95 protein-coding genes (1 of these 95 running past the window's edge) are annotated in these 114557 nt (G+C 70.8%); 42 read left to right on the top strand and 53 right to left on the bottom strand.

Annotated elements, in window-relative coordinates:
• On the bottom strand, nucleotides 1-769 hold the 5' portion of the coding sequence (sucC, locus tag AB0I94_RS27730) for an ADP-forming succinate--CoA ligase subunit beta (protein WP_363312407.1). The gene continues 371 nt to the left of window position 1, outside the view; only the first 769 of its 1140 coding nucleotides appear in the window; the start codon lies at nucleotides 767-769; its stop codon lies beyond the left edge, outside the window.
• Between the two features lie 200 nt (nucleotides 770-969).
• Here sucC and AB0I94_RS27725 point away from each other — a divergent pair, with 200 nt between their 5' ends.
• The 4 genes from AB0I94_RS27725 (at nucleotide 970) to AB0I94_RS27710 (ending at nucleotide 7589) form a co-directional block, all read left to right on the top strand.
• A complete protein-coding gene (locus AB0I94_RS27725) occupies nucleotides 970-2664 on the top strand; it encodes a thiamine pyrophosphate-binding protein (RefSeq protein WP_363312406.1) in 1695 nt (564 codons plus the stop codon).
• Between the two features lie 12 nt (nucleotides 2665-2676).
• Nucleotides 2677-3909 carry a formyl-CoA transferase gene (gene frc / locus AB0I94_RS27720; RefSeq protein ID WP_363312405.1) on the top strand — a complete coding sequence of 411 codons (1233 nt, stop codon included), beginning with the start codon at nucleotides 2677-2679 and terminating at the stop codon, nucleotides 3907-3909.
• Nucleotides 3910-3912: 3 nt separating this feature from the next.
• Nucleotides 3913-6075: an acetate--CoA ligase family protein gene (locus AB0I94_RS27715; protein ID WP_363312404.1), complete on the top strand. Its 2163-nt coding sequence runs from the start codon at nucleotides 3913-3915 to the stop codon at nucleotides 6073-6075.
• A 125-nt stretch (nucleotides 6076-6200) separates the two neighbouring features.
• On the top strand, nucleotides 6201-7589 hold the full coding sequence (locus tag AB0I94_RS27710; protein ID WP_363312403.1) for an OFA family MFS transporter: 1389 nt from the start codon (nucleotides 6201-6203) through the stop codon (nucleotides 7587-7589).
• An 86-nt stretch (nucleotides 7590-7675) separates the two neighbouring features.
• Here AB0I94_RS27710 and AB0I94_RS27705 read toward each other — a convergent pair whose 3' ends face one another.
• The 16 genes from AB0I94_RS27705 to AB0I94_RS27630 all read right to left on the bottom strand — a co-directional run bounded on the left by AB0I94_RS27705 (nucleotide 7676) and on the right by AB0I94_RS27630 (nucleotide 28358).
• A complete protein-coding gene (locus tag AB0I94_RS27705) occupies nucleotides 7676-8830 on the bottom strand; it encodes a sugar phosphate isomerase/epimerase family protein (protein WP_363312402.1) in 1155 nt (384 codons plus the stop codon).
• A gap of 122 nt (nucleotides 8831-8952) precedes the next feature.
• Nucleotides 8953-10329 carry a nucleotide pyrophosphatase/phosphodiesterase family protein gene (locus tag AB0I94_RS27700; RefSeq protein WP_363312401.1) on the bottom strand — a complete coding sequence of 459 codons (1377 nt, stop codon included), beginning with the start codon at nucleotides 10327-10329 and terminating at the stop codon, nucleotides 8953-8955.
• On the bottom strand, nucleotides 10326-11495 hold the full coding sequence (eboE, locus tag AB0I94_RS27695; protein WP_363312400.1) for a metabolite traffic protein EboE: 1170 nt from the start codon (nucleotides 11493-11495) through the stop codon (nucleotides 10326-10328). Before eboE ends, AB0I94_RS27700 begins: the two co-directional genes overlap by 4 nt.
• A 3-nt stretch (nucleotides 11496-11498) precedes the next feature.
• Nucleotides 11499-12347, bottom strand: a complete 849-nt coding sequence (locus AB0I94_RS27690) for a TatD family hydrolase (protein WP_363312399.1) — start codon at nucleotides 12345-12347, stop codon at nucleotides 11499-11501.
• Complete coding sequence (locus tag AB0I94_RS27685; RefSeq protein ID WP_363312398.1) at nucleotides 12347-13030, bottom strand: EboA domain-containing protein; 684 nt, start codon at nucleotides 13028-13030, stop codon at nucleotides 12347-12349. The genes AB0I94_RS27690 and AB0I94_RS27685 overlap by 1 nt, the downstream gene beginning before the upstream one ends.
• On the bottom strand, nucleotides 13027-13950 hold the full coding sequence (locus tag AB0I94_RS27680) for a sugar phosphate isomerase/epimerase family protein (protein ID WP_363312466.1): 924 nt from the start codon (nucleotides 13948-13950) through the stop codon (nucleotides 13027-13029). The genes AB0I94_RS27685 and AB0I94_RS27680 overlap by 4 nt, the downstream gene beginning before the upstream one ends.
• Nucleotides 13951-14225: 275 nt before the next feature.
• On the bottom strand, nucleotides 14226-15704 hold the full coding sequence (locus tag AB0I94_RS27675) for a UbiA family prenyltransferase (protein ID WP_363312397.1): 1479 nt from the start codon (nucleotides 15702-15704) through the stop codon (nucleotides 14226-14228).
• Entirely contained in the window at nucleotides 15701-16870 is a 1170-nt protein-coding gene (locus AB0I94_RS27670; RefSeq protein WP_363312396.1) for an inositol-3-phosphate synthase, read from the bottom strand. The genes AB0I94_RS27675 and AB0I94_RS27670 overlap by 4 nt, the downstream gene beginning before the upstream one ends.
• A 102-nt stretch (nucleotides 16871-16972) precedes the next feature.
• Nucleotides 16973-18334: a ThuA domain-containing protein gene (locus AB0I94_RS27665; protein WP_363312395.1), complete on the bottom strand. Its 1362-nt coding sequence runs from the start codon at nucleotides 18332-18334 to the stop codon at nucleotides 16973-16975.
• A 13-nt stretch (nucleotides 18335-18347) separates the two neighbouring features.
• Nucleotides 18348-20855, bottom strand: coding sequence for a PQQ-dependent sugar dehydrogenase (locus tag AB0I94_RS27660; protein ID WP_363312394.1), 2508 nt, complete (start codon nucleotides 20853-20855; stop codon nucleotides 18348-18350).
• Nucleotides 20856-21072: 217 nt separating this feature from the next.
• Complete coding sequence (locus tag AB0I94_RS27655; RefSeq protein WP_363312393.1) at nucleotides 21073-22074, bottom strand: sugar phosphate isomerase/epimerase family protein; 1002 nt, start codon at nucleotides 22072-22074, stop codon at nucleotides 21073-21075.
• Between the two features lie 12 nt (nucleotides 22075-22086).
• Entirely contained in the window at nucleotides 22087-23304 is a 1218-nt protein-coding gene (locus tag AB0I94_RS27650) for a Gfo/Idh/MocA family oxidoreductase (RefSeq protein ID WP_363312392.1), read from the bottom strand.
• 48 nt (nucleotides 23305-23352) lie between these two features.
• Nucleotides 23353-24411 carry a substrate-binding domain-containing protein gene (locus AB0I94_RS27645; RefSeq protein WP_363312391.1) on the bottom strand — a complete coding sequence of 353 codons (1059 nt, stop codon included), beginning with the start codon at nucleotides 24409-24411 and terminating at the stop codon, nucleotides 23353-23355.
• Nucleotides 24412-24468: 57 nt separating this feature from the next.
• Entirely contained in the window at nucleotides 24469-25488 is a 1020-nt protein-coding gene (locus AB0I94_RS27640; protein WP_363312390.1) for an ABC transporter permease, read from the bottom strand.
• A complete protein-coding gene (locus tag AB0I94_RS27635; protein ID WP_363312389.1) occupies nucleotides 25485-27002 on the bottom strand; it encodes a sugar ABC transporter ATP-binding protein in 1518 nt (505 codons plus the stop codon). Before AB0I94_RS27635 ends, AB0I94_RS27640 begins: the two co-directional genes overlap by 4 nt.
• Before the next feature lie 174 nt (nucleotides 27003-27176).
• On the bottom strand, nucleotides 27177-28358 hold the full coding sequence (locus tag AB0I94_RS27630; protein ID WP_363312388.1) for an ROK family transcriptional regulator: 1182 nt from the start codon (nucleotides 28356-28358) through the stop codon (nucleotides 27177-27179).
• Between the two features lie 185 nt (nucleotides 28359-28543).
• Here AB0I94_RS27630 and AB0I94_RS27625 point away from each other — a divergent pair, with 185 nt between their 5' ends.
• Nucleotides 28544-28708: a hypothetical protein gene (locus tag AB0I94_RS27625; protein WP_363312387.1), complete on the top strand. Its 165-nt coding sequence runs from the start codon at nucleotides 28544-28546 to the stop codon at nucleotides 28706-28708.
• A 4-nt stretch (nucleotides 28709-28712) separates the two neighbouring features.
• On the opposite strand, the gene AB0I94_RS27620 is transcribed toward AB0I94_RS27625, so the two are convergent.
• The 4 genes from AB0I94_RS27620 to AB0I94_RS27605 all read right to left on the bottom strand — a co-directional run bounded on the left by AB0I94_RS27620 (nucleotide 28713) and on the right by AB0I94_RS27605 (nucleotide 32040).
• The gene (locus AB0I94_RS27620; protein WP_363312386.1) at nucleotides 28713-29393 is read right to left on the bottom strand and encodes a GntR family transcriptional regulator; all 681 of its coding nucleotides are present in this window, start codon (nucleotides 29391-29393) and stop codon (nucleotides 28713-28715) included.
• A gap of 130 nt (nucleotides 29394-29523) precedes the next feature.
• Complete coding sequence (locus AB0I94_RS27615) at nucleotides 29524-30471, bottom strand: beta-ketoacyl-ACP synthase III (RefSeq protein ID WP_363312385.1); 948 nt, start codon at nucleotides 30469-30471, stop codon at nucleotides 29524-29526.
• Between the two features lie 122 nt (nucleotides 30472-30593).
• Nucleotides 30594-30737 carry a hypothetical protein gene (locus AB0I94_RS27610; RefSeq protein WP_363312384.1) on the bottom strand — a complete coding sequence of 48 codons (144 nt, stop codon included), beginning with the start codon at nucleotides 30735-30737 and terminating at the stop codon, nucleotides 30594-30596.
• The gene (locus AB0I94_RS27605; RefSeq protein WP_363312383.1) at nucleotides 30706-32040 is read right to left on the bottom strand and encodes an OFA family MFS transporter; all 1335 of its coding nucleotides are present in this window, start codon (nucleotides 32038-32040) and stop codon (nucleotides 30706-30708) included. Before AB0I94_RS27605 ends, AB0I94_RS27610 begins: the two co-directional genes overlap by 32 nt.
• Nucleotides 32041-32296: 256 nt before the next feature.
• Here AB0I94_RS27605 and AB0I94_RS27600 point away from each other — a divergent pair, with 256 nt between their 5' ends.
• From AB0I94_RS27600 to AB0I94_RS27570, 7 genes are all read left to right on the top strand, one after another.
• On the top strand, nucleotides 32297-33274 hold the full coding sequence (locus AB0I94_RS27600; RefSeq protein WP_363312382.1) for a 2-dehydropantoate 2-reductase: 978 nt from the start codon (nucleotides 32297-32299) through the stop codon (nucleotides 33272-33274).
• A gap of 22 nt (nucleotides 33275-33296) precedes the next feature.
• Nucleotides 33297-35234: a molybdopterin-dependent oxidoreductase gene (locus AB0I94_RS27595; RefSeq protein WP_363312381.1), complete on the top strand. Its 1938-nt coding sequence runs from the start codon at nucleotides 33297-33299 to the stop codon at nucleotides 35232-35234.
• 27 nt (nucleotides 35235-35261) lie between these two features.
• Nucleotides 35262-37283, top strand: a complete 2022-nt coding sequence (locus AB0I94_RS27590) for an NADH-ubiquinone oxidoreductase-F iron-sulfur binding region domain-containing protein (RefSeq protein WP_363312380.1) — start codon at nucleotides 35262-35264, stop codon at nucleotides 37281-37283.
• Nucleotides 37280-38140 carry a 2Fe-2S iron-sulfur cluster-binding protein gene (locus AB0I94_RS27585; RefSeq protein ID WP_363312379.1) on the top strand — a complete coding sequence of 287 codons (861 nt, stop codon included), beginning with the start codon at nucleotides 37280-37282 and terminating at the stop codon, nucleotides 38138-38140. The genes AB0I94_RS27590 and AB0I94_RS27585 overlap by 4 nt, the downstream gene beginning before the upstream one ends.
• Before the next feature lie 5 nt (nucleotides 38141-38145).
• Nucleotides 38146-38994, top strand: coding sequence for a formate dehydrogenase accessory sulfurtransferase FdhD (gene fdhD / locus AB0I94_RS27580; RefSeq protein WP_363312378.1), 849 nt, complete (start codon nucleotides 38146-38148; stop codon nucleotides 38992-38994).
• Nucleotides 38995-39256: 262 nt separating this feature from the next.
• Entirely contained in the window at nucleotides 39257-41155 is a 1899-nt protein-coding gene (locus tag AB0I94_RS27575) for a sialidase family protein (RefSeq protein WP_363312377.1), read from the top strand.
• 58 nt (nucleotides 41156-41213) lie between these two features.
• Nucleotides 41214-42425: a DUF4185 domain-containing protein gene (locus AB0I94_RS27570; RefSeq protein ID WP_363312465.1), complete on the top strand. Its 1212-nt coding sequence runs from the start codon at nucleotides 41214-41216 to the stop codon at nucleotides 42423-42425.
• Here the strand turns inward: AB0I94_RS27570 and AB0I94_RS27565 are convergent.
• Nucleotides 42361-43374 carry a bile acid:sodium symporter family protein gene (locus AB0I94_RS27565; RefSeq protein ID WP_363312464.1) on the bottom strand — a complete coding sequence of 338 codons (1014 nt, stop codon included), beginning with the start codon at nucleotides 43372-43374 and terminating at the stop codon, nucleotides 42361-42363. The two genes, AB0I94_RS27570 and AB0I94_RS27565, sit on opposite strands and share 65 nt — an antisense overlap.
• A gap of 144 nt (nucleotides 43375-43518) precedes the next feature.
• On the opposite strand from AB0I94_RS27565, the gene AB0I94_RS27560 reads away from it, so the two are divergent.
• Nucleotides 43519-44394 carry a LysR substrate-binding domain-containing protein gene (locus AB0I94_RS27560; RefSeq protein WP_363312376.1) on the top strand — a complete coding sequence of 292 codons (876 nt, stop codon included), beginning with the start codon at nucleotides 43519-43521 and terminating at the stop codon, nucleotides 44392-44394.
• A gap of 5 nt (nucleotides 44395-44399) precedes the next feature.
• Here the strand turns inward: AB0I94_RS27560 and AB0I94_RS27555 are convergent, their stop codons facing one another.
• A complete protein-coding gene (locus tag AB0I94_RS27555) occupies nucleotides 44400-45410 on the bottom strand; it encodes an Lrp/AsnC family transcriptional regulator (protein WP_363312375.1) in 1011 nt (336 codons plus the stop codon).
• A 135-nt stretch (nucleotides 45411-45545) separates the two neighbouring features.
• Here AB0I94_RS27555 and AB0I94_RS27550 point away from each other — a divergent pair, with 135 nt between their 5' ends.
• The 6 genes from AB0I94_RS27550 (at nucleotide 45546) to AB0I94_RS27525 (ending at nucleotide 55033) form a co-directional block, all read left to right on the top strand.
• Nucleotides 45546-47039 carry an MFS transporter gene (locus AB0I94_RS27550; RefSeq protein WP_363312374.1) on the top strand — a complete coding sequence of 498 codons (1494 nt, stop codon included), beginning with the start codon at nucleotides 45546-45548 and terminating at the stop codon, nucleotides 47037-47039.
• A gap of 204 nt (nucleotides 47040-47243) precedes the next feature.
• On the top strand, nucleotides 47244-49067 hold the full coding sequence (locus tag AB0I94_RS27545) for an AMP-binding protein (RefSeq protein ID WP_363312372.1): 1824 nt from the start codon (nucleotides 47244-47246) through the stop codon (nucleotides 49065-49067).
• Nucleotides 49068-49202: 135 nt separating this feature from the next.
• Entirely contained in the window at nucleotides 49203-50465 is a 1263-nt protein-coding gene (locus AB0I94_RS27540; protein WP_363312371.1) for an ABC transporter substrate-binding protein, read from the top strand.
• Between the two features lie 45 nt (nucleotides 50466-50510).
• On the top strand, nucleotides 50511-53249 hold the full coding sequence (locus tag AB0I94_RS27535) for an ATP-binding cassette domain-containing protein (RefSeq protein ID WP_363312370.1): 2739 nt from the start codon (nucleotides 50511-50513) through the stop codon (nucleotides 53247-53249).
• Nucleotides 53246-54040 (top strand): ABC transporter ATP-binding protein, encoded by a 795-nt coding sequence (locus AB0I94_RS27530; protein WP_363312369.1) that lies wholly within the window; start codon nucleotides 53246-53248, stop codon nucleotides 54038-54040. The genes AB0I94_RS27535 and AB0I94_RS27530 overlap by 4 nt, the downstream gene beginning before the upstream one ends.
• Nucleotides 54041-54241: 201 nt before the next feature.
• A complete protein-coding gene (locus tag AB0I94_RS27525) occupies nucleotides 54242-55033 on the top strand; it encodes an aldo/keto reductase (protein ID WP_363312463.1) in 792 nt (263 codons plus the stop codon).
• Between the two features lie 71 nt (nucleotides 55034-55104).
• On the opposite strand, the gene AB0I94_RS27520 is transcribed toward AB0I94_RS27525, so the two are convergent.
• Both AB0I94_RS27520 and AB0I94_RS27515 read right to left on the bottom strand, forming a co-directional pair.
• Nucleotides 55105-55986 (bottom strand): class I SAM-dependent methyltransferase, encoded by an 882-nt coding sequence (locus tag AB0I94_RS27520; protein WP_363312368.1) that lies wholly within the window; start codon nucleotides 55984-55986, stop codon nucleotides 55105-55107.
• A 119-nt stretch (nucleotides 55987-56105) separates the two neighbouring features.
• Nucleotides 56106-57074, bottom strand: coding sequence for a YafY family protein (locus AB0I94_RS27515; RefSeq protein ID WP_363312367.1), 969 nt, complete (start codon nucleotides 57072-57074; stop codon nucleotides 56106-56108).
• A gap of 40 nt (nucleotides 57075-57114) precedes the next feature.
• Between AB0I94_RS27515 and AB0I94_RS27510 the strand changes: the two genes are divergently transcribed.
• A complete protein-coding gene (locus AB0I94_RS27510) occupies nucleotides 57115-57606 on the top strand; it encodes a hypothetical protein (RefSeq protein WP_363312366.1) in 492 nt (163 codons plus the stop codon).
• A complete protein-coding gene (locus AB0I94_RS27505) occupies nucleotides 57603-58073 on the top strand; it encodes a hypothetical protein (RefSeq protein ID WP_363312365.1) in 471 nt (156 codons plus the stop codon). Before AB0I94_RS27510 ends, AB0I94_RS27505 begins: the two co-directional genes overlap by 4 nt.
• Here the strand turns inward: AB0I94_RS27505 and AB0I94_RS27500 are convergent.
• Together AB0I94_RS27500 and AB0I94_RS27495 are read right to left on the bottom strand one after the other, a co-directional pair.
• Nucleotides 58051-58794: a class I SAM-dependent methyltransferase gene (locus tag AB0I94_RS27500; protein WP_363312364.1), complete on the bottom strand. Its 744-nt coding sequence runs from the start codon at nucleotides 58792-58794 to the stop codon at nucleotides 58051-58053. The genes AB0I94_RS27505 and AB0I94_RS27500 overlap by 23 nt on opposite strands.
• A gap of 6 nt (nucleotides 58795-58800) precedes the next feature.
• A complete protein-coding gene (locus tag AB0I94_RS27495; RefSeq protein WP_363312462.1) occupies nucleotides 58801-59106 on the bottom strand; it encodes a 4a-hydroxytetrahydrobiopterin dehydratase in 306 nt (101 codons plus the stop codon).
• A gap of 122 nt (nucleotides 59107-59228) precedes the next feature.
• Between AB0I94_RS27495 and AB0I94_RS27490 the strand changes: the two genes are divergently transcribed.
• Nucleotides 59229-60047: a helix-turn-helix transcriptional regulator gene (locus AB0I94_RS27490; protein WP_363312363.1), complete on the top strand. Its 819-nt coding sequence runs from the start codon at nucleotides 59229-59231 to the stop codon at nucleotides 60045-60047.
• A 27-nt stretch (nucleotides 60048-60074) separates the two neighbouring features.
• On the opposite strand, the gene AB0I94_RS27485 is transcribed toward AB0I94_RS27490, so the two are convergent.
• Nucleotides 60075-60500, bottom strand: coding sequence for a hypothetical protein (locus AB0I94_RS27485; RefSeq protein ID WP_363312362.1), 426 nt, complete (start codon nucleotides 60498-60500; stop codon nucleotides 60075-60077).
• A 237-nt stretch (nucleotides 60501-60737) separates the two neighbouring features.
• On the opposite strand from AB0I94_RS27485, the gene AB0I94_RS27480 reads away from it, so the two are divergent.
• Genes AB0I94_RS27480 through narI form a run of 4 tightly spaced genes read left to right on the top strand, consistent with a single transcriptional unit; the run spans nucleotide 60738 to nucleotide 67323 of the window.
• Nucleotides 60738-64421, top strand: coding sequence for a nitrate reductase subunit alpha (locus tag AB0I94_RS27480; protein WP_363312361.1), 3684 nt, complete (start codon nucleotides 60738-60740; stop codon nucleotides 64419-64421).
• The gene (gene narH / locus AB0I94_RS27475) at nucleotides 64422-66035 is read left to right on the top strand and encodes a nitrate reductase subunit beta (RefSeq protein WP_363312360.1); all 1614 of its coding nucleotides are present in this window, start codon (nucleotides 64422-64424) and stop codon (nucleotides 66033-66035) included. It begins immediately after the preceding gene.
• Nucleotides 66032-66601 carry a nitrate reductase molybdenum cofactor assembly chaperone gene (narJ, locus tag AB0I94_RS27470; protein WP_363312359.1) on the top strand — a complete coding sequence of 190 codons (570 nt, stop codon included), beginning with the start codon at nucleotides 66032-66034 and terminating at the stop codon, nucleotides 66599-66601. Before narH ends, narJ begins: the two co-directional genes overlap by 4 nt.
• Complete coding sequence (gene narI, locus AB0I94_RS27465; RefSeq protein WP_363312358.1) at nucleotides 66601-67323, top strand: respiratory nitrate reductase subunit gamma; 723 nt, start codon at nucleotides 66601-66603, stop codon at nucleotides 67321-67323. The genes narJ and narI overlap by 1 nt, the downstream gene beginning before the upstream one ends.
• A gap of 7 nt (nucleotides 67324-67330) precedes the next feature.
• Here narI and dnaK read toward each other — a convergent pair whose 3' ends face one another.
• The gene (gene dnaK, locus AB0I94_RS27460; protein WP_363312357.1) at nucleotides 67331-69202 is read right to left on the bottom strand and encodes a molecular chaperone DnaK; all 1872 of its coding nucleotides are present in this window, start codon (nucleotides 69200-69202) and stop codon (nucleotides 67331-67333) included.
• 161 nt (nucleotides 69203-69363) lie between these two features.
• Nucleotides 69364-69789 (bottom strand): OsmC family peroxiredoxin, encoded by a 426-nt coding sequence (locus tag AB0I94_RS27455; RefSeq protein ID WP_363312355.1) that lies wholly within the window; start codon nucleotides 69787-69789, stop codon nucleotides 69364-69366.
• Nucleotides 69790-70030: 241 nt separating this feature from the next.
• On the opposite strand from AB0I94_RS27455, the gene AB0I94_RS27450 reads away from it, so the two are divergent.
• Nucleotides 70031-71665 (top strand): DUF6345 domain-containing protein, encoded by a 1635-nt coding sequence (locus AB0I94_RS27450; RefSeq protein WP_363312354.1) that lies wholly within the window; start codon nucleotides 70031-70033, stop codon nucleotides 71663-71665.
• A gap of 9 nt (nucleotides 71666-71674) precedes the next feature.
• Here the strand turns inward: AB0I94_RS27450 and AB0I94_RS27445 are convergent, their stop codons facing one another.
• The 3 genes from AB0I94_RS27445 to AB0I94_RS27435 all read right to left on the bottom strand — a co-directional run bounded on the left by AB0I94_RS27445 (nucleotide 71675) and on the right by AB0I94_RS27435 (nucleotide 75832).
• Entirely contained in the window at nucleotides 71675-73075 is a 1401-nt protein-coding gene (locus tag AB0I94_RS27445; RefSeq protein ID WP_363312353.1) for an amino acid permease, read from the bottom strand.
• Nucleotides 73076-73157: 82 nt separating this feature from the next.
• Nucleotides 73158-75332 carry a phage holin family protein gene (locus tag AB0I94_RS27440; protein WP_363312352.1) on the bottom strand — a complete coding sequence of 725 codons (2175 nt, stop codon included), beginning with the start codon at nucleotides 75330-75332 and terminating at the stop codon, nucleotides 73158-73160.
• Between the two features lie 77 nt (nucleotides 75333-75409).
• Nucleotides 75410-75832: a hypothetical protein gene (locus tag AB0I94_RS27435; RefSeq protein WP_363312351.1), complete on the bottom strand. Its 423-nt coding sequence runs from the start codon at nucleotides 75830-75832 to the stop codon at nucleotides 75410-75412.
• A gap of 97 nt (nucleotides 75833-75929) precedes the next feature.
• Here AB0I94_RS27435 and AB0I94_RS27430 point away from each other — a divergent pair, with 97 nt between their 5' ends.
• On the top strand, nucleotides 75930-76718 hold the full coding sequence (locus tag AB0I94_RS27430) for an MBL fold metallo-hydrolase (RefSeq protein ID WP_363312350.1): 789 nt from the start codon (nucleotides 75930-75932) through the stop codon (nucleotides 76716-76718).
• Nucleotides 76718-77332: a VTT domain-containing protein gene (locus AB0I94_RS27425; RefSeq protein WP_363312461.1), complete on the top strand. Its 615-nt coding sequence runs from the start codon at nucleotides 76718-76720 to the stop codon at nucleotides 77330-77332. The genes AB0I94_RS27430 and AB0I94_RS27425 overlap by 1 nt, the downstream gene beginning before the upstream one ends.
• A gap of 3 nt (nucleotides 77333-77335) precedes the next feature.
• Here the strand turns inward: AB0I94_RS27425 and AB0I94_RS27420 are convergent, their stop codons facing one another.
• On the bottom strand, nucleotides 77336-78571 hold the full coding sequence (locus AB0I94_RS27420; RefSeq protein ID WP_363312349.1) for an aminotransferase class I/II-fold pyridoxal phosphate-dependent enzyme: 1236 nt from the start codon (nucleotides 78569-78571) through the stop codon (nucleotides 77336-77338).
• Between the two features lie 127 nt (nucleotides 78572-78698).
• Nucleotides 78699-79418 carry an ANTAR domain-containing protein gene (locus tag AB0I94_RS27415; RefSeq protein WP_363312348.1) on the bottom strand — a complete coding sequence of 240 codons (720 nt, stop codon included), beginning with the start codon at nucleotides 79416-79418 and terminating at the stop codon, nucleotides 78699-78701.
• A gap of 75 nt (nucleotides 79419-79493) precedes the next feature.
• Between AB0I94_RS27415 and AB0I94_RS27410 the strand changes: the two genes are divergently transcribed.
• Entirely contained in the window at nucleotides 79494-80642 is a 1149-nt protein-coding gene (locus tag AB0I94_RS27410; RefSeq protein ID WP_363312347.1) for a PAS domain-containing protein, read from the top strand.
• 1 nt (nucleotide 80643) lies between these two features.
• Here AB0I94_RS27410 and AB0I94_RS27405 read toward each other — a convergent pair whose 3' ends face one another.
• Nucleotides 80644-81441: an RNA polymerase sigma factor SigF gene (locus AB0I94_RS27405; protein ID WP_363312346.1), complete on the bottom strand. Its 798-nt coding sequence runs from the start codon at nucleotides 81439-81441 to the stop codon at nucleotides 80644-80646.
• 221 nt (nucleotides 81442-81662) lie between these two features.
• Nucleotides 81663-81812: a hypothetical protein gene (locus AB0I94_RS27400; protein WP_363312345.1), complete on the bottom strand. Its 150-nt coding sequence runs from the start codon at nucleotides 81810-81812 to the stop codon at nucleotides 81663-81665.
• 136 nt (nucleotides 81813-81948) lie between these two features.
• Here AB0I94_RS27400 and AB0I94_RS27395 point away from each other — a divergent pair, with 136 nt between their 5' ends.
• A complete protein-coding gene (locus AB0I94_RS27395; RefSeq protein WP_363312344.1) occupies nucleotides 81949-82320 on the top strand; it encodes a CBS domain-containing protein in 372 nt (123 codons plus the stop codon).
• Between the two features lie 44 nt (nucleotides 82321-82364).
• Here AB0I94_RS27395 and AB0I94_RS27390 read toward each other — a convergent pair whose 3' ends face one another.
• Both AB0I94_RS27390 and AB0I94_RS27385 read right to left on the bottom strand, forming a co-directional pair.
• Entirely contained in the window at nucleotides 82365-82976 is a 612-nt protein-coding gene (locus tag AB0I94_RS27390) for a TIGR03086 family metal-binding protein (protein ID WP_363312343.1), read from the bottom strand.
• A 32-nt stretch (nucleotides 82977-83008) separates the two neighbouring features.
• The gene (locus AB0I94_RS27385; RefSeq protein ID WP_363312342.1) at nucleotides 83009-84628 is read right to left on the bottom strand and encodes an ATP-binding cassette domain-containing protein; all 1620 of its coding nucleotides are present in this window, start codon (nucleotides 84626-84628) and stop codon (nucleotides 83009-83011) included.
• Nucleotides 84629-84852: 224 nt separating this feature from the next.
• On the opposite strand from AB0I94_RS27385, the gene AB0I94_RS27380 reads away from it, so the two are divergent.
• The 3 genes from AB0I94_RS27380 to AB0I94_RS27370 all read left to right on the top strand — a co-directional run bounded on the left by AB0I94_RS27380 (nucleotide 84853) and on the right by AB0I94_RS27370 (nucleotide 86709).
• The gene (locus AB0I94_RS27380) at nucleotides 84853-85662 is read left to right on the top strand and encodes a class I SAM-dependent methyltransferase (RefSeq protein ID WP_363312341.1); all 810 of its coding nucleotides are present in this window, start codon (nucleotides 84853-84855) and stop codon (nucleotides 85660-85662) included.
• A gap of 94 nt (nucleotides 85663-85756) precedes the next feature.
• A complete protein-coding gene (locus AB0I94_RS27375; RefSeq protein ID WP_363312340.1) occupies nucleotides 85757-85927 on the top strand; it encodes a hydrophobic protein in 171 nt (56 codons plus the stop codon).
• A 239-nt stretch (nucleotides 85928-86166) separates the two neighbouring features.
• Nucleotides 86167-86709, top strand: coding sequence for a hypothetical protein (locus AB0I94_RS27370; RefSeq protein ID WP_363312339.1), 543 nt, complete (start codon nucleotides 86167-86169; stop codon nucleotides 86707-86709).
• A 12-nt stretch (nucleotides 86710-86721) separates the two neighbouring features.
• Here AB0I94_RS27370 and AB0I94_RS27365 read toward each other — a convergent pair whose 3' ends face one another.
• The gene (locus AB0I94_RS27365; protein WP_363312338.1) at nucleotides 86722-88614 is read right to left on the bottom strand and encodes a transketolase; all 1893 of its coding nucleotides are present in this window, start codon (nucleotides 88612-88614) and stop codon (nucleotides 86722-86724) included.
• 295 nt (nucleotides 88615-88909) lie between these two features.
• Between AB0I94_RS27365 and AB0I94_RS27360 the strand changes: the two genes are divergently transcribed.
• The 5 genes from AB0I94_RS27360 (at nucleotide 88910) to AB0I94_RS27340 (ending at nucleotide 93318) form a co-directional block, all read left to right on the top strand.
• Nucleotides 88910-90010, top strand: a complete 1101-nt coding sequence (locus AB0I94_RS27360; RefSeq protein WP_363312337.1) for an enolase C-terminal domain-like protein — start codon at nucleotides 88910-88912, stop codon at nucleotides 90008-90010.
• A 28-nt stretch (nucleotides 90011-90038) separates the two neighbouring features.
• Nucleotides 90039-90611, top strand: coding sequence for a hypothetical protein (locus AB0I94_RS27355; RefSeq protein ID WP_363312336.1), 573 nt, complete (start codon nucleotides 90039-90041; stop codon nucleotides 90609-90611).
• A 10-nt stretch (nucleotides 90612-90621) separates the two neighbouring features.
• Nucleotides 90622-90975, top strand: coding sequence for a VOC family protein (locus AB0I94_RS27350; protein ID WP_363312335.1), 354 nt, complete (start codon nucleotides 90622-90624; stop codon nucleotides 90973-90975).
• Nucleotides 90976-91084: 109 nt separating this feature from the next.
• Nucleotides 91085-91837, top strand: a complete 753-nt coding sequence (locus AB0I94_RS27345) for a GntR family transcriptional regulator (protein WP_363312334.1) — start codon at nucleotides 91085-91087, stop codon at nucleotides 91835-91837.
• 158 nt (nucleotides 91838-91995) lie between these two features.
• The gene (locus tag AB0I94_RS27340; protein WP_363312333.1) at nucleotides 91996-93318 is read left to right on the top strand and encodes an amidohydrolase family protein; all 1323 of its coding nucleotides are present in this window, start codon (nucleotides 91996-91998) and stop codon (nucleotides 93316-93318) included.
• A 73-nt stretch (nucleotides 93319-93391) separates the two neighbouring features.
• Here the strand turns inward: AB0I94_RS27340 and AB0I94_RS27335 are convergent, their stop codons facing one another.
• The 9 genes from AB0I94_RS27335 to AB0I94_RS27295 all read right to left on the bottom strand — a co-directional run bounded on the left by AB0I94_RS27335 (nucleotide 93392) and on the right by AB0I94_RS27295 (nucleotide 104939).
• Nucleotides 93392-95371: a DUF5107 domain-containing protein gene (locus tag AB0I94_RS27335; RefSeq protein WP_363312332.1), complete on the bottom strand. Its 1980-nt coding sequence runs from the start codon at nucleotides 95369-95371 to the stop codon at nucleotides 93392-93394.
• 59 nt (nucleotides 95372-95430) lie between these two features.
• Entirely contained in the window at nucleotides 95431-95679 is a 249-nt protein-coding gene (locus tag AB0I94_RS27330; RefSeq protein WP_363312331.1) for a hypothetical protein, read from the bottom strand.
• 130 nt (nucleotides 95680-95809) lie between these two features.
• A complete protein-coding gene (locus tag AB0I94_RS27325) occupies nucleotides 95810-97618 on the bottom strand; it encodes a CocE/NonD family hydrolase (RefSeq protein ID WP_363312330.1) in 1809 nt (602 codons plus the stop codon).
• 161 nt (nucleotides 97619-97779) lie between these two features.
• On the bottom strand, nucleotides 97780-98703 hold the full coding sequence (locus tag AB0I94_RS27320) for an LD-carboxypeptidase (protein ID WP_363312329.1): 924 nt from the start codon (nucleotides 98701-98703) through the stop codon (nucleotides 97780-97782).
• Nucleotides 98700-100715 carry a prolyl oligopeptidase family serine peptidase gene (locus tag AB0I94_RS27315; RefSeq protein WP_363312328.1) on the bottom strand — a complete coding sequence of 672 codons (2016 nt, stop codon included), beginning with the start codon at nucleotides 100713-100715 and terminating at the stop codon, nucleotides 98700-98702. The genes AB0I94_RS27320 and AB0I94_RS27315 overlap by 4 nt, the downstream gene beginning before the upstream one ends.
• A 15-nt stretch (nucleotides 100716-100730) precedes the next feature.
• Complete coding sequence (locus tag AB0I94_RS27310; protein WP_363312327.1) at nucleotides 100731-102083, bottom strand: M20/M25/M40 family metallo-hydrolase; 1353 nt, start codon at nucleotides 102081-102083, stop codon at nucleotides 100731-100733.
• Nucleotides 102076-102909 (bottom strand): M55 family metallopeptidase, encoded by an 834-nt coding sequence (locus AB0I94_RS27305; RefSeq protein WP_363312326.1) that lies wholly within the window; start codon nucleotides 102907-102909, stop codon nucleotides 102076-102078. The genes AB0I94_RS27310 and AB0I94_RS27305 overlap by 8 nt, the downstream gene beginning before the upstream one ends.
• Nucleotides 102910-102915: 6 nt before the next feature.
• Nucleotides 102916-103464 (bottom strand): pyridoxamine 5'-phosphate oxidase family protein, encoded by a 549-nt coding sequence (locus AB0I94_RS27300; RefSeq protein ID WP_363312325.1) that lies wholly within the window; start codon nucleotides 103462-103464, stop codon nucleotides 102916-102918.
• A 35-nt stretch (nucleotides 103465-103499) separates the two neighbouring features.
• Nucleotides 103500-104939 (bottom strand): MFS transporter, encoded by a 1440-nt coding sequence (locus tag AB0I94_RS27295; RefSeq protein ID WP_363312324.1) that lies wholly within the window; start codon nucleotides 104937-104939, stop codon nucleotides 103500-103502.
• 188 nt (nucleotides 104940-105127) lie between these two features.
• Here AB0I94_RS27295 and AB0I94_RS27290 point away from each other — a divergent pair, with 188 nt between their 5' ends.
• Nucleotides 105128-106081, top strand: coding sequence for a LysR family transcriptional regulator (locus AB0I94_RS27290; RefSeq protein WP_363312323.1), 954 nt, complete (start codon nucleotides 105128-105130; stop codon nucleotides 106079-106081).
• A gap of 61 nt (nucleotides 106082-106142) precedes the next feature.
• Here the strand turns inward: AB0I94_RS27290 and AB0I94_RS27285 are convergent, their stop codons facing one another.
• The 4 genes from AB0I94_RS27285 to AB0I94_RS27270 all read right to left on the bottom strand — a co-directional run bounded on the left by AB0I94_RS27285 (nucleotide 106143) and on the right by AB0I94_RS27270 (nucleotide 112711).
• Nucleotides 106143-106868 carry a class I SAM-dependent methyltransferase gene (locus AB0I94_RS27285; protein WP_363312322.1) on the bottom strand — a complete coding sequence of 242 codons (726 nt, stop codon included), beginning with the start codon at nucleotides 106866-106868 and terminating at the stop codon, nucleotides 106143-106145.
• Nucleotides 106869-107024: 156 nt separating this feature from the next.
• On the bottom strand, nucleotides 107025-109451 hold the full coding sequence (locus AB0I94_RS27280) for a SpoIIE family protein phosphatase (RefSeq protein ID WP_363312321.1): 2427 nt from the start codon (nucleotides 109449-109451) through the stop codon (nucleotides 107025-107027).
• A 178-nt stretch (nucleotides 109452-109629) separates the two neighbouring features.
• Nucleotides 109630-111990 (bottom strand): MFS transporter, encoded by a 2361-nt coding sequence (locus AB0I94_RS27275; RefSeq protein ID WP_363312460.1) that lies wholly within the window; start codon nucleotides 111988-111990, stop codon nucleotides 109630-109632.
• A gap of 277 nt (nucleotides 111991-112267) precedes the next feature.
• The gene (locus tag AB0I94_RS27270) at nucleotides 112268-112711 is read right to left on the bottom strand and encodes an SRPBCC family protein (protein ID WP_363312320.1); all 444 of its coding nucleotides are present in this window, start codon (nucleotides 112709-112711) and stop codon (nucleotides 112268-112270) included.
• Nucleotides 112712-112897: 186 nt separating this feature from the next.
• Between AB0I94_RS27270 and AB0I94_RS27265 the strand changes: the two genes are divergently transcribed.
• On the top strand, nucleotides 112898-113947 hold the full coding sequence (locus AB0I94_RS27265) for an Rv2578c family radical SAM protein (RefSeq protein ID WP_363312319.1): 1050 nt from the start codon (nucleotides 112898-112900) through the stop codon (nucleotides 113945-113947).
• An 88-nt stretch (nucleotides 113948-114035) separates the two neighbouring features.
• Nucleotides 114036-114428 (top strand): RidA family protein, encoded by a 393-nt coding sequence (locus tag AB0I94_RS27260; RefSeq protein ID WP_363312318.1) that lies wholly within the window; start codon nucleotides 114036-114038, stop codon nucleotides 114426-114428.
• Nucleotides 114429-114557 lie beyond the last annotated feature (129 nt).

The following is a 114557-nucleotide window of genomic DNA, read 5'->3' as shown; positions in this document are numbered from 1 at the left end:
TGACGAGGCCCGCGCCGTTGCCGATGATGCCGACCTCGCCGTCGAGTTTGACGTAGTTGAGGCCCTTGGACGCGGCCGCCGACTCCAGCGGGTCGTCGTGGGCGGAGTCGTCGGCGCCCCAGCGCGCCTGGCGGAAGCGGGCGTTGTCGTCCAGGGTGACCTTGCCGTCGAGGGCGAGGATCTCCCCCTGGGCGGTACGGACGAGGGGGTTCACCTCGACGAGGAGCGCGTCCTCACGGATCAGGACCTGCCACAGCTTGAGCAGGACGTCGGCGGTGGCCTCGGGAAGTCCGGCCGCGGCGGCGATCTCGGCCGCCTTCGCCTCGTCCACTCCCGCCGCCGGGTCGATCTCCACGCGCGCGACGGCTTCCGGCCGGCTCGCCGCCACCTCCTCGATCTCCATGCCGCCCTCGGCGGACGCGATCGCGAGGAAGCGCCCCGCCGCGCGGTCCAGTACGTACGAGACGTAGAACTCGCTGTCGATCAAGGCGGGTCGGGCCACCATCACCTTGTGCACGGTGTGGCCCTTGATGTCCATGCCGAGGATCTGGCGTGCGGTGATCTCAGCGGCGGCCGGGTCCACGACCACCTTCACGCCGCCCGCTCTGCCGCGTCCGCCGGTCTTCACCTGGGCCTTGATGACGACGCGGCCGCCCAGGCGTTCGGCGGCCGCGCGCGCCCCCTTCGCTGTGTCAGCGACCTCCGCTTGCGGCACCAAGATGCCGTATTCCTCGAAGAGTTCTCTTGCCTGGTGCTCGAACAGGTCCATTCCGGCTCCTGACGTCGTGTCGTTCCGGGGAGCGAACCCCCCGCCTCCGAAAAGTGCCGCACACCCCCTGGACACCACTGACCGGATGCGGGATAACAAGCTTCATACAGTATTCGTCGACTGTATGCAATCTACCGCGAGAGCACCTACGAGCAGCGTGTGAGCGCTCCAACTCCCCTACGAAGGGACAGGACTTCGCCATGCCCGACGGCAGCAGCGACACCAGCCAGACCCACATCTCCGGTGGGCACCTGGTCGCCAAGGCACTCAAAGCAGAGGGTGTGGAGGTCATCTACACCTTGTGCGGCGGCCACATCATCGACATCTACGACGGCTGCGTCGACGAGGGGATCGATGTCGTCGACGTACGCCACGAGCAGGTGGCCGCCCACGCGGCCGACGGCTACGCGCGCCTCACCGGAAAGCCCGGATGCGCCGTGGTGACGGCAGGACCGGGAACGACGGACGCCGTCACGGGCGTCGCGAACGCCTTCCGTGCGGAGTCCCCCATGCTGCTGATCGGCGGCCAGGGAGCACACACCCAGCACAAGATGGGGTCACTCCAGGACCTTCCGCACGTCGACATGATGACGCCCATCACCAAGTTCGCCGCGACCGTGCCGGACACGGCGCGCGCCGCCGACATGGTGTCGATGGCTTTTCGCGAGTGCTTCCACGGGGCTCCCGGCCCGTCCTTCCTGGAGATCCCCCGCGATGTGCTCGACGCCAAGGTGCCGGTGGACAAGGCCCGGGTGCCGCGGGCCGGGCAGTACCGCGCCTCCACTCGCTCGGCCGGCGACCCCGAGGCGATCGAGAAGCTCGCCGACCTGCTCGTGCATGCCGAGAAGCCCGCGATCCTGCTCGGCAGCCAGGTGTGGACGACGCGGGGCACCGCGTCCGCCATCGAGCTCGTGCGGACGCTGAACGTGCCCGCCTACATGAACGGCGCGGGGCGCGGGACCCTGCCGCCCGGGGACCCGCACCACTTCCAGCTCTCGCGGCGGTACGCGTTCTCGAACGCCGACCTCATCGTCATCGTGGGGACACCCTTCGACTTCCGGATGGGCTATGGGAAGCGGCTCTCCCCCGACGCCACCGTGGTGCAGATCGACCTCGACTACCGCACCGTCGGCAAGAACAGGGACATCGACCTGGGCATCGTCGGTGACGCCGGGCTGATCCTGAAGTCGGTCACCGAGGCCGCGTCCGGGCGTCTCAACGGAGGTGCGTCCAAGCGCAAGGAGTGGCTCGACGAGCTGCGCGCCGCCGAGCAGACCGCGATCGACAAGCGCCTTCCGAACCTGAAGTCCGACGCTTCACCCATCCATCCCTACCGCCTCGTGAGCGAAATCAACGACTTCCTTACCGAAGACTCGATCTACATCGGCGACGGCGGTGACATCGTCACCTTCTCCGGGCAGGTGGTGCAGCCCAAGTCACCCGGCCACTGGATGGACCCCGGACCGCTCGGCACGCTCGGCGTCGGCATCCCCTTCGTGCTCGCCGCCAAGCAGGCACGGCCCGACAAGGAGGTGGTGGCCCTCTTCGGAGACGGCGCCTTCTCGCTGACCGGTTGGGACTTCGAGACGCTCGTCCGCTACAACCTGCCCTTCGTCGGGATCGTCGGCAACAACTCCTCGATGAACCAGATCCGTTACGGCCAGAAGGCCAAGTACGGCGTGGAGCGGGAGCGGATCGGCAACACCCTCGGAGACGTCCACTACGACAAGTTCGCCCAGATGCTGGGCGGCTACGGCGAAGAGGTCCGCGACCCGGCCGACATCGGCCCCGCGCTGCGGCGGGCGCGCGAGTCGGGCAAGCCCTCGCTGATCAACGTATGGGTCGATCCGGACGCGTACGCCCCCGGAACCATGAACCAGACCATGTACAAGTGAGGAGCCCCCGCGATGACGACCAAGGCTCTTGAGGGCGTACGCGTCCTCGACATGACACACGTCCAGTCCGGGCCCTCCGCCACTCAGCTCCTCGCGTGGCTCGGCGCGGACGTGGTGAAGCTGGAGGCGCCCTCCGGAGACATCACACGCAAGCAACTGCGTGATCTCCCGGACGTCGACTCGCTCTACTTCACGATGCTCAACTGCAACAAGCGGAGCATCACCCTCAACACCAAGACCGAGCGTGGCAAGGAGCTCCTCACGGAGCTGATCCGGCGCTCCGACGTGATGGTCGAGAACTTCGGTCCTGGCGCCGTGGACCGGATGGGCTTCACCTGGGAGCGCATCCAGGAGATCAACCCACGGATCGTCTACGCCTCGATCAAGGGCTTCGGAGACGGCCCCTACACCAACTTCAAGGCCTACGAAGTGGTCGCACAGGCCATGGGCGGCTCCATGTCGACCACCGGCTTCGAGGACGGTCCACCACTGGCCACCGGCGCCCAGATCGGCGACTCCGGAACCGGCATCCACGCCGTCGCCGGCATTCTCGCCGCCCTCTACCAGAGGGAGAACACCGGTCGCGGGCAGCGCGTGAACGTGGCCATGCAGCACGCCGTGCTCAACCTGTGCCGGGTCAAGCTGCGCGACCAGCAGCGCCTGGCACACGGGCCGCTCGCCGAGTACCCGAACGAGGACTTCGGGGACGAGGTGCCACGCTCCGGCAACGCGAGCGGCGGCGGACAGCCCGGCTGGGCGGTCAAGTGCGCGCCCGGGGGGCCGAACGACTACGTGTACGTCATCGTGCAGCCCGTCGGCTGGCAGCCGCTCACCGAGCTCATCGGGCGTCCCGAGCTCGCGGACGACCCCGAGTGGGCCACTCCGGAGTCGCGGCTTCCCAAGCTCGGCAAGATGTTCCAGCTGATCGAGGAGTGGTCCTCGACGCTCCCCAAGTGGGAAGTCCTTGAGCGCCTGAACGCCCACAACGTTCCGTGCGGGCCGATCCTCTCCACCAAGGAGATCATCGAGGATGCCTCGCTCGCCGCGAACGAGATGGTCGTCGAGGTCTCGCATCCGCAGCGCGGCTCCTTCACCACGGTCGGCTCCCCGCTGAAGCTGTCGGACTCCCCCGTCGACGTGGTCAGTTCGCCGCTTCTGGGCGAGCACAACGCGGAGGTCTTCGTCGGTGAGCTCGGCCTCGGCGACGAGGAACTGCGCCTGCTCAAGTCGAACGGAGTGATCTGATTGATGGCCGAAGACCGCGCACAGGCCGAGGACCGCGCACAGACGGTGCGGGCGCTCCTCGACACCGTGCGGGCCGAGGGACGGACCTCGCTGACGGCGCCGGAGGGCAAGATCCTCGCGGACGCGTACGGGATCGCCGTACCGGGCGAGGAGCTGGCGACGGACGTGGAGGAGGCGGTCGCGCACGCGGCCCGCTTCGAAGGGCCCGTCGTCATGAAGATCGTCTCCCCGGACATCCTGCACAAGACCGATGCGGGCGGGGTCATCGTCGGAGTGGAGGGCGCCACCGACGTACGGGCCGCCTTCTGCGAAATCGTCGAGAACGCGCGTGCGTACGCGCCGAAGGCCCGCATCGAGGGCGTGCAGGTGCAGGAGTTGCTGCCCTCCGGCCTGGAAGTGATCGTCGGGGCGGTGACCGACCCGACGTTCGGGAAGGTGGTCGCCTTCGGGCTCGGCGGCGTGCTCGTCGAGGTCCTCAAGGACGTCACGTTCCGGCTCGCGCCGGTCGACGCCGACGAGGCCGCCTCGATGCTCGACTCCATCCGCGCCGCCGAGATCCTGCGCGGTGTGCGGGGAGCGCCCGCGGTGGACCGGCGGGCCCTCGCCGAGCAGATACGCCGGGTGTCCCGACTGGTCACCGAGTTCCCGGAGATCGCCGAGGTGGACCTCAACCCGGTGATCGCCACTCCGGAGGGTGCCATCGCCGCGGACATCCGCGTCATCCTCTCCGAGGGGGCCACGAAACAGCGCCGTACCTACACGCGCGAGGAGATGCTCACGTCGATGCGGCGGCTGATGGAGCCCCGCTCCGTCGCCGTGATCGGCGCGTCCAACGAACAGGGCAAGATCGGCAACTCGGTGATGCGCAACCTCATCGACGGCGGCTTCTCCGGCGAGATTCATCCGGTGAACCCCAAGGCCGATGACATCTTGGGCCGCAAGGCGTACAAGAGTGTCACGGACGTTCCCGGTGAGGTGGATGTGGCGGTCTTCGCGATCCCCGCAAAGTTCGTGGCGTCGGCCTTGGAGGAGGTGGGCCGCAAGGGCGTCCCCAACGCGGTCCTGATCCCCTCGGGGTTCGCCGAGACCGGCGAAGTGGCCCTCCAGGACGAGATCGTGGAGATCGGCGAGCGGCACGGGGTGCGGCTGCTCGGCCCGAACATCTACGGCTACTACTCGACGTGGCAAAACCTGTGCGCCACGTTCTGCACGCCGTACGACGTCAAGGGCGGGGTCGCCCTGACGAGTCAGTCCGGTGGCATCGGGATGGCCATCCTCGGCTTCGCGCGCACTACGAAGACGGGCGTTTCGGCCATCGTCGGACTCGGCAACAAGTCCGACCTGGACGAGGACGATCTCCTCACGTGGTTCGGCGAGGACCCCAACACCAAGTGCATCGCCATGCACTTGGAGGATCTCAAGGACGGCCGCGCCTTCGTGGAGGCCGCGCGGGCGACCGTTCCGAAGAAGCCGGTCGTGGTCCTGAAGGCCGGGCGTACGGCCGCCGGGGCGAAGGCCGCCGGATCGCACACGGGCGCCCTGGCGGGCGACGACGCCGTGTACGACGACATCCTCAGGCAGGCTGGCGTCATCAGGGCTCCTGGCCTCAACGAAATGCTGGAGTACGCGCGCGCATTGCCCGTGCTTCCCACCCCGCAGGGCGACAACATCGTGATCATCACGGGTGCCGGCGGCTCCGGGGTGCTGCTCTCCGACGCGGTGACCGACAACGGGCTGCGGCTGATGGAGATCCCCGACGACCTGGACGCGTCCTTCCGGACCTTCATCCCGCCCTTCGGGGCGGCGGGAAACCCCATCGACATCACCGGGGGCGAGCCTCCGTCGACGTACGAGGCGACGATCAGGCTCGGCATGGAGGACCCGCGCATTCACGCGCTCGTCCTGGGCTACTGGCACACCATCGTCACCCCTCCCATGGTCTTCGCCGAACTGACGGCTCGCGTGATCGCGGAGTTCCGTGAGCGCGGCATCGAGAAGCCCGTCGTGGCATCCCTGGCGGGCGACGTCGAGGTGGAGGAGGCCTGCCAGTACCTCTTCGAGCGGGGCGTCGTGGCCTATCCGTACACCACGGAGAAGCCGGTCGCCGCGCTCGGCGCGAAGTACCGGTGGGCCCGAGCGGCCGGTCTGTTGGGGGGCGGTCGATGAGGTGACCGGTGTTGGGGCCGGGCGGCGGTGCGCGCCGGCCGGCCCCGGGACCCGTGCGCACACGAAAGGAATTGGACAGGGGGCGCTGGCCAGGATCTTTTCGACGCGAGGGGTGCTGAACCAAGATGACGACAACTGACATACCCACAGCCGTCCCGTACAGGGAGGTGACGGACGCCAACGGCCGGATGTACCGGGTCGGCGAGACCGACATCGACATCATGGGTCGTAAACGCAAGTGGATGGTCATCCTGCCGTGGATCGGCATGATGGGCATCAGCTCGGCCGAGTACGCATTCGCCTCTGCCGAGGACACCCTGCACACCGCGCATGCCTGGGGTGACACCCACATCTTCTGGATGCTGGGGGTCTGGGTCTTCTTCCAGGCCGCAGTGGCCTTCCCGGCGGGAAAACTGCGTGAGAGCGGGAAGCTTCCGGCCCGCTGGGCGATGATGTGCGGTGCGGTGGGCACACTGCTGGGCTATGTGTCACTGGCGTTCGCGCCACATGTCATAGTCGCCTATATCGGCTTCGGCATGTTCAGCGGTATGGGCGCAGGCATGGTGTACGCGACCTGCGTGAACATGGTCGGAAAGTGGTATCCCGAACGCAAGGGGGGAAAGACCGGATTCGTCAACGGCGGATTCGCCTACGGCTCGGTGCCGTTCGTGTTCATCTTCACCGGCTACATGGACCTGACGAACTTCCGCTGGGTACTCGTGAGCGTCGGCATCTTCCTGGCGGCGATGGTCGCCGTGGCGGGTTACTTCTTCCAGGACCCGCCGAAGAACTGGTGGCCGGCCGACGTGGACCCGCTGCGACCGCCGACCGACCCGCGGGCCAGGCGCGCGATGACGATGAACCCGCCCGCCGTGCGGCAGTACACGCCCAGGGAGGCGTGGCAGACCGGCCGGGTCTCGTTGATGTGGTTCTGCCTGCTGTGTACGTCGGGCGTGAACATCTTCGGCATCGCGTTCCAGGTGGACATCGGAAAGGAAGCCGGATTCGCCGGTGGAATCGTCGCCACGGCCATGTCCTTGAAGGCCATCGTCAACGGCACGGGACGAGGCGTCATCGGCTGGCTCTCGGACCTCTACGGACGCAAACGCTGCCTGATCTTCGTCTGTATCGTCCTCGGCCTTTCGCAGTACGGCATCCTGTGGTCCGCGAACATCGAGAACCTCCCGCTGTTCCTCGTCTTCTCCAGCATCTCCGGCTTCGGAGGCGGCGCCATCTTCCCGATGTTCGCGGCGATGACGGCGGACTACTTCGGTGAGAACAACAACGCCTCCAACTACGGCCTCGTCTACAGCTCCAAGCTGGTGTCCGGGCTGCTCGGCTCCGGAATGGGCGCCGTGGTGGTGAGCAACTGGGGCCACACCGGAGCATTCACCTTGGCCGGGTCCATATCCCTGTTCGCGGGGTTCATCGCACTGTTCCTCACCCAACCGGGAAGGCCCAAGGACAAAGGCATCAAACCCAATCCGCAACCCCTCGGTGAGGAGATGGCCTGACTGCCTGACCCCCGACCTCAATCAGCTCTCGCCGCGCGGAAGTCGCGCGGCGAGAGCTGTTTGTGCGGGCGCTCAGGCGTTTCTCGTCAGCGCTTCTTGCGGAGAGCCGCCAGGTTGTCGTAGCCGATCTTCGCGAGCTTCAGGGACTGACCGGGATCGGTGCCGCTGGGCGCGTTGTCCTGCTCGACCATGGGGTTGTGGTAGTTCTTCTCGCCGACACGGCTGAAGAAGGTGCGGTAGTCGATGACGCCTTCGCCGAAGGCCACCATGTCGTAGCCCTGACCGCTCGTGTCGTTGCGGGTGCCGTCCTTGGCGTGGAACAGCGGGTAGCGCTTGTTGTTGCGGCTGACGAGCGCTGCCGGGTCGAAGACCTTCTTGCGCTGGGAGCCGTCGTGCGCGGTGTACGTGTGGAACTTGTACTGCGCGACGTGCGCCCAGTAGATGTCCATCTCCAGCCAGACGGACCTCGGATCAGTGGCCTTGAGGAAGTACTCCAGCCTGCGGATGCCGGAGCTGCGGGTCGGACGGCCCTGTGCGTCGAGCGGACCGCCGTCGAGCAGGAAGCCGTACGCGGCGTCGTGATTGTGGGTGTAGAGCTTGATGCCGGCCTTGCGCGCTATGTCGCCCATGGCGTTCCACTTGTCGGCGGCGACGTCCCAATCGGCCTTGTACGAGCTGTTGGTGGGGTCTCCACCGGTGCCCATGTGGTCCATGCCGAGGATGTTGGCGATCTCCAGGTGCTTCTTGAACGTGTCGAGGTCGGGCTGCGAGAGCGGCCATGACCCCGGGATGAAGCCGTGGTTGCCCTGGGCGCGCAAGCCGTACTCGTCGAGCCAGGAGCGCAGCAGCTTGGCGCCCGCGACGGACTCCAGGGTGGCACCGCCGGGGGCGTTGGCATGCTGGCCGTAGCCGGCGAACTCGACCTGCTTGTACCCGTAGCGGGCCAGCTCCTTGAACACCTCGCGGAATCCCGAGGGCAGGGTGGTGGCGAGCGGGTCGCGGCCGGTCGCGTCACGCACCGTGTAGAGGATGATGCCGCGCTTCTTCGCGGGCACCAGTTCGCGGCCGTGGCCGTGGCCGCGCTCTGTCTGCGACTGGGCGAAGGACGGTGCCGCGCCGAACACGGGCGCGGCGATCCCGCCCGCGGCGACGGCGGTGCACGTGCTGAGGAAACGGCGGCGGTTGAGGCCGAGACGCTGTCTGAGGGCCTCGTCGGCGGGAGTGTCGTGGAAGTCGGTCACGGGTGCCTCTCTTGGGCTCTTCGACGTGCGGGCGGATGCGTGCCACTGGCGCGTTGTCAGTGACGCATGCTTCACTCTCTGTAACGGCTCCTGATCGGGCTGGTGGTGGGGCGAGGTGTGTCTCAGCCCAGTCCGGCCAGGTCCAGGAGGAGGGATTTCACGGCGGTGGCCGCGATCCTGTCGGGAAGCGCATGGGGGGTGGAGCTGATGATGAGCGGACCGTCGTCGTCGCTCGTGGGAAGGCGGCCGTGGCTGCCTCGAATAGGTGACGGGTCGAGGGGCACGACCGCCATGCGATAGCGCATGCCGAGCTTCTTGCGGGCCAGCGCGGACGCGGCCTTGACGCGGACGTAGGGGTCCTCGGGATCCATGAAGAGCTCGACGGGGTCGTAGCCGGGTTTGCGGTGGATCTCGACGAGCTGCGCGAAGTCGGGCGCGCGGTCGTCGTCGAGCCAGTAGTAGTACGTGAACCAGGCGTCCGGCTCCGCGACGGCGACGAGTTCGCCGGAGCGCGGGTGGTCCAGGTGGTTGGCCTTCTTGCCCTCGTCGTCGAGGAGTTGCTCGATCCCGGGCAGGTCGGCGAGTGCCTGGCGGGTGGCCTCCAGGTCCTCGGGCCTGCGGACGTAGATGTGGGCGATCTGGTGGTCCACGACGGCGAAGGCGCGCGAGGTCATCGGGTCGAGGTACTCCATGCCGTCCTGGGTGTGCACTTCGAGCAGTCCTGCACGGCGCAGGGCGCGGTTGATGTCGACGGGGCGGTCCACGCGGGTGATGCCGTACTCGGACAGGGCGACGACGGTGCGGCCCTCGGCCTTCGCCTCGTCGAGGAGGGGGGCGATGGTCGCGTCGAGTTCGGCGGCGGCCTGGTGGGAGCGCGGGTCGTCGGGGCCGAAGCGCTGCAGGTCGTAGTCGAGGTGCGGGAGGTAGCACAGGGCCAGGTCGGGGTGGCGGGTGCTGAGGATGTGGCGCGTGGCGTTCACGATCCAGCGGCTGGAGACGATGTCGGCGCCGGGGCCCCAGAAGTGAAACAGGGGGAACGTGCCGAATTTTTCGGTGAGTTCGTCGTGCAGGGCCGGGGGCCGGGTGTAGCAGTCGGGTTCCTTGCGGCCGTCGGCGTAGTAGACGGGGCGGGGGGTGATGGTGATGTCGGTGTCGGCGCCCATGGCGTACCACCAGCAGATATTGGCGACGGTGTAGCCGGGGTGGGCGCGGCGGGCGGCGTCCCACAGCTTGTCCCCGGCGACGAGGCCGTTGTGCTGCCGCCACAGGAGTACGTCGCCGAGTTCGCGGAAGTACCAGCCGTTGCCGACGATGCCGTGTTCGGCGGGGGTGGTGCCGGTGAGGAAGGTGGACTGGGCGGCACAGGTGACGGCGGGCAGGACCGTGCCGAGAGGGGCCCGGGAGCCGGACTGGCCCAGTGACTTGAGACGCGGCATGTGGTCGAGGAGACGGGGGGTGAGGCCGACGACGTCCAGGACGAGGAGGGGTGTGGGGCTCATGGGAGTTCCTTCAGGCCGAGGTCCGTCAGGAGATCGCGGGCGAGGGTGAGTTCGGCGGCGATGCCGTCGGCGAGCTGGGGGCGGGAGCGGGGGCGCAGTGCGGGCGGCAGCGCCTGCCAGGTGTAGGTCTCGACCTCGAGGTGGCGGGTGCGGGGGCCCGGCCCGCCGACCAGGTGGGCGAGGGTTTCCTTGAGTACGGGGAGTGTGGAGGTGAGGGGCGGCGCGGGGGCCGCGTGCAGGGGGACGTGGAAGTGGGCGCGCCAGGGCGCCGTCTCGGGCAGGGCGTCACCGGCGAGCGATTCGCCGAGGTCGTCGGTGCCGCGCAGTCCGGCTGCGGTGCGGGTGCGGGTCTGGTGCAGGAAGCGGGGTTCGTCGAAGGCGGCGAGGGCCTCGCGGACTCCGGGGAGATGAGGGTGTTCGGCATGCAGGGCGGCGGAGAGCTGGGATTTGACGACGGGGATGCCCGCGGCGGCGAGCGCGTCGAGCGCGGTCCGCGGGTCCTCGAAGGAGGTGGCGAGGTGACAGGTGTCGACGCAGACACCGATGCGGTCGTGGCCGATCGCGGTGAGGTGGGCGATCGCGTCGCCCGTGGTCTCCACGATGCAGCCCGGCTCCGGTTCGAGGCCGACGCGGATCGACTTGCCGGTCAGCTCGGCGAGCGCGTCCAGGCGTTGGGCGAGCGCGGTGAGTGCGGTTCGGGCGGCGTCGGCATGCGTGGTGTCGAAGGGGGTGCGCCAGGCGAGGGGCAGGGTGGAGATGGTGCCTTCGGTGACATCGTCCGGGAGGAGGGCGGCCAGCAGGCGGGCCAGGTCGGTCGTGTGGGAGAGGCGCTCGGGGTCGGTCCAGTCCGGCTTGTAGACGCGGTACTTGACCTCTTCCGCACCGAACCCCTCATAGGGGAAGCCGTTGAGGGTGACGACCTCAAGGCCGCGCCGGTCGAGTTCGGTGCGCAGGCCGCGCAGGGCCGCCGGGTCGGTGACCAGGGCGCGCGCGGCGTCCTTGGCCAGCCACAGACCGATCCCCAGACGGTCCCTGCCGAGCCGTTTGCGTACGGGTTCGCAGTGGTCGCGGAGTTGCGCGAGGACGCCGTCGAGGGTCTCGGCGGGGTGGACGTTGGTGCAGTACGCGAGGTGGACGACGCTGCCATCGGGATGCCGGAAGCGCATGTCTCACTCCCCGCCGCGGAGGATGGAGTTGCCCTCGTGGGTGCCTTCGGTGTCCGTGACGTCGAGCGCGAGGCGGCCGCTGAGCCCGTAGAAGGCGACCGGGTTGCGCCACAGCACCAGGTCGACGGCGTCCTCGGTGAACCCGGAGTCGAGCATGGCGTCGGCGACCTTGCGGGTCTTGAGAGGGTCGCTCTTGCCCCAGTCGGCGGCCGAGTTGACCAAGACCCGCTCGGGCCCGTGGTCGCGCAGGATGGCCACCATCCGGCCTTCGTCCATCTTGGTGTCGGGATAGACGGAGAAGCCGAGCCAGCAGCCGCTGTCCTTGGCCTCCTTGACCGTGGTCTCGTTGAGATGGTCGATGAGGACCCGTTCCAGGGGCAGCGCGGATTCCCGGACGACGTCGAGGGTGCGGCGCAGGCCGGCGAGCTTGTCGCGGTGCGGAGTGTGGACGAGCGCGGGCAGGTCATGGTCGGCGGCGAGCTGGAGCTGGGCGGTGAGCGCGGCGTCCTCGGCGGGGGTCATGGAGTCGTAGCCGATCTCACCGACGGCGACGACGTTGTCCTTGACGAGATACCGGGGCAGTTCGTCAAGGACGGGGGTGCAGCGGGGGTCGTTCGCCTCTTTGGGGTTGAGAGCGATGGTGCAGTGGTGCGCGATGCCGTACTGGGCCGCACGGAAGGGCTCCCAGCCGAGGAGCGAGTCGAAGTAGTCGAAGAAGGAGGCGGGTGAGGTGCGGGGCTGGCCCAGCCAGAACGCGGGCTCGACGACGGCGCGGACGCCTGCGGCGTACATGGCCTGGTAGTCGTCGGTGGTACGGGACGTCATGTGGATGTGGGGGTCGAAGATGCGCATCAGGACTCCTGCTCCTCGCCGGTGGAAGGGGTCGTGGGGGCCGGGGGCGCCACTGCGGCCGAGGGGGCCGTAGAGGCGGTCAGGGCCAGGACGCGGTGCAGATCGCTGGGGACGGTGCGACCTGCGGCGGTGCGTTCACCTGCGTAGTCGCCGAGCATGCGGCCGAGCTCGGCGTCGGCGGTGGCTCGGCGGTCCAGTTCGGCGACGGCTTCCACGGGGACGCCGGTGAACAGGCACTTGAGCACCGCGTGGCGCCAGTCGTGCGGCGGGAGGTGCCGGGCGGCGTACGGGCCGACGGCGGCGGCGACGAGCCGGGTGTCGTTGGTGCGCAGGGCGTCCTCGACCAGGGGCAGTGCCTCCGGGCCCCGGACCAGGTGGGGCAGTGCGTGCAGGACGGCGCGGCGCTCAGCCGCGGTGCCTTGTCCGTAGACGCGGGCGAGGGTGGCCGGGGTCGCTCCGGCCGCGTGCAGGAGCAGTACGCGGGCGGCGTCGGCGTGGTCCTGGCCGCAGCGTCGCCCGGCCTCTGCGAAGCGCAACTCCCAGACGGGGGTGGTGCTCTGTGCCGGTCGCCCGCGGTGGGCTGCGGCCTCGGCGGTGGCCTGGTCCAGCCAGGCGCGGGCGGCTCCGCCGAGAGTGGCTTCGAGGCGGGTGCGGAGGTCGTCGATGACGGGGGCTTCGGTCATGGGGTTCCTCCTCTGGCTGGGGCGGTACCGGCGGGGGTGCGGACCGCTTCAGCCGCCGCCCGGTGCAGGAACTCGATGGAGTGGGAGGCGAGTTGAGGGCCCGCGTGGGAGTGGCGGGGCAGTTCGACGACGGTGAGGCCTTGATAGCCGGTGGAGGCCAGGGCTTCGAGGACGGGCGGGAAGTCGATCTCGCCGTCTCCGAACGGGAGGTGCTCGTGGACGCCTCGGCGCATGTCCTCGATCTGGACGTGCCGTAGCCAGGGGGCGGCGGCGCGTACGCAGTCGGCGGGAGACTGCGGTTCGAGGCACTGGCAGTGGCCGATGTCGAGGGTGAGGCCCAGGGGCTCCGGATCGCCCAGTCGGTGACGGAGCCGGTGGAAGTCGGCGAGCGTGGAGAGGAGGTGGCCGGGCTCGGGTTCGATGGCCAGAGGCACGTCGGCGCCGAGCGCGGCGTCAAGGACGGGGCCGAGTGCCTCGGTGAGCCGTTGCCAGGCGGTGTCCTCGTCGGTGCCTTCTGGGGTGATGCCGCTGAAGCAGTGCACGGCATGGGCGCCGAGGTCGGCGGCGACCTGTACGGCCCGGATCAGCAGGCGGACACGGGCGGCGCGCGCGTCCGGGTCGGGGTCCAGGAGCGAGGGACCGTGCTTGCGGCGCGGGTCGAGTACATAGCGGGCGCCGGTCTCGATCGTCACCGTCAGGCCGAGGCGTGCCAGGCGGTGGGCCACGTGGCGGGTGCGGGCGGCGAGGTCGGGGGCGAGGGGGTCGAGGTGCATGTGGTCGAGGGTGAGTCCGACGCCCGCGTAGCCGAGGTCGGCGAGGAGGCCGAGGGCGTCGTCGAGCCGGAGGTCGGTGAGGCCGTTGGTGCCGTACCCGAAGCGGAAGGGGGAAGAAGCCTCCGCCCCGGCGGGGCTCGGGCTCAGGCCGCGTGCTGTTGACGGTGCGTGTGTCTGTGCCGGTATGTGTGCTGGTGCCTGCGCCTGTGCCCGTCCCGGTCCCTGTGCCGGTACGTGTGCCTGTGCCCGTCCCGGTGCCGGTGCCTGTGCCGGTGCCTGTGCCGGCCCCGGTCCCTGTGCCGGCCCCGGTCCCTGTGCCGGCCCCGGTCCCTGTGCCGGCCCCGGTCCCTGTGCCGGCCCCCGTGCCCGTCCCGGTCCCGGGCCCTGTGCCGCTGGCGTGCTCGTACGATCCGCCGTCTCTGTCATGTGACGCTCACCTTCCGGCCGAACTTGCGCGCCGCCGGGGCCAGCGCGGCGGTCAGGAGAGCTGGGACCAGGGCGCCCGCCCGGGCTGAGAGCGCGGCCTGGAGCGGGATCATGGCTCGGATGCCGCCGCCCACGGCCCGCTGGGTGAGCTGAGGTGACGGGTTGAGCGCGGCGTGGAGGAGGGGCCGCGCCGCGGTGGCCGCGTAGGTGACGGCGAGCGCGGCCTGGACGGCACCGCGAGCTCCGGCCCGCCAGTCCCTGCCGGACCGCCCCGAGGCGCTGCCGGTCAGCCCCGAGGCCGGGCCGGTCACGCCGCCGGTGCGCCAGGCTCGGCCCACCGCCTGCCCCACCGTGCGGCCCCGTGACGGCTCCCTCGGGGTGATGCCCGGCAGACCGCGAGTGGCTGCTCCGCCGCGGTTTGCCGAGAGTCGCGAGGTTCCGCCGCCGGCGCTCGTGCCGGTGTCGGCGGAACCACGGCCGCTCCTGGCGCCACCGCTCGGGGCCAGCAGTCGTGTGAGCGCGGCTGTCGCGGCGAGAGCGGCCAGGGGTATCGCCGTCGAGCCGCCCTGCGCCTCGCGGCGTGAGACCGCGGTCACCGCGAGGGTGTGGGCGCCAAGGACGAGGGCGGTGGGCACGGCAGCACGAAGAGCCGGGCCGGAACCCCGCAGGCCAGCCCTCGGCAGCTCCACCGACGACGCCTGCATCGCCCCCGCCGACGACCCCGGCATCACCCCCACCGACGACGCCTGCATCGCCCCCACCGACGACCCCGGCATCACCCCCACCGACGACGCCTGCATCGCCCCCGCCGACGACCCCGGCATCACCCCCACCGACGACCCCGGCATCACCCCCACCGACGACCCCGGCACCACCCCCACCGACGACGCCGTCATCGTCCTCGCCGACGACGCCTGCATCACCTCCACCGACGCCCCCGGCCTCGCCCCCACCAACGCCCCCGGCCTCGCCCCCACCGACAACCCCGAAGTAGCCGCCGCCCCCAGCAACACGTCGAGGGAGCGAGCCGCTGCCATGGCGGCCGGGCCTGCCGGAGTGTGTTTCAGGCCCAGGTCGTAGGCCCATACCGTGGCCGCCAAGGCGCCCGCCACCGTCAAAGCCGGGCGGCCCGCGGCGGCGGCGAGTGCGAGGCCCCCTGCCGTCAGAGCCACCGCCGCACCGAAGGCGACCGGTGGAGCGATGCGGCCGGACGGCAGCGGGCGGTGAGGGCGTTCGACCGCGTCCTCCTCCCGGTCCGCCCAGTCGTTGAGGGCCATGCCCGCTTCGTAGAGGGAGAGCGAGGCGGCGATGGCCAGGAGAGTACGGCGGTTGGGGGCAAGGCCTGTCGCCGCCGCACCGGCCAAGGCGTCGCCCGGGACGGTGAACAGGGCGGAGACGCGCAGCAGTTCGGCCCAGTCGCGGCCCGCCCCCACAGGAGTACCGCCGCCGGTGGTCTCAGGGCCGGCGCCCTTCACGCACTCACCCCCCGCAGCCGCGACGCGAAGCCCACGAGCGCCTCGTACTGCTCGGCCAGCGCCGATGAGGAACCGTCGTCCGGATCCTTGAAGTAGAAGCCCAGTTGGCCGAGGGGACCGGACAGGCCCCTCTCGTGGGCTCGGGCGGTCAAGCGCGCCAGGTCCAGGATCAGCGGCGCCGCCAGGGCCGAGTCGCAGCCCTGCCAGGTCGTCTGCAGGACCATCCGCGCGCCGAGGAAACCGTCGAACGCGATGTGGTCCCAGGCGGTCTTCCAGTCGCCGAGCGACGGGACGTCGTCGATGTGGACCTCGCCCTCCGGGGTGGAGCCCAACGTGTCGGCGAGCACCCGTTCCTTGCCCGCGTTCTTCGCCGCGGCCGCGGCCGGGTCCGCGAGGGCGGCGCCGTCACCGCCGCCCAGGAGGTTCGTGCCGGACCATGCGCGGACGGCCAGCGCACGCTGGGCGAACATCGGGCCGAGGACGGAGCGCAACAGCGTCTGGCCCGTCTTGCCGTCCCGGCCCGCGTAAGGCAGCCCGGACGAGGCCGCCACAGAAGCGAGCGCGGGGTGGTGCAGGCCCGCCGACGGGGTGAAGTTCACGTACGGGCAGCCCGCCCGCAGCGCCGCCGCCGCGTAGAGAGAGCTGGCGGGCAGCCTCTCCTCGCCCTCGGCCGGCACCGGTTCCGTCGACGCCACGTTCACCACGACCGCGCGGGCGAGCCCCCGGCGGCGTACGAAATCGCGGAGGTCGGCGGCGAAGGACTCGATCAGTTCGTCGTCCGTCCTGGTGTCGAGATCCCCGTGGCGCGGCCCGCCCATGCGGATCTCGGTGTCCGCCGCGGCCAGTTCGGCGCCGACCGCCGAGGGGACGCCGTACGGAAGCACGCCCCCGGCGGCGAGCTGCTCCGCCCGCTTGGGCAGCGGGCACTCCACCGTGTCGTGGCCGCCGAAGACGAGCGACGACAACGTTGGCAGACCACAGTCCGCGAACGGCGGGGTCTCGGTGATCATGCCGGTCGGCGGGTGCAGTCCGGCCGCCACGGCCGCGCACCCCGCGACAGCCGTCGTGGCGACCGAACCACGCGCCCCGATCAGCCACACCCCGGTCGGCCCGCCACCCGAGGACCCGGGTGAACCAGAAGAACCAGTAGAGGAAGAGTTGGACATGGCTGCCTCCTGTCGTACACGCGCCGAACGCGCGGGGGAGATGAGACGGCGGACGGAGATGAGACGGCGGGCGGAGGTCCGGCGTCCTCCGCCCGCCGCCGTCTAGCGGCCCACGCCGGACGTCGCGCGGGCCGGCAGGTCCTTCACCCGGATGTCGCGGAAGGAGACCTGGTCGTCGGCACCGTGGTTCTGGATGCCGATGTGACCGTTCTTCAGGCTCCTCGCCGGATCCGTGTTGGTGAAGTCGTTGATCTTCACTCCGTTGAGATAGATCCGAAGGCGTTCGCCCTCGACCCGGAGTTCGTACGTGTTCCACTCCCCCGACGGGTTCAGCGCCTTGTCGCGCTTCTTCAGGTCGGCGGACTTGAAGCCGTAGACGGAGCCCGTGGTCTTCTCCGGGACGTCGGTGGCGTCGATCTGGATCTCATAGCCGTTGTTCACGGCCGACCAGGGGTCGTCGGAGGCCGGAAAGCCCACGAAGATCCCGGAGTTGTCGTCGCCGTCCATGCGCCAGTCCAGCTTGAGGGAGTAGGAGCCGAGCTCCTTCGCCCCGTACCAGAGCATGCCCATGCCACCGACGGTCGTCAGGGTCCCGTCCTTCTCGTTCAGCTCGAAGGAACCGGGGCCCGCCTGCTTCCACGCCTCCAGGGACTTGGCCGTGCCGTCGAAGAGGGGCGTGTAGCCCTTCTCCGGGCGGCAGTCGGCCTGCACCGCGCCCGCCGCCCAGCGGATTCCGCCGAGCAGATGGGTGCGGAACGCGGGATCGGTGAACGACTCCTTGGTGTGGCCGCTGCCCGTGTAGAAGGAGCGGCCGCCCTGGTAATCCTGGCACCAGGCGATGGGATGGTCGCCGGACATCGAGCCGCCCGTGTAGGACGACTCGTCGAGCGAGGCGAGGACATGGGCGCGGTCCCGGGGATTGGAGCGGTAGTTGTACCACTCGTCGGTCCGGTCCCAGATCCCCGGCAGATGTGCCGTGGACGGGTGCCCGTGGTCCTCGACATGGACCTTCGCGGGCTGGATCGCGGGGTGCGACTGGAAGTACGCCCCCGCGAGTCCGCCGTAGAAGGGCCAGTCGTACTCGGTGTCGGCGGCGGCGTGCACGCCCACGTACCCGCCGCCCCTCTTGATGTAGCCCTCGAACGCGCTCTGCTGCTTGGCGTCGAGGACGTCGCCGGTCGTGGAGAGCCAGATCACGGCGTCGTACCGCGCGAGGTTCTTGGCCGTGAAGGCTTTGGCGTCCTCGGTGGCGTCGACGGCGAAGCCGTTCGCCGCGCCGAGCTCCTTGATGGCCGCGATGCCGTCGGGGATCGAGTCGTGACGGAAGCCCGCGGTCTTCGAGAAGACCAGGACCTTCTCACCCTCGTGCTTGCCGTCGGGCTCGGAGGCCGCGGGGCCCGATACGCAGCCGATGAGCAGAGCGGCCGCGGCTGACGCGGTGGCGATCCGTGCGGATGCGCGCATGGTGACCCCTTCCTCAGCGCGTGGTGAAGGTGAAGTCGTCGACCTCGTACAAGGCTCCGGAGCCCTTGCCCTTGAAGACCAGGTACAGCGTCGTCGTGTTCTTGGGCGCCTTGCTGATGGTGGTGCTCACATCCGCGTACGTCTCCCATCCACCGGTCGGGGCGACCTTGGCCTTGCCCAGGAGCTTGCCCTTGGCCGATCCGCTGCGGACCTCCAGCGTGCCGCCGGCACCGTCCGAGGCGACGCGTGCGGTCAGCTTGGTGGCGTTGGCCAGGATGTAGGGCTTGAAGGAGATCCAGTCGCCGTTGTTGATCTCGCCGACCGTCTTGCCGCCGTGCGCCGGGGTGTGGTTCACCACGGAGACACCCTTGGAGTCGTTGTAGTGCTCGCCCTGACGGTGCTTGGGCTGGACGACGTTCTGGTCGTGGGTGGTCAGCGCGGGCTGGCCGTTCGCGCCCTTGTCGGTGTACTCGGCGTCGAAGACCCCGAAGATGTTGGCGTTCGGGTCGTGCTCGCCGTCGGCGGACGTCTGGAGGGTGCCTTCGCAGCCGTTGGCCGAGGTGACCGGGTGGCCGTGGCTGTCATGGCCGAGGATGTGGGTGACCTTGACCTTCGAGCAGTCGATCGGACCGTCTTCCTTGTCGGTCACCTTCACCTTGAACGGCACCTTGTCGCCGAAGGTGAACAGCTGCCCGTCGCCGGGGAGTTCCAGGGTCACCTGGGGCGCGGTGTTGCCGACGGTGATGTGCGCGCTGGCCGAGCCGGTGCGCCCGGTGGAGTCCTTGACGGTCACGGTCGCGGTGTAGACGCCGTTCTTCTTGTACGTGTACGAGGGGTTCTGCTGGGTCGACTTGCCGCCGTCACCGAAGTCCCACGCATAGGTCAGCGTGCCGCCGTCGGCATCCGTGGCCTTCGCGGTGAACCTGGTCTTGAGCGGGGCCTGGCCGCTGGTCACGGAGGCGCTCGCCTCGACGACCGGGGAGTGGCCGTCCGTGGCGTTCTCGATGCGGAAGAGACCGGAGTTCTCGTCGCCGCCGAACCAGGCGGTGCCGTAGTCGAGGACGTACAGCGCGCCGTCGGGGCCGAACTCCATGTCCATGATCTGCGTGCCTGTCCACGGGAACGGGTTGATGGACTGGACCGTTCCGTCCGCGCCGTGCTCGATGCGCTTGATCCAGCGCCGTCCGAACTCTCCGGCGAAGAAGTCGCCGTCGTACGCCTCCGGGAACTTCACCGGGGAGGTGTTCGCCGCGTCATAGCGGTAGACGGGGCCTGCCATCGGGGACTCGGAGCCGGAGCCGAACTCGGGGACGGAGCCGCCGTCGTACGGAATCCAGGCTTCCTGCGCGGCCGGCAGCTCGGTCAGGCCGGTGTTGTACCGGGAATCGTTCTTCGGCGCGGCGCAGTCGAAGGCGGCGCCCGAGGTCTGCGTGGCGAAGTCGTAGTCGATGTACGCGTCGTTCTTGCCGGTGCAGTACGGCCAGCCGAAGTTGCCCGGCTTGGTCACGCGGGCGAACTCGACCTGTCCTGCGGGGCCGCGCTTGGGGTCGGCGGCACCCGCGTCGGGGCCGTAGTCGCCGACGTAGACCGTGCCGGTGGGCTTGTCGACGCTCATGCGGAAGGGGTTGCGGAAGCCCATCGCGTAGATCTCGGGACGGGTCTTGTCGGTGCCCGGCGCGAAGAGGTTGCCGTCCGGGACGGTGTACGAGCCGTCGTCGGCGACCTTGATGCGCAGGATCTTGCCGCGCAGGTCGTTGGTGTTGCCGGCGCCGCGGCGGGCGTCGAAGGCGGGGTTGCGGTCCGCGCGCTCGTCGATGGGCGTGAAGCCGTCCGAGGCGAAGGGGTTGGAGTCGTCACCCGTCGACAGGTAGAGGTTGCCGTCCTTGTCGAAGTCGATGTCGCCGCCGACGTGGCAGCAGATGCCGCGGCTCGCGGGGACGTCGAGGACCTTCTTCTCGCTGGCGTTGTCGAGGGTGCCGTCGGTCTTCAGGATGAAGCGGGAGAGGCGGTTGACGCCGTCGAACTTCTTGAAGTCCTCGGCCGTGCCGGTCTCCGGGGCGTCGCCCGCCGGGGTGTCGAGCGGGGGCGCGTAGTAGAGGTAGATCGCGCGGTTCTCGCTGAACTTCGGGTCGAGGCCGACGCCTTGGAGGCCCTCTTCGTCGTGCGTGTAGACCGGTATCTTGCCCGCGATCTTGGTGTTGCCCGCGGCGTCCGTGAGGCGCAGCGTTCCGTCGCGGGAGGTGTGCAGGACCGAGCGGTCGGGCAGGACGGCGAGGGTCATGGGCTCGCCCGTCTCGGGCTCGCCCTTGGCGAGGGTGACTTGCTGGAAGTCTTCGGCCACCGGGGCCGCCGCGGTCTTGGCGGCCTGCTCCTGGGCGGCGCGGACGGCCTCCGGGTCGGCGGCGTTCGCGGTGGGAGCGGTGAGGCTGAGGGTGGCACCGGCCAGCAGTGTGCCGGTGAAGAGCGCGAGGGTTTTGCGGAGGCTGCGGGTGTTACGGAGTCTGAGGCGTTTCCTGTGCACGGGGTTCCTCCGGAAGGGGGACGGTCGTACGCGGGTGTGGTGCTAGGAGGCGCTGGGCGCCGGGGTGCGCCGTCACCCCGGGAAAGGTTCATGTCCTGTACACATCAGCGACGGTAGCCACGTTTGTCTTGGACGGAAAGCCCTTGCACAGCAATGAAGTTCGGCTTTTTCCTTGCCCAGGACAAAGTGGCTCCGTGCGACTGCCGCTCGTTGCGACTCAGTTCCCGCCGAACGCCGCGTCGAACGACGCCGTCGGCGGCTCGAAGTCGAACGCCTTCAGGTGCTTCAGCGCCTCGGGCGCCCCCTGGAGGCGGTCCATTCCGGCGTCCTCCCACTCGACCGAGATCGGGCCCTCGTACGCGATCGAGCGCAGCATCCGGAACACGTCCTCCCAGGGAACGTCCCCGTGGCCCGCCGAGACGAAGTCCCAGCCGCGGCGCGGATCGCCCCACGGGAGGTGCGAGCCCAGGCGGCCGTTGCGGCCGTCCAGGCGACGCCTGGCCTCCTTGCAGTCGACGTGGTAGATGCGGTCCCGGAAGTCGTAGAGGAATCCGACCGGGTCCAGGTCCTGCCACACGAAGTGCGACGGGTCGAAGTTCAGGCCGAAGGCGGTGCGGTGGCCGACCGCCTCCAGGGCGCGGTGCGTCGTCCAGTAGTCGTAGGCGATCTCCGAGGGATGCACCTCGTGGGCGAAGCGCACGCCCTGTACGTCGAAGACGTCGAGGATCGGGTTCCAGCGCTCGGCGAAGTCGTCGTAGCCCCGCTCGATCATCGATTCCGGCGCGGGCGGGAACATCGCCACCAGATGCCAGATCGCCGATCCCGTGAAGCCGACGACCGTGTCGACGCCGAAGGCGGCCGCCGCGCGTGCCGTGTCCTCCATCTCGCGGGCGGCCCGCTGCCGTACTCCTTCCGCGTCGCCGTCGCCCCAGATGCGGGCGGGCAGGATCGCCTGATGCCGCTCGTCGATGATCGCGTCACAGACGGCCTGGCCGACCAGGTGGTTGGAGACGGCCCAGCACTTGAGGCCGTACTTGTCCAGGAGCTGACGGCGCGAGTCCAGGTAGGAACTGTCGCTCAGCGCCTTGTCGACCTCGAAGTGGTCTCCCCAGCAGGCGAGTTCGAGACCGTCGTAGCCGAAGTCGCGGGCCAGGCGGCAGACCTCCTCCAGCGGCAGGTCGGCCCACTGGCCGGTGAAGAGCGTGAAGTCGCGGGGCATGAAGAGGCCTCCTCAGACCGTGACGGGGGTGGAAGCTACGGGGGTGTAGACCGAGTTCTTCGCCGCGCTCTCCTCCACCGCGGCGAGCACCCGCTGCACCGAGAGGCCGGCGGCGAAGGACGGTTCGGGCTGGTCACCCGTGGCGACGGCGTGCAGCAGGTCGCGGGCCTGGTGCACGAACGTGTGCTCGTAGCCGAGGCCGTGCCCCGGCGGCCACCAGGCCTCCAGGTACGGATGGGCGGGCTCGGTCACCAGGATGCGACGGAAGCCGGACGACGCGGCGGGCTCCGTGTGATCGTGGAAGGAGAGCTCGTTCAGGCGCTCCAGGTCGAAGGCCAACGACCCTTCGGAGCCGTTCAGTTCGAGCTTCAGGGCGTTCTTGCGGCCCGCCGCGAAGCGGGTCGCCTCGAAGGAGGCGAGGGCGCCCGACGGGAAGCGGCCGGTGAAGACCGCCGCGTCGTCCACCGTCACCTGGCCCCTCGCCGTGCCTCCTTCCGCCGTGAGCCCGCTCGACGCCCCGTCGAGCAGCGGGCGCTCCCGTACGAAGGTCTCCGTCAGCGCCGAGACGCCCGCCACCGGCTCCCCCACCAGATACTGCGCGAGGTCCACGATGTGCGCGCCCAGGTCGCCGAGCGCGCCCGAACCCGCGCGGTCCTTGCGCAGCCGCCAGGTGAGCGGGAAGCCGGGGTCGACCAGCCAGTCCTGGAGGTACGTGAGCCGGACGTGCCGCAGCGTGCCGAGCCGCCCCTCGGCGACCATCTGCCGGGCGAGCGCGAGAGCCGGGACCCGGCGATAGTTGAACCCGACCATCGCCACCTGCCCCCGGGCACGGGCCCGCTCGGCGGCTTCGACCATCGCCTCGGCCTCCTCGACGGTGTTCGCGAGGGGCTTCTCGCACAGCACGTGCTTGCCCGCGTCGAGCGCGGCGATGGCGATCTCCGCATGGCTGTCGCCAGGAGTGCAGATGTCGATGAGATCGATGTCGTCACGGGCCACGAGAGCGCGCCAGTCGGTCTCCGCCGCCGCCCACCCGAGGCGGTCCGCCGCGGCGCGCACGGCGACGGCGTCGCGTCCGCAGACCGCCGAGAGGACCGGCTGCACCGGCAGGTCGAAGACGCGTCCGACGGTGCGCCAGCCCTGGGAGTGGGCGGCGCCCATGAAGGCGTATCCGACCATGCCCACCCCCAACAGCCGCTTACCCGTCCCGGCCTCGTGTTCCGTCTCACGCATGCGGTACTCCTCCTCGTAAACGCTCGGTGGGGGGTGCGGACGCGCGCATCACTTGAAGCCGGTGGACATGTACGTGCTGATGTTCTCCTTGTCGACCACGGCCGAGTAGAGCGTGATGAAGGCCGGGATCTCGAACTCCGCCATCCCGCTGACGCCCTTGCTCTGGCCCAGTGCGCGGGCCAGGTCGATGGCCGAGGCGGCCATCGACGGCGGGTAGAGGACGGTGGCCTTGAGCACGCTGTTGTCGGACTCGATGGCCTGGAAGGCGGAGAGCGCGCCCGCGCCGCCGACCATCAGGAAGTCGTCGCGGCCCGCCTGCTTGATGGCACGCAGGGCGCCCACGCCCTGGTCGTCGTCGTGGTTCCACAGGGCGTCGAAGTTCTTCTGGGCCTGGAGGAGTTGGGACATCTTCTGCTGTCCCGACTCGACGGTGAACTCGGCGGCCTGCCGGGCCACCTTCTCGATGTTCGAGTAGTTCTTCAGGGCGTCGTCGAAGCCCTTCGAGCGCTGCTTGGTCAGTTCGAGGTTGTCGAGACCGGCGAGTTCGACGACCTTGGCGTTCTTCTTGTCCTTGAGCTTCTCGCCGATGTAGTGGCCGGCGCTGAGGCCCATGCCGTAGTTGTCGCCGCCGATCCAGCAGCGGTAGGCCTGCGGCGAGGCGAAGACCCGGTCGAGGTTGACGACGGGTATGCCTGCCCGCATGGCCTTCAGGCCGACCTGGGTGAGCGCCTTGCCGTCGGCCGGCAGGATCACCAGGACGTCGACCTTCTTGTTGATCAGCGTCTCGACCTGGCCGATCTGGGCGGCGGTGTCGTTCGAGCCCTCGGTGGACTCAAGCGTCACGTCCGAGTACTTCTTCGCCCGCTCCTCGGCGTTGTCGTTGATCGCGTTGAGCCAGCCGTGGTCGGCCTGCGGGCCCGCGAAGCCGATGGTGACCTTCTTGCCGGGCTTGTCGTCGGCGACCGGCTGATCCTTGCTGTCCGAGGCGCCATCGTCGGAGGACTTGGGCTCGTTGCTGGTGCACCCCGTGATGAGGGCACCGGTCGACAGGGCGGCGGCTCCGAAGAGCAGTCCTCTGCGGCTCGCGAATGGGGATGTCTCTGGCATGGCGGTGAACCCTTCGGGTCTGCGGGTCAGGGATCGGGGATCAGCGGGCGAAACACGTCAATGCGTTGCGGACGTACGTCGCTGGACCAGCACCGCGGCGACGATGATCGCCCCCTTGGCGATCTGCTGGACGTCGCTCTGGAGGTTGTTCAAGGCGAAGATGTTCTGGATCGTCATGAAGATCAGTACGCCGAGCACGGAGCCGGTGATGGTGCCCCGGCCGCCGCTGAGCAGGGTGCCGCCGATGATCGCGGCGGCGATGGCGTCGAGCTCGTAGAGGTTGCCGTTGGTGTTCTGACCCGACCCGGAGAGGATGATCAGCAAGAAGGCCGCGATCCCGCAGCAGAGCCCGGAGAGCAGGTAGAGGTAGAGGCGCTGCCTGCGTACGTCGATGCCGGCGAGGCGGGCCGCTTCCGCGTTGCCGCCGACCGCGACCGAGCGCCGCCCGAAGGTGGTGCGGTTCAGGAGCAGCCAGCCGACGACGGTGACGGCGGCGAAGACCAGCACCAGCGGTGGTATGCCGAGGATGTAGGAATCGCGCTCGCCGAGCTTCAACACCCCGTCGACGGTGACCATTTGCGTCTTGCCGTCGGTGATCTGGAGGGCGAGGCCGCGGCCCGCGGCCAGCATGGCGAGCGTCGCGATGAACGGCACCATGGCGCCGTACGCGATGAGCACGCCGTTGACGAGACCGCAGGCCAGGCCGACGAGCACCGCGGTGAACAGGATGCCCGCGAAGCCGTACTCCTGGGTGGCGACCGTCGTCGCCCACACGGAGGCGAGCGCGACGATGGCGCCGACCGACAGGTCGATGCCGCCGGAGATGATCACGAACGTCATGCCGACCGTGACGACACCGATGACGGATGCCTGGGTGAGGATCAGCTGGACGTTGTCGGTGTCCAGGAACGAGTCGGGCTGAGTGATGCCGCCGATCAGGATCAGGACGGCGAGCACACCGAGCAGGGACAGCGTCCGCATGTCGGCACGCGCGGTGAGTGTCCGCAACGGGCTTGCGTCGTCCGCCGGTTGACTCTTCGGTGCGGCGGGCCGTGGCGGCGATGCGGGCTGCGTCATGACGCCGGGCTCCCTTCGAGGACGAGGTCGAGTACGCGGTGTTCGTCGAGGTCACGGGCGGGCGCCGTATGGACGACACGGCCCTCACGAAGGACCAGAACGCGGTCGGCGAGGCCGAGGACTTCGGGCACTTCGCTGGAGACGAGCAGAACGGCGAGGCCGTCGTCGGCGAGCCTGCGGATCACCGCGTACAGCTCGGCGCGGGCGCCGACGTCCACGCCGCGGGTCGGCTCGTCGAGCAGGAGGACGCGGCAGCCGCGGAGCAGCCAGCGGGCCAGGACGGCCTTCTGCTGGTTGCCGCCGGAGAGCGTGCGCACGGGAGCGGTGGGGTTGTCGGGGCGCAGCGACAGTTCGCGGGTCGCGGTCTGCGCGGCCTTCTTCTCGGCACCCCGGTCGATCCAACCGCCGCGCGAGAAGCGGGACATGGAGGAGACCGACACGTTGTTGGTGACGGACTCCAGCATCAGCAGGGCCTGTGCCTTGCGCTCCTCGGGGGCGAGCCCGAGCCCGGCACGGACGGCGGCGCGCACACTGCCTGGCTTCAACGTCGCCCCGCCCACGGTCACTTGGCCGGCGGTCGGCTTGCGCGCACCGTAGATCGTCTCCAGGATCTCGGAGCGCCCGGAGCCGACGAGACCGGCCAGGCCGACGATCTCGCCGGGGCGCAGGTCGAGGTCGAAGGGTTCGAACTCACCCTCGCGGGCCAGGCCACGCACCTGCAACACCGTGTCGGCGGCGGGTGCTTCGGTCGGCCGGTCGGGGAAGACGTACTCGACGTTGCGTCCCGTCATCAGCGCGACGACCTCGCGGGTCGGGGTCTCCTTCGCGGGGAGCCCGCCGGCCACGGCGCGGCCGTCCTTGAGGACGGTGACGCGGTCGCCGATGCGGCGGATCTCCTCGAGTCGGTGGGAGATGTAGACGACGGCAACGCCGTCCGCCGTGAGATCGCCGACGATGCGGAAGAGGTTGTCGACCTCGTCCGGGTCGAGGGCGGCCGACGGCTCGTCCATGACGATCAGGCGCACCTCGTGGGAGAGCGCGCGAGCCATGGACACGATCTGCTGATGGGCGGCCGAGAGGTCGCCGACAAGCGTGCCCGGGTCGATCTCCGCATGCCCGAGCCGCTTGAGCAGTGCGGCCGTCGACGCCTTCGCCACGCGTCCCTTGACGACGAACCCTGCCGCGGTCGGCTCGTGCCCGAGGTGGACGTTCTCGGCGACGGAGAGTCCTTCCACCAGGTCGAGCTCCTGGTAGATGGTGGCGATGCCCAGGCGCATCGCGGCGATGGGCGACTTGAGCGTCGTGCGCTCGCCGCGCCAGGTGATCTCGCCGTCGTCGGGCTGGTGGGCCCCGGCGAGGACCTTGATGAGCGTGGACTTCCCGGCGCCGTTCTGGCCGAGGAGACAGTGCACTTCGCCGGCCTGGACCTGGAGGTCGACGCCGTCGAGGGCGCGGACGCCGGGGAACGACTTGGTGATGCGGGACATGGTGAGCAGCGGTGGTTCTGGTGCCATGACGGTTCCCTTGGGCGGGTGCGGCCGACGATTTCGGGGCAGGGCAGAGCAGGGCGCTGTGCTGGGTGAGGTGTTCTCGACGGGGCCGTACGGGGTTTCGTACGGAGGTCACGCGGGCCGTGCGGGGGCGAGCGGGGTGGTACGGAGGGCGTGCGGGTTCCTACGGGCCGGCCGTCAGGCCGGTGAGAACAGGTGGTCGCTGATGAGCCGTGCGCCGCCGATGACTCCGGCGGTCGGCCCCAACTCCCCTAGGACGATGGGAAGGTTGCCGGTCGCCAGGGGCAGCGACTGGCGGTAGACCTGGGTGCGGATGGCGGCGAGCAGCGTATGGCCGAGGCCGGTCACACCGCCGCCGATCACCACGAGGCCCGGATTGAAGAAGCTGACGAGGCCCGCGATGACCTGGCCGGTGCGGTTGCCGCCCGCGCGGATCAGGTCGAGTGCGGTGGCGTCACCGGCGGCTGCCGCCGCGGAGACGTCGATCGCGCTGAGCTTTCCTGCGGCTTCCAGGCGGGTCGCGAGCTCGTGGGAGAGCCCGGCGCCGACGGCGTCCTCCGCGTCGCGGGCGAGTGCCGCGCCGCTGAAGTACGCCTCCAGGCAGCCCTTGTTGCCGCAGGCACAGGGCCGCCCGTCCGGTTCGACCTGGATGTGGCCGATGTCGCCCGCGCTGCCGGTCACCCCTCGGTAGACCTCACCGCCGACGACGATCCCACAGCCGATGCCCGTGCCGATCTTGACGCAGAGGAAGTCGCCCACGGAGCGTGCGACGCCCGCGTGCTGCTCCCCCATCGCCATCAGGTTCACGTCGTTGTCGACCATGACGGGGCAGCCCAGGTCCTGACTGATGGCCTCCCGCACGGGGAAGCCGTCCCACCCCGGCATGATCGGCGGGGCGACCGGGATGCCCTCGGGAAAGCGGACGGGTCCCGGGACGCCGATTCCGGCGCCGTCGAACCCTTCCGCGAGCCCGGAGGCCTTCAACTTGGCTGCCATGGCGAGGACTTGCTCGAAGACCGCAACGGGACCTTCGCGCACGTCCATGGGCTGGTTGATGTGGCCGAGGACCTCCAGCTCGGCATTGGTCACCGCTACGTCGACCGAGGTCGCGCCGATGTCCACGCCGAGGAAGCGGAGGGCGGGGGCCAGGCGGATGTTGTGGGAGCGGCGGCCGCCGCGCGAGGCGGCGAGTCCGTCGGCGACCACGAGTCCGGTCTCCAGGAGCCGGTCCACCTCGACGGCCAGCTTCGACCGCGAGAGGTCGACCTGATCGCCCAGCTGGGCACGGGAGTTGGGCCCTCCGTCACGCAGCAGTCGCAGCAGTCGCGCCTGGTGCGCATTGGCGGGTCGAGCCGTCATACGTCTCACGCGCCCCTCCCCGCCTCATTGGGCAACTCATGCCGTCACGCCCGACTTTCGTCTCTCGCGTCGGGCTTTCGAGGGGAACGTAGCAGCGCCTGCCGGGGGTGGGAAGAAGTTGCGCAGGAATTACCCATGACTTTCTCCAGTCACAGGACAAAGAGGCGGACAGACGTGCCCCACGCATGGCCTCCGAGTTCTGCACGGTGGGCGGCGCCCGCCCCGTGGCCCGCCCGCTGCACGTGGGCGGCTTCTTCGTCGTCGTACGGACGGAGGTCCACGACGACGAAGGGCGCCTCACCGGGCAGACCGCGAGGACCCAGGCGGTCCTGGCGGCCCGGCGGGGCTGACGCGTCAGGCGTCGCGCTCGCGCCGGTGGTAGGTCTCGCGGGTGTGCTCCGTGTGCGCGCGCATGATCTGCGTCGCCCGGCCCTCGTCGCGCTCGGCGATCGCCGCGATCAGCGCGCGGTGCTCGATCCAGGACTGCTTGCCGCGCCGGCGGGCCACCGGCGTGTAGTACCAGCGCACACGGCGGTCCACCTGTCCGGCGAGTTCGGCGAGGACGACGTTGCCTGCGAGTTCCATGACCTTGGCGTGGAAGGCGGCGTTCGTGGCCACCACCAGGTCCACCTCTCCGTCCGCGACGGCCTTCTCCCCCTTGGCGCACAGCTCTTCCAGGGCGGTGATCCCGGCGGTGCCCGTGTTGGCCGCCGCGAGCCGGGCCGCCTCCGCCTCCAGGAGCGTGCGGACCGTGAGCAGCTGGTCCGCCTCCTCCTCGGTGGGCTCGTGCACGAACGCGCCCTGGGCGGGCCGCAGGTCGACCCAGCCCTCGGTGTTGAGCCGCTGCAGCGCCTCGCGCACCGGCTGCCGCGACACCCCTAGGTGCCCGGCCAGCTCGCTCTCCACGAGGTGCTGGCCCGGCTGGAGAGCGCGGGTCGTGATGAGTTCGAGCAGCGCTTCGTAAACCCGCTCGCGGAGCGGACCGGGCCGTTCGAGCTTGGGCACCGCCCCCTGCGGCAGTCCTGTGGACAACATCGCAGTCCCCCTCATCGACGATTGCCTTTTGTCTACAGTCTACTGAGCACCATGACCAGCACCAGAGGGAGTCTGTCCGGTCACACCTCTCACGCCTCTCGTCTCTCTCGTCTCGCGCCGTTCGGTCGCGCTACGGGCAGCGGATGACCTGGCCCGCGTACGACAGGTTCCCGCCGAAGCCGAAGAGCAGCACCGGATCCCCGTGGTTGATCTCGCCGCGCTCCACCAGCTTGGACAGGGCGAGCGGGATGCTGCCGGCCGAGGTGTTGCCGGAGTTCACGACGTCGCGGGCGACGACCGCGTTGACCGCGCCGATCCGCTCGGCGAGGGGCTCGATGATGCGCAGGTTGGCCTGGTGCAGGACGACCGCCGCCAGGTCGGCAGGGGTGAGACCGGCCTTCTCGCAGGCTTTGCGGGCGAGCGGCGGCAACTGTGTCGTCGCCCAGCGGTAGACGCTCTGGCCCTCCTGGGCGAACCGCGGGGGCGTCCCCTCGATCCGGACGGCGTTGCCCATCTCGGGCACCGAGCCCCAGAGCACGGGGCCGATGCCGGGCTCCTCGCCGGGCGCGCACGCCTCGACGACGGCCGCGCCCGCACCGTCCCCGACCAGGACGCACGTGGTGCGGTCCGTCCAGTCGGCCACCTCGGACATCTTGTCCGCGCCGATCACCAGCGCACGGGTGGCCGCCCCGGCTCGCACGGCGTGGTCGGCGGTGGCCAGCGCGTGCGTGAAGCCCGCGCAGACCACGTTCACGTCCATGGCGGCCGGCGAGGGGATGCCGAGGCGGGCCGCCACCCGCGCCGCCATGTTCGGCGAGCGGTCGATCGCGGTGGAGGTGGCGACCAGGACGAGGTCGATGGCGTCGGGCGCGAGGCCCGCGGCGGCGACGGCCTTGGCCCCGGCGTGCGCGGCGAGCTCGTCGACCGGCTCGTCGGGTCCCGCGATGTGACGGGTGCGGATGCCCACGCGGGAGCGGATCCACTCGTCGCTGGTGTCGACCATGCCCGCCAGATCCTCGTTGGTGAGGGTCTTGGCGGGCTGGTAGTGGCCGACGGCGGCGATGCGTGAGCCGTGCATGAACGGGTCCCCCTTGTTGCCGGAGATGCGGGACCGTCCAGTCTGCTCAGCGACTCACCAGTAACAGGACACGTAAAGCGACAGGAATCGGGCGTCGGGTTTGGCAACTTCTCATGATGCCGTCACCCGGTGAAGAGCTGCGTGGCCTTGTGTACGAGTTCATACACCCCATATCCGAGCGGAACCCCCACCCAGAGCCAGGCGGCGACGATCAGCGCCCTGCGGCGGGGCGGACTACTTGGCGGCGTGCTGGTCGGTGCCGTCATGGACTTCCTCCCTCGGGGCGGGAATGTGGTGGCGGGCATGGACCGGGCGGACGAACTCGTTCGCCACGAAGCCGATGATCAGCAGTCCGATCATGATCGTGAGAGAGAGGCCGTAGAGCCCCGCCCCGCTCTTGCCCGCCTCTTCCTGGCGGTCGGCGACCCAGTTGACGATCAGCGGGCCGAGCACACCCGCCGTCGACCAGGCGGTGAGGAGACGGCCGTGGATCGCGCCGACCTGGTAGGTCCCGAACAGGTCCTTCAGATACGCGGGGATCGTCGCGAAGCCGCCTCCGTAGAAGGAGAGGATCACAAGGGCGCAGACGATGAAGAGCGGCTTCGAGGTGTCTCCGAAGACGACGATCAGCAGATACATCAGCGCCCCGACGCCCAGGTAGACGCGGTAGACGTTCTTGCGGCCGATCAGGTCGGACGTCGACGACCAGCCGATGCGTCCGGCCATGTTCGCCGCGGAGAGCAGGGCGACGAAGCCTGCCGCGGCGGCGGCCGATACCGGCGTCGAGCTGTCGGCGAAGAAGTCGGTGATCATCGGCGCCGCCTTCTCCAGGATGCCGATTCCCGCGGTCACGTTCATGCAGAGCACGATCCACAGGCACCAGAACTGCGGTGTCCGCACGGCGGCCCGTGCGGACACCTGCGGCCCGTCGAGCACACCGGGAGCACCGGGCGTCCGCGCCCCCTCCGTACGCGGCACCCGCACCAGCACCACGCCGAGCGCCATGAAGACGGCGTACGTGAGGCCGTGCACGAGGAAGGCGAGGGCGATGCCGTCATGGTCCGAGCCGAAGGAGTCCAGCATCTGCGCCGACCACGGCGACGCGATGAGCGCACCTCCGCCGAAGCCCATGATCGCGATGCCGGTCGCCATGCCGGGACGATCCGGGAACCACTTGATCAGGGTCGACACGGGGGAGATGTAGCCGATGCCGAGACCGATGCCGCCGACGAAGCCGTAACCGAAGACGATCAGCCAGTACTGGCTGATCGCCGCGCCGAGTGCCGCGATCAGAAAGCCGGACGAGAAGCAGACGAGGGCGACCGTCATCGCCCAGCGCGGGCCGTTGCGCTCCACGAGCGTGCCGCCGAAGGCCGCCGAGAGGCCGAGCATCACGATGCCGAGCTGGAAGGGGAGCGCGCTCTGGGTGCCGCTGAGGTGGAGCGCGGATTCCAGTGGGGGCTTGAAGACGCTCCAGGCGTAGGCCTGGCCGATGGAGAGGTGGACGGAGAGTGCGGCGGGCGGTACGAGCCAGCGGCTCCAACCGGGGGGTGCGACGGGGGGCCTCATGATCCCGAACAGTAGGAAGCCGGGAGGGGAGTTGGGAAGAGGCGACGCGTGATTCCGTCGACGGTATGCAATGTGCCGCGCGACCCCTTGCTGGGCCAAGTTCCATACTGTAGACAATATTCCATCGACAGTCATGGCATGGAGTCATGGCATGCGACGGCGATCCCTCGTGATGCCGAACCCATGCGATGCCGATCCCGTGCGATGTCGATCCTGAGCCTTCTTCGGATCCCTCAACCGAACGGAGCGCGCCACCGTGAAAGTCGCAGTCCTCGGCGCCGGTGCGATCGGCGCCTACGTCGGAGCCGCGCTGCACCGCGCCGGTGCCGACGTCCATCTCGTCGCCCGTGGACCGCATCTCGCGGCCATGAGGCAGCACGGAGTACGTGTCCACAGCCCTCGCGGCGACTTCACCGCGCGGGCCCACGCCACCGACGACCCGGCCGACATCGGCCCCGTCGACTACGTCTTCCTGGGCCTGAAGGCCAACTCGTACGCGGCGTGCGGGCCGTTGATCGAGCCGCTCCTGCATGACGGGACGGCGGTGATAGCCGCCCAGAACGGCATCCCCTGGTGGTACTTCCACCGGCACGGCGGCCCGCACGACGGCCACCGCGTCAGCAGCGTGGACCCCGGCGGCGCGGTCAGTGCGGTGATCGCGCCCGAACGGGCCGTCGGGTGCGTGGTGTACGCGGCGACCGAGCTCGAAGGGCCGGGCGTCGTACGGCACTTGGAAGGCACCCGGTTCTCGATCGGGGAGCCCGACCGCTCGCGCTCCGAGCGCTGTCTCGTCTTCAGCGAGGCCATGCAGGCGGGCGGCCTGAAGTGTCCCGTCGAGCCCGAACTGCGCGGCGACATCTGGATCAAGCTGCTCGGCAACATCTCCTTCAACCCGATCAGCGCACTCTCCCGCGCCACCATGCGCGAGATGTGTACGCACGGCGGCACCCGCCGCGTCATCGAGATCATGATGAACGAGACGCTCGCTGTCGCGTCCGCACTCGGCTGCCGCCCGGACATCTCCGTGGAGCGGCGCCTGGCCGGCGCCGAGCGCGTGGGCGACCACCGCACCTCCACGCTCCAGGACCTGGAGCGCGGCAAACCCCTTGAACTCGACGTGCTGCTCGCGGCCGTCGTGGAACTCGCGGAGATCACCGGTGTCCCGGTGCCGACGCTCCGGACCGTCCACGCCATCTCGGACCTGCTGGCCGACCGCACGAGGAGCGCGGCATGAGCGAGAAGATGAGGAGCGCGGCATGAGCAAGAAGCGGGACCGGGTACCCACTACGTACACCCGGCTGACCCACCCCCTCGTACGCGACTCACGCGACGAGCCGCTGCGCCGGGCCACCTGGGAGGAGGCGCTGACCCGCACCGCGGAAGGGCTGCGGGTCGCACGCGGCGCGTTCGGGATGTTCTCCTGCGCCCGCGCGACCAACGAAATGAACTACGTGGCGCAGAAGTTCGCCCGCGTGGTGATGGGTACGAACAACGTCGACTCCTGCAACCGCACCTGCCACGCGCCGAGTGTCGCGGGCCTCTCCGCGGCCTTCGGGTCGGGCGGCGGCACGTCTTCGTATGAAGAGGTCGAACACACCGATCTGATCGTGATGTGGGGCTCCAACGCCCGCTTCGCCCACCCGATCTTCTTCCAGCACGTCCTGAAGGGGATCAGGAACGGCGCCCGTATGTACGCCGTCGACCCGCGCCGCACCGCGACCGCCGAGTGGGCGGAGAGCTGGCTCGGCCTGAACGTCGGCACGGACATCCCGATGGCGCACGCGATCGGCCGCGAGATCATCCACGCGGGCCTGGCCAACCGGGCGTTCATCGAGCGGGCGACGTCCGGCTTCGAGGAGTACGCGGCCCTGGTCGAGCCGTGGACGCTCTCGCTCGCAGAGAAGGTGACGGGCGTACCGGCCGCCGCCGTCAAGGAGTTGGCGCACGCCTATGCGCGGGCCGAACGGGCCCAGCTGTGCTGGACGCTCGGCATCACAGAACACCACAACGGCACGGACAACGTCCGCGCGCTGATCAACCTCTCGCTCCTGACCGGCCACGTGGGGCGCTACGGCTCGGGCCTGCAGCCCCTGCGCGGGCAGAACAACGTGCAGGGCGGCGGCGACATGGGCGCGATCCCCAACCGCCTGCCCGGCTTCCAGGACATCCTCGACCCACAGTCGCGGCTGAAGTTCGAGACGGCCTGGGACACGGTCATCGAGCCGCGCCACGGGCTGACGCTGACGGAGATGTTCGAGGCGATGGAGGAGGGCTCGCTCAAGGCCGTCTACTGCATCGGCGAGAACCCCGCGCAGTCGGAGGCGGACAGCGAGCAGGCGATTCGGCGGATGCGGGCCCTGGACTTCTTCGTCGTACAGGACATCTTCCTCACGAAGACGGCCGAGTTGGCGGACGTCGTCCTTCCGGCGACCGCCGCCTGGGCGGAGACCGACGGCACGACGACCAACAGCGAGCGGCGCGTGCAGCGGGTGCGCAAGGCGGTACGGCCACCCGGGGAGGCGCGCGAGGACATCGACATCCTCTGTGACCTCGCCGAACGGCTCGGCCACGACTGGAAGTACGCGGACGCGCAGGCCGTCTGGGACGAGCTGCGGTCGGTGTCTCCGGACCACTGGGGCATGACGTACGACCGTCTGGAGTCCCTGCAGGGCATCCAGTGGCCCTGCCCCTCGGAGGAACGCGTCGAACCGACATACCTGCACGGCCGGTTGTGGGACGCGGACCCCGGGCGGCGCGGCACGCCCGCACCCTTCGGGCTCGTCGCGCACGACCCGCCGGTCGACCTCACCGATGACTCCTACCCGATCCGGCTGACCACGGGACGGCGGCTCGACTCCTACAACACCGGTGTGCAGAGCGGGAGTTTCGCCTCGCCGCTGCGGCGCGGCGAGTACGTCGAGCTGTGTCCGGAGGACGCGGAGCGTTACGGGGTCGTGGTCGGCGAAGAGGTGCGTGTGTCGTCCCGGCGCGGCGCGGTGACGGCGCCCGTGTGGGTGGACCCCGGGCTCCGCCCCGGTCTGGCCTTCATGACCATGCACTTTCCCGACGAGGTCGACACCAACCAGCTGACGATCGAGGCCAATTGCCCGATCGCGGGCACGGCGGAGTTCAAGGCGTCGGCGATACGCATCGACAAGCTGGCCGAGCCAGTTCGCCACGAAGTGAGCCAGTGAAGTGAGCCAGTGAGGTGAGGGTGACGCATGGATCTGCACTTCGGTAACAGCAAGCCGACGGACGAGGAGCGGGCAGCCGTCGACGCGGTCCTCGGACCGCCCGAGTCGGCGTGGGAGGGTGCCGAGGACCGCAGCGACGCGGATCTGCGGTGGGCGCGGGGCGGCCGTGCGGCGCGGGAGCGGCGGGATCAGCTGTTGCCGGGGTTGCACGCGCTCAACGACCGCGTGGGATGGGTGAGCGAGGGAGGCCTCGACTACCTCTGCCGCCGCCTCACGGTGCCGCCTGCGGAGGCGTACGGGGTGGCCACTTTCTACTCCATGTTCTCCGTGCGACCGCGTCCCGCGACGGTGGTGCGGGTGTGCACGGACCTGGCTTGCGGGGCGGGGGTGGAGCTGTGCGGGGCCGTGGAGACACGGCTGGGCCCGGAGTCCGGGGTGGCCGTCGAGCGAAGCCCCTGCCTGGGGCTGTGCGAGAGGGCGCCGGCTGCGCTGGTGGTGCGGGCGGGTGCGCCTGCGGCTCCGCCGCCTGGGGTGAGCGCACATCGCCTTGACGGCTCGTCCTCAAACGCCGGACGGGCTGAAAGATCACGGCCGGGCGAAAGGGTTTCAGCCCGACCGGCGTTTGAGGACGAACTCGGCGAAGCCGGTGATCAACGGCCACTGGTGGCGGCGGAGCCGCGGGATCCGGGTAGGGGCGGGAGCGGGGAGAGGACCTATGTCACCGCAACCCTCGCCCCCGCCACACCCGACGCCCTCGCCCAAGCCGCCCTCACCCCCGAATCCGCCCCCGCCGAACCCCCCGCGGCCCTAGCCGTCCCCCAAGCAGGGCAAGAAGGCCTCCTGCTGCTCAGCAGGATCGGCTCCGTCGACCCGTCATCCCTGGACGACTACCGCGCCCACGGCGGATACACCGCCCTGCGCCGGGCCTTCGCCATAGGCCCCGCGGCCGTCATCCGCGAGGTCACGGACTCCGGCCTGGTGGGCCGGGGCGGCGCCGCCTTCCCCACGGGAAGGAAGTGGCAGGCCACCGCGGCCCAGCCGGATCAGCCCCACTACCTCGTCTGCAACGCGGACGAATCCGAGCCCGGCACCTTCAAGGACCGGGTGATCATGGAGGGTGACCCGTACTCGCTCATCGAGTCGATGACCATCGCGGGGTACGCGACCGGGGCCCACCTCGGCTACCTGTACCTCCGCGGCGAGTACCCCCGCGCGCTGCGAAGGCTCGAACACGCCCTCACGCAGGCCCGTGCGCGTGGACTGCTGGGAGACGACGTCCTCGGACAGGGCTACGCCTTCGACATCGAGATCCGGCGCGGCGCCGGCGCCTACATCTGCGGGGAGGAGACCGCGCTCTTCAACTCCATCGAGGGGTACAGGGGGGAGCCGCGCTCCAAGCCGCCCTTCCCCGTGGAGAAGGGGCTCTTCGGCAAACCCACCGCCGAGAACAACGTCGAGACCCTCGTCAACGTGCTCCCCATCCTGACCATGGGCGCACAGGCCTACGCCGCCATCGGCACGGAGAAGTCCACCGGACCCAAGCTCTTCTGCGTCTGTGGAAGCGTCGAACGCCCCGGCATCTACGAGCTGCCCTTCGGCGCCACCCTCGGCGAGCTCCTCACCCTCTGCGGGGTGCCGGACAATCTGCGCGCGGTCCTCCTGGGCGGCGCGGCCGGAGGCTTCGTACGGCCCGACGAGCTCGACATCCCGCTCACCTTCGAGGGGACGAGGGCGGCGGGCGCCACGCTCGGCTCCGGCGTCGTCCTCGCCCTGGACGACACCGTGCCGCTGCCCCGCGTCCTGCTGCGCATCGCCGAGTTCTTCCGCGACGAGTCCTGCGGACAGTGCGTGCCCTGCCGGGTCGGCACCGTCCGGCAGGAGGAGGCCCTGCACCGCATCGTCGAGCGCACGGGGGCCGCTGCCGCCGGTGACATCGCTCTCCTGCGCGAGGTGGGCACCACCATGCGGGACGCCTCCATCTGCGGGCTCGGCCAGACCGCGTGGAACGCCGTGGAATCCGCCATCGACCGCCTGGGGGCCTACAAGTGACCGCCGTACCGCTGGGAATCCCGCGCCGTCTCGTCGAGTTCACACTGGACGGTCAGAACGCCAGAGTGCCCGAGGGGTCCACGATCCTGGACGCCTGCCGGGCCGCGGGCAAGGACGTCCCGACCCTCTGCGAGGGCGACACCCTCACCCCGAAGAACGCCTGCCGGGTGTGCGTCGTCGAGGTCGAGGGCGCCCGCACGCTCGCCCCCGCCTGCTCACGCCTCGCCGAGCCGGGCATGAGCGTCTCCACCGACACCGAGCGCGCCCGCCACAGCCGGAAGGTGGTCCTTGAGCTCCTCGCCTCGTCCGTCGATATGTCGACCACCCCGAAGGTCGCGGGCTGGCTCAAGGAGTACGAGGCCAAGCCCGACCGCTTCGGGCCCGACGCCGCCCGGGTGGACGAGGAGCCCAGGGTCGACAACGACCTGTACGTCCGCGACTACGACAAGTGCATCCTCTGCTACAAGTGCGTCGACGCCTGCGGTGATCAATGGCAGAACACGTTCGCCATCTCCGTGGTGGGCCGCGGTTTCGACGCCCGGATAGCCGTCGAGCACGACGGCCCGCTGACCGACTCCGCGTGCGTGTACTGCGGGAACTGCATCGAGGTCTGCCCGACCGGGGCGCTCAGCTTCAAGTCCGAGTTCGACATGCGGGCCGCGGGGACCTGGGACGAGGAACGGCAGACCGAGACGACGACGGTGTGCGCGTACTGCGGAGTCGGCTGCAATCTGACCCTGCACGTGCAGGACAATGACATCGTGAAGGTCACCTCACCGCACGACAATCCGGTGACCCACGGCAACCTCTGCATCAAGGGCCGTTTCGGCTACCAGCACGTACAGAACCGGGACTGATCGACATGGGACGAGTCACGGAGCGCCGCCGCACCATCCGCATCAGGGACGGAGCCGTCACCGAGCGGCCGGACACCCTGGTCGCGGAGGAACCGCTGGAGATCCGGCTGAACGGAAAACCCCTGGCCATCACCATGCGTACGCCGGGTGACGACTTCGCGCTCGCGGCGGGCTTCCTCGTGAGCGAGGGGGTGCTCGGCTCGGCGGACGAACTCCAGTCCATCGTCTACTGCGCCGGGGCGACGGCTGACGGTGTGAACACGTACAACGTGGTCGACGTGAAGACCGCCCCCGGGCTCGTCCTGCCCGACATCACTCTCGAACGCAACGTCTACACCACCTCCTCCTGCGGCCTGTGCGGCAAGGCGAGCCTGGACGCGGTGCGTACGACGGCCCGCTTCCCGATCGCCGACACTCCCCCGGTCCGGCTCGGGACCGAGCTCCTCGCGTGCCTCCCCGACCGGCTGCGCGCGGCGCAGCGGGTCTTCGACCGGACCGGGGGCCTGCACGCGGCGGCGCTCTTCTCGGAGGACGGCGAACTCCTCGACATACGGGAGGACGTGGGCCGCCACAACGCGGTCGACAAGCTCGTCGGGCGTGCCCTGCAGGACGGCCGCCTGCCGCTGTCGCGTGCCGTCCTGCTGGTGTCGGGGCGCGCCTCGTTCGAGCTGGCCCAGAAGGCGGTGATGGCGGGCATTCCGGTGCTCGCCGCCGTCTCCGCGCCGTCGTCCCTCGCCGTCGATCTGGCCGCCGAGACGGGCCTGACCCTGGTCGGCTTCCTGCGCGGCTCCTCCATGAACGTGTACGCGGGCGAGCACCGGATCGCCGTGCGGGCCGCGGCCTCCCAGGGCTGACCGGCCGCTCCCCGCTGCACGGTGGCGGGACCCCGGCCGGCGGGGAGCGCCCCCTGCGCCGCCGGGGTCCCGGTCCCGCTCCCCGCGCGGCCGGGACCCCTGAGCAACCCGTCCGGCCCATCGGTCGCCCCTGACCTGGCCGCGTCCATTCGTGCCACGCACGCTCCTTGTGGGGTGTCGAGCCGTCCAAGTAGCGTCTGAGGCGCGAACGTTGGACGTGGGATGTCAGGATGTCCAGTCACCTTGAAGGGTGGACCGCGCCATGCCATCAGCTCTCCGTGTACGCCTCAGATCCCTCCGCACCGCCACGGCCGCCTTGACCGTCGTCGCCGTCGGGTCGCTGCTGCCCGGGCCCACGGCCCAGGCGGCGCCGGACGCCCGCGCGGCGGGGTTCGAGCAGCAAGTGCTTTTCAAGGCCTCCCAGGACCCCGGGTATGCCTGCTATCGCATCCCCGCCGTGGTGAAGACGGTCAAGGGCACGCTCCTCGCCTTCGCCGAGGGGCGGGTGAACGACTGCAGTGACGCCGGCGACATAGACATCGTCGTCAAGCGGTCGCACGACGGCGGCCGCACCTGGAGCCCGCTCCAGGTCGTCAACGAGGGCGGCGGCGACACGCACGGCAACCCCGCGCCGATCGTGGACCGCAGGACCGGCCGCATCCTCCTGGCGGAGACGTACAACACGGGTCGCACGGACGGACAGAACTGCGCCATACCGTGCGACCGCACTCCGCACCTCCAGTACAGCGACGACGACGGCCGCAGCTGGTCGGCGCCGCGCGACCTGAGCGACCAGATCCTGCCGAAGGACTGGAACTCCTGGTACGCGACCGGGCCCGTGCACGGCCTCCAGCTGACCCGCGGCCGGCACGCGGGACGGCTCGTCTTCACCGCCAACACCGAGACGTGGGACGGCAGTCGGGTCACCGCGAACCACGCCGCCCTGATCGTCAGCGACGACGGCGGCGACAACTGGAAGATCGGCGCCAAGGACTCGTACCCGATAGCGCAGGACGGCACGTTCCGGCAGAAGCCGTCGGAGATGACCATCACGGAGCGCCCGGACGGCGCGCTCTACGTCAGCGGGCGCGAGCAGGACGGCACCGATCTCGGGCATCGCAGCCACACGGTCAGCCGCGACGGGGGCGACTCCTTCGCCGCGCCGTTCAAGGCCATTCCCGACCTCTACACGCCCCAAGTGCAGGGTTCGACGCTTCAGTTCGGCAAGCGGATGCTGCTCGCCTGCCCCGGTGACCCCGACCGCCGCCGCACGATGCAGATCCGCTCGTCCTACGACGGCGGCCGCACCTGGGACAGCGTGGACCGCGGCACGACGGTGACCACGGACTGGTCCGGCTACTCGGACATGGTGCGGGCCGACGGCGAGCACGTGGGCCTGATGTACGAGGGCGGGGCGGTCGACGCCCGCGACGAGATCCGCTTCGCGCGCTTCACCGAGGACTGGCTGCAGCCGCGCCGGGGTCAGGACCCGACGACCACCGACCGCGCGCCGCGCGCGAAACCGGCGGCGGTGCTCGGCGGGGCGTCCACCACCGACGGCCGGTTCGGCAAGGCCATCACCTTCGACGGCCGGGGCGACGCCGTACGCCTGCCCTTCCGTAGTCAACTGCCCCTCGGAACGAAGGATTTCACCGCGTCGATGTGGTTCCGGTACTCCGCGACCAGCGGTGAGCAGCCGCTGCTCTGGATGGGCGGCGTCGGCACCAACCAGCCGCAGGTGTGGCTGCGCGGCGAGCCCGCGAGCAACCGTGTCACGGGCCTGATCACCACACGCCAGGGCTCCACACCCCCGAAGTCGGCGTCCGTGCGCACCACGAGCGCCTACAACGACGGCCAGTGGCACCACATCGCCCTGCGGCGAGGCGGCGGGCAGCTCGCCCTCTCCGTCGACGGCACGCGGATCACCACCGCGGACGTGCCGGGCACGGTCACCCGCACCTCCGGGTACGGATTCCACGTCGGCCAACGGGTCGACAGCCGCGCCCACTTCAACGGCTCCATCGACGAGGTCCGCCTCTACGACCGCGCGTTGAGCGATGCCGAGCTGGCCTCGCTCGGCCAGGGCGGCGCGTCCAAGGCGCCTGTGACGCGGGACACCGTCGCGTGGCTCCCCATGGACCACATCCGCGCGAGCAACTAACGTCCCGCACGTGTCCGCCGACCAAGGTCCACGCCGAGGTCCGGGCGCGCGCGGGACCATGCTCGTCCTGCTGCTCGCCCTGGCCTGCGCGGCCGTGCTGCTCATCGCCCTCCCGGACGACGACCGGGAGGGCGATGACGCATGCCAGGCGCGCACCGTCTCGTCCTGGACCGCCGACTCCAAGGTGACCGGGGCGTTCGCCCGCTACGGCGACGACCCGGCGCGGGCGGACGACTGGACCGGCGGCGACGGCACGCATTCGGTGCGCCTTCCGGACGGGCGTCTCCTTTGGCTGTTCTCCGACACCTTCCTCGGCCAGGTGCACGCGCCGCCCAACCCGGTGGGCCAACCCCACACCTGGCGTGACACGACCGCGCCCATGGTCCGCAACTCGGCTGTGGTGATGTCGCGCTCGGGCACCCTGGAACGCACCCTGCCCGCCCCGCTCTTCGCCGACCCGGCGCCTCAGCAGTGGCGCTGGCCGGTCGCGGCGAAGGTGGAGCCCCGCTCCCCCGGCTCGTCCGAGAAGGTCGTGCGCGTCCTGCTGTGGGCCCGCTCCACCGGCACGGGCCCGTGGATCTACGGGGTGCCGAACGCCACCGAGGTCGCCACGCTCTCCCTGCCCGATCTGCGCGTCGAGGGCATCGTCAAGGTCTCGGACCAGAGTGCGGTGCCTGACCTCGACGAGCGTGTCCTCTACGGCACGACGACGGTGGACGACGGCGACTGGACGTACGTCTTCGGCGGCAACGACGGCAAGGCGGTCTCGCGCCCCGCCTCGCACGCCTACGTGGCGCGCGTGCCCAAGGGCAGGCTGGCGGAGCCCGGCGCGTGGCGGTACTGGGACGGCGAGGACTGGACGGAGTCCGGTAAACCGCGGGCCGTGCTCGGAGACGGCGAACGCAAAGGCGTGGGCAGCGCGTTCACCGTGGTGCGCGTGAAGGGGACGTATGTGCTGTTCACGATGGCCGCGGGGGCCGAAGGCCTGACCACCGTGACCTCGTACTGGGCGTGCTCGCCCACCGGTCCCTGGCACGGGCCCGCCAAGGGCTTCGCGCCTCCGCTGCCGAAAGACGGCGCGGCCGAGCAGGACACGGCCGCGTACAACCCCCAGGCTCATCCCGCGCTCAGCCGGGACGGGCGGCTGCTGCTGAGTTACGACGTCAACTGGCTGGACGCGGCGCCCGCGAGCGCGCAGGCGAACGTCAGCCGGAACGTGTCGCTGTACCGACCGCGGTTCGTTTCTGTCCGGCTGGCGACGGCTCAGTGACGAAATCCTCGGGGTCCCGCGAGCGTCGCTTGGCGATCACCGCGCAGACCATCAGCTGCATCTGGTGGAAGAGCATCAGCGGCAGCACCGCGAGCGAGGCCTCGGCCCCGAACAGGACGCTCGCCATGGGCAGCCCGGCCGCGAGGGACTTCTTCGATCCGGCGAACTGGATGGCGATGCGGTCCCCGCGGCCGAACCCGAGCCGTTTGGCCCCGTACCAGGTGAGGGTGAGCATCACGGCGAGCAGGACCGCCTCCACGCCGAGCAGCGCGCCGAGCCGCAGCGGCGTCACCTGGTGCCAGATGCCCTCCACCATGCCCTCGCTGAACGCGGTGTAGACGACGAGCAGGATCGAGCCGCGGTCGACGAGCCCGAGGACCTTCTTGTTGCGCGTGATGAAGCCGCCGACCCACCGGCGCAGGAACTGACCGGCGAGGAACGGCACGAGGAGCTGCAGCACGATCTTCAGGACCGAGTCCGCGGAGAAACCGCCCCCGCTGTTGCCCAGCAGGGCGGCCGCGAGCAGCGGCGTGAGGACGATGCCCGCCAGTGAGGAGAAGGAGCCGGCGCAGATCGCCGCGGGTACGTTGCCGCGCGCCATGGAGGTGAAGGCGATCGACGACTGGATCGTGGAGGGCACGAGCGTCAGGAAGAGGAACCCGCTGTAGAGGGCGGGCGTCAGGACGTACGGAACGAGGCCCTTGGCCGCGAGCCCGAGCAGCGGGAAGATCAGGAACGTACAGGCCAGGACGGTGGTGTGGAGCCGCCAGTGCTTGAGCCCGTCCAGTGCCTCGCGGGTGGAGAGGCGTGCTCCGTAGAGGAAGAACAGGAGCGCCACGGCCCCGGTCGAGGCGCCGCCCGCGACCTCGGCGCCCACGCCGCGCGCGGGCAGCAGCGCGGCGACGCCTACGGTGCCGAGCAACGCCAGGATGTAGGGGTCGATCGGCATCCAGGTGGGCCAGCTCGGGCGTTTCACTTCGCTCCATCGGTTCGGTTCATGTCGTGCCCTCTCGATGATCCTCCTGATCATCGCGATCGGGAATCCCGCATACCGTTCTGACTGTCATCATGGTTCGCGATAACCTGGGCGGCCATGTACGACCCCGCCCAGCTCCGTACGTTCCTCGCGGTGGCCCAGACGCTGAGCTTCACGCAGGCCGCCCGGCGCCTGGGGCTGCGCCAGTCCACGGTCAGCCAGCACGTGCGCCGTCTGGAGGACGCCACCGGACGCCAGCTCTTCGTGCGCGACACGCACTCCGTGGAGCTGACCGAGGACGGGGAGGCCATGCTCGGCTTCGCGCGGCGGATCCTGGAGGTGCACGAGCAGGCGGCGGCGTTCTTCACGGGGACGCGGCTCGGCGGACGGCTGCGGTTCGGCGCCTCGGAGGACTTCGTCCTGACCCGGCTCACCGACATCCTGGAGTCGTTCCGGCACGATCATCCCGACGTCGACCTGGAGCTGACGGTCGAACTGTCCGGCACGCTGCACGAGAGCCTCGACGCGGGCCGGCTCGACCTGGTCCTGGCCAAGCGGCGCCCCGAGGACCCGCGCGGCGAACTGGTCTGGCACGACGAGCTGGTCTGGATCGGGTCCGAGCGGCTGCGGCTCGACCCCGACGAACCGGTGCCGCTCATCGTGTTCCCGCCGCCCGGCATCAGCCGCGCCCTCGCCCTGGAAGCCCTGGAGCGGCGCGGTCGCGCCTGGCGGATCGCCTGCACGAGCGGCAGCCTGAACGGTCTGGTCGCCGCGGCTCGCGCGGGGCTCGGCGTGATGGCGCACTCCCACGGCCTGATCCCGCCCGGCCTGGTCCGTGTCCCGGAGCGGGCGGGCCTTCCGGAGCTCGGCGCGGTCGACTTCGTGCTCCTGCACGGCGAGCGGCGGGCCTCGGCGCAGGGCGCGGCGGACGCGCTCGCGGCATCGATCCTGGCGGGCGGCGACCGGCTGCACCGGCGGCGTCAGCGGGGGTAGAGCGGTCAGCGGAGGTAGGGCCGGTACGTGAGTTGCTTGACGCGGCGCATGAACGGCGCCGTCTCGACGTGCTGGACGCCGTCGAGCTGCCCCAGCTTCCCGCTGAGGTAGGCGTAGAGCGCCGGAATGTCCCGGCTCACGGCCGTCGCCATGATGTTGGAGGGTCCTGCCACGGCGGTGGCGTGGGCGATCTCGGCGTGCGACGCGAGGGCCTTGCCCACCGACTCCATGGCCCAGGGCGCGGTGGTGATCCAGAGCATCGCTCCGACACCCATGCCGATGAGGGCGTCGGCGTACTCGATGTCGATGTAGATCGCGCCGGAGGCGAGCAGCGCGCCGAGGCGGCGTTTGACCGCCGACTCGGAGCGCCCGGTGGCCTGTTGCAGCTCGGGGTAGGTGGCGCGGCCGTCCTGTTCGAGCGCGGCGACGAGCGGCTCGTCCTCGGGCTCGATGCGCCGGGGCGCCCCGGCGCGGGCTTCGGACGTGGGTGGCGCGCCGCGCAACGCGGCGATCTGCTCCTCGCTGAGCGGCCCGTGCTTGATCAGCCAGCCGTCCGGGCCGCCGAAGAAACGGTGCAGCACCTGCTGGGCGCGGATGTCGACGATGTGCGGGGTGCGCGGAAGCTTGGCGAGCAGCAGCTCGTCCTGGTCGGTGCGGGAGCGGGGCCGGGTGCAGCAGACCACTTCGGTGCCGCCGGAGGTGAGGCCGATCCACGAGGTGTCGGGGCGACGCGCCAGGGCGGTGGCGATGGCGTCGGCTCCGTCGGGGGCGCAGCGCAGCCGCAGCATCCACTGGTCCTGGCCGAGCTTCTCGTGGTCCCGGACGGCGACGATCCGCAGGCTGCCCTCGGAGACCAGTCTGCGGTAGCGGCGGGCGACGGTCTGGTCGGAGACGCCGAGGACGGCGGCGATCTTGCTGAAGGGCGCCCGCCCGTCGAGCTCCAGGGCCTGCAGGAGCTTGACGTCGAACGGGTCCGGCACGTCCGGAGTGGCGGATTTCATCGCTGCACTGCCCATCGATGTCGAATTCCTTCGCTCTTGCGTGCGTGATGACTTGGATCGTCCGAGCGGGCTCCATCGTACGAGACACGCACACGCGCCGTATCGCGCGTCGCGCCACGCGTCGTACACACCGCACGAGGAGAGTTGAAGATGCGTACATGGGGGCCGCTCACAGCGGTATGCCTGGGGACGTTCATGCTGCTGCTGGACGTGACCATCGTGGTCGTGGCACTGCCCGACATGGCGAGAGCGCTCGACGCCTCGCTGAGTGACCTGCAATGGGTGATCGACGGCTATGCCCTGGCGCTGGCCGCGCTGTTGCTCGGGGTCGGCGCCGCGGCGGACGTGCTCGGCCGGCGGCGGCTCAACGTGGTGGGCACCGCGCTCTTCGCGCTCGCCTCGCTCGGCTGCGGGCTCGCCACGAACGCGGACGTCCTGGTGGCCGCCCGCGCCTTGCAGGGGCTCGGTGCCGCCGCGATGTTCGCGACGACGCTGCCGCTGCTCGGCGCGGCCTACCAGGGGCGGGACCGGTCGGTCGCGCTCGGCGTCTGGGGCGCGGTCAGCGGGGCCGCGGCGGCGCTCGGGCCGATCGTCGGCGGGCTGCTGACGGAGGGGCCCGGCTGGCGGTGGATCTTCTTCGTGAACCTGCCGGTGAGCGTCGTGTCGATATGGCTGACGCAGCGCGTGGTGCCGGAGTCGAAGGGACTTGCGGGCCGCCGGGTCGACTGGGCGGGCACGGTGACGTTCGCGCTGTTCGCGGGCGCGCTGACGTACGGGGTGGTGCGGGCCGGTACGGAGGGCTGGGCGTCGACGGCCACCGTGCTGACCCTGACGGTCGCGGTGCTCGCACTCGCCGCCTTCGTGGCCGTCGAGCGCCGCGTCGCGCACCCGCTGCTCGACCTGCGGCTGCTGCGCGTGCCCGCGTTCACGGGCGTCCTGGTCGGCGCGATCGGCTACAACGCGGCGGCGTTCGGCCTGATGCCCTACCTCTCGCTCTGGCTGCAGACCGTGCTCGGCATGAGCCCGGTGACCGGCAGCCTCGTCATGCTGCCGCTGGCCGCCACCTCGTTCGTCGTGGCCGCGATCGGCGGGAGGCTGCTGCACGGGGTGCCCGCGCGCCTGACCATCGGCGGCGGTCTGCTCCTGATCGGAGCGGGCGGGGTCGCTCTCGCGGTGCTCGACGCCGGGTCGTCCTGGGGCTCGCTCGTCCCCGGGCTCACGCTCGCGGGCATCGGCACCGGCCTGGTCTCGCCCGCCCTGGGCGGCGCGGCCCTCGCTGCGGTGCCACCGGCCGACGCGGGGATGGCGGGCGGCGCGGTCAACACCTTCCGGCAGCTCGGCTACGCGGTCGGGGTGGCCGCCTTCGGCACCGTACTGACCTCGCGGATGCAGGGGTCGCTCGGCCATGACGCGGCTCACACCGTGGCGGGAGGCGGAGCGTCGGCGGTGCGTGGCACGCTTTCCGAGCACGCCGTACGGTCGGCGTTCGCTTCCGGCCTGAACGGGGCCGCGATCGTCGCGGGTGTGACGGGCCTGGTCGCGGGTGCGGCTGTGCTCGTCATGGTGCGGTCCGCGCGCACGACACCGGAGTCGAAGATTCCGGCACCTGCCGAGCGAGTCCCCGCCGCGCAGGCACAGCCGTAACCGCCGCGTACAGATTCGGTGGAGATTACGCCACCGAAACTTACTGAACCGTAAGTATTCTGTCCCGCCTCTCCCCTTGTGGCCGCATTTCACCGGCTGACCAGCGTGGATGGTACGTACCGACGGGTCGGTCGCCCCTCTCCCGCCCGGCTGCGCGGTGGGGTACCGTCACCGGCGCTGTGCGGAGCGCCACAAGGAGCATCATTGCGCGAGTTCACGAACCCTCCGTTGGCGTCGGCGCCGCTGGTGGGCGGCCTTGCCGACGTCGTGTTCGACCATGCCCTTGAGGATCCGCTCCACATCGCCCTCGGCCGCAAGACCGACGGCGAGTGGCGCGACGTCACATCGGCGGAGTTCCGCGACCAGGTGATGTCGCTCGCCAAGGGGCTGCTCGCCCAGGGCGTGCGCTTCGGTGACCGTGTCGCCATCATGTGCCGCACCCGTTACGAGTGGACGCTCTTCGACTACGCGCTGTGGACGGTGGGCGCCCAGGTCGTGCCGATCTACCCCACCTCCTCCGCCGAGCAGGTCTTCTGGATGCTGCACGACGCGCAGGTGTCGGCGGCCATGGTCGAGCACGAGGACCACGCGATGACGATCGGCTCGGTGATCGACCGGCTGCCGCACCTGCGCAGGCTGTGGCAGCTGGACGCCGACGCCGTGAACGAACTGCACCGGGCAGGACAGGACGTGGACGACGAGGTGGTCAACCGCCACCGCCGCGCCGTCACTCCCGATTCGATCGCCACGATCATCTACACCTCGGGCACCACCGGCCGCCCCAAGGGCTGCCTGATCTCCCACGCGAACTTCATGTTCGAGGCGAATACGGTCATCCGGCGCTGGGAGCCGGTCTTCCACTCCCGGCGGGGCGACGAGGCGACAACGCTGCTCTTCCTGCCGCTCGCGCACGTCTTCGGTCGCATGGTGCAGGTCGCGGCGGTCTGCGGCCGGGTCAAGCTGGGCCACCAGCCGAGCCTGAACGCCGCGGCGCTCATCCCGGACCTGGCGGCGTTCCGCCCCTCCTTCATCCTCGCCGTGCCGTACATCTTCGAGAAGGTCTTCAACGCGGCGCGGCGCAAGGCCGAGAAGGACGGCAGGACCGGCCCCTTCGACAAGGCCGTGGAGTGCGCCGTGCGGTACGCCGACGCGATGGAGGCCAAGGCCTTCGGCACCGGTCCCGGCCCTTCGGCGGCCCTGCGCATGCAGCACCAGCTCTTCGAGAAGCTCGTCTACGCCAAGGTGCGCGATGCCATGGGCGGCCGGGTGCGCCACGCGATGTCGGGCGGCTCCGGGATGGACCGGCGCCTCGGCCTGTTCTTCGCGGGCGCGGGCGTCGAGATCTACGAGGGCTACGGCCTCACCGAGTCGACGGCCGCCGCCACCGCCAACCCGCCCGAGCGCACCCGCTACGGCACGGTGGGCCAGGCCATCCCCGGCACCACCGTGTACATCGCGGAGGACGGCGAGGTGTGGCTGAACGGCGGCAACGTCTTCCAGGGCTACCTCAACGACCCCAAGGCCACCGACGCGACCCTGCACGACGGCTGGCTCGCCACCGGTGACCTGGGCGCGCTCGACGAGGACGGCTACCTCACGATCACCGGACGCAAGAAGGAGATCCTGGTGACGTCCGGCGGCAAGAGCGTCTCGCCGGGGCAGCTGGAGGAGCGGGTGCGCGATCACCCGCTGGTCGCGCAGTGCATCGTGGTCGGCAACGACCGCCCGTACATCGCGGCGCTCGTCACGCTGGACGGTGAGGCCGTCGAGCACTGGCTGAACATGCGCCGCAAGCCGCCGATGTCCCCTGCGGACCTGGTGCGCGACCCGGATCTGGAGACCGAGGTGCGCCGGGCCGTGGTCGCCGCCAACACCCTCGTCTCGCAGGCCGAGTCGATCCGTACGTTCCGGATACTGGCCCACCAGTTCTCCGAGGAGCACGGGTTGCTCACGCCTTCGCTGAAGCTCAAGCGCAAGGCGATCGAGACGGCCTACTCGGCCGAGGTGGAGGCTCTTTACCGCACGTGAGGTGACGTGCGTACCGCGCCCGGGAAGCCCTGGGCAAGTTTCTGACGGCTCATCAATTACCGCCGCGCCGGTTATTGACGGTCCATCAGGTTCCGCACAGAATCAGCCCCACTTCGACTTCAGGGGGCTGGACCCGTGTCGCGATCGATCCGCACCATCACCGCAACCGTGGCCGCACTGCTGCTCGCCACCGCCTGCAACTCCGCCTCCGACAGCAGCGATTCGAGCGGCGGCGACAAGGCCGGTGGCTCCGTGCGAGGAGTGAGTGCCGACTCCATCAAGGTCGGCGGCATCGTCTCCATGACGACCGCGAGCGGCTACAGCAAGAAGGACACCGACCTCGGCGCCAAGGCCCGCTTCGACCGCGTGAACGCCGAGGGTGGCGTACACGGACGGAAGATCGACTACCTGGGCGCGGAGGACGACGGCCAGGACCCGGGCAAGAACCTCGCGGCGGCACGCAAACTCGTCCAGCAGGACAAGGTGTTCGCCATCTCGCCGATGAGCTCGGTCACCTTCTCCGGCGCGGACTTCCTCCAGAAACAGAAGGTCCCCACCTTCGGTTGGGGCACCATCCCGCCCTTCTGCGGCCCGAGTTACATGTACGGCTACGGCGGCTGCATGGTCCCGATGCCGGGCGGCACCATCACACAGAGCTGGCCCGAGGGCCTGAAGAAGGTGACGGGCGGCTCGAAGGGCAAGTCCGTGGCCATCCTCGCCAACGACAACGACGCGGGCACCTTCGCCATCCGCACCTACAAGCAGAGCTTCGCGGCGGCCGGTTACAAGGTGACGTACGCCAAGTCGACCGTGCCCGCGACCTCCGTGCCGAGCGACTGGTCGGCGTACACCAAGGAGATCCTGCGCTCGGACGGCGGCAAGGCCCCGGACGTGGTCGTCTCCGTGATGCAGACCCCGTACAACATCGGCCTGTTCACGGCCGTCAAGCGCTCCGGCTTCAAGGGCGTGATCACGGACCCGACCGACTACGACCCCGGCCTCCTTGCCAAGAGCGCGACGAAGAAGGCCCTGGAAGGCGTGCACATCCTGCTGGCCTTCCAGCCGTTCGAGCAGAACACGGCGGCGATGAAGCAGTTCAAGGCGGACATCAGGAAGACGGCGGGCAAGGACGTCCCGCTCAACATGCACATGATGACCGGATACATGTCGGCGGACCTCTTCCTCGCGATCGCCGAGAAGGCGGGCAAGGACCTTGACCTCGAATCCTTCCAGCAGGCGGCCAACGGCTTCTCCGACCGGGACACGATGGTCGGCGACCGCAGTCTGCCCAAGGGGCAGAAGGAGTCGTTCGGCTGTGGCGCCCTCGTCCAGCTGAAGGGCGGGAAGTACTCGGTGTCCGCGCCCTTCAAGTGCTACGAGCCCATCCCCTTCAAGTAGCGGGCCTGCAAGTGGAGGATCTTCCAACAGAGGGGCGCTTCACCCATGTCTGATCTGCTGGGATTCGTGCTGAGCGGTCTCGTCTCCGGCGCCCTGTACGCGCTGCTCGCGACCGGCCTCGTCCTGTCCTACTCCGCCTCCGGTCTCTTCAACTTCGCACACGGCGCGACCGCCTACCTCTGCGCGCTCACCTTCTACGAACTCCACTCCGGCTTCGGCTGGCCCGCCGTGCCGACGGCGCTCCTTCTCGTCTGTGTCGTGGCGCCCGCGCTCGGCTGGGGCCTTGACCGGCTGATGTTCCGCAAGCTGGCCAGGGTGGGCGAGACCGCGCAGATCGTGGCGACGATCGGGCTGCTCGTCGCGCTGCCCGCGCTCGGCCTGTGGGTGGTGGAGCTCCTCGAGGACGCGGGGGCGTCCGTCAAACCGGCCGAGAACCAGTTCGGTCTGCCGGGCGTGGGGCCGAGCCCCGCCAAGAACTGGCAGCTCATGGACGGCGTCGGCATCGACTCCGACCAGCTCATCACGTGGGTCGCGACGTCCGTCGTCGCGATCGGCCTGTGGGTCCTGATGCGGCACACACCGCTCGGGCTCCGGCTGCGGGCCTCGGTGGACAACCGCTCGCTGGTGGAGCTGCGGGGCATGAGCGCGGACCGGCTCTCGTCGGTGGCGTGGATGCTGTCGTCGGGTCTCGCGGGCTTGGCCGGTGTGCTCGCAACTCCCTTGCTGGGCTTGTCCTCGCACGACTTCACCCTCTTCCTGTTCGTGTCGGCCACGGCCGCCGTCCTCGGTCGCTTCATGTCGATCCCGCTGGCGTTCGCGGGCGGGCTCGGGCTCGGGGTGCTGCAGAATCTTGTCGCCGGGTACGCGGATTTCGCGGAGAACATCACTGGTTTCCGCACGGCGGTTCCGTTCCTGATCCTCTTCGCCGGGCTGCTCCTCATGACGCGGCGGCAACGGACGGCGGGAACGGCGGCGGTGGACGCACCGCCGATCGACTATCTGGCCGGGCGGTCGTGGATGCGGCGCTGGGGGCCCTGGGCCGTCGGCGGCGTGCTGCTCGCACTGTCCTTCTACACGGTCACCACCCCCTTCTGGAGCGGCATCCTCGCCCAGGGCCTGGCGATCTCCCTGGTCTTCGTCTCGTTCACCGTGGTGACGGGCCTCGGCGCGATGGTGTCCCTGGCCCAGGCGACCTTCGTGACGGGTGCGGCCCTGGTGGCGGGCCTGCTGATGAGCCACGGGTGGCCGTTCATCGCGGCGGCGCTCGTGGGGACGTGCGGGGCGGCGGTGCTCGGCGCCCTTGTCGCGCTGCCCGCGCTGCGCCTCGGCGGCCGGTCGCTGGCGCTCGCCACCCTCGCCCTGGCCTTCCTCGCCGACCAAGTCCTCTTCCAGATGGGGTGGTTGAGGAACGGCGACACGGGGTGGGAGATCCCGCGTGCCGTCTTCGGCCCGGTCGACCTGAGCGACGACCGCGCGATGGGCGTGGCGATGGTCGTCCTCGTGGCGCTGGCCGTGGCCGCGCTGAGCGCCCTGCGGGGGTCGGCGACGGGACGGGCGATGCTGGCGGTGCGATCCGCTCCGGCGGCGGCGATGGCCTCCGGGGTCTCGGTGGTGCGGACGAAGCTCCTGGTGTTCACGTTGTCGGCGGGGCTCGCGGGGTTCGGTGGCGTGATGTACGCGTCGTTCAACACGCGGATCACGGCCACGGACTTCACCGCGATGACGGGCCTCGTGTGGCTGGCGGTGGTGGTGGCCGCCGGGGTGCGCAGGCCGCAGTTCGCGGTGGTGGCGGGTCTTGTCTTCGCGATCATGCCGCACCTGATCGCCGACTACGTGACGGAGTCGGTGCAGCTGCCGGTGATCCTGTTCGGGCTGGCGGGGTTGGCGTTGGCCAATGATCCTGACGGGTATTGCGCGGCGGTTTCGGTGCGGATGCACCGGCGGCGGGCAGCGGGAACTCCAGCCCGTCCGGCGCTTGAGGACGAACTCGGCGGAGCCGGTGACCGACGGCCACCGGTAGCGGCGGAACCGGTTCCGGGAAGGGGCGGGACCGGGGAAAGCGACCCTGCCCTTGCCCTTGCCGACGTCCACGCCGGATACGACGGCGCCCCCGTCCTGCACGGCGTGACCCTCACCGTCCACCCCGGCGAGATCGTCGCCCTCCTGGGGCCCAACGGGGCCGGCAAGTCCACGACGTGCAAGGCCGCCGCCGGGCTCCTCATCCCCACCAGGGGGCAGATCTACGTAGCCGGAGCAGACGCCACGCACCGCGGCCCCGTCCACCGCTCCCGGGCGGGAGTCGTCCTCGCCCCCGAGGGCCGCGGCATCTTCCCCGCGCTCACCATCGAGGAGAACCTCACCCTGCACCTCCCGGACGGACACGCCCGCGACGCCGTCTACGACCGCTTCCCCGGCCTCGCCGCACGGCGCAAAGTCACCGCGGGATCCCTCTCCGGAGGAGAACAGCAGATGCTCGCCCTCGCGCCCCTCCTCCAGCGCCCTCCCAAGGTCCTGATCGCGGACGAACCGTCCCTCGGCCTGGCCCCCCGCGTGGTCGACGAGGTCTTCCGCCTGCTCGCCGAACTCCGCGACGCAGGCACGGGGTTGCTCCTGGTGGAGGAGAAGGCCGCCGAGATCCTCGGCATCGCCGACACCGTCGCCTACCTCGCGCAGGGCCGGGTCTCCTGGTGCGGCCCGCGCTCCGAGGTCCGGGCGGACCAGCTGACCGAGGCCTACCTGGGCATAGCCGCGCAGGGCCGCACCGAAGGAGTGGGCAGGCCATGAGCGAGCGCGTCCTCGAAGCTTTTGGCATCGGCGTCCGCTTCGGCGGTGTCCACGCCCTCACCGACGTGGACCTGAGCCTTGGCCCCGGCGAGGTCTGCGGCCTCATCGGCCCCAACGGCGCGGGGAAGACGACCCTCTTCGACGTCGCCTCCGGCATCCGCCGGCCCGACCGGGGGCGCGTCCTGCTCGACGGAGCCGACATCACCGGCCGCTCCCCCGTCTGGCGCGCCCGCCACGGCATGCGCCGCACCTTCCAGCGCCAGCAGCTCTTCGGGCAGCTCACGGTCGCCGACAACCTGCTCGTCGCGCAGGAATGGCGCGGCGGCGGTGGCGGGTGCGCCGCGGATCTGCTGGCGTCGCCCACCCGTCGCACCCCCGAGAAGGAGAGACGAGCCCGCGCCACAACCGTGTTGCGGGAGTGCGGACTTGGGGCGCTGGCGGACGACTACGCGGGCGCCCTGCCCGTCGGCCAAGCCCGCATGGTGGAACTGGCACGCGCGGTGGCGGACCCGCCCAGGGTGCTGCTCCTGGACGAGCCCGCCTCCGGCATGACCGCCGACGAGCGAGGCCGGCTGTCGGCCGTCATCCGGCACCTCGCGGAGGAGGAGGGGTGCGCCGTACTCCTCGTGGAGCACAACGTCGCCTTCGTGATGGAGCTCTGCGCCCGCGTGGTCGTCCTCGACCTCGGCCATGTCCTGGCCGAGGGCCCGGCGGCCGAGGTACGCGCGGACCCCAGGGTGCGGGACGCGTATCTCGGGACGACCGCGGCCCAGCCGATGGACACGGAGTAGTGACCGGGAGGGCCGGGGCCGTCACAGGGCGTTCACATAAGTGTTCCGCGTTCAGTGACGTGCAATAGAGTTGTGGCATGGGAATGGTCAAGGAATGCGGCACCGCACCTGATCGTTGACCATGGGAGTACCACCCGACGACTGAAGGATCGAAAGCTCGTGAGCAAGGTCCCCCCGATCATCCTGAACAATGGCGTCGAGATGCCGCAGCTCGGTTTCGGCGTCTGGCAGGTCCCGGACGACGAGGCAGAGGCCGCCGTCACGACGGCGCTGGAGGCCGGGTACCGCAGCATCGACACCGCGGCCATCTACGGCAACGAAGAGGGCACCGGCAAGGCCATCGCCGCTTCCGGCATCGCCCGCGAGGAGCTCTTCGTCACGACGAAGCTCTGGAACACCGACCAGGGCCACGACTCCACGCTCCGCGCCTTCGACGCGTCCCTGGAGAAGCTCGGTCTCGATTACGTGGACCTGTACCTGATCCACTGGCCGCTGCCCTCCAAGGGCCTCGCCGTGGACACGTACAAGGCCTTCGAGAAGATCCAGGCCGACGGCCGCGCGAAGTCCATCGGTGTCTCGAACTTCCTGCCCGAGCACCTGGAGCAGCTTCTGGCCGAGACGTCGGCCATCCCGGCGGTCAACCAGATCGAGCTCCACCCGCACCTCCAGCAGCGCGCCTCCCGCGAGTTCCACGCGGAGCAGGGCATCACCACGGAGGCCTGGTCCCCGCTCGGTCAGGGCAAGGGCCTCCTGGAGGTCCCGGCGATCATCGCGATCGCCCAGAAGCACGGCCGCACGCCGGCCCAGGTCGTCCTGCGCTGGCACATCCAGCTGGGCAACGTGGTGATCCCCAAGTCCGTGACGCCGTCGCGGATCAAGGAGAACATCGACGTCTTCGGCTTCGAGCTCGACCCCGAGGACATGGCCGCGATCAGCGCACTGAACGAGGACCGCCGACTGGGGCCCGACCCGGCTACGTTCGACGTCGCCTAGACAGCGGATTCATCGAAGGGCGTCACTCCCACCGCACCGGGGAGCGGCGCCCTTCAACTGTCCCTGGGCCCTTACTCCTTGACCCCCACATACACCGTCTGCGCCGACAGCAGAAACACGTCGGGCCGGTGATGCAGGCTCTGGTCGTCGTTCTCGTCCAGGAGGCGGTCCACCGTTGCCAGGTCTTCGGGGTCGAGGGTGTCCTCGTGCATCTCGCGGCGGCGGGAGAGCTCCGAGATGATCTGGGCGCGGGCCGCGTCGGAGACAGGGGCCGGCAGGTCCAGGAGGAACGTGCGGGTGCCCGCGTGGCGCAGGCCCGCCTCCGTGAGGAGCGTGGGCCAGTCCTCCGTGACCGCCTTCGCGCCCGGCAGGTCCGCCCTCATCCGCGTGAACCACTCGTCGTCCGCCAGGTCGAAGCGGGTCTGGAGGCCCGGCCTGCCGAAGCCGATGTCGCGGGGCAGGCTGCGCTGGGCCAGGCCGCCCTCCAGGAGTGCGATCGCGCCGCCCGGTGCGAGGCGGTCCGCGAGGGCGGCCAGGGCGCTCTCCTGGTCGCCTACGTGGTGCAGGGCCCTGCCGATCCAGAGAAGGTCCGCGAGCGGCATCGCGCCGATCCCCTCCGGGAGTTCCGCCTGGAGCGTGCTGACCCGGTCCGTCAGCCCCTCTCGGGCCGCCCGCTCCCGTGCGCGCTCCAGGAGGGGCTCCGCCGGGTCCACCGCGATCACCTCCGCCTTGGGGAAGATCTCGGCAAGGAGGAAGGAGATGGAGCCGGAGCCACTGCCGACGTCCGCGATCAGGTTCGGCCCCGGCTGCCAGGTGCGCAGCCACTCCGCGATCTCGCGGTTCTGCGGGGCGGCGAGCTCCGCGTTCCGCTCCAGCATCGGACCCATGGTGGCCCAGTCGATGTCCTCGTGGTGGTGGCCGTGCTTGTGGCCGCCCTTGTGGTCGTGAGCCATGTTCTGCCGCCGCCTTCGCGTGTCGGGGGTGTGGTGTCCGAGCCGTGTCCAGCGTGCGCCGTCGCCTCCCTCACGGCCAGTCGCCTTGCGGTTTCGGCAAACGCGATGCGCCGTTCCGGTCAGGAGTAGCGTGCGTGCAGTTGTTGCGCCGTCGCGGCCAACCGCGCGCGCAGTTCCGGCGGTTCAAGTACCTCGATGTCCGCGCCCAGGCGGAGGAACTCGTCGTGGGCGTGATCGACGGACTCGATGGGCAGCACCGCCCGGATCCAGCCCCCGCCGCCGGGTTCGGCGCGGCCCGTCGCCTCGGCGGCTCGGGCCGCGGGGCCCGTCAGCCGGGACACCGCGTGCGGCGCCAGGCGCACGACCGCCTCGCCCTGCTGCAGCCGCGCGTGGAAGGCTTCCTGGTACGACCCCCAGTACGCCGCCAGGTCGAAGTGCGGGGGGATCTCGAACTGCTCCTGTGTGCCGTCCAGTTGGAGGATCTGGTCGACTCGGTACGTGCGCGGCTCGCCCTCTTCCGTTGCCGCGGCTATCACGTACCAGCGGCCCGCCTTGAGGACCAGGCCGTACGGTCGCAGGCTGCGCTCCACTTCTGTGGGGGCCCTCCAGCGGCGGTAGCGGACGTGCAGGACGCGGCTGTCCCAGACCGCGGCGGCGACCGCGGTCAGGTGGGGTACGTCGTCGGCGCGCGCGTACCAGCCCGGCGCGTCCAGATGGAAACGGGCGCCGACCCGGTCGGCGTGCGGGCGCAGCTCGGCCGGGAGCGCCGCGCGCACCTTGAGCTGGGCGGCGGCGAGAACCGGGCCGAGGCCCAGGGCGGCGGCGGGGCCCGGTGCTCCCGCCAGGAAGAGCGCCTGCGCCTCCGGCGCGGTCAGGCCGGTGAGCCGGGTGCGGTAGCCGTCCAGGAGGCGGTAGCCGCCCGCGTGGCCCGCGTCCCCGTAGAGCGGGATTCCGGCGGTGTGCAGGGCCTCGACGTCCCGGTAGACCGTCCGGACCGACACCTCGAGGTCGGCGGCCAGCTGGGCGGCCGTCATCCGGCCCCTGGTCTGGAGCAGCAGGAGGATCGAGACGAGCCGGTCAGCTTTCACTGACACAGGATGTCAGTGAAGTGGGCCTAGCGTCCCTGACATGCCCTTTCAGGAGAAACTGCGGTACTCGCCACCACCCATCGAGGTGGCCGGGCGACGCGTCAAGCGCTATCACGTCACCGCCGACCCGGCGGGCATCGATCCCGGTGTGGAGAAGGCGGCGTACGAGGTCCTGCCCCGGCTCCTCCCCGAGCCGGACGGCACGCCGCCCGCGACGTTCGTCGTGCTGCACCGTGGCGGGGACAGCGGCGCCTACCTCAACGCGTACAGCTGGGTGTGGGACAACGTCCTGCACTGCCGGATCGCCGTCGCCGGTCAGCCCGCGCTCGGCTGCCCCGATCAGGATCCGACGCACTTCGTGCTCCTGGACCGGCCGTTGATCGGCTGCGTCTGGGAGCTGCCTCCCCTGCTGCACGAACGCGACGCCTGGGTACGGCACTTGCTCACGCCCGACTCGCCCGGCCCTGCCGATCTCGACGCCTACGTCACCGACACCCTGCCCGACGGCACCACAGGAGACCACCGCTCATGAGCAGCCCGCACGACTTCGACTTCTTCTTCGGGAACTGGGACGTCGCGCACCGCCGACGGACAGACTTCCTCGACCCGGCGAGCGGGTGGGAGGAGTTCACGGCCGTCAGCCGCTGCTGGAGCCTCTTCGACGGAGCCGCCAACATCGATGAGGTGGACTGCGCAGGCGAGGGTGTCAAGGGCCTGACCCTGCGGCTCTTCGACCGGGAGACCGAGCAGTGGTCGCTGAACTGGTCGTCGAGCCGCAGCGGCAAGCTCTTCCCGCCCGTCTACGGCCGCTTCGGGGCGGACGGCCGCGGCGAGTTCTACGGGGACGACCGGCACGACGGCAAGGCCGTGCGCGTGCGCTTCGTCTGGTCGGACATCTCCGCGAGCACCGCCCACTGGGAGCAGGCCTTCTCCGTCGACGAGGGGCGGACCTGGCTGACCAACTGGTCGATGCGGTTCACGCGCCGGGCGGCATCCTGAACGACCTGAGCGCGAATCGCGGGTCCTGGCGTGGCACTTCCTGGTCCGGCAGGGCCGCGAGACCCTCCACGAGCCGCGCGGCCAGAGGGCTGCCGGGCGTGATGCGCGTGAACCAGCCCCGGCCGATGTCCTCGACCGTGGAGCGGGGTGTGCGCCCCTGGCCGTGGCCCCGGAAGCGGGACCCACCGGCCGGAGTCAGGCCCCGCGCGGCCGCGTACGCCTCGACCGCCTGGGCGCGGTCGACCGCCGGGCCCACCGGGCGCGGGGCGAGCACGGCGTCGATGTCGCTGCCCACGTCGTGGGCGGCGGCCTTGTCGACGGTCGTGACGAACACGCCGCCGGGCCGCAGCACCCGGGCGCACTCGGCGACGACCGCTGCCGCCTCCTCGGGGCCTGACAGCAGATGGAGCAGCCACACCGCGCACACGGCGTCGAACGAGGCGTCGGGGAAGGGGAGTCGGCGGCTGTCACCAAGGACGATGGCCCCCGGCAGCCGGTCCGACGCCATGCGCGCCATGCCGTGCGCCGCGTCCACTCCGGTCACCCTCAGGCCCGCCCCGGCAAGGCTCCGGGTGACCAGGCCCGTGCCGCAGGCGACGTCCAGGAGGGTGCGGGTGTCCGGCGGGAGCAGGCCACGGACCGCCGCGGCGGCGGCTTCGGCGCGTGGCTCACCGCCGCGCGAGGCGTCGTAGCGGTCGGCTTCCTTGCCGTAGTCCAGCATCCCCGCTCAGACCGCCCCGTGGCCGACCGCCAGCTCTTCGACTCGGCCGGCCAGCTCGAAGTCGAGCACGGTGAGAGCGCCGCCCACGCTGTGCGTGTTCACGGACAGGGAGACGGTGTTGTAGCCCAGCGTCAGCTCGGAGTGGTGGCCGAGGTCCTGCTGGATCTGCGCGATGTGGACGACCATCGCGGTCGCGGCGAAGTGCGAGCCGAGCTGGAAGGAGCGGGTGATGCGATCGCCTTCGAGCGACCAGCCTGGCAGCTCCGCGAGCCGCTCCTCGACGTCCTTCTGTGACAGCGGTTCGAGTGACATGGCCACGCCCTTCTCCTGGACAACGGCGTATGGGTGCACGTACATCCCTCAGCCTGCCACATCGCCTCCCGCGAGGCCCTGATCAGGCCACTCGGTCGAACCCCTTCGATTACTGTCTGGGTATGACAACTGCCGTGTCCACCAAGGAAAGCACCGGCGTCGGCCCCCTCCTGCGCGGCTGGCGCGAGCGGCGCAAGGTGAGTCAGCTGGAACTGGCCCTGCGCGCCGACTCGTCGGCGCGGCACATCAGCTTCATCGAGACCGGCAGGTCACGCCCGAGCGAGGAGATCGTGCTGCGCCTCGCCGAGCACCTCGACGTACCCGTACGGGAGCGCAACTCCCTGCTCCTGGCGGCCGGTTACGCGCCCCGCTTCCGGGAGACCCCGATGGACGACCCCTCGATGGGCACCCTGCGGGAAGGCCTCGAGCAGCTCCTGCGCGGGTACGAGCCCTACCCCGCCCTGGTCGTCGACGCGGCGTACGACGTGGTCGCCGCGAACCGCGGCATCGCGATGATCCTCGACGGCGTCCCCGAGCACGTCCTGCGGCCGCCCCTGAACGCCATGCGGCTCACGCTGCACCCGGAGGGCCTCGCCCCCAAGATCCGCAATCTGCGTGAGTGGCGCGGACACCTGCTGCATCAGATGGAGCGGCAGATCGCGCTGCAGCGGTCCGACGCGCTGCGTGCGGTGTACGAGGAGGTGTCGGCGTACCCGGTACAGGACCCCGGTGTCGACGTGTTCGAGGCCGACGGGACGGGGAGCGGCGTGCCGTACTTCGCGCTGCCGCTGCGCATCGAGCACGACGGGCATCTGCTGTCCTTCGTCTCGTCGATCTCCACCTTCAACACCCCCATGGACGTGACGGTCGCCGAACTGGCCATCGAGACGCTCCTCCCGGCCGATCCGGCGACGGTCAAGTACCTCCAGTCGGCGTCCTGAGCCCAACACCGAGGGTCCTCCCGGCACCTAAGCCCGCAGGGACCGCAGTGCCGCGTACTGCAGGGCGGCGAAACCTCCGACGGTCAGGGCCTGGAGCGGGATCCACACGGCGCCCGCGGTGCTGGGCGACAGCCAGGCGACGAGGGCGACGACACTGAGCACCGCCCAGGCCGCGTTCGCCTCGATCACCCCCCGGACGGGAAGCGTGGGCGGGCTCTTGCGCGACGCGAGGTAGCCGACGCCCACGCCGTACAGCGTGAGGAAGACGCCGAGGGCGAGCAGGAGCCCCGTGTCGATGCCGAGGAACCGGCCGAGGGGGCCCGAGGCGGCCACGTACGCGAGGCCGTTCCCGGTGGTCACGACCGCGTCGAGGGCGAGGAAGCGCCGCAGCATCGTCTTCGCGTCGTTCGTGCGGGCCAGTGCGTTGAGCGGGTGTACGGAGTACGTCGACATGAGGTGCTGCCTCCAAGCGGCGGTGGGGAGAGAAGGCCGGATCCGGTCCGGAGTGCGCCGGACCGGGTCCGGTGGGACCACCCTGCCCGGACCGCGGGCGGGGGTCGATTACCTCAGAGGTAAGGGCGGCGCCCCCGGAGCGCCGAAGGGAGCCACAACCCGTACGGCGGTCGCCGCCGTGTGCCCCCATCACCGCGCACCTAGGTTCGTTGAAAGGCAGACTTAGGGAGCTCAAGGGTGACAGAGACGACCGAGCCCGGCGCCGCGCTACTGCGTGCGGGGAAGTTCTTCCGCCGTGGCACCGCCGCCCCCGACCTGCACAGCATCGGACTCGTCGGCGGCCGGGACGCGGACGCCTTCTACCGGGACCGATGGAGCCACGACAAGGTCGTGAACTCGACGCACGGCGTGAACTGCACGGGCTCCTGCCGCTGGAAGGTGTACGTCAAGGACGGCATCATCACCTGGGAGACCCAGCAGACCGACTACCCCTCCGTCGGCCCCGACCGCCCCGAGTACGAGCCGCGCGGCTGCCCCCGCGGCGCCGCGTTCTCCTGGTACACGTACTCACCGACCCGCGTGCGCTACCCGTATCTGCGGGGCGTACTCCTGGAGATGTACCGCGAGGCGAAGTCCCGGCTGCGGGACCCGGTCCTGGCCTGGGCGGACATCCAGGGGGACCCGGAGCGGCGCAGGAGGTACCAGCGGGCGCGCGGCAAGGGCGGGCTCGTGCGGGCGACCTGGGACGAGGCCGTCGAGATCATCGCGGCGGCGCACGTCCACACGATCAAGACGCACGGCCCCGACCGGGTGGCGGGCTTCTCCCCCATCCCCGCGATGTCGATGGTGTCGCACGCGGCGGGCGCCCGCTTCATGTCGCTGATCGGCGCTCCCATGCTGTCCTTCTACGACTGGTACGCGGACCTGCCGGTGGCTTCGCCACAGGTGTTCGGTGACCAGACCGACGTACCGGAGTCGGGCGACTGGTGGGACGCCGCGTACCTGATGATGTGGGGCTCGAACGTCCCGGTGACGCGGACACCGGACGCGCACTGGATGGCCGAGGCGCGCTACCGGGGCCAGAAGGTGGTGGTCGTGTCCCCGGACTACGCGGACAACACGAAGTTCGCCGACGAGTGGCTGCACCCGCACCCCGGTACGGACGGCGCCCTCGCCATCGCGATGGGCCACGTCATCCTGAAGGAGTTCTTCGTCGACCGGCAGACGGACTTCTTCACCGACTACGTCCGCACGTTCACCGACCTGCCGTTCCTGGTGACGCTGACCGAGCGCGACGGCGCGTTCGTCCCGTCGAAGTTCCTGCGCGCGACCGATCTCGGCCAGGGCGGCGAGGGCGGCGACTGGAAGACGGCCGTCCTGGACGAGAACACCGGGCAGCCCGCCGTCCCGAACGGCTCGCTCGGCTTCCGCTGGACCGAGTCCGGCAAGGGCAAGTGGAACCTGGAGCTCGGCGACATCAAGCCGCAGCTCTCCCTGCACGGCTCCGACGTCGCGGCGGGCGTCGAGGTGCTGCTCCCCCGCTTCGACACCGAGGGCGGCACGCACGGCCAGGGCCGCGGCGAGGTCGTCCGCCGCGGGGTGCCCGCCACGCGCCTCGGCGGCCAGGACGGGCCGCTCGTCACGACGGTCTTCGACCTGCTGCTCGCCCAGTACGGCGTCGGGCGCGAGGGGCTACCGGGCGACTGGCCCGCTTCGTACGAGGATGCCGACGCGCCCGGCACCCCCGGCTGGCAGGAGGCGCACACCTCGGTGCCGGCCGCGAAGGCGGTGAAGATCGCGCGGGAGTTCGCGCGGACCGCCGAGAAGTCACGCGGCCGCTGCATGATCCTCATGGGGGCCGGGACCAACCACTGGTTCCACTCCGAGACGATCTACCGCGCCTTCCTCGCTCTGCTCCAGCTCACCGGCTGCCAGGGCCGCAACGGCGGCGGCTGGGCGCACTACGTGGGGCAGGAGAAGTGCCGCCCCGCGACCGGCTGGGCGACCCTCGCCAGCGCCAACGACTGGAGCAGGCCGCCACGGCAGATGATCGGTACCGCGTACTGGTTCCTGAACACCGACCAGTGGCGCTACGACAAGTTCGCGGCGGACGTGCTCGCCTCTCCCCTCGGCGAGGGACGGTTCGCGGGCATGACGGGCGCCGACTGCCTGGCCCTGTCCGCGCGCACCGGATGGATGCCCTCGTACCCGACGTTCGACCGCAACTCCCTGGTCCTGGGGGAGACTTCGGACGACCCGGTCGCCAACGTCGTCGACGAGCTCAAGGCGGGCACCCTCAACTTCGCCTGCGAGGACCCGGACGCCCCGGAGAACTGGCCGCGCGTCCTGACCCTGTGGCGCGCCAATCTGCTCGGCTCGTCGGCCAAGGGCGCGGAGTACTTCACCAAGCATCTGCTCGGCACGCACTCCTCGCTGCGGGCCGAGGAGGCTGCGCCCGACGAGCGTCCCTCGACGGTGACGTGGCGCGACGAGGCCCCGGAGGGCAAGCTCGATCTGCTCGTCTCGCTGGACTTCCGGCAGACGTCGTCGACGCTGCTCTCGGACGTGGTCCTGCCCGCGGCGACCTGGTACGAGAAGCACGACCTGTCCTCCACGGACATGCACCCCTACGTCCACTCCTTCACCCCGGCCGTCGACCCGCCCTGGCAGGCCCGCACCGACTTCGACACGTTCAAGGCGATCGCGGAACGGCTCAGCGAGCTGGCCGTGGACCACCTCGGCGTACGCAAGGACGTCGTCGCCACCGCCCTCCAGCACGACACCCCCGGCGAGACGGCGCAGCCCGGCGGTGTCGTCCTGGACTGGCGCAAGGGCGAGTGCGAGGCGATCCCGGGCAAGACGATGCCGGGGCTGTCGCTGGTCGAGCGCGACTACACCGCGATCGGCGCGAAGTTCGCGGCGCTCGGCCCGCTCGCGGAGAAGCTGGGCCTGCCCGCGAAGGGCATCGCGCTGCGGCCCGACCAGGAAGTCGACGAGCTGCGCGAACGCAACGGCGTCGTGCGCGGCGGCCCCGCCGACGGGCGCCCCGCCCTGGACACGGCGGTGAAGGCGGCGAACACCATCCTCGCCCTGTCCGGCACGACCAACGGCCGCCTCGCGACGCAGGGCTTCCACACCCTGGAGGCGCGCACCGGCCAGGAGATGGCGCACCTGGCCGCCGAGCACGAGGGCAAGCGCATCACGTACGCCGACACCCAGGCGGCCCCCGTTCCCGTGATCACCTCGCCCGAGTGGTCGGGCAGCGAGTCCGGCGGCCGGCGCTACACCGCGTTCACGCTCAACACCGAGCACCTGAAGCCGTGGCACACGCTCACCGGGCGCCAGCACTTCTTCCTCGACCACGACTGGATCCACGAGCTGGGCGAGGCGATGCCCGTCTACCGGCCGCCCCTGGACATGAACCGACTGTTCGGGGAGCCACGGCTCGGCCCGGACGGCGAGAAGGAGGTGACGGTCCGCTACCTCACCCCGCACAACAAGTGGTCCATCCACTCCGAGTACCAGGACAACCTCTTCATGCTGTCGCTCTCCCGGGGCGGGCAGTGCGTCTGGATGTCACCGCAGGACGCGGAGGCGATCGGCGTGCAGGACAACGACTGGATCGAGGCCGTCAACCGCAACGGCGTCGTGGTGGCGCGCGCGATCGTCTCGCACCGGATGCCGGCCGGCACGGTCTACATGCACCACGCGCAGGAGCGCACGGTCAACGTGCCCAAGGCGGAGACCACCGGCAAGCGCGGCGGCATCCACAACTCCCTGACCCGCCTCATCCTCAAGCCGTCCCATCTCATCGGCGGCTACGCCCAGTTGTCGTGGGCCTTCAACTACCTCGGCCCGACGGGCAACCAGCGCGACGAGGTGACGGTCATCCGCCGCCGCTCGCAGAAGGTGGAGTACTAGATGCGCGTCATGGCACAGATCGCGATGGTGATGAACCTCGACAAGTGCATCGGCTGCCACACCTGCTCCGTCACCTGCAAGCAGGCGTGGACCAACCGGGACGGCATGGAGTACGTCTGGTTCAACAACGTCGAGACCCGTCCGGGCCAGGGCTATCCGCGCCGCTACGAGGACCAGGAGAAGTGGCGCGGCGGCTGGGAACTGAACAAGCGGGGCGCTCTGAAGCTCAAGAACGGCGGCCGGGTCAAGGCCCTTCTTGAGATCTTCTCCAACCCCAAGCTGCCGGAGATCAAGGACTACTACGAGCCCTGGACGTACGAGTACAGGAACCTCACCGACGCCCCGCTCGGCGACGACTACCCGGTAGCCGAACCGCGTTCGCTGATCAGCGGCAAACCCATGAAGATCGAGTGGTCGTCGAACTGGGACGACAACCTGGGCGGCGTGACGGAGCACGGCGGCCTCGACCCGATGGTGGCCAAGACCCGCGAGAAGGCCGCCGAGAAGGTGAAGTTCGCCTTCGAGCAGACCTTCATGTTCTACCTGCCGCGGATCTGCGAGCACTGCCTGAACCCGTCGTGCGTGGCGTCCTGCCCGTCCGGGGCGATGTACAAGCGCGAGGAGGACGGCATCGTCCTCGTCGACCAGGACGGCTGCCGGGGCTGGCGCAAGTGCGTGACGGGGTGCCCGTACAAGAAGGTGTACTTCAACCACCGCACCGGCAAGGCCGAGAAGTGCACCATGTGCTATCCGCGCCTGGAGGTGGGGCTGCCCACCGTCTGCTCGGAGACGTGCGTGGGGCGCCTTCGCTACCTCGGCGTGATCCTCTACGACGCCGACAGAGTGACCCGAGCGGCGTCGGTGCAGGACGACAAGGCGCTGTACGAAGCCCAGTTGGGGGTCTTCCTCGACCCGGAGGACCCCGAGGTGCGGCGCGAGGCCGAGCAGGCCGGGATCGGCCACGACTGGGTCGAGGCGGCACGGCGCTCCCCCGTGCACGCCCTGATCAGCACGTACAAGGTGGCGCTCCCGCTGCATCCGGAGTACCGCACGATGCCGATGGTCTGGTACATCCCGCCGCTCTCGCCGGTGGTGGACGCGTTGAGCGAGACCGGGCACGACGGCGAGGACCTGGACAACCTCTTCGGCGCGATCGACACACTGCGCATCCCGCTGGAATACCTGGCGGAGATCTTCACGGCCGGTGACGTGGGCCCGGTGCGGGCCTCGCTGGAGAAGCTGGCGGCGATGCGGGCTCACATGCGGGCCATCAACCTCGGGGAGCGGCCCGACAGTTCGGTAGCCGGGGCCGTGGGCATGTCGGGCCAGGAGATCGAGGAGATGTACCGGCTCCTGGCCATCGCCAAGTACGAGGACCGCTACGTCATCCCGACCGCGGCCGTCGGTGACGCGCGGCGCCTGGAGGAATCCGCGCTGCCCGACGCGTGCAGCCTCGACTTCGAGGGCGGTCCGGGGGCGGGCGGCGACGGTCCGTTCGGTCAGGACTCGGGGCGCAGGCAGTTGCCACTGGTGACCGTCGAGAACTTCCACACCCTGCGGGACCGGCAGACCGCCGACGAGCAGCCCTCCGCGACCGAGAAGGACACCCTGTGAGCGACCACGCCGTGCTCTACCAGGCAGCCGCGCACTGCCTGGCCTATCCGGACGAGGAGTTCCGCGCCCTGCTGCCCCAACTGAAAGAAGCGGCGCCCGCGTTGGAGCCATTTTTGGCGCACGCGGCAGCGACGGAAGCCACCGATCTCGCCGCGCACTACGTCCAGGTCTTCGACTTCAAGAACCGCCACAGCCTCTATCTGAGCTGGTGGCGCGACGGTGACACGCGCCGGCGCGGGATGGCCCTGGTCCGCTTCAAGGAGGTCTACCGGGAGCACGGCCTGGAGTTCACGGGCGAGGAGCTGCCGGACTTCCTGCCCGCGGTCCTGGAGTTCTCGGCGCACGCGGGTCCTGTCCTCCTGGAGGAGCACCGGCCGGGTCTCGAACTGCTGCGGCTCGCCCTCACCGACTTCGGTACGCCCTACGCGTCCGTCCTCGCGGCGGTGTGCGCGACGCTGCCGGGGCCCTCGCCGAAGGACCGTGCCGAGGCGCAGGCACTGGCCAGGTCGGGGCCGCCACGGGAGGACGTCGGCCTCGAACCCTTCGCACTGACCGGGGAGCACTGATGAGAACGCTGCTGTGGGGCGTCATCCCGTACGTGGCCTTCGTCCTGCTCGTGGCGGGCCTTCTGTGGCGCTACCGCTACGACAAGTTCGGATGGACGACGCGCTCTTCCCAGGTGTACGAGTCGAAGCTCCTGAACATCGCGTCGCCGATGTTCCACTACGGGATTCTGTTCGTCCTCGTCGGGCATCTGGTGGGGCTCTTCATCCCGGAGTCGTGGACGGAGAAGGTGGGCGTGAGCGAGCACGCGTACCACCTGTTCTCGCTGTACGGCGGCACGGCGGCGGGAGTCCTGCTGGTGCTGGGCATCCTGCTGCTGCTCTACCGGCGGCGCACGAACGCGCCGGTGTTCCGGGCGACGACCGCCAACGACAAGCTGATGTACCTCGTGCTGTTCACGGCGATCGTGCTCGGCATGGTGGCCAAGCTGGCGCACACATCGGGCTCGGGCTACAACTACCGCGAGTCGATGGCGCCTTGGGCACGCAGCCTGTTCACCCTCCAGCCGGACACGGGTCTGATGGCGGGAGTGCCGGTCATGTACCAGATCCACGCGGTGGTCGGGATGGCGCTGTTCGCGCTCATCCCGTTCACGCGGCTGGTGCACATGTTCAGCGCGCCGGTGCAGTATCTGTTCCGGCCGTATGTGGTGTACCGGAGCAAGGACCCCCGCCGGGTCGGACCGCGTCCGGAGCGGCGGGGGTGGGAGAGAACGGGGTCCTAGCAGGGGGCTACCCCTTGTCCTCCTTTCCTGCCTCCCCCGGCTTCTCGTCGTCCACGATCTCCGCGTCGACCACGCCCTCCTCGGCAGAGGCCCCCGGAGCTTCCGGTTCCTGTTGGGCGCCCCCGCCGGAAGCCGCGTACATGGCCTGCCCCATCCGCTGGCTGACCGAGGCCAGCTTCTCGACGCCCGCGCGCAGCGCCGCCGTGTCGTCGGCCCTGTCCTTCAGAAGGCCCTTCAACTCCGTTGCCGCCATCTCCACTTCGGTCCTCGTGTCCGCCGGGATCCGCTCCTCGTTCTCCCGCAGGAACCGCTCGGTCTGGTAGACGAGCTGCTCCGCCTGGTTGCGGGTCTCGGCGGCGTCGCGCCGCTTGCGGTCCTCCTCGGCGTGTTCCTCGGCCTCCCGCACCATGCGGTTGATGTCGTCCTTGGGCAGTGCGGAGCCGCCCGTCACCGTCATGCGCTGCTCGCGCCCCGTCGCCTCGTCCTTGGCGGACACGTGCATGATTCCGTTGGCGTCGATGTCGAAGGTGACCTCGATCTTGGGCACGCCACGCGGCGCCGGCGGCAGCCCCGTCAGGTCGAAGACGCCCAGCTTCTTGTTGTACGCGGCGATCTCCCGCTCCCCCTGGAAGACCTGGATGCCGACCGACGGCTGGTTGTCCTCGGCGGTCGAGAAGGTCTCCGAACGCCGGGTGGGAATGGTCGTGTTGCGTTCGATGAGCTTGGTCATGATGCCGCCCTTGGTCTCGATTCCGAGGGACAGCGGCGTCACGTCCAGGAGCAGGACATCCTTCACGTCGCCCCTGATCACACCGGCTTGGAGCGCCGCGCCGAGCGCCACCACCTCATCCGGGTTGACCCCCTTGTGCGGCTCGCTCCCGGTGAGCTCCTTCACCAGTTCCGTCACCGCCGGCATCCGCGTCGAGCCGCCCACCAGGATCACGTGGTCGACGGCGGAGAGCTTGATGCCCGCATCCTTCACCGCCTGGTGGAAGGGGCCGCGACAGCGCTCCAGCAAGTCCGCCGTCAGCTCCTGGAACTGAGCGCGCGTCAGCTTCTCCGCCAGGTGCAGGGGGCCGTCCGCCGACGCCGTCACGTACGGCAGGTTGATGTCCGTCTCGCTCGACGAGGACAGCTCGATCTTCGCCTTCTCGGCACCCTCCCGCAGGCGTTGCACCGCCATCTTGTCCTTGCCGAGGTCCACTCCGTGCGCGTTCTTGAACTGCCGCACCAGATACTCGACGATGCGCTGGTCCCAGTCGTCGCCGCCCAGCTGCGTGTCGCCGTTGGTGGCCTTCACCTCGATGACGCCGTCGCCCATCTCCAGGAGCGAGACGTCGAAGGTGCCGCCTCCGAGGTCGAAGACGAGGACCGTCTGGTCGTCACCCTTGTCGAGTCCGTACGCGAGGGCGGCGGCCGTCGGCTCGTTGATGATGCGCAGGACGTTCAGGCCCGCGATCTCGCCCGCTTCCTTGGTGGCCTGGCGCTGCGTGTCGTCGAAGTAGGCGGGGACGGTGACGACCGCGTCCGTGACGTCCTCGCCCAGATAGGACTCGGCGTCACGCTTGAGCTTCTGCAGGACGCGGGCGGAGAGCTCCTGCGCGGTGTACCGCGTGCCTTCCACGGACCCGCCCTCCGGGAAGCGCCAAACCCCGTCGCCCATGTGGCGCTTGACGGAGCGTGCGGTCCGCTCCACGTTGGTGACCGCCTGTCGCTTGGCGACCTCCCCGACGAGCACGTCGCCGTTCTTCGCGAAGGCGACGACCGAAGGTGTGGTGCGCGCTCCCTCCGCGTTGGCGACGACCGTGGGATCACCGCCCTCCAGGACGGCCACCACCGAGTTCGTCGTACCGAGGTCGATCCCGACTGCACGTGCCATGTCCAGTCCCCTTCAACGCGAGCCCGTTTCCCGGCGTACTTCGACCTCCATCACAAAACTTGAGCGGCTTGTTGTCAATGCCGCCCATGACTGTGCCGCCGCCCATGAAGGACGGCGGCACAGTCGGGGATCGGCCGGAAAGGCCGTGCTTCGGGCCTGGATCAGGCGAGCTTCGCCGTCAGCGTGATCGTCGTGCCCGTCAGCGCCTGGCTCACGGGGCAGTTCGCCTTGGCGTCCTCGGCGGCGGCGACGAACGCCGCCTCGTCGATGCCCGGCACCGTGCCCTCGACGGTGAGGTGGATGCCGGTGATGCCGGTGCCCGGCTGGAACGTCACGTCGGCGGACGTGACCAGGCGGGTCGGCGGGGTGCCCGCGCTGTTCAGACCGTTCGAGAAGGCCATGGAGAAGCAGCTGGAGTGCGCGGCGGCGATCAGCTCTTCCGGGCTGGTCTTGCCGTTCGCCTGCTCGGCGCGGGACGGCCAGGAAACCGCCTGCTCCCCGATCCCGGAGGAGTCGAAGGTGACGGTGCCCGTCCCCTCCGTCAGGTTGCCTTCCCAGACCGTGTGCGCGGAGCGCGTGGTAGCCACGATGTAGATCCCTTCAGTGTGGTTCCGAGATGCGTTCCGGAACGTCCGTGCACCCATCCGATCACACCCGGGCGCGGCACACGCGCAAGACCGGCCCTCTCCACCGGGGCTCCTGAGGCATCAGGGCAGCCCCGGGGCACGGTCGCTATGGCCGAAATGCCAACTGTGCAAGGCGCGTCCGCGGTGACACTTTGAGGCCCCCTCGCCCACGGGACGAGGAGTCCACTCAGGGGGTTTGGCCATGCGCATGAATTACTCGGAACGCGGTCCGTCTCCGCTGGAGGGTGCGAAACCCGGAGCCGCCGGTGACCGTGACTCCACCTTCGGCTGGTGGGGGGCCTTCAGCATCCAGAAGTTCGTCAACCAGTCACCTCTCTTCCACACGCACGGGGACGCCACCGGGTGGCTGGCGTACCTGCAGCAGTTCTACGACCGCAACTTCTGGTTCGCGGACGGTGGGGCGCAGGTCTGGGCGTACGAGGAGACGTACGACAACTGGCAGGACCGCTACGGCATGGACGCGGTGGTCGCCGTGTACCACTCGGGCCACGGCGGCATGGACAACAACGGCGTCTTCTTCGCGCCACTCGGCGCCGTCTGGGACGGCCGCAGCGACGCGATCTCGAACCGGATGGCGCTCGGCAACGAGAAGGCGAACTACGTCTTCTGGTCGACCTGTGACTCGCTGAAGGTCACCGGCGGGCACTCCCCGATCCGCACCTGGGCGGGGGCCAACATCGGCTTCCGCATGATCTTCGGGTTCGAGACCGTCAGCATCGACAGTCCGGACTACGGCAAGAAGTTCTGGGAGAAGTGGCGGGCCGGGCAGACGTTCACCGACGCGTGGCTGAACGCGAGCTGGGACATCTACAAGGGCCAGGCGCCCTCGGTCTGCGCGGTCGGCGTCAACCAGGCCGACGCCACCGCCCGCCTCAACGGCGAACGCACCCTCTACCGCGAGCACGTGCCGGACAACTGGTACGTGTGGCGCTGGTACTACGCGCGCGACTCCCTCCGGGAGCCGGTGACGCAGGCGCCGAGCAGCCCGCAGATCGTGCAGCTCGCGCCGCGCGACCCGGGCGAGGAGCTCACCAAGACGGGCCGCATCGCCGACTTCCCGTCGGCGGCGCTGCAAGAGGTGCAGGTCGAGCGGCAGGGCGTGCTCAGCGCCACCTCCGGTGACCGGACCGTCTCCACGGCTCCGCACGCCGTCCGGTGGGTCAAGCTCGCCGAGGCCAACCACCGCAACCTGCGGCGGTTGCCCACGGAGCGGGCGGTCGAGGTGGCCCGCGCGTTCGCCGAGCAGCACGCCGACGGCGCCGAGCTGGTCGTGGACAGCGTGCACGACCTGATGCAGAACTCCGGCGCGAAGGACGGCACCGAGCTCGGCGAGCCGGTGACCCTTGAGACCCACGTGACGTTCCGGCAGGTCTTCGACGGCATACCGGTCATCACGCCCGACCGCGGTCTCATCCGGGTGGGCCTGGACAACGACGCGACCGTCGTCCAGGCGCAGATCTCCACACGCGACACCACCGGCACGACGCGCGAGCCGAGCACCGACATCGCGCCGCCTCCCGCGGCCGGCAAGGCCGCGGCCGCCCCGCAGCGGGCACGCGACCCGCGCGAGGCACTCGCCGCCGCCCAGCGCAAACTGCTCGCCGAGCTCGCCACCGTCACGGCCGACGAGCAGAACGGCCGGGCCGCTGCCGCACAGCGTGAGCCCGAGGTCAGGGACGTGCCAGGCACGTTCGAGGTCGGCTATGAGATCGAGGGCAACGAGGCCTACCCGGCCGCCCGCAAGCTGATCGAGATCGGCTCGCCCGACGGCATGTTCGTCACCCGCCGCTGGGTGATGGCACCGCTCGCCCGGTAGCCCGGGGCATCAGTGGGTGGCGGTCCGCTCCTTGCGGGCCGCCATCCACGCGTGGACGAGCACGCCCGCGAAGAGGAACAGGACTCCCTGGTAGACCGCCGCGTATCCGGACCCGGCGACGAGCCACATGGAGAAGCCGCACGCGATGCCCGCGAGGACGCCGTCCCGCACCAGGCGGGCACGGTCGACGCGCTCGCCCCGCCCGGAGACGAGGAAGTAGATCTGCGCGGCGGTGGCCAGGAGGTAGGGCACGGTCGCGGTGAACGTGGTGATCAGGACGAGGGACTCGAAGACGCCGCTCGATCCGGCCGTGTAGTTGTAGACGGTGAGCAGCGAGGCGAGGACGACGGTGACCAGGACGCCCACGGTCGGCACCCCGCGCCGCTTCTTCGCGAAGGCGGGCGGGAAGAGGCCGTCCTTGGCTGCGGCGTACGGCGTCTGGGCGCTGAGCAGCGTCCAGCCGTTGAGGGCGCCGAGGATCGACACGACCGCCGCGAGCGCCACCGCCGTACCGCCCCAGGAGCCGCCGAACATGACGTTGACGGCGTCGGAGAACGGCGCGGTGGAGCCGACGAGCTTGTCGTGGGCGACGGTGCCGAAGACGGCGAGGGTGCCGAGCAGATAGACGAGGGCGGCACCGAGGGTGCCGAGGATGGTGGCGCGCCCGACGTTGCGCCGCGGGTCGCGCACCTCACCGGCACTGACCGCCGCCGATTCCACGCCCAGGTAGGAGAAGAGCAGGATCGCGGCGGAGGCGGAGATCGCACCGACCGGGCCGTCGTCGCTCGCCTGGAAGGGACCGAGGTTGGCGCTGTCGAAGAAGAAGAGCCCGCCGACCGCTACGACGATCAGCGGCAGGAACTTCAGGACGGTGGCGACGACCTGGACCGCGCCGACGTACCGGGTGCCCGCGAAGTTCGCGAGCGCGGGCAGGAATTGCATGACCAGAGCGGCCAGGCAGGCGGTCCACTTGTGGTCGCCCACCGGTATCAGGACGTCCAGATAGCCGACGGCGGCGACAGCGAGCGCGGCGTTCGACACCCAGCTGGTGGCCCAGTAGGACCAGGCGGCGAGGAAGCCCGCGAAGTCGCCGAACGCGGCGCGCGCGTAGACGTACGGTCCGCCGGTGCGCGGGTCGCGCCGCGCGAGCCGCCCGAAGACCAGGGCGAGGGCGATCGCGCCCGCGGTCAGGACGCCGAACGCGACGAGGCTGATGGTCCCGAAGGGGGCGACGGAGGCCGGGAGCAGGAAGATGCCGCCGCCGATGATGTTGCCCATGACGAGGCAGGTGGCGATCGGAAGGCCGAAGCGGCGGGCATGCCTGCTGCCGCCGTCCTCGTGCTGCTCGGTCCGCTGTTCTTCCTGGTCGGGGGCCGGAGCCGGCTGGGTCACGGTTCCGGTGTCGTGCATGGGGTGGTGCCTCTCGAAGCGTCGGACGCCCGGGATCGCCGGGGCGAGAGACATGGTCGGGCACGAGGGGAACCGTACAAAATCAGAGTGTTTTGTCCTGTACGGCAGGGTCGGCAGCCGCAAAAGCTGTGCCTGCCGGGCCGTCGTGCCGGGAATCGTCCACAGCCCCCGCGACCCCCTCCGCGGCCGCCGCGACCCCTCCCACCAGCGGAACCTCCGCGCCCCTGTACTCACCGAGCCAGCGCCGGAGCACCTCGTGGACCCGCTCGGCGCCGACGAGTTCTTGCCCCTCGTCGAGTGGCGCGGAGAGCACGAGGGGCGACAGGAGGAACGGGTGCGCCTGGGCGCCGCCGAGCCCGCCGTGTGAGCCGATCTGCTCCTCGAAGGCGAGGACTTCGCCGTCCAGGGGGTCGTACCAGGAGTTGACCATGATGTCGGCGACGTGCGGGAAGCCGTCGGTGCGGCGCACGGCCTCGGCGGCGCCCGGCCCGAAGTCGGCGAGCGGGCCGAGGTCGCCGGACTCTGCGTCTTCTTCGTCGAGGTACACCTCACTGCCGCGCGCGCCGAGGACGACCGGGCCGCGCTCCGCGCTGCGTACGAGGAGGAAGCCGATGCCCGGGTGGTTGGCGAGGGTGGGCAGGAGCGCCGGGTGGCGCAGATCGATCTCCTCCCGGGTCATGCGGTGGCGGACGTCGGGGAAGGAGACGAGGCCGAGGTTGCCGGAGGCGAGGACGATGGGCTCCGCTCGGCGGGCGGGGCGGTGTTCTCCGGCACCCTCCTCGACGGGGCGGTGCAGCGCGGCACGGACCGTCGAGCGGGCCTCGGCGCCGCTGTGCGTGCGCTGCGCCTTGCGTGGCACGGGCAGGCCGCAGCCGGCCCTGACGAGGTCGCCGAGGGTGAGGCCGTAGCGGGCGCGGAAGGTCTCGCCGGGGCTCTGGCCGTGGTCGGAGAGGACCACGATGCGGTAGACGCGGGGGGCGTGTTCGGCGACCTTCGCGATCAGCGCGAGCGACCGGTCGAGGCGCTGGAGCACCTTCTCCACATCGCTGCCCCAGGGGCCGGAGTGGTGAGCCACTTCGTCGTACGCGACGAGGTCGGCGTAGACCGCGCTGCGCCCGGCGAGCATGTCCCCTATGACGGCTGCGACGACGACATCGCGCTCGACGACGGTCGCGAAGGCGCGGATGAGGGGGTAGAGCCCGCCCCGGCTGACGCGTGGGCGCCGCTTCCTGATCCGGGCGCGGGTCGACTCGCCGATCTCGCGGCCGACCTCGGCGACGAAGGACAGGGCGGTGCGGACGGCGTTGGCGGGGTCGGAGAAGTAGGCGAAGTACCCGGCGCGCGAGCGGTTCTCCTTGCCGCGCCGGGCGGCCATGGAGAGTACGAGGGCGAGTTGTTCGGCGCCGCCGCTGAAGAGGTTGCCGCGGCTGGCGCCGTCGAGGGTGAGGAGGCCGCCGTCACCGGTGCGCTCGACGGCGCGGCGCTGGAGCTCGGCGGCTGACGCGGGCCGGTTGGAGACCATGACCTCGCCGGTGTCCTTCTCGTACCAGCGGAAGGCGGGGACGTCGTGGTTGGAGCCGTGCAGGATGCCGAGCTGGCTCGCCCCTGTCTGGCTCGACCAGTCGGTCCGCCAGGGGGTGAGGCGATGGCTCGGTGCTCCCTCCCGGCCGAGCCATCCGGCGACGGTCGGCATGAGCCCCTTGCCGACGGCGGTGCGCAGGACGTCGTGGCCGACGCCGTCGAGCTGGATGAAGACGGTGCCGGGCGGGACGGGGCCGACGCTGCCTTCGGAGCGGCGGCGCCTGCGGTCGGCGAGGCGGTAGAGGCGGCGGCGGTAGGCGTCGTCGTCGCGGACGGCGAGGGCGCCGCCGGTGGCGGAGGCGACGGCGGACATGACCGCGGCGACGACGACCGCGGTCTCGGCGTTGGCCTCGCCGCGGCCGTCCGGGATCAGCCCGAGGGCGAGCAGGAGCAGTGACCCGTTGAGGAAGAAGGCGAGCAGCCCGAGCACGAGTGCGGGCACGAGCAGCAGGGCCCGCACGAGCAGGGGCCACACCAGCGAGGAGAGCAGTCCGAAGGCGCCGGCGCCGAGGGCGGCCGTGACGGCGATACGGGTGGCGCTGTCACCGTCGTCGGACTGCAGCTGGAAGTCGGGCAGGATGCCGGCGAGGGCGAGCATGGTGAGCGTACTGACCAGCCACACGGCGACGGATCTCCACAGAGCACTGCCGACCGCCCGCCATCGCCCTCGCCCCACGCCGTGCCGCCTCACGTTTCATGACAGATCCGGACACCAGCGTGTCACAGGGGGACCGGCCGGACGCCGGGGGCCGGTCAGCGGCCGTCGTACCCCGCGGTCGGCATGGAGAGCCGCCGGTGGACGTGGGCCTTCATCTCCGCGTCGTACGACGGTTCGGCGAAGCCCGCCGTCTCGATCCGCACCCCGCGCCGCCCGCACTCCGCGGTGAACTCGTCCGGCGAACGCAGCGCGCGGTCGAGGACCCTGCGGCTCGGCACGACGAAGAGGTCCACGAGACCCTCGTCGACGTCGGACCAGAGCACGGCGTGATCGGCGGGCAGCCCGTGCACGACGAGTTCCCGCGTGATGACGTACCCCCGGTCGGCGGCCCACCGCGCGCACATCGCGTGCTGGCTGCGGGAGTCCACCAGGAAGGGATCGGCGTCCAGCTCCTCCAGCGGTATCAGGCTGGCGATCGCCGCGGCCCGCACCACTGTCACGTTTGCGGCGTCTGACATCGCGTCCCCCTCACCTGGCGTCCTCACCACTGGCGTCAGCCGAAGACCCTACTCCTGGCCGTAGGCTCGTAAACAGTCGCGCGAAGGAGGAACCGGAGTGCCGGTGGAGATCACCTGGTGGGGTCATGCCACCTGCACGGTCGAGGATTCGGGGGTACGGGTGCTCACGGACCCGCTGTTCGCCCGCCGCCTCGCCCATCTGCGCCGGCGCAGGGGCGCGCTTCCGCCTCCCGAGGCGGCCGTCGCCGACGCCGTGCTCCTCTCCCATCTGCACGCCGACCATCTGCATCTGCCGTCCCTCGCCCGGATCGCCCCCGGCACCCGGGTGCTGCTGCCGCGCGGCGCCCGCCGGCAGGTGCCGGGGCTCGCGCGCAGGCTCTCCCACCTGCGGCTCGTCGAAGTCGCGCCGGGGGACGAGGTGCGGGTGGGTGACCTGGCGGTACGCGTGGTGACGGCGCGGCACGACGGGCGGCGGCTGCCCGTGGGGCCGCACGTCGCGCCTGCTCTCGGCTTCGTGGTGCGGGGCGAGGCGCGGACGTACTTCGCCGGGGACACCGGGCTCTTCGACTCGATGGCCGACGAGGTCGGGGAGGTCGACGTGGCACTGCTTCCGGTCGGCGGCTGGGGGCCGTATCTCGGCCATGGTCATCTCGACGCGGCGCGGGCGGCACTGGCCCTGGCGAGGATCACGCCGCGCAGCGCCGTTCCGGTGCACTACGGGACGTACTGGCCGATCGGCATGGATGCCGTGCGCCCCCATGAATTCCACACGCCGGGCGAGGAGTTCGTGCGCCAGGCCGCGCGGATCGCGCCCGAGGTGGCGGTGCACCGCCTGGAGCACGGCGAGAGCGTGCGGCCCGAGGTCACCAAGGGAGAGCCTCAGTGATACTCGCCGCGGCGGCCCAGGTGGCGCCGGAGTCCACGCAGCAGGCCGTCGGCTATCCGTCGTTGTTCCTGCTCATCGTGGTCGGCGCGCTGGTGCCGGTGGTGCCGACGGGCGCGCTGGTCAGCTCGGCCGCCGTGGTGGCGGTGCACCAGGAGGCGCCCTTCGCGCTGCTCGTGGTGTTCGGCGTCTCGGCGTTCGCCGCGTTCCTCGGGGACATGGCGCTGTACTGGCTCGGGCGGCGCGGCATGGACTCGAAGAACGGCTCGCGCTGGCTCGCGGCGATCCGTGACCGGGCGCCCGAGGAGCGACTTGCCAAGGCGCAGGAGAAGCTCGCCGACCACGGCGTGCTGGTGCTCGTGCTTTCCCGGCTCGTGCCGGCCGGGCGGATTCCGGTGATGCTGGCCTGTCTGATGGCGAAGATGCCGCTGCGTGAGTTCGCCCGCGGTGACGCTCCGGCGTGCCTCGCCTGGGCCGTGACGTATCAACTGATCGGTATTCTCGGCGGCTCCCTCTTCCAGGAGCCCTGGCAGGGCGTGGCGGTGGCGGTCGGTCTGACGGTGCTGATCAGCGCGGCGCCGACGGTGTGGCGCAGGGTCCGGCGTACGGCGTCCTAGCCGTCAGCGCCGGTCGGCTGCCGCACGGAGATCACCGAAGGCTTCTCCCAGTGTGCTCAATGCCCGTTCCACGTACGGCAATTGCGTCGCGTCCGGTGCGCTGAGAGCGGCCAGGCGCTCCTGCCGGGTGGAGCCGAGCAGGGGTCCGGTGGACAGGCGTACGCGCAGTGCCCCCAGCTCGTCGCCGAAGCGGTGGCCGCCGGGCGCGGGCATGGCGAGGCGTTCGCCGAGGAAGTCCTCCAGGTCCTGGGAGTCGCCGACTCCGCGCGCCGCGAGGGCGGGGCGGAGCGGCCCGAGGTCCACGTAGAGGTGGCGGCCCGCTCCCGGCGGCCGGGCGAGCGCGCCCGCCGCGACCACCGTGTGCCGCGCGGTCGCGGCCACGCGCGCGTGCAGGCGGGTGGCACGGACGAGGCGGTCGGTCACCTCGTCGGGCTCGCCGAGGGCGTACGACGCCGCCGCCCCCACCGGCGCCGCGACGCACGCGCCGAGCGCGGTGAGGACGTCCAGGGTGCCGGCCCGCAGCGCCGAGCCTTGCGCTCCGGCCGGGAACCGGGCGACCGCGGCGGGCCAGCCCGGCGGCAGGAAGGCTCCGGAGAGATCGCTCAGCGCCGTCACCCGGTCGGGGGCCATCTCGGCGGGGCTCACGAGCACGGTGTCGTGCGGCCGGTGCAGGGTGTCACGCCAGGTCTCGTCGCTGACGATGTGCAGCCCCTCGTCAGCAGCCGCCTCCACAGCCTCGTGCAGCACTTCGGGCGGTGGCACGGTGGCGGTGGGGTCGTCGGCGACGGAGAGCACGAGGAGGCGCGGGGCGCCGCCCTCGGCACGGATGCGGCGGACGGTCTCCATGAGGGCGAACGGATCGGGGACGCCACCGCACTCGGCGGGCGTCGGCACGTGGTACACCGACCGGCCGAGCAGCCGCACCTGCGGCGCCCACCAGGCGGGACAGGGACGCGGCAGCAGGACGTCACCGCCTCCGAGGGCGGCGGTCAGCGCGAGCAGCAGGAGCGCGGCACCGGGCGCCGCGACCGCCTGGTCCCGCTCCCCCGGGAGCCCGCGCCGGGCCCAGTAGCCGCTCGCGGCGTCCAGCAGGGCGGGGCTGCCCCCGGGTGGTTCGGCATGGGCGCGGCCCGCGGCCCCCGCGAGCACCGCGGAAAGCTCGGGCAGGACCGGGAGACCTGGATCCGGCAGGGGAGGCCCGTACCGGACAGGGCCATGGCCTTCGGCTTCCGTCCGCATACACCCATCGAACCGCGCCGCACCGCTGCACGCGCGCGGGGGCTCCGGCCGAGCACTTTCCTGCCGGGGGGGGCGGGCGATCGAGCCTGCCGGGAAGGCGGGGTCAGCTTGCCGAGAAGGCCCTCGGTCAGTCTTCGGTGGCCAGGGTTGTCAGTTCTCGTTCGAGGCCCTTTCCTCGCGTCTGAACCACCGCGGACGCGACGTCGGCCAGTTTGCGGTTCGTGGTTTGGGAGATGCGGCGCAGCACCGTGAACGCCTTGTCCGCGTCGCAGGTCAGGACGTGCATGATGATGCCGCAGGCCTGGTCCACCAAGGGGCGGGTGCGCAGGGCCGTGCCGAGGTGGTCCAGTTCGGTGAGGGCCGCGCGGTAGCGGCGGTCGCGGACCAGGGCCGTCGTGGCGAGGTCGCCGAGCGCCTGCGCGGGACCGTGCCGGACGTCGTCCAAGGCGCCGGGGCGGAAGCTGAACAGGGTCAGGGTGACCGTGAGTCCCGCGCGCTGGAAGGGGAGCGTGACGCTGGAGCGTACGCCGGAGTCGAGCGCCATGGCGCGGTACGCGGGCCACCGCTCGTCCCGCAGCAGGTCACCGGTCTCCACCGGCGCGCCCCGCTCCCGCGCCGCCGGTATGGGCCCGTCGCCCGAGCGCAGCTGGACGGAGACGAGACCGGCGAGGTCGGGATGGGTCACCGAAGCGGGGTGTTCGCTGCCGCCTTCCGACACGGTCGTGCCCGCGCCGCAGCATTCCGTGTTGCAGCGCACGGCCTGTTCCGCCAGCTCCGACAGCCTGCGTCCCGGCAGCGCCGACTCCGGTCCTGCCAGGTCGAGGTCCGGTTCCGGTACGAGGGGCATGGTGGGTTCCTCCTCCTCTTCTCCGCCTTCCCGCGAGTACCCCCGGAAAACGGCCGCAGCGGATACGTTCGGCACATGGCCAAAACGGAGGAGTTCGGTGAGGAGATTGCGGATTTCGTGCGCCGCGTGGCCGAGTTGAAGTCGGCACGCTCCGTCCCGGCGGACGACCTCGGCACGGTCCTCGACGCGGCGATCTTCGAACTCGACCACGTGGCCGACCAGTTGAGGCCGCTCTACGAACGCCTCGCCGCCGAGGGGCACTTGGGGAGCGGCACACCCGACAGGGACGAGCAGCGCCTCCTGCGGGCCATCTTCCAGCACCTCCCCCTGCCCGTCACCCTGGTCGACCGGGAGTCGGTGGTCCGGCGGATGAACTCCGCCGCGACGAGCTTCACGGGCGTACGCGCGGGCTACGCCACCGGCAGGCCGCTCACCGGATTCCTGCTGCACGCGGACCGCGTGGCGTTCCGCTCACAGACCGCCGCGGTCGCACGCGGCGAGGGGGACCGCAGCCTCACCGTCCACCTCCAGCGCAACCCGCACCTCCCGGTCCGCGCGACGCTCACGGCGCTGCGGCCCGGCGCCGAGCCGCGTACGGCGGTCCTGGTGGTGCTGCAGCCGGGCACGCACCTGGCGGGCTCGCACACATCACCACAGGAGTCCTTCCACGCTCCCGCCCCGGACCTCGGCGAGGCGACGCGGCACGCGGCTCGCATGGACCTCGCGGACGCCATGACCACCGCCCTGCTCACGGCTCCCGCCGGTGACCGTGCGGCCGTGCTCGAACGGGCGGCCAAAGTGCTGCACCCGCGGTTCGCGGACTGGGTGATCGCCGACGAGGGGGCAGCGCGCCAACGGCGTACGACTGTCCTCGGGCCGCCGGACGCACCGGTCGGCGATGTCCTCGCACAGGCGCCCGCCGCGTGCCCCCTCGTCGTCGAGGCGGCACGCGGCGGGGCGCTCATGCTGCAGGTCCGTCCGGAGGACCCGGACTCCTTCGGCCGGGACGTGTCCGGCGCCCCCGTCCTCGTACGCGCGCAGGTCACGTCCCTGCTGTGCGTGCCGCTGAGGGGACGCTCGGACGGGCCGGTGGAGGGTGTTCTGACGCTGTTCAGGAGCGGGGCGCGGCTCGCCTTCTCGATGGCCGAGGCACAGACGGTCGACGTGATGTCACGCCACATCGCGCTGGCCATGGCCCGGCACGCCGGCCCGGCACCGGGTTGAACTAGGCGGCGTCCTGCATGACTTCTTGGCGCAGGCGGTCGCAGCAGCGGCTGATCAGGCGCGAGACGTGCATCTGGGAGATGCCGAGCCGCTCGGCGATGCGGCTCTGCGTCATGTCGCCGAAGAACCGCATGTAGAGGATGGCGCGCTCCCGCTCGGGCAGCGCGGCGATGCGCGGCTTGACGGCCTCACGGTCGATGACGACATCGAGCGCGGGGTCGGGCGCGCCGAGTGCGTCGCGCAGCGCGTATCCGTCCTCGCTGCCCGGCAGTTCGGCGTCCAGCGAGAGCGCGGTGAAGCTTTCGAGCGCCTCCAGGCCGGCGGCCGCGTCCTCCTCGGACAGCTGCGCCTTCTCGGCGATCTCGGCGAGGGTCGGCGTGCGCCCGGGGACGGTCTGCGTCAGCTCCTGGCGGGCGAACCGCACCCGGTTGCGCAAGTCCTGGACGCGGCGCGGCACATGGAGGGTCCACATGTGGTCACGGAAGTGGCGTTTGATCTCACCGGTGACGGTCGGCACCGCGTAGCTCTCGAAGGCGCTGCCGCGCTCGGGGTCGTAGCGGTCGACGGCCTTGACCAGGCCGAGGGCCGCCACTTGGCGCAAATCGTCCAGCGCTTCGCCGCGGTTGCGAAAACGGCCCGCGAGCCGCTCGGCCATCGGCAGCCAGGCGCTGACCAACTCCTGACGAAGCGCATCGCGTTCGGGCCCGTGCGGCATCTCGGTGAGCCTGCGGAAAGCGGCTGCGGTGTCGGGGGCGTCGTCGTGCGGATGTCGCTTCGTCTGTTGCGCGTCGGATCGCATGATGCGTCGCAACTCCCTTGTCGGTGCCTTGGGTTGAAGAGTCACCGTGGGGTGCGTGCGGCAACGCGGAGGGGCACACCCGGGGCGAGCGCAAGCTGCTCCCACGGACGTGCCTCCGGTCCGAAGCACTGTGAACTTCGCCTGCCCCGAGGCCTTGGAGGCAAACACATGTGCACTACGGGGGGGCGGCACCCGCGGGAGTGGGCACCGCCCCGGCGCCTTCATGCGGCGCGGCGTACGGCTTCCGCCTCGTCGGCGTCTCCAACGTGCTCGGCATGCGCGACGGACGGCAGCAGCCACTCCTCGTACCGGCCGAGAGCCAGGACCACGCCCAGCATCACCACCGGGATGAACACAGCGATTACCGCCATGACTCCTTCCCTCCCAGAGTGCCCGTGGGGGGTGCGGGTGCCGGGTCTCCCCACTTCTTCCGGGCAAACCCGCATGGACCGCCTTCACCGGGGTACTGCGGCGAGACGACTGACCCCCCGCAGGAAGGGCCCCACCATGGCTGTTGTCGTAAGGGACGTCATGACACCGGGCGTCGTGGCGGTAGGTCCCGATGCCTCTCTGGTGGAAGCGGCACAGCTGATGCGCGCGCAGGACACCGGTCACGTCCTGGTGGCCACGGCGGGCCGGCTGGTCGGCGTGCTCACCGACCGGGACATCACGCTGCGGGCCGTCGCCGACGGCGCCGATCCCCTCACCGTCAGCGCGCAGGCCATCTGTACGCCGAATCCGGTGATGGTGGCGCCGGACGACGCGGTGTCGTCGGCGGTCAGCCTGATGCTGGAGAACGCCGTGCGCAGGCTGCCCGTCGTGGAGGACGGTCAGCCGGTGGGCATGGTGACGCTCACGGATCTCGCCGCTTCGGCCTGAGACCGAGGCGCATGCCGCCGCCCCAACTCGTCACGTGCACGGCCCTACACCTGGCGCCCCAGCAGACTCAGCAGCTCCGTCTGCGCGTCGGCGTCCTGCGGCGGTTCCACCGCGGGGGCGAAGAGCCCGCTCTTCGCCAACTCGGCGGCGTGCGGCTTGACTTCGTTCAGGGAGAAGGCGACGAGGTCTTCCGGCAGCGTTTCGTCCGCGCCGATGGCCCGGGACAGGTCCCAGGCGTGCACGACGAGGTCGGTGATCATCTGCCCGCAGTAGAAGTCGGCCGCGGTGTCGCCGAAGGAGAGATGCACCGTGCGGTAGATGGCGCCCGGCTCTCGGAACGCCTTCTGGGACGCGGCGGCTGCCGTGTCCCAGGAGGCGACGGGGTCGGGACCGAGCACGTCGCCGTCGAAGGCGTCGCCGACGGAGGCGATGGTGGCGCCGTCGCGGACGAGCGGGGGCACCCAGAGCTGCTCGGTGGTCAGGTGAGCGACGAGGTCGCGTACGGACCAGTCGACGCACGGCGTCCGCGCGTCCCACCGGTCGGGCCCGACCGCGTGCACCCGGTCGCCGAACAGGTCGAGGGCGGCGGCGTGCCGGTCGAGGAGCTCCTGGTCGTTCAGGTCGGACGGGCCGGCTGTGCCAGTCGTGTCTGCCATACCCGCCATTGTCCTCCCTGAGCCGGGCGCCGCTACCGCTTGCGCTCCACCCGGCGCTCGTCCCACACCGGCTCCGGCGTCTCGCGTACGAGACCGTCGCTGCCGAAGACGAGATAGCGGTCGAAGGAGCGGGCGAACCAACGGTCGTGCGTCACGGCGAGCACCGTTCCCTCGTAGGCCTCAAGGCCCTCCTGGAGGGCCTCGGCGGACTCCAGGTCGAGGTTGTCGGTGGGCTCGTCAAGGAGCAGGGCGGTGGAACCTTCCAGCTCCAGGAGCAGGATCTGGAAGCGCGCCTGCTGGCCGCCCGAGAGCCGCTCGAAGCGCTGCTCGGCCTGCCCGGTGAGCTCGTACCGGCGCAGTCGCGACATCGCGGGACCCTTGGCCTGGGCGTGCTCGCGCCACAGGATGTCCAGGAGCGTGCGGCCGAAGAGCTCGGGGTGGGCGTGGGTCTGCGCGAAGTGTCCCGCCACCACGCGCGCGCCGAGCTTCCACTCGCCGGTGTGCGCGACGTCGCCGCCCGCGAGCAGGCGCAGGAAGTGCGACTTGCCCGAGCCGTTCGAGCCGAGGACGGCGACGCGCTCGCCGTAGAAGACCTCCAGGTCGAAGGGTTTCATGAGGCCGGTCAGTTCGAGTCCCTGGCAGGTGATGGCCCGGATGCCGGTCCGCCCGCCCTGCAGCCGCATGGTGATGTCCTGCTCGCGCGGCGGCTCGGGCGGCGGACCCGCCTCCTCGAACTTGCGAAGGCGGGTCTGCGCGGCGGCGTACCGCGAGGCCAGCTCGTGGCTGATCGAGGCGGCCTGCCGCAAGTTGAGCACCAGCTTCTTCAGCTGCGCGTGCTTCTCGTCCCAGCGCCTGCGCAGCTCCTCGAAGCGCGCGAACCGCTCGCGCCGCGCCTCGTGGAAGCTGTCGAAGCCGCCGCCGTGCACCCAGGCGTCCGCGCCCGCGGGCCCCGGCTCGACGCTGACGATCTTCTCGGCGGCGCGGGCGAGGAGTTCACGGTCGTGCGACACGAACAGGACGGTCTTGCGCGTCTCCTTGAGCCGCTCCTCCAGCCAGCGCTTTCCCGGTACGTCCAGGTAGTTGTCCGGCTCGTCCAGGAGCAGCACCTCGTCGCCGCCGCGCAGCAGGGCTTCGAGCACGAGGCGCTTCTGCTCACCGCCGGAGAGCGTGCGGACCTCGCGGAACTGTGCCTTGTCGTACGGGATGCCGAGTGCGGCCGTGGTGCACATGTCCCAGAGGGTCTCGGCCTCGTATCCGTGGGCCTCGGCCCAGTCGGAGAGCGCCTGGGCGTACTGGAGCTGGGCGGCCTCGTCGTCGACGGTCATGATCAGGTGTTCGGCGACGTCCACGGCTTTCGCGGCATCGCGGATACGGGGGTTCGAGACGGAGACGAGCAGGTCACGCACGGTCGTCTCGTCGCGCACCGACCCCACGAACTGCGGCATGACACCGAGGCCGCCGCTGACGGTGACGGTGCCGCCGTGGGGCTGGATCTCGCCCGAGATCAGGCGGAGCAGGGTGGTCTTGCCCGCGCCGTTCGCCCCGACGAGGGCGACGATGGCGCCCTCACCGACACGGAAGGAGACATCACCGAGCAGGGCTCGGCCGTCCGGCAGGTAGTACTCGATGTGCGCGGCTTCCAGATGTCCCATGCGGGGGATTCTCCGTGGGGGGTGAGGGTTGCCGCAAATGCGTTTCGCCCCCTCCGTCCGCGGGTCTCTGTACGGCCCTCTGTGCGGCTCTTCTGTACGGCCCCCAGCCTCGGGCGGATGGGTCGGCTGCCCACATAATGATACGCGGGTCTCATCATTCGACATGGCGGCGTACCGTTCGGTCCACCGCAGCGAGCGGCAGTGCACACGAAGGAGTTCCCGCCATGCCGGAGGAGACCGCCGTCTACACGCACGGACACCACGAGTCCGTCCTGCGCTCCCACACCTGGCGGACCGTCGCCAACTCCGCCGCCTATCTCGTCGACGCGGTGAAGCCGCACATGCGGATCCTGGACATCGGCTGCGGCCCGGGCACCATCACGGCCGATTTGGCCGCACTCGTCCCCGACGGCCACGTCACGGGCGTCGACCACGCGCCCGGCATCCTGGACCAAGCCCGCGCGACCGCAGCCGAACGAGGACTGCGCAACGTGGAGTTCGCCGCCGCCGACGTCCACGACCTGGACTATCCGGACGACTCCTTCGGCGTCGTCCACGCGCATCAAGTGCTCCAGCACGTCGGCGACCCGGTGCGCGCCCTGAGCGAGATGCGGCGTGTCTGCGCACCGGGCGGCATCGTGGCCGCCCGCGACGCGGACTACTCGGCGATGACCTGGTACCCGAGATCCCCCGTCATGGACGGTTGGCTGGACCTGTACCGGCGGGTGGCCCGCGCCAACGGCGGCGAGCCGGACGCGGGAAGCCGCCTCAAGTCCTGGGCCCTGGAAGCCGGTTTCGACGACGTCACCGCGAGCGCGAGCACCTGGTGCTACAGCTCGGCACAGGAGCGTGCCTGGTGGAGCGGGCTCTGGGCGGACCGCACGGTCGCCTCCGGCTACGCGGCACGAGCCGTGGAGGGCGGCCACGCCGACACCGGCGAGCTGCGGTCCTTCGCCGACGCGTGGCGGGAGTGGGGAGAGCAGGATGACGGCTGGTTCGCCGTGCTGCACGGGGAGATCCTCTGCCGGAAGTGACGCGTGGCGTCGCGCACAGTTGGTACAGGGCTGCACGATCGGCTGCGTAGAGCGGCCGGTCGGGGATACCCGGGACGGCAGGAGGTAAGACACTATGGTTCCTATTCTGCTGGTCCTTCTGCTGGCCCTGCTCCTCTTCGGCGCGGGGTTCGCCGTGAAGATCCTCTGGTGGGTCGCCATCGCCGTGCTCGTCATCTGGCTGGTCGGGTTCCTGATGCGCAGCACGACGGCCACCGGGACGAGGTCCCGCTGGTACAGGTGGTAGCCGCACACCGGTGAACGGCTGTTCGGAACCCGGAATCACCGAGCCCGCGGGCCTCAGCCCGCGGGCTCTGCCATGTCATCCCGGGTCATGTGGGGCTGGGGTTCCTTTCATGTCGCTCCGGGGGGTTGACGACACCTGAAGACGGGGGGCAGGGGGAGTGCCACGGGCCGCGTGCGCCGGAAGCATTCAGGGGGACGGTCCAGGGTGGACCGCAGTGAGCGAGGCACACCATGACGAACGTGACGCAGAGACACCCGGGGCGCCTGCCCTCCCGATCGAGCGGCGGTGAATCGTCCGCTCTCCCGCCCGTTCCCCCGCCCGTCCGCGCCGCGTTCGCGCTCTGGATCACCGCGGTCGTGGCGGGCTTCTTCGAGACAGTGCTCATGGTCGGCGGACTGCTCGCCGAGGGCGACACGTCCACCGGGGAACTGGCGGGCGGCCTGCTGCTGCGGATGGCCGTGTTCTCGGCCGCCGTCCTGGTCGCCGTGCAGCTGCGGCGCGGCAGGAACTGGGCGCGTCTGACGCTCGCCGTGGGGCTCGGCATCTTCGGCACGCTGTCCTTGGTGATCGAACCGCTCCGGTGGCTGGCCGACGGCCACTCCCTGGGGGACGCCCTCCGGGATCTGTCGGCGGTGGACGCCCTGTTCGGCGCGAGCCGTGTGCTGCATCTGAGCGCGGTGCTCGGGGCGATGGTCCTGATGTTCCGGCCCACGGCCAACGCCTGGTTCAGGGCGGCGGGGCCGGCGGGCTCGGCGCGGTCGACGGAGCCCGGCAAGCACTGACCGGCCCCACGATCACCGCACGACCGCCTGCTCCACGAGCAGCCGCGCCGCCGCCGCGATGGACTCGGCGTCGATGCCGGCACCGTGCAGCTGCTCCTCGGGGGACGCCGAGCCCGGCATCGTGTTCACCGCGAGCCGCACCAGGCGGGGCACCGGGCCGCCGTCGCTGAAGGCATCGGCGACGGCGTCGCCGATGCCGCCCTCCGGCCGGTGGTCCTCGACGGTGAGCAGGCAGCCGGTGCGGTCGGCGGCCTCGCGCAGGGTGGCACGGTCGACGGGCTTGACCGAGTACAGGTCGATGACCCGTACCCGGATGCCCTCGCGGTCCAGGAACTCGGCCGCGGTCAGCGCCTCGTGCACGGTCACGCCCGCCGCGACGAGCGTGAGCCGGTCGTCGTCGGAGGAGCGCAAGGTCTTGGAGCCGCCGACGGGGAACTCCTCGCCGGGTCCGTAGATGACGGGGGTGTCCCCACGTGACGTACGCAGGTACCGCACGCCGTCCAGGTCGGCCATCCGCGCGACGAGTTCGCCCGTCTGGTGGGCGTCGCACGGATAGAGCACGGTCGAACCGTGCACGGCACGGAACATCGCCAGGTCTTCGAGGCCCATCTGGGACGGCCCGTCCTGGCCGATGGCCGCACCCGCGTGTGACCCGACGAGGTTGATGCCGGCTCCGCTGATCGCCGCCATGCGGACGAAGTCGTGGGCACGGGTGAGGAAGGCGGCGAACGTCGACGCGTACGGGACCCAGCCGCGGGCCGCCAGTCCGACGGCCGCGGCGACGAGTTGCTGCTCGGCGATGTAGCACTCGAAGAAGCGCTCGGGGTGTTCCTTGGCGAAGTACTCGGTCCGGGTCGAGTCGCCGACCTCCCCGTCGAGGGCCACGATGTCGCCGCGTGCCGTGCCGAGCGCGGCCAGCGCCTGGCCGAAGGCGGTGCGGGTGGCGACGGAGTCGCCCACCTCGTGGCGCGGCAGCTCCAGATGTCCGCTGCGTGTCGCGTGCAGTGCCCGCGCGGCGGCGGGCCTGCGCACGTCCACGCGCACCGCGTCCGCGCCGTCCGTCCCGCCCGACCCGTCCAGCCCGTCCGTCCCGTCCGCGCCACCCAGCTCGCCGACCGCCGCTGCCGCCTCCGCCAGCGGCTTGCCGTGCAGGCCCTCGCGGTCCTCGGCGGCGGCGACCCCCTTGCCCTTGACGGTGCGGGCGAGGATGACGGTGGGCTGCCGGATGGTGGAGCGGGCCTCCTGGAAGGCGCGGTCCACCGCCTCCAGATCGTGGCCGTCGGCCTCGACGACATGCCAGCCGAAGGCGGCGAACCGGCGGGCGTAGGCGTGCAGGTCCCAGGCGTGACGGGTGGGGCCGCGCTGACCGAGGCGGTTGACGTCGACGACTGCGGTCAGATTGTCCAGGTGTTCGTGTCCGGCGTGCTCGACGGCCTCCCACACCGAGCCCTCCGCCAGCTCGCTGTCGCCGCACAGCACCCAGACCCGGTAGGGGATCCGCTCGAGGCGCTTGCCCGACAGGGCCATGCCGACACCGATGGGAAGCCCCTGCCCGAGGGAGCCGGTGGCGACCTCGACCCAGGGGAGGCGGCGCGGCGTCGGGTGCCCTTCGAGGCGGCTGCCCCGCTTGCGGAAGGTCAGCAGCTCCTCGTCGGTGACGACGCCCGCCGCCTTGTACGCCGCGTAGAGGAGGGGCGAGGCATGCCCTTTGGAAAGGATGAAGCGGTCGTTGCCGGGATGGCCGGGCCGGTCGAAGTCGTACCGCAGGTGGCGCGCGAGGAGGACCGCCATCAGGTCGGCGGCGGACATCGAGGAGGTGGGGTGCCCGGAGCCCGCGGCATCGGCGGCGCGTACGGAGTCGACCCGCAACTGCCGGGCGAGCGGGGCGAGTTCGCTGGTGGTCATGGCGGGGCCTCCTCGGGTGGGGCGGGGCGGATTCGGCGGTCCTCCGGTCGTGTCGGCCGTCGGTGCCAGTGGTGGCGCGTGGCCTCTGGACGAACCTGGCACGCGGGCCCTTCGGGTTGCCCCCGCGAACCACCGTCAAACACGGCACGAACGCGGGCCCGAACCGGTGCGGGACCGGTTTGCCCGCCGGGCTTCGGGTTACCCGTACGGAGCGCCGCCGCAGGTGCAGGGGGTTGTGAACCGACCCCGCGCCGCCCCGCGCCCCCCACCCCGCATGTGATCCAGGACGGACCCGATGAAGGACGCAGTGCCCATCGAAATGCCCGCCATGTCCGCCTACTCGGTCCCCGCGGACGCCCCTGAGGCGGACGGCACCTTCGCGTGGGACAGCACCACCATCGTGATCGTCGAGATCACGGCGGGCGACGCGACGGGCACGGGCTGGACCTACGGCCCCGCGTCCACCGTCTCCCTGCTGGCCGAGCAGCTCGTCCCGGTCGTCACGGGCCTCGACGCGCTCGACATCCCCGCCGCGCACGCGGCGATGACGAAGGCGGTCCGCGACACCGGCCGCCCCGGTGCCGCCTCGTGTGCCGTTTCGGCGATCGACATCGCCCTGTGGGACCTCAAGGCACGCCTCCTGGAGATCCCCCTCGTACGCCTCCTGGGCGCCGCCCGCGACGAGGTCCCCGTCTATGGGAGCGGGGGCTTCACCACGTACCACGACACGCATCTGGCGGCCCAGCTCAACGGCTGGGTACACGGCCAGCGCATACCCCGCGTCAAGATCAAGATTGGTGAGGACTGGGGCCGGGCGGCAACCCGCGACCTGTTACGGGTGCGCACCGCGCGTGACGTCATCGGCGCGCAGGCCGAGTTGTACGTCGACGCGAGCGGCGGCTACACCCGCAAGCAGGCGATCCGGGTGGGCCGGGTGCTCGCCGAGCACGGTGTGGGCTGGTTCGAGGAGCCGGTTCCGTCGGAGGACCTGCGGGGGCTCGCGCTGGTGCGGGACGCGCTGGTCTGCGACGTCGCGGCCGGCGCGTACGGCTACGACCTCCCGTACTTCGCGCGGATGGTCTCCTCCGTGGACTGCCTCCAGTTGGACGCGACGCGCTGCGGCGGACTGACCGAGTGGCTGCGTGCCGCGGCCCTCGCACAGGCGCACGGGATCGAGGTCTCGGCCCGCTGCGCCCCGCACGCGCATGCCGCGGTCGCCGCTTGCGTGCCGAATCTGCGGCACATCGAGTGGCTGCACGACCATGTGCGGATCGAGTCGATGTTCTTCGACGGCGCCCTCGACCCGACGGGCGGCGTCGTCCGCCCCGACGGCGGCGTCGGCCACGGTCTGGAGCTGCGACGCACGGAGGAGGTCGAGGAGTACCGGGTCGCGTGAGGCCACCATGGCCTGCCACGCTCGGACCATGCGACAGACGGAGGCACTGCTCATCGGGGGCCGTTCCGGGGCGGGCAAGTCCTCGGTGGGCCGGGAGGTCGCGGCGCGGCTGCGGGCGGCCGACGTGGCGCACGCGTACATCGAGGGTGGTGCCCTGGACGCGGTCCATCCGGCACCGGAGGGCGACCCCCACCGCTCCGGGATCACCGCGCGCAACCTCGCGGCCCTGTGGGCGAACTACACGGACCTCGGCTGCCATCGGCTCGTCTGCACGAACACGGCGAGCGTCCTCGGGAGCGAGGAGTGGCTGTTCGCCGCCGCCCTGCGCGGCCCGCGCATCATCCGGGTGCTGCTCACGGCGTCGGACGCCACCGTCGAGGAGAGGCTGACGGCGCGCGAACTGGGCTCGGAGCTCCCACAGCAGTTGCGCACCAGCGCGTTCATGGCCCGGCGGCTGGATGAGCACGCGGCCGACGGCACCCGTCGCGTGGCGACGGACGGGCGGCGGGTCGAGGACATCGCGGCCGATGTGGTCGCCGCCACGGGGTGGAACTTCCGCAAGTGCGCCGAAACGATCTCGGATCACGGCCGGGCCAACTAGGCTCGCCCGTATGGAGATCCTGGGAGCCACGCTGCGTATCTGCGTCGAGGACCTGGAGTCCTCGGTCGCCTTCTACGAACGCCTCGCGGGCGGTACCGCGCAGCGCTTCGAGCGGGAGGGCGTGTCGGTCGCGGCGGTCGGCTGTTTCCTGTTGATGAGCGGTCCCGAGCATGAGCTGGAGATCCTCCGGAAGGTCTCGGCGACGATCGCGGTACCGGACGTCGACGAGGCGTACACCGTCCTGAACGCGTCCGGCGCCCGTGTCATCGCGGGCCCCGTCCCGACGCCGGCGGGCCGCAATCTGATCGCGGTGCACCCGGACGGCACGGTCTTCGAGTACGCGGACCGGCGCCCCACGCCCTGAACCGCGTCCCACGTCCTGAACCGCGCCCGCGTCCGAACCGCCGAACGGACCTCCCCTCGCGCCTCCCCGTATCCTCCACGGCAGGCAGGCCGAACGGAGGACGGTGCACGTGGCGGGCAGTACGGCGGACGGTACGGCGGACGGTACGGAACGGATCTCGCTGAGCGCCCAGGCGCGCGAGGCCGTCCGGCAGCGCATCGTGGACCGCCGCTATCCGCTGGGCTCGCGGTTGGTGGAGCGCGAGGTCGCCGAGGAGCTGCGGATGTCGCGGGTCCCCGTGCGGGAGGCGATGCGCGCGCTGGTCGCCGAGGGCCTCCTTGAACTCCTTCCGCACAGCGGGGTGCGGGTGCGCCGCCTGGAACGCTCCGATGTACGGCATCTGTACGAGGTGTGGGAGCCGCTCGCGGTGCAGGCGTCCCGGCTCGCGGCGCGCCAGGTGGCTCAGAGCGCGCCGGCCGAGCCGCCCGGCCTCGCCGCGCTGCGGGCCACGCTCCACCAGGCCGAGCAGGCGTCGGACGTGGACGACGGGCCCCGTGAGGTCGCCGCGCACACAGCCTTCCACGAGGGCATCGTGGCCCTCTGCGGCAATCCTCTGCTCGCCCGCACGATGGAGCAGCTGAGCTGGCAGCTCCAGCTCCTGTTCGGCATGCGCGCCGAGCCGGACCACATGCGGGCCCAGCATGGCCTGATCTACCGGCATATCGCGTCGGGCGACGAGGAGACGGCGTCGGCGAGCACGCTCCTGCACGTACGGGACAGCCAGGCGGTGGCGCTGCGGTCGCTCTTCGAGGGCAGCGGCAACGGAAACAGCCACGGACACGGACACGGCAGTAACAGCGACGGCGGCGGCAGCCGCACCTGAGGACGGGCTCTGTATACCAAGCCCTACCCGCACACCAAGGCTCTCACCATTATCCCGCGTAAAGCAGCACATTCTCCCTGCCACTCCTTGCGGGACACTTCAGCTTGGTATACAAACTGCGGACGCGTTCCCTCCGTAACCCGTGCTGGAGCAGCCCCATGTGCGTCGAGTCCATCCCTCCGCCCTCCTCCCGGCTCACCCGACGTGGCGTCCTCGCGGGTGCCGCCGCCCTCGCGGGCGCCGGAGCCGCCCTGTCGGCCGCCGCCCCGGCCGCCGCGGCGCCCCACGGCGGCGGCCGCCGTTCCAGGGCCGTGGTGTTCCGCGATGTCCGCCCCTTCGGGGCGAAGACCCCCGTGGACCTCACGGTCGTCGACGGACGGATCACGGACGGCCGGGCGCCCAAGGGCGCCAAGGTGATCGACTGCGACGGCCGGGTCGCCCTGCCCTCCCTCGTGGACGCCCACATCCACCCGGACAAGACGACGTGGGGCGGCGACTGGGTCACGCGCAAGCCCGCGAACGGCATCGCCGACTACTGCGCCCAGGACGTGGAGCTGTTCAAGAGCCAGTCACGGCCGGTCGGCGAGCGCGCACACCGTCTGATGGCGCACGCCGTGACCCGCGGCACCCGCGCGATGCGCGCCCACGTGGACGTGGCCCCCGCCTATGACCTGGCCGGCGTCGAGGGGGTGAACGCGGCCCGCGAGCGGCTGCGGGACGCGCTCGACGTGCAGATCGTGGCGTTCCCGCAGCACGGCGTGGTCCGCACCCCCGGCACGGCGGAGCTCCTGGAGGAAGCGGCCCGCTCCGGCTCCATCGACCTGGTCGGCGGCATCGACCCGATCAGCTTCGACGACGCGATGGACGAACAGCTCGACCTGGTCTTCGGCCTCGCGGACCGCCACGGGGTGGGCGTGGACATCCACCTCCACGATCGCGACGAGAAGGGCACGAAGGTCCTGCGGGCCATCATCGACCGCACTCGCGCGCTGTCCCTGCGCGGCAAGGTCACGGTCAGTCACGTCTTCTGCCTGCCGAACCTGTCGGACACCGAACTGGGCAGGATGGCGGCCGACTTGGGAGAGCAGGACATCTCCCTGACGACGGTGGCGCCGAACGAGTCGCTGGTCCTGCCGATCGCGAAGCTGCGCGAGCACGGGGTGCGGGTCGGGCTCGGCTCGGACGGGGTGCGCGACGCGTGGAGCCCGTTCGGCAACGCCGACATGCTGCACCGCACGCACATCCTCGGCTGGGTCACCGACGTCCGCCTCGACGACGAACTGGCCGACTGCTACGGCGTGGGCGCGCACGGCGGAGCCGACGTGATGGGTCTCGACCACGCGGACCTGAAGCCCGGCGCCCCCGCCGACTTCATCCTCGTGCGCGGGGAGTGCCTGCCGCAGGTGCTGGTGGACATGCCGCAGCGGGACATGGTGGTGCACGGCGGCCAGGTCGTGGCCAGGAACGGTGAGTTGGTCTAGCCGACGCCCTCCCTCCGGGGAGGCCGGCATCCTCCCCGGGGGGGGCGGCTGCCCCGCCCCCCTCGGGAGGGCTTCACTCCTCCGCGACAGCCCGCATCCGGAAGTCGTACCGGGCGGGCAGCTCGTCGTCGGTCACCGCACGCCACAGCTCGCCGAGCACCTCGGCGCCCTCGCGCAGGTCGGCCACCTCGAAGCCCTCGTCGAACACCGCCCGCGCCGCGGCCTTCTCCCCCTCCGCGACGAGCAGTTGGATCTCGACGAGGCGGAACCGGCCTTCCGCCCGCGTGGGGGGATGCAGGCGGTCCCACACGCCGCGGGCCGCCTCCCGCCGCCCGGCCGAGAGCAGGACGCCTATCGCCTCCCTGCCGAGGGCGGCACTCGCGGACGTCCACAGGACACCGTCGTCGCGCCGTTCCTGGCACAGGTCGTCGAAGGCTTCCGCGTACCGGTCGGCGGCGCGCTCGATGTGGCCCGCGTCCTGGTCGGCGACCGCGAGGCACCGCAGAAACGGCCAGCGCGACGGGGCGAGTTCGAGGCCGCGCTCCCAGCTGCGCACCGCCTGGGCCAGATCGCCCGCGTGCCACTGCGCCACGCCCAGGTGATACTCGGCGGACGGCTGCGCGGGCGCCGTCTCCAGCATGTCCCGCCAGTGCCGGGCGACCAGGGTCGGGCCCGGCGGCGCCACCCGGCGCGGCTCGGGGACGGCGCCGGAGTGCAACAGCTCGAGCCACGGCTCCTGCTCGGGCCCCAGCGTGGACTCGGCGAACGGCGTGCCCGGCAACTTGTGTCCGGCGCGAAGGACTTCGAGCGCGCCCCACCCGGACCCGGTGGCGAGCACCTCGCCCGGCTCCATGTCCGCGCACGGCCGCCATGCGTCGTACGCCTCCTCCACCGCGGCGCGCGGCAGCGAGTCCGCGAGCCGCGCCTGGGCCTCCTCGCGCGCGGCCCGCCAGTCGGAGCCGTGCACGAGGCCCGGCTCCGCCGACAGCGGCCCGTACGACTCCAGCCAGCTGAATTCGCCTTCGGCGTCCAGGCGTACGTGCTCCAGCTGGGTCCGGGCCAGGCCCGCCTGGATCTCCGCGTACCCGCCGGTGCCCGGCTCCGTCAGCCACTCCTGCCAGCGCCGCCCGCCGGCCCCGGAGCCCCACACGAAGAGCTTGCGGCCACGCAGCAGGTCGGTGGACGTCTGGACGAGGCCGTGCCCGTCGTCGTCGAGCGCCGCTATCCAGCGGCGCGTGCGGTCCGGTACGTCGTAGAAGTAGTCGGCGGCGTACTCGCTGCGCGGCGGGTACGTCCGGTCCACCCCGTCGGTCCGCGGCACCGGCACCTTGCGCAGCACGCCCGAGTAGCCGAAGTGCCAGGCCTCGTCGGCCGGGGCGAGCACCCGGCGCTCCTCGGGCACCGCGATGTTCGACCACCAGTAGACCGGGACCGCCTTCTCGTGCGGGTTGCGGATCCGCACGCCGACGTGGAGGAAGTCGGACCCCTCGGGCAGCCACAGATCCACCTGGAACGGCACGTCCCGCAGCCGCTCCCACTCCCAGAGCCGCAGCATCTCGCCGCCGTCGGGCGCCGTCACGCGCGCGGCGTGCAGGGGCGCGCAGGACAGCGTCGTGTGGCCGGTGGCGCCGATGTTCCACTCGATGCCGCCGGAGAACCAGGCGCCGTTCAGGGCGAAGGAGGCGGGCTGCAACACCGGGTTGCGGTAGAGGAGTTCGCGGCCGGTCGGCTTGTGGAAGAGGGAGTGGACACGGCCGCCGAACGCAGGCAGGACGGTGGCGCGCAGCCGGTCGTTCTCGATGACCAGCGTGTCCAGGGTCGTGTCGGTCCGCTCGCGCCCGTACCCGTCGAGCACCCGCGTCGGCAGGACGCCGCGCAGCGGCTCGTACCCGAGCTGCCGCGCCATGTCGCGTGGCAGCCCCTGTCTGCCTCGCTCGTCCAGGGTGTGCACCTTACGGAGCGGCCGCAACGGCGGCAGCGGGTTCTCGGGGCCCAACGGGGCGGCGGGCAGCGTCAGTACGTCACGTCGCACGGTGGTCGTCACGATCACCATGGAACACGCTCGGCTCCGTCCCGACCAGGGGTTATCCCGGTCAGGATTACGCAAAGGCCCTACTTGCGCCGCCGGACGAAGTACGCCCCGCACAGCGCGCCGATCAGGCCGGTGCCCAGGAGCGCCACCCACAGGGGCATGGTCACCTCGGGGATCAGGAGTCTGATCTTGGTGTGACGGGTGTTCTCGAAGATGAAGACCAGGGTGAGGACGGCGATCACGAGGACGGCGATCCTGCCGGGCGTCATGACGCCAGAGCCGCCGCCAGAGCCGCCCTTCGAGCCGCCCGTCGAGCTGCTGGGACTCATACGTGGACCTTCCGTCGGAGCTTCGACCGGCCTCCCCCGGTGACCAGCATGGGCAGCTGGGCCGGGTTCGCGCGCGGTGGATGCCCCTCCGGGGTGGGGGTGTGGGCCGTACGGGTGAGCCCGGGGCAGGTCAGCCCACCACGGGCAGCCGGAGCTCCCCGGTGTCGTCGGGCGCGCTCGTGACGGTCACCGGCTTCACGCCTTTGTTCCCTCCGTACGCGCCGTCGCTCGCCGCCACCACGAACCGCAGCCTGTGCCCCGCCTCGTACCGGTGCACGATCCCCGGCAGCGACACGGTGAACGGCTTCGTCACGTCCGGCACACGCACGGGCGCCACAAGGCGGTGCACGAGCGTCTTCTTGCCGTCGGGCGCGACGTCGTACAGCTTGGCGAAGAGGACCAGCTTGTCGGCCGCGTCGCCGGAGTGCTGCACCCGCTCGGTCCGGGGCGACACGACCTTCAGGGTGGCCTTCGCGGACCCGACCACGTCGACGGGAGCGGTCAGCGGCTCGGTCGTCCAGTCGAGGTAGGTGCCCTTGGTGTCGTACGGCGCCGGGTCGGGCAGGCCGATCAGACCGGCCAGGGAGCTCTCCGAGTGACTGGTCGGGATGAGCCAGTTGCGGTACTCGCGGCTGCCGCGCGCGACCTTCTTGCGGGCGTCGACGAGCTTGCCGTCGCCGGAGAGGTACAGCTTCTGGCTCAGGGCGGGGACCTTCGACGCTGTCGCGTACGAGCCGTTCGGTCCGCTGTCGCTCGGGACCCAGTCCTGGTGGTAGGCGAAGGCGGGCCCGGTGTCGACGCCCTTCTTCTGCCGGAGATGGCGGTCGAACCACGACAGGACGCGCTTGCCGACGTAACTGGTCTCCAAGTTGCCCTCGGAGAGGTTGAGTTCACCGGAGGCCGCGTCGGAGAGGCCGCCGCTGTGGCCCGCGGACTGCCAGATCATCTTCGTCGTGGTGCCCTGCGCCTTGAGCGTCTCGTACGTCGCCTGCGCCTCGTTGAGGTTGAAGAGGGTGTCGGCCTGGCCCTGGATCAGCAGCGTCGGAGCCTTCACCCGCGGCAGGTACGACACGGGCGAGACGCTGCGGGCGTACTCCTGGAGGTCCTGGGTCCTGTCCGCGGGGTAGCGGCCCGAGTTGAGCGTACGGATGGTCTCGCAGGCCTTCGTGACGAAGTGCAGGCAGGTGAGGGAGTTGACGCGGGAGGGGTCCAGGCTCGGTTCGAGGAGCGGCTGGCCCTCGCCGATGAGGTAGAAGCCGTTCATCCACTGCCACTTGGCGGCGCCGGGGACGCTGCGGTCGGACGCGTTGTTCGGGTCGAGCGAGTAGCCCAGGTCGTTCCAGGTGATCATCGGTACGAGGGCGTCGACCCGGTGGTCCACGGCGGCCGTCGCCAGTTGGACAGCCCCTCCGTAGGAACCACCGATCATGCCGACGCGCGGGTCCTGCCCGGCGTCCTTGGTGACGTAGTCGACCGTCGTGCCGTCATCGGCGGCGCGCTTGCCCGCGAGGAAGTCGACGAGTCCTGAGGCCGCCTTGCCGTCGATCTTCGGGTCGTCGAGGGAGATCAGACAGCCGGACTTGCCGAAGCCGAGCCCGGAGTAGACGAGCCCGACGTAACCCCGCTCGGCGAATTCCCTGCCGGCGGCGGCCGTCGAGCCGTCCGACTTGCTGCCGCCGAAGCCGTTGGTGGTCATGACCGCGGGCGCGGGGTGTGCGGCGTCCACCCCGGCGGGGCGGTAGAGGTCGGCGTCGACCGTGCAGGTCCTGCCGCCCGCCTCGATCGTGAACTTCAGCGGCGTGATGGTGAATTGGCCGGTGGCGTCCGCGGGCGCGGGTGCCGCCAGGGCCAGCGGCGCCGCCAGTGCGGCGCCGACGGCGAGGGCGAGCGGCCCGCGAGAACGGGAGCGGGCACGACGGGAAGCGGTACGACGGGACACGGGACCTCCACGCTGAGGACAGCCGACTACCGACCGGTAAGTAACCGGCCAGGGCCATGCTGTGACACGTGTCAGGTATGGGTCAACGCCCGTGACAGGAGTTCTGGGCAGGAGTTGACGGAGATTCAGTGAGGGATGCGCCGCTCACCGGGGTGCGAGCCTCACACCAGCGCGGGCACGTCGAGCGTCAACGTCCCCTTCTCCGCGTCCAGTTCGCCCTCCACTCCGAACGGCACGGTCAGCGCCCCGTCGCAGTGCCCGAACCCGAACTCCTCGACGATCGGCACGCCGAGGCCGCCGAGCCGATCGAGCAGCAGCGCCCGCACGGTGTCGTACGGATCGCAGTCCACCCAGGAGCCGAGCGCGACCCCGCGGGCTCCGTCCAGCCAGCCGGCACGCAGGAGTTGGGTGAGGTAGCGGTCGAGGCGGTACGTCTTCTCGCCGGTGTCCTCCAGGAAGAGCAGCCCGCCCCGCGCCGACGTGCGCACCTCAGGGGCGCCGATGTCCGAGGCGAGCAGGGAGAGGCAGCCGCCGAGCGTGACGCCCCGGGCGCGGCCGGGCACGAGCGCCGTACCGGCCGAGGCGATCACCTGGACCTGCTCGGGGGCGAAGAGCGTGGCCCTCAAGTGCTCCTGCGCACCGGTGTTCTTGAGGAAGTCCGTGGCGGCGACCATCGGGCCGTGCAGCGTCGCAAGGCCCATCCTCGCCGCGAACGCCTCGTGCAGCGTGGTGATGTCGCTGTAGCCGACGAACACCTTGGGGCCCGCCGCCCGCATCGCCGCCCAGTCCAGCGACTCCACCATGCGCAGGGCTCCGTAGCCCCCGCGCGCGCAGAGCACCGCGGAGACGGAGGGGTCGCACCACGCCTCCTGGAGGTCGCGGGCGCGACCGGCGTCCGTGCCCGCGAGGTAGTCGAACCGCGCGTGCCGGTCCAGGACATGCGGCGCGACGACCGGTTCCAGGTCCCAGCCGCGCAGGATGTCGAGGCCCACCTGGAGCCGGTCCTCCGGAATGGGCCCGCTGGGCGCGACGACGGCGACCCGCGCGCCGGGGGTGAGCCGCGCGGGACGCGTCAGGGAGTTCACTTGGAGAGCTCCAGGCTGGGCGCGGCGCCGGACAGCTTCAGGCGGAACACCTGAGCGTACAGGGCCAGTTCCGCCTCCAGGGCCCGGACCAGTGTGTCCGCCCGGCGGAATCCGTGCCCCTCCCCCTCGAAGGCGATGTAGGCGTGCGGCACGCCACGGCCCGCCAGCTCGGAGACGAACCGATCGGCCTGTTCGGGCGGACAGATCACGTCGTCGAGCCCTTGGAGCAACAGGAAGGGCACGGTGACCCGGTCGGCGTGCTCCGCCGGGGAACGCTCCACGTATCGCGTGGGCACCTCGTCGAAGGGACCGATCATCGAGTCCAGATAACGTGACTCGAAGTCGTGGGTCCCGCCCGCGGCCCACTCCGTGAGGTCGAGCACGGGGTAGATGATCGTGCCGCAGGCGTACACGTCCGTCGTGGTCAGCGAGGCGGCCGCGGTCCACCCGCCCGCGCTGCCGCCGCGGATCGCGAGACGGTCACGGTCGGCGGTGCCCTCGTCGGCCAGGGCCAGGGCGACGGCCGCGCAGTCCTCCACGTCGACGATGCCCCACTGCTCGCGCAGGCGGTTGCGGTAGGCGCGGCCGTAGCCGGTCGAGCCGCCGTAGTTGACCTCGGCGACGCCGATGCCGCGCGAGGTGAAGTAGGCGATCTCCAGGTCGAGCACGAGCGGGGAGCGGTCGGTGGGCCCGCCGTGCACCCACACCACGTACGGCGGGAGTTCTTCGTCGGGAGCCATGCAGGCCGGATGGTGCGGGGGGTAGACGTACGCGTGGATCTCGCGACCGGCCGGACCGCTGAAGGTGCGGATGCGCGGCTCGGGGTAGTACGCGGTGTCCACCGGGTCGTCGTGCGCGGCGCCGATCACGCGGGCGTGGCCGGTGCAGGTGTCCAGCTCCACGACCTCGTACGCGCTGCGGGGGCTGGCCGCGACGCCGACGACACGGGTGCCGTTCACCGCGACGGTCGCCGCCCACTCCGTCCAGGGGCCCGCCGCGTCGACGACCTCGCCGGTCTCCGGGTCGAGCACGCCGAGCGCGGTGGCGCCCTTGCCGTGCACGACGGCGACGAGACCGCTGTCCAGGGGCGCGAACCAGCCGGACCCGATCTGCCACAGAGGGCCGCCGAACTCCTCCTCGCGCGGACAGACGGGTACTCCCGACGAGAAACTCCCACCGCCGGAGGCGTCACCGCGGTAGAGGTTCCACCACCCCGTGCGGTCGCTGACGAACAGCAGCCGTCCGTCGGGGGCCCACTCCACCTGCGCGATGGACTCCTCGGGGCCGCCCGCGAACACCCGCGGGGCGCCGAACGTGCCGTCCGCGCGGACCTCGGCGACCAGCAGTTCCGTGCCGTCCCACGGCATCCGCGGGTGGTCCCAGGCGATCCACGCCGCGCGGGCGCCGTCCGGTGAGCGGCGCGGCCCGGTGACGAACCGGTGCCGGTCGTCGGAGAGTTCCCGCACCGCGGCGCGGTCATCGGCGGCCGAGCCGTCGAGCGGCACGGCGACGATCACCCGGCGTACGTCGGTGGGCGCCTGGCCGGTGAACTCCTCCAGGACGCACCAGACCTCGCCCCGGTCCAGGTGCACGCACGGGTCGATGTACCGAAGGCCGCCGCCCACGTCCGAGAGCGGGGTCAGCGGGCGCGGCGCCGCTTCGGGGGCGTCCGGCTCGTACGCGTACAGACGCTGGTCCGCGAAGTCGGTGAACACGACCAGCGGCCCGTCAGGTCCCGCCGCCCCCGCCCACGAACGCCCCCCGTACTCCATGACCCGGCTGCGCACGTTCCACGGCTGGGGCAGCACGGACTCCTCCGCGCCGTCCGGACGCCGCCGCACCAGGGCACGCCTGCCGCCTTCGGTGGGCCTCGGCTCGGTCCACCACGCCTCGTCCCCGACGAAGCCCACGCCGTCCGGGGAGCCGTCGTGGGCGGCGGCGAGCGCCGCGTCGATGGGTGACGGCCACGATCCGTACGCCTGGGTCTCCATCATGTCCTTCTCTTCCCCCATGATCGGTTGTGTTCCCTAGGCCGTTCTCAGATAGCGGTCGAGTACGCGGACGCCGAAGTGCAGCGCGTCGACCGGAACGCACTCGTCGACTCCGTGGAAGAGCGCCTGATAGTCGAAACCCTCCGGTGTCCTCAGCGGCGAGAAGCCGTAGCCGGTGATGCCGAGTCGCGAGAACTGCTTGGCGTCCGTGCCGCCGGACATGCAGTACGGCACGACCTGTCCCTCGGGCGCGAATTCCTCGACGGCTGCCCGCATCTTCGCGTACGTCGACGAGTGGACCGGCGCCTGCAGCGCCACCTCGCGGTGGTGGAACTCCCAGTCGACGTCCACTCCGGTGAGCCGGTCAAGGGTGGCGGCGAACTCTTCCTCCCCACCCGGCAGATACCGGCCGTCCACATAGGCGACGGCCTCCCCGGGGATCACGTTCACCTTGTAACCGGCCTGCAGCATGGTCGGATTGGCACTGCCGCGCACGCTCGGCGCGACCAGGTCGGCGGCCGGGCCGAGCTTCTCCAGGAGCGCGTCCACGTCGAACCCCGGCGCGTCCAGGTCGGCCTGCTCCCCGTACAGCGCGGCCAGTTCGGTCAGGGAGGCCCGGACCGTCGGCGTGAGCCGCACCGGCCAGCGGTGCTCGCCGATGCGGGAGATCGCCGACGCCAGCTTGCTCACGGCGTTGTCCGGGTTCACCTTCGAGCCGTGGCCCGCCTTGCCGCGGGCGGTCAGCTTGAGCCAGCCGGTGCCGCGCTCCCCCGCGGCGATGGGGTAGATCTGGTTGCCGCGGCCGTCGTGGAAGGTGAAGGCACCGGACTCGCTGACGCCTTCCGTGCAGCCCTCGAAGAGGGAGGCGTGCTGATCGGCGAGGAACCCGGACCCGTCCTCGGCGCTGGCCTCCTCGTCGGCGGTGAACGCGATCACGATGTCCCGCCGGGGCCGCACTCCCGCGCGCGCCCAGCCGCGCACCACGGAGAGGATCATCGCGTCCATGTTCTTCATGTCGATGGCGCCGCGGCCCCATACGACGCCGTCGCGGATCTCCCCGGAGAAGGGGTCCACGCTCCAGTCCGCGGCCTCGGCCGGAACGACGTCCAGGTGACCGTGGACGAGCAGCGCGTCGGCCGAGGGGTCCGTGCCCTCGATGCGTGCCACCACGTTCGTACGGCCCGGCGTCCGCTCCAGGAGCGTCGGTTCGATCCCGGCTCCGGCGAGGCGCTCCGCGGCGTACTCGGCGGCGGGCCGCTCCCGGCAGTCGCCGCCGCCCCTGTTCGTGGTGTCGATGCGGATGAGTTCGGAGGTGAACCGGACGACCTCGTCGAGCGCCTGCCCGTCGACGTGTCCGGTGTCCTGATGCCCCGGCTGCTCCTCAGCCATACTGCTCCTCCACAGCCGCCGAAGCGATCGTCGTGACCGCCTTGAACGTACGAATGCCCTCGTACATGGTTTCGCTGGTGTACGCGATCTTCCGCTCGCCGGTGCGCCGCACCCCCGGCACCACGGTGGACGCCATGGAAAGGTGCTCGGCGTCGAATTCGAGCTCCACGGTGAACGGGCCGCCCTGGACCGGAACGCGGCGCACGGCGAGGGGGGCCGCCTCCTTGGCCGCGGCCCGGATGTCGGAGGCGGTCCGCCGCGGGGTGCGGCAGACCGCCGCGTACCGCGACACGTGGTCCTTGACGGCGACCTTCAGCGCGCCGGGGGCGTAGCCGAGTGCGTCCTCGCAGGCCAGGTCGTCGCCGGTGACGAGGACGACGGGAACGCCGTACTCGGCGACGACGTGGGAGTTGAGCAGTCCCTCGCTGGCCCGGACGCCGTTGACCCACACGCCGGTGATCGAGTTGGCGAGGTAGGTGTGCGCGAGCACACCCTCCATGCCGGCGCCCGCGTGGTAGCCGACGAACGCGATGCCGTCCACGTCGTCGTGCTGGACACCCTCGACCATGGAGAGGGACTTGTGCCGCCCGGTGAGCATCTGCGCCCGCTCGTCGAGGTCCTCGAGGAGCAGGTTGCGCATGGTCCAGTGGGCTTCGTTGATGAGCACCTCGTCGGCGCCCCCGTCGAAGAAACCGAGGACGGCCGCGTTGACGTCCGAGGTGAACATCGAACGGCACCGCTCCCACTGCGGCGTACCGGGCAGCACGTCGGCCGGCCACGTGACGCCCGTGGCCCCCTCCATGTCTGCGCTGATCAGGATCTTCATGCGGCCTCACGCTACGCGTTCGCCAACTTCTGGACCAGGTCCGTCGGTGACCGCGTCGCGCGCCGCCCCCTCCCCCGTCGGCTGCCAGAGGGTGCTGCGCAGGTCCGATCCGCAGACCAGCTGGATCCGCCAGGGCTCGATGCGGATCACGTGGTACTCGGGATCCTCCGGGCCGCCGCGCCAGTAGTGGACGGGGTCGTATCCCACGCCGGGCGGGCCGCCTCGGGTGTAGAGGTCCCAGGCGTGGCGCTTGGAGGCCTCGTCATCGGCCCAGGCGGAGAGGGCGTCGACGTGGACGGTGTTCTGGCGGGGGCTCCAGTAGGAGTAGGTGGTGTGCGGGTTGGCGGCCAGGTGGGCGGCCTTGACGGGGGTCTTGTACGCGGCGAGCCAGCCGAGCGGCCGTCCTTCGACGATCTCCCAGACGGGGAGCAGGACGCGGGCCCGGGGGCGGTTCCTGCGGTCGACGGTGATCATCGTGGCGTACTTGATGTCGCGTACGTACGAGAAGAACGTGTCCCGCACGTCGGAGAAGTCGCTGACTTTGGTGGTGGCCATGTCGGGTGCTCCTTGTTGCTGAGTGGGGTGGCGGATCAGCGCGCTGCGGGGATCTCGGGGACGAGGCCGTCCGCCGGTTCGCCGGACGCCGTCACCGTGCCCGGCCGTGAGCGGAGCCCGAAGGCGCTGATCAGCGCGGCGAGGAGGGCGGCGGCGAGCGGGACCCACAGGGCCGCGCGGTAGCCGTCCAGGAGCGCGGAGGGTGAACTCGACGTGGTGGCCCAGACGTTGACGGCGGTGACCGTGGAGAGGCCGAGGGCGGCTCCGAACTGGAAGGCGGTGTAGAGCAGGCCGCCGGCCAGGCCCTGCTCCTCCTCCTTGACGCCCGTGGTGGCGACGATGGTGAGCGGTCCGTAGGTGAGGGCGAAGCCGAGGCCGAGGATGATCAGGCTGGGGAACATCGCCAGGTACGTCCAGTCGGCGCCGACCGGCAGGAACAGGGCGTACGAGAGCGCGGCGAGCAGCAGCCCGCCGAAGATCACGCGGGCGTTGCCGAAGCGTTCGACCAGCTTGGGGGTGAGGGTGGGCGAGAGCACCGCGTCGGCACCGACGACGATCAACGCGAGGCTGGTCTGGACCGTGGACCAGTCCCGCAGCTCCTGGAGGTAGAGGACGACCAGGAACTGGAATCCGAAGAAGCCGCCCGCGAAGAACAGGCCCGCGAGGTTGGCGCGGACCAGGGGGCCGCTGCGGAAGATCCCCAGGCGGACGAGCGGCGATGACGAGCGGCGCTCGACGGCGACGAAGACGGCCAGGAGGCCGAGACCCGCGCCGAGAGTGGCGATCGTGGCGGCGGCGCTCGCGTGGGAGGCGCGCTCCACGCCGAGGACGAGCAGCACGATCGCGGCGGTGACCGTGAGGGCGCCCACCAGGTCGACGCTCTGCCCGGTGCGGTCGGGCCGCGGGGACTTGGGCACGTAGACGAGCGCGGCGGCCAGGATCAGGGCGGAGAGCACCACGGGCACGAAGAACACCCAGCGCCAGCCGAACGCGGTGAGCAGACCGCCGACGACCAGGCCGATGGAGAAGCCGCCCGCGGCGGTGCCGGAGTAGAAGAGCAGTGCCTTGTTGCGGCGCGGCCCCTCCTCGAAGCCGGTGGTGATGATGGAGAGGCCCGCCGGGGTCATGAAGGCGGCGGCGATGCCGGTGACGAAGCGGGCGACGATCAGCGTCCAGCCGTCGGTGGCGAATCCGCCGAGCCCGGAGAAGAGGAGGAAGACGGAGAGCCAGAAGACGAACATCTGGCGGCGTCCGAAGAGGTCGGCGGCACGGCCGCCGAGCAGCATGAAGCCGCCGTAGCCGAGGACGTAGGCGCTCATGACCCACTGCAGGGACCCGGTGGACAGACCCAGGTCGGCGCGGATCGACGGCAGAGCCACGTTGAGCATGGCGACGTCGATGCCCTCCAGGAAGATCGCGCCGCACAGGACGAGCAGGACGCCCCACTCCCGGGGCTCGAAGGTGACGGGGGACACACGCGGTGTCCCGGTTGGGGCTGGTGAATCTGTCTGCGAACTCACGTCTGCTCTCCGCCAAATCAGCGATGGTGCGGGGGATTTCCCGGCTCACCCACCCTCGATCAGGGCGTAGGGACGGAACAACGGCGAAGAACGCAACGTTCGTTCAATCAGGCTTACCGATCCGAGCTGCCTGGGGGACGTCGATGGAACGCGATGAACTGGAGTGCTTTCTGCTCCTGGCCGAGGAGCTGCACTTCGGCAGGGTGGCCGAGCGCATGCGGCTGTCCCGCGCCCGGGTGAGCCAGCTGATCCAGCGCGCCGAACGCCGCGTCGGTGCCCCGCTGTTCGTCCGCACGAGCCGCCGTGTGGCCCTCACCGCGCTGGGCCGTCAGCTCCGCGCGGACCTGGAACCGCACCATCGGGCCATCGACGCCGCCGTCGAGCGGGCCGCGGCCACCGCGCGCGGCATCGACAGCGTGTTGCACGTCGGCTTCGCCAACCCGCTGGCCGGGGAGATCGTGATGCGGGCGACGGAGGTGTTGCGCGTGAGCCATCCGGGGCTCGCCGTGGAGGTCTGCGAGGTGCCGCTGGGTGATCCGTACGGGCAGCTGCGCAAGGGCGAGTTCGACATGCAGCTCATGGAGTTCCCGGTGCGCGAGGAGGATCTGGGCGGCGGTCCGGCGCTGCTCGCGGAGGAGCGTGTCCTCGCGAACGCCTCGGCGCATCCGCTGGCCGCCCGGGACTCGGTCTCGCTCGATGACCTGGCCGACGTACCGCTCCTGACGATCGAGGGCGAGGTGCCCGACTACTGGCTCGAGCACCACGCCCCTTCGCGCACTCCGTCCGGCAGCCCGATCGGCCGCGGTCCCGCGGTGACCAACATGCAGGAGGCGCTGGTGCTGGTCTCGGGCGGCAGGGGCGCCTTCCTCGCTCCCGCGCACACCGGGACGTACTTCACCCGGCCAGGAGTCGCCTACGTGCCCTTGGCCGAGGCCGAGCCGGTCGGCTACGGCCTGGTGTGGCGGGCCGGCCACGGCACGGGGGCGATCGCGACCTTCGCGCGGACCGCCCGCGAGGTGGCGCACGAGGTGGCCCACGAGGTGGCGAAGCAAGACCCCCGGAGCGTGGTGCCGGGGGCTGTCGCCGTGGCGGGCTGAGTGACGCGACCCGGATGACGCGCCCCCGCTGACGCACCCCGGGTCGACGGCACTCAGAGGCTCAGCCCGGGCGCCCCACCACCAACCACTTCGACGGCAGTTCGATCCGCGTGCCATCGGGGTTGTAGTCGGTCGTCATCAGCGGGAGTTCTCCCTTCGCGAGCACGGTGAGGCCCGCCGCCGTGACGTGCTCCGGCACCGCGGCGTCGGCGACCTCGCCCGGCGCGATGCCGTGCGCGAACACCGGCGCCAGCTTCGGCGGCGGGCCCTCGGGGCTCCGGGCGAGGCCTCTCAGGATCGGTCCTGCGGCCTCGGCGAGCTCGACGACGAACGCTCTGCCGCGCTCGCCGAGCAGCGCCGCGATGCCGTCGGCCAGCGGCTGACGGTCGTCTGGATCACACTGGTGGAGCACCCCGCGCATATAGACGTTCACGTCGCCCATTTCCGCGTGCAGTTGCTCCGCCTCGGCCTTCTCCGCGGCATCGACCTGCCGGAACTCCACCTGCCCCGCCGGGTCGGCGTTCCGTGCGTGACGCAGCGCGGAGGCGGACAGGTCGACGCCGAGGACGCGCGGGTAGCGGTCGGCGAGGAAGCGGGTCTGGGTGCCGTTGCCGCAGCCGAGGTCGACGAAGGGCAGACCCGCGGCCGTCATGTGCGGCTCGAAGAGGGCGAGGTGGATGCCGACGGTGAGCGCGGGCTCGGCGTCCCAGAAGACGGCTCCCGCTTCGTCGGGGGCATCCCGCCAGAACCCCTCCCACGCCTCCCTGTACCGACTCGTGACGCTCATGCGCAGCTCCCCAGGATCGCGGCGACGACCGCCGAAGCCGACGGCAAGATCGGTCTACCGCGCCCGGGGTGCACGGACAAGTCACCGGCACGGACAATCGCCACGCCTTCGGTACTTCCCGCCGAGCGCACGCCCCCCGCGAAGCGCCCGGAGCCGTCACTCGCGCGGCGGTCCCAGCTCGAACCACACGGTCTTGCCGGAGGCCGTACGGCTGGTCCCCCACTCCTTGGCGAGGACGCTGACGATCCGCAGCCCGCGCCCGAACTCGTCGTCCGGGCCCGCGTCCAGCAAGGTGGGCAGGGTGTGGTCGTCGTCCTCGACCTCGCAGATCAGCGTGGACCCCGAGCGGACCAGGCGGAGCTCGACACGGCCGCCGCGAGAGTGCCGTACGGCGTTGGTGACGAGTTCGCTGACCAGCAGCTCGGCGGTCTCGGCGAGGGCGCCGCGGGACCAGGTGCGCAGTCGGTCGCGGGTCAGGTCGCGGGCCCTGCTCACCTCGCTCGGGTCGAGCGCGAGCCGCCACGTCGCGACGTCCTCGTCCGCGATGCCGTTCAGGCGTGCCATCAAGAGGGCTACATCGTCCTTGCGCCCTCCGCGGGGGTTGAGCGCGCGGATGATGGTGTCGCAGGCGGCGTCCATGGAGGCGGCCGGGTGGGCCGCGGACTCGGTGAGCGTGGCGAGTCCGACGCCTATGTCCTCACCACGGACCTCGACGAGGCCGTCGGTGCACATCAGGAGCCGGTCGCCGGGCGCCACGCGGACGGTGACCGCCTCGAAGGGCACACCTCCGACTCCGATGGGCGCCCCCGTCGGCAGGTCGAGGAGTTCGCTGCGGCCGTCGTCGGCGCGGACGAGGACGGGCGGGATATGGCCCGCGTTGGCCAGGTGCAGCTCGCTCGCGATGGGGTCGTAGACCGCGTACAGGCATGTCGCGAGGTAGTGCTCGCCGAGCCGCTGCGCCAGGTCGTCGAGGTTGCGCAGGAGCTGGGCGGGCGGCAGGTCCAAGGCGGCCATGGTCTGTACGGCCGTGCGCAACTGGCCCATCATCGCAGCCGAGTTGAGGCCGTGTCCCATCACGTCGCCGACGACGAGCGCGGTGCGCGATCCGGGCAGTTTCACGGAGTCGAACCAGTCGCCGCCGACCCGGCCGAGGAGCGTGCCCGGCAGATAGCGCGTGGCGATGTCGCAGCCCGTCATGCGCGGTTCGATGTGCGGGAGCATGCTGTCCTGGAGGGTGTCGGCGACGCTCTCCTGGTAGGTGTACATGCGGGCGTTGTCGAGCACGAGGCCCGCGCGGGCGGCCAGTTCGGCGCCGGTGACGCGGTCCATGTCGTTGAAGACGGGCCGCTCCCGGTGGCGCAGCAGGATCATGAATCCGAGCACCACGTTGCGGGCCTTCAGCGGTACGACGAGCATCGAACGGTGGTTGATGAGCGGGCGGATGTCGCGCTTCTCGAACTGCGAGGCGATCGCGTTGCCCATCTCCTCGCTGATGCGCGGCACGAGGACCGGATCACCGGAGGTCATGCACTGGAAGAACGGTGTGTGCGCCGGGAAGGGCATGGACTCGCCGACGGGTACGACGTCGTCCCAGCGGCCCGGTTCGTCCGTGTGCTCCACGGCGACCCTGTGCCACATCGTGGTCTCGTCCGGCGGCCCCTCGGGGAAGCCCTCGCCCGCGACGACCTGTTCGCGCAGGTAGGTGCCCGCGACGTCCGTGAACCGCGGCACGACGGCCCGGCTGACCTCGACGATGGTCCGTGAAAGGTCGAGCGAGGAGCCGATGCGTCCACTGACCTCGTTCAGGAATTCCAGGTGTTCGCGCACCGCCGCGTACTCGAGGTCCTCGGCCTCTTCCTGGGCGCCGGGCTCGGGCGCGGCGCCTTCGGCGGCGGCCTGCTGGGCGCGCAGCCTGCGCGCCGTGCGCTCGGCCCGCCGCGGCACGCCCCAGTCGGGCGTGACGGGCACCCGGTCGTGCTTGCTGAACTCCAGGACGGGATAGCCCAGTTCCAGGATCTGCGCCACGATGCGGGAGCTCTCGCCCACGCTCATGCTGGGCAGGATCTCGGGCAGCCGGTCCGCCAGCTCGTCCGCTCCGGGGAAGTCCGTGTGCAGGGCGAACCCCGGCGCGATCCGCTCGACCTGCCCCGGCTCGAGGTCGTCGTCGTCGGCCAGCCGGTCCGCGTCCGCCGCGAGCACGAGCAGCCGCTCCGGTCCCGGGCCGACGAGGGGGTACGCCCACCACAGGACGTCCACCCTGTGGTCTTCGCCGCCGGGCACGGAAAGACGCGCGCGCCCGGCGGCGGGGTACGAGATGCGTCCGTAGAGGGAGGTCTCCAGGTCGGGCCCCAGGCCGTCGTACTCGCCGTAGTTCGCGTGACCTTCGGGGATCGCGCCCGCCACCGGGAGCAGGTCGCCCGCCGGGCTTCCGACGGCGTCCTCTTTCGCGTACTTGAACAGCTTCCGCGCGCCGGTGCTCCAGTGCGAGACGAGGCCCGCGCCGTCGATGACGACCACGGCGAGCGGGATCCGGCCGGCCACGGCATGGTGCGCCACCGGCCCGTCCGGGGTGCCGTATTCCATGGCCAACGCTCCTTCCGGCGGCACCGCGAAGCCCTGCGCCGCCCCAACCACCGTACGGCCGACACGCCTTGCCATGCGGCGCAATAAGGGAATTCGGACTCACGGGGGCGCCTCCGGCGGGTGTTTTCTGCGCCTCCCGCCGGACAGCGCCGGTCAGGGCCGGACGGGTCCAGTCCGGTCAGGGCCGGTCTTCGTGGCCCAGCTGAAGGTCCCGTTCCGTGCGTCCCCCGCCCGCGACCTGGAGCACGGTCGCCACCGGCGGGTAGCCCGCGGCGATGACCGTGTACTCGCCGGACGACAGGTCGACGAACCGGAAGGTGCCGTCCTGACTGGTCGTGAGGGTGTCCACGACGTTGCCCGCCGCGTCGAGCAGCGTCACGCGGGCGTCCTCCACGGGGCGCCCGCCGTTGGCCCGCACGGTCCCGCGCAGGACGGCGCCGCCCGCCAGCTCGACGTCCTGCCGTGTCTCGCGGGAGGCCTGCACGCTGACCGGCAGGGCCGCCGGGCGGAAGGCGGGTGCGCTGGCGGCCAGGGTGTACTCGCCGGCCACCAACTCCGTGATCACATAGCCGCCTTCGCGACCGCTGCGGGTGGTGGCGACGACCTCGCCGCGTACGTCGGTGAGGGTCACCGCGGCGTCCCTGACCGGGGTGCCGTCGGCGGTGAGCACGCTGCCGGCCAGGCGTCCCGCGCCGCCGAGCACCACGTCGAGCTCCACGGGACGCTCGCCGACGGTGACGGTGACCGCCTGCGGCTGGTGGCCGCCCGCGGCCGCGATCAGGACGAACGATCCCGAGCCCGGCGTGGACAGCGCGTACCGCCCGTCGTCGCCGCTCGCGCCGCGGCCGATCTGCCGGCCCCCGACGTCGATGAGGGTCAGGGCGGCGCGGGGCACGACGGTGCCGTCCGGGTGCTGCACGGTGCCGCAGACGGGCACGCCGGCGGCGTACGGGGTGCGGGCCTGGGGGACGGGCGCGGCTTCGGCGGCGGGGGCGTCCTGGGACGTTGTGCTGGACAACAGGGGTGTCTCCTTGAGGAAGAAGGTGATCAGCATGCCGAGGGCGAGCACCGGCACCAGGTAGAGGAAGATGCGGGGCATCGCGTCGGCGTACGCCTGGATGTAGCCCTCGCGCAGCGGGGCGGGCATCGCGTGGACGAGCTGCGGGGTGATGGCCTCGGGGTCCGATAGGCCGGCTCCGGCCGGGATGCGGTCGGCGAGCGAGTCCGCGAGCCGGTCGGCGAAGAGCGTGCCGAAGATCGCGGCGCCGACACTGCCGCCGATCTGCCGGAAGTAGTTGTTGGCGCTGGTGGCCGTGCCGAGGTCGCTGGGGCGTACCGCGTTCTGCACGGCGAGGATGAGCACCGGCATGACGAGGCCGACGCCCGCCCCGAGCACGGCCATCCAGATGCTGTAGTGCAGCCGGGGTGTGTCGGCCTCGAGGCGGGAGAGCAGCCACATGCCGATGACGGAAAGGACGCCGCCGACGACCGGGTAGATCTTGTAGCGGCCTGTGTGGCTGATGAGCTGGCCGGAGAGGATCGAGGCGCCGACGACACCGCCCATCATCGGCAGCATGAGCAGTCCGGACTCGGTGGCGCTCGCGCCGTCGACCATCTGCAGGAAGGTCGGCAGATAACTGGCCGCCCCGAAGAGGGCGATGCCGACGACCATGCCGACCAGGGCGGTGATGTTGAAGACCGAGTCCCGGAACAGGCGCAGCGGGATGATCGGTTCTGCGGCGAAGCGTTCGGCGACGACGAAGAGCACGATCGAGGCGACGGCCCCGGCCGCGAGCCCCAGGATGACGCGCGAGCCCCACGCGTACTCGGTGCCGCCCCAACTGGTCAGGAGCACGAGGCAGGTGGAGGCCGAGGCGAGCAACAGCGCGCCCAGGACGTCGAGTCGGGCCTTCGCCGTGCGCTTGGGCAACTTGAGCCCGAAGCTGACGACGAGGAGGGTGACGAGCCCGAAGGGTACGTTGAAGTAGAAGCACCAGCGCCAGGTGACATGGTCGGTGAAGAAGCCGCCGAGCAGCGGGCCCGCGACCGACGCGAGGCCGAAGGCGGCGCCGATCAGGCCCATGTAGCGGGCGCGTTCCCGGGGCGGGACGATGTCCGCGATGATCGCCTGCACGCCGATCATGAGACCGCCGGCGCCGATGCCCTGGATGGCGCGGAAGGCGATGAGCTGGTCCATCGTGCGCGACCAGCCGGCGAGCGCCGAGCCGATGACGAAGACGACGATGGCGAACTGGAAGACGCCCTTGCGTCCGAAGAGATCCCCGAGCTTGCCGTAGATGGGCAAGCCGATCGTGGACGTGAGCAGATAGGCGGTGATCGCCCAGGACATCTTGTCCAGGCCGTGCAGCTCACCGACGATCTTCGGGAGCGCGGTGGCGACGATCATCTGCTCGAGCGCGGCGAGCAGCAGGGCGAGCATCAGCCCGACGAAGACCATCCGGACGCGCCCGGGGCTGAGCCCCGCCGCCGCCGATACGTGCTCTTGGGGTGGCGGCGGCTCTTCGACGCCCGGAGGCACCGCCTCCGCCCCCTCGGCGTCCCCCCGCTCGGCGCCCTTCACCAGCGTCGTGCCGCCCACGTCCTGCTCCCCTCGTCTGCGCCTGCGCCGCATTTCTCGCATTACGCGACAACTGCGAGCAAGCGCGACGAGTCGCCCCTGCGCGGGGTCCGGCACACGTATGCGCCGGTGGGAGCCCTACGCCGTACAATTGGCCCGAACAGAAAACCACTCGAAACGGTGAGCGTGACAACGCCCCTGCGGGGCTACCGGAGTTGAGGCCCGGTCACACGTCGGCCTACTTCTCGACCTCCGCGGCGAGCTTGCCGAGCACCTCGTCGTAGATCCGCCCGAGCCCCTTGGGGGCGAAGGTCTTCTCGAAGAAGCCGCCGATGCCGCCCGCGCCGTTCCACACGGTGGAGACGACCACGCGCGCCTTGCCCTCCCCCGCCGGGGTCACGGTCCAGGTGGTGACCATGGAGGAGTTGCGGTCCTTCTCGACGAGCTCCCCGTCGGTCGGCTCGCTGACCTCCAGAAGGCAGTCCCGGATGCGCTTGCTGGTGGCCTGCAGCTTCCAGTGGACGAGCGTTCCCTCGCCGTCGCCGCCCTCGCGCACCTCGAACTCGCTGAAGTGCTCCGAGAGGATCTTCGGACGCGTGCCTTCGTAGTCGGCGAGCGCGTCGAAGACATCCTCCGGCCGCGCCGTGATGATCCGCTCCGTGGTCGCCTCGACCTGCGCCATGGCACTTCCTCCAGCACTCGGTTGTTCAGGGTGATCCCCGGAAGCCAACCACCCTGCGCACCGGGCCCCCAAATCGGGGTCGCTCCGGGGCCGCCGCGGGGTCACGTCGGGGTCGCCGAGCCATCCCCTCGCACGATCAAGGGAACATGTGTTCTATTCTGTGGTCAGTGCTACCGAGGAGGCGTCATGCGCTGGGAGAACCTCGCCGACGGGCCGTCACGGGGTGTCGCGGATGCCGCGCTGTTCGGCGCGGACGCGGTCACCACGAGGACCTTCGACACACCTGAGTTCCGTGGGATCACGTTCCACGAGATCCGGGCGAAAACCATCGTGAACCGGGTGCCGGGGGCGTCCCGCATGCCCTTCGAGTGGACGGTCAATCCGTACCGGGGGTGCACACACGCGTGCGTCTACTGTTTCGCGCGCAAGACGCACAGCTATCTGGACCTGGACACGGGGCTCGGCTTCGACAGCCAGATCGTGGTCAAGGTCAACGCCCCGGACCTGCTGCGCCGCCAGCTCGCCTCGCCCCGCTGGCACGGCGAGCACATCGCCATGGGCACCAACGTCGACTGCTACCAAAGGGCCGAGGGACGCTATGGCCTGATGCCCGGGATCATCGGCGCCCTGCGTGACCACGCGAACCCCTTCTCCATCCTCACGAAGGGGACGCTGATCCTGCGGGACCTCGACCTGCTGCGGCAGGCCGCCGCCGTCACCGACGTGGGGATCTCCGTGTCCGTCGGCTTCGTCGACCAGGAGCTGTGGCGCACCGTGGAGCCGGGCACGCCCGCGCCGGAGCGCCGTCTGGACGTCGTACGGACGCTGACCGATCACGGCATCGGGTGCGGGGTCCTGATGGCGCCCGTGATCCCGTTCCTCGGAGACCGGCCCGAACAGCTGCGGGCGACGGTGCGGGCCATCGCCGCCTCGGGGGCGACGTCCGTGACCCCGCTCGTGCTGCATCTGCGGCCGGGAGCGCGCGAGTGGTTCATGGCCTGGCTGGAGCAGCACCATCCGTATCTCGTGCGGCGCTACGAACGGCTGTACGCGGAAGGCGCCTACGCACCCAAGTGGTACCAACGCCGCATCACCCGCCAAGTGCACGAGCTGGCCGAGGAATTCGGCATCGGCCCCGCACGCGCGGCCACCCCCCGCCGCATCCGCGCACCCCTGCCCCAGGACACCGAGCCCGCCCCCGCCCCGTCCGGCGGCACCCAGCTCACCCTCCTCTGAACCTGAACCTGAACCTGAACCTGAGCCCGGCCCGCCAAGCAGCGGCCCCGCCAGAGGAGTTGTCACACCGATGCTCCAGGATGGGCACATGAGCCGACTGACCCACATCCACGCCCCCGACGGCGTCTTCCCCGCCACCCAGTACACGCACGTGGTGATGGGGACGGGCCGCTTCGTGGCGATAGCCGGTCAGCTTCCCCTGGACGGGGACGGGCAGCTCGTCGGCGAGGACGACCCGGCGGCGCAGGCGCGGCAGGTGTTCGACAATCTGCGGCACTGCCTCGTGGCCGCGGGCGGCAGCTTCCGGGATGTCGTGAAGCTGACGTACTACGTCACGGACATGGCGCACATGCCCGCCATACGGGCCGCCCGTGACACGTACATGGACCCGGCGCGCCTCCCCGCCGCCTCGGCGGTCCAGGTCTCCGCGCTGGTCTCGCCGCGGTTCCTGATGGAGATCGAGGCGTACGCCGTCCTGTAGTCCTGCCCCGCCCCGCACCAACCGGCCGGGGCACTACTGACCTTGTTGGCGTGATGTCGTCAAGATGAGGCCGGTTTCGGCGAGGCATCCGTCGATGAGGTTGCTGCGGTACTGGATCTGGCGGAGACC

This window comes from Streptomyces sp. NPDC050147, assembly GCF_040660195.1.
Taxonomy (GTDB): Bacteria; Actinomycetota; Actinomycetes; order Streptomycetales; family Streptomycetaceae; genus Streptomyces.
This window is presented reverse-complemented; position numbering and strand designations above follow the sequence as displayed.

Excerpts from the sequence above, each read along its gene's own strand:
- AB0I94_RS27500 (WP_363312364.1), bottom strand. The coding sequence starts at position 58,794 with ATGCTGGACTACGGCAAGGAAGCCGACCGCTACGACGCCTCGCGCGGC.
- AB0I94_RS27340 (WP_363312333.1), top strand. The coding sequence starts at position 91,996 with ATGTGCGTCGAGTCCATCCCTCCGCCCTCCTCCCGGCTCACCCGACGT.
- AB0I94_RS27375 (WP_363312340.1), top strand. The coding sequence starts at position 85,757 with ATGGTTCCTATTCTGCTGGTCCTTCTGCTGGCCCTGCTCCTCTTCGGC.
- AB0I94_RS27715 (WP_363312404.1), top strand. The coding sequence starts at position 3,913 with ATGGCCGAAGACCGCGCACAGGCCGAGGACCGCGCACAGACGGTGCGG.
- eboE (WP_363312400.1), bottom strand. The coding sequence starts at position 11,495 with ATGCGCTTCCGGCATCCCGATGGCAGCGTCGTCCACCTCGCGTACTGC.
- AB0I94_RS27665 (WP_363312395.1), bottom strand. The coding sequence starts at position 18,334 with ATGCGCGCATCCGCACGGATCGCCACCGCGTCAGCCGCGGCCGCTCTG.
- AB0I94_RS27490 (WP_363312363.1), top strand. The coding sequence starts at position 59,229 with ATGACAACTGCCGTGTCCACCAAGGAAAGCACCGGCGTCGGCCCCCTC.
- AB0I94_RS27355 (WP_363312336.1), top strand. The coding sequence starts at position 90,039 with ATGCGACAGACGGAGGCACTGCTCATCGGGGGCCGTTCCGGGGCGGGC.
- AB0I94_RS27285 (WP_363312322.1), bottom strand. The coding sequence starts at position 106,868 with ATGAGCGTCACGAGTCGGTACAGGGAGGCGTGGGAGGGGTTCTGGCGG.
- AB0I94_RS27380 (WP_363312341.1), top strand. The coding sequence starts at position 84,853 with ATGCCGGAGGAGACCGCCGTCTACACGCACGGACACCACGAGTCCGTC.
- AB0I94_RS27520 (WP_363312368.1), bottom strand. The coding sequence starts at position 55,986 with ATGGCTCACGACCACAAGGGCGGCCACAAGCACGGCCACCACCACGAG.
- AB0I94_RS27300 (WP_363312325.1), bottom strand. The coding sequence starts at position 103,464 with ATGGCCACCACCAAAGTCAGCGACTTCTCCGACGTGCGGGACACGTTC.
- AB0I94_RS27405 (WP_363312346.1), bottom strand. The coding sequence starts at position 81,441 with ATGCGATCCGACGCGCAACAGACGAAGCGACATCCGCACGACGACGCC.
- AB0I94_RS27560 (WP_363312376.1), top strand. The coding sequence starts at position 43,519 with ATGTACGACCCCGCCCAGCTCCGTACGTTCCTCGCGGTGGCCCAGACG.
- AB0I94_RS27690 (WP_363312399.1), bottom strand. The coding sequence starts at position 12,347 with ATGCGCATCTTCGACCCCCACATCCACATGACGTCCCGTACCACCGAC.
- AB0I94_RS27635 (WP_363312389.1), bottom strand. The coding sequence starts at position 27,002 with ATGGCACCAGAACCACCGCTGCTCACCATGTCCCGCATCACCAAGTCG.
- AB0I94_RS27360 (WP_363312337.1), top strand. The coding sequence starts at position 88,910 with ATGAAGGACGCAGTGCCCATCGAAATGCCCGCCATGTCCGCCTACTCG.
- AB0I94_RS27290 (WP_363312323.1), top strand. The coding sequence starts at position 105,128 with ATGGAACGCGATGAACTGGAGTGCTTTCTGCTCCTGGCCGAGGAGCTG.
- dnaK (WP_363312357.1), bottom strand. The coding sequence starts at position 69,202 with ATGGCACGTGCAGTCGGGATCGACCTCGGTACGACGAACTCGGTGGTG.
- AB0I94_RS27555 (WP_363312375.1), bottom strand. The coding sequence starts at position 45,410 with ATGGGCAGTGCAGCGATGAAATCCGCCACTCCGGACGTGCCGGACCCG.
- AB0I94_RS27310 (WP_363312327.1), bottom strand. The coding sequence starts at position 102,083 with ATGGCTGAGGAGCAGCCGGGGCATCAGGACACCGGACACGTCGACGGG.
- AB0I94_RS27505 (WP_363312365.1), top strand. The coding sequence starts at position 57,603 with ATGAGCAGCCCGCACGACTTCGACTTCTTCTTCGGGAACTGGGACGTC.
- AB0I94_RS27605 (WP_363312383.1), bottom strand. The coding sequence starts at position 32,040 with ATGAGGCCCCCCGTCGCACCCCCCGGTTGGAGCCGCTGGCTCGTACCG.
- AB0I94_RS27445 (WP_363312353.1), bottom strand. The coding sequence starts at position 73,075 with ATGCACGACACCGGAACCGTGACCCAGCCGGCTCCGGCCCCCGACCAG.
- AB0I94_RS27390 (WP_363312343.1), bottom strand. The coding sequence starts at position 82,976 with ATGGCAGACACGACTGGCACAGCCGGCCCGTCCGACCTGAACGACCAG.
- AB0I94_RS27420 (WP_363312349.1), bottom strand. The coding sequence starts at position 78,571 with ATGCGGACGGAAGCCGAAGGCCATGGCCCTGTCCGGTACGGGCCTCCC.
- AB0I94_RS27265 (WP_363312319.1), top strand. The coding sequence starts at position 112,898 with ATGCGCTGGGAGAACCTCGCCGACGGGCCGTCACGGGGTGTCGCGGAT.
- AB0I94_RS27590 (WP_363312380.1), top strand. The coding sequence starts at position 35,262 with ATGGATCTGCACTTCGGTAACAGCAAGCCGACGGACGAGGAGCGGGCA.
- AB0I94_RS27400 (WP_363312345.1), bottom strand. The coding sequence starts at position 81,812 with ATGGCGGTAATCGCTGTGTTCATCCCGGTGGTGATGCTGGGCGTGGTC.
- AB0I94_RS27550 (WP_363312374.1), top strand. The coding sequence starts at position 45,546 with ATGCGTACATGGGGGCCGCTCACAGCGGTATGCCTGGGGACGTTCATG.
- AB0I94_RS27495 (WP_363312462.1), bottom strand. The coding sequence starts at position 59,106 with ATGTCACTCGAACCGCTGTCACAGAAGGACGTCGAGGAGCGGCTCGCG.
- AB0I94_RS27450 (WP_363312354.1), top strand. The coding sequence starts at position 70,031 with ATGCGCATGAATTACTCGGAACGCGGTCCGTCTCCGCTGGAGGGTGCG.
- AB0I94_RS27630 (WP_363312388.1), bottom strand. The coding sequence starts at position 28,358 with ATGACGGCTCGACCCGCCAATGCGCACCAGGCGCGACTGCTGCGACTG.
- AB0I94_RS27645 (WP_363312391.1), bottom strand. The coding sequence starts at position 24,411 with ATGCCAGAGACATCCCCATTCGCGAGCCGCAGAGGACTGCTCTTCGGA.
- AB0I94_RS27510 (WP_363312366.1), top strand. The coding sequence starts at position 57,115 with ATGCCCTTTCAGGAGAAACTGCGGTACTCGCCACCACCCATCGAGGTG.
- AB0I94_RS27410 (WP_363312347.1), top strand. The coding sequence starts at position 79,494 with ATGGCCAAAACGGAGGAGTTCGGTGAGGAGATTGCGGATTTCGTGCGC.
- AB0I94_RS27535 (WP_363312370.1), top strand. The coding sequence starts at position 50,511 with ATGTCTGATCTGCTGGGATTCGTGCTGAGCGGTCTCGTCTCCGGCGCC.
- AB0I94_RS27485 (WP_363312362.1), bottom strand. The coding sequence starts at position 60,500 with ATGTCGACGTACTCCGTACACCCGCTCAACGCACTGGCCCGCACGAAC.
- frc (WP_363312405.1), top strand. The coding sequence starts at position 2,677 with ATGACGACCAAGGCTCTTGAGGGCGTACGCGTCCTCGACATGACACAC.
- AB0I94_RS27305 (WP_363312326.1), bottom strand. The coding sequence starts at position 102,909 with ATGAAGATCCTGATCAGCGCAGACATGGAGGGGGCCACGGGCGTCACG.
- AB0I94_RS27415 (WP_363312348.1), bottom strand. The coding sequence starts at position 79,418 with ATGCCCCTCGTACCGGAACCGGACCTCGACCTGGCAGGACCGGAGTCG.
- AB0I94_RS27685 (WP_363312398.1), bottom strand. The coding sequence starts at position 13,030 with ATGACCGAAGCCCCCGTCATCGACGACCTCCGCACCCGCCTCGAAGCC.
- AB0I94_RS27640 (WP_363312390.1), bottom strand. The coding sequence starts at position 25,488 with ATGACGCAGCCCGCATCGCCGCCACGGCCCGCCGCACCGAAGAGTCAA.
- AB0I94_RS27700 (WP_363312401.1), bottom strand. The coding sequence starts at position 10,329 with ATGAGCCCCACACCCCTCCTCGTCCTGGACGTCGTCGGCCTCACCCCC.
- AB0I94_RS27270 (WP_363312320.1), bottom strand. The coding sequence starts at position 112,711 with ATGGCGCAGGTCGAGGCGACCACGGAGCGGATCATCACGGCGCGGCCG.
- fdhD (WP_363312378.1), top strand. The coding sequence starts at position 38,146 with ATGGGACGAGTCACGGAGCGCCGCCGCACCATCCGCATCAGGGACGGA.
- AB0I94_RS27435 (WP_363312351.1), bottom strand. The coding sequence starts at position 75,832 with ATGTCAGACGCCGCAAACGTGACAGTGGTGCGGGCCGCGGCGATCGCC.
- AB0I94_RS27335 (WP_363312332.1), bottom strand. The coding sequence starts at position 95,371 with ATGGTGATCGTGACGACCACCGTGCGACGTGACGTACTGACGCTGCCC.
- AB0I94_RS27575 (WP_363312377.1), top strand. The coding sequence starts at position 39,257 with ATGCCATCAGCTCTCCGTGTACGCCTCAGATCCCTCCGCACCGCCACG.
- AB0I94_RS27350 (WP_363312335.1), top strand. The coding sequence starts at position 90,622 with ATGGAGATCCTGGGAGCCACGCTGCGTATCTGCGTCGAGGACCTGGAG.
- AB0I94_RS27650 (WP_363312392.1), bottom strand. The coding sequence starts at position 23,304 with ATGCGTGAGACGGAACACGAGGCCGGGACGGGTAAGCGGCTGTTGGGG.
- AB0I94_RS27570 (WP_363312465.1), top strand. The coding sequence starts at position 41,214 with ATGCTCGTCCTGCTGCTCGCCCTGGCCTGCGCGGCCGTGCTGCTCATC.
- AB0I94_RS27315 (WP_363312328.1), bottom strand. The coding sequence starts at position 100,715 with ATGGGGGAAGAGAAGGACATGATGGAGACCCAGGCGTACGGATCGTGG.
- AB0I94_RS27365 (WP_363312338.1), bottom strand. The coding sequence starts at position 88,614 with ATGACCACCAGCGAACTCGCCCCGCTCGCCCGGCAGTTGCGGGTCGAC.
- narH (WP_363312360.1), top strand. The coding sequence starts at position 64,422 with ATGCGCGTCATGGCACAGATCGCGATGGTGATGAACCTCGACAAGTGC.
- AB0I94_RS27525 (WP_363312463.1), top strand. The coding sequence starts at position 54,242 with ATGCCGCAGCTCGGTTTCGGCGTCTGGCAGGTCCCGGACGACGAGGCA.
- AB0I94_RS27710 (WP_363312403.1), top strand. The coding sequence starts at position 6,201 with ATGACGACAACTGACATACCCACAGCCGTCCCGTACAGGGAGGTGACG.
- AB0I94_RS27655 (WP_363312393.1), bottom strand. The coding sequence starts at position 22,074 with ATGCCCCGCGACTTCACGCTCTTCACCGGCCAGTGGGCCGACCTGCCG.
- narI (WP_363312358.1), top strand. The coding sequence starts at position 66,601 with ATGAGAACGCTGCTGTGGGGCGTCATCCCGTACGTGGCCTTCGTCCTG.
- AB0I94_RS27330 (WP_363312331.1), bottom strand. The coding sequence starts at position 95,679 with ATGAGTCCCAGCAGCTCGACGGGCGGCTCGAAGGGCGGCTCTGGCGGC.
- AB0I94_RS27620 (WP_363312386.1), bottom strand. The coding sequence starts at position 29,393 with ATGTTGTCCACAGGACTGCCGCAGGGGGCGGTGCCCAAGCTCGAACGG.
- AB0I94_RS27725 (WP_363312406.1), top strand. The coding sequence starts at position 970 with ATGCCCGACGGCAGCAGCGACACCAGCCAGACCCACATCTCCGGTGGG.
- AB0I94_RS27595 (WP_363312381.1), top strand. The coding sequence starts at position 33,297 with ATGAGCAAGAAGCGGGACCGGGTACCCACTACGTACACCCGGCTGACC.
- AB0I94_RS27280 (WP_363312321.1), bottom strand. The coding sequence starts at position 109,451 with ATGGAATACGGCACCCCGGACGGGCCGGTGGCGCACCATGCCGTGGCC.
- AB0I94_RS27670 (WP_363312396.1), bottom strand. The coding sequence starts at position 16,870 with ATGTCCAACTCTTCCTCTACTGGTTCTTCTGGTTCACCCGGGTCCTCG.
- AB0I94_RS27625 (WP_363312387.1), top strand. The coding sequence starts at position 28,544 with ATGGCCTCCGAGTTCTGCACGGTGGGCGGCGCCCGCCCCGTGGCCCGC.
- AB0I94_RS27615 (WP_363312385.1), bottom strand. The coding sequence starts at position 30,471 with ATGCACGGCTCACGCATCGCCGCCGTCGGCCACTACCAGCCCGCCAAG.
- AB0I94_RS27610 (WP_363312384.1), bottom strand. The coding sequence starts at position 30,737 with ATGACGGCACCGACCAGCACGCCGCCAAGTAGTCCGCCCCGCCGCAGG.
- AB0I94_RS27530 (WP_363312369.1), top strand. The coding sequence starts at position 53,246 with ATGAGCGAGCGCGTCCTCGAAGCTTTTGGCATCGGCGTCCGCTTCGGC.
- AB0I94_RS27385 (WP_363312342.1), bottom strand. The coding sequence starts at position 84,628 with ATGGGACATCTGGAAGCCGCGCACATCGAGTACTACCTGCCGGACGGC.
- AB0I94_RS27395 (WP_363312344.1), top strand. The coding sequence starts at position 81,949 with ATGGCTGTTGTCGTAAGGGACGTCATGACACCGGGCGTCGTGGCGGTA.
- AB0I94_RS27260 (WP_363312318.1), top strand. The coding sequence starts at position 114,036 with ATGAGCCGACTGACCCACATCCACGCCCCCGACGGCGTCTTCCCCGCC.
- AB0I94_RS27565 (WP_363312464.1), bottom strand. The coding sequence starts at position 43,374 with ATGCCGATCGACCCCTACATCCTGGCGTTGCTCGGCACCGTAGGCGTC.